93 protein-coding genes and 2 tRNA genes (2 of these 95 cut by a window edge) are annotated in these 115,343 nt (G+C 36.9%); 36 read left to right on the top strand and 59 right to left on the bottom strand.

The window, feature by feature from the left end; translation table 11 throughout:
• Positions 1-379, bottom strand: partial view of an acyltransferase gene (locus tag AC3RVF_RS09170; RefSeq protein ID WP_489693240.1) — the 5' portion only. It extends 230 nt beyond the left edge of the window; the window shows 379 of its 609 coding nt (coding positions 1-379); its start codon is at positions 377-379; its stop codon lies off the left edge, out of view.
• A 90-nt stretch (positions 380-469) separates the two neighbouring features.
• Positions 470-1,222: an enoyl-CoA hydratase/isomerase family protein gene (locus tag AC3RVF_RS09165; protein WP_489693239.1), complete on the bottom strand. Its 753-nt coding sequence runs from the start codon at positions 1,220-1,222 to the stop codon at positions 470-472.
• Positions 1,223-1,544: 322 nt separating this feature from the next.
• Between AC3RVF_RS09165 and AC3RVF_RS09160 the strand changes: the two genes are divergently transcribed.
• Complete coding sequence (locus AC3RVF_RS09160; protein ID WP_489693238.1) at positions 1,545-2,516, top strand: bile acid:sodium symporter family protein; 972 nt, start codon at positions 1,545-1,547, stop codon at positions 2,514-2,516.
• A gap of 101 nt (positions 2,517-2,617) precedes the next feature.
• Here the strand turns inward: AC3RVF_RS09160 and paaZ are convergent, their stop codons facing one another.
• The 12 genes from paaZ to AC3RVF_RS09100 all read right to left on the bottom strand — a co-directional run bounded on the left by paaZ (position 2,618) and on the right by AC3RVF_RS09100 (position 14,458).
• Entirely contained in the window at positions 2,618-5,116 is a 2,499-nt protein-coding gene (paaZ, locus tag AC3RVF_RS09155) for a phenylacetic acid degradation bifunctional protein PaaZ (RefSeq protein ID WP_489691342.1), read from the bottom strand.
• Positions 5,117-5,160: 44 nt separating this feature from the next.
• Positions 5,161-6,369 (bottom strand): 3-oxoadipyl-CoA thiolase, encoded by a 1,209-nt coding sequence (gene pcaF / locus AC3RVF_RS09150; protein ID WP_489691599.1) that lies wholly within the window; start codon positions 6,367-6,369, stop codon positions 5,161-5,163.
• A 4-nt stretch (positions 6,370-6,373) separates the two neighbouring features.
• Positions 6,374-7,231: a KPN_02809 family neutral zinc metallopeptidase gene (gene ypfJ, locus AC3RVF_RS09145; RefSeq protein ID WP_489693237.1), complete on the bottom strand. Its 858-nt coding sequence runs from the start codon at positions 7,229-7,231 to the stop codon at positions 6,374-6,376.
• A gap of 34 nt (positions 7,232-7,265) precedes the next feature.
• Positions 7,266-7,673 (bottom strand): PaaI family thioesterase, encoded by a 408-nt coding sequence (locus AC3RVF_RS09140; protein WP_489691340.1) that lies wholly within the window; start codon positions 7,671-7,673, stop codon positions 7,266-7,268.
• Positions 7,674-8,834 (bottom strand): 3-hydroxyacyl-CoA dehydrogenase NAD-binding domain-containing protein, encoded by a 1,161-nt coding sequence (locus AC3RVF_RS09135; RefSeq protein ID WP_489691339.1) that lies wholly within the window; start codon positions 8,832-8,834, stop codon positions 7,674-7,676.
• A 95-nt stretch (positions 8,835-8,929) separates the two neighbouring features.
• Entirely contained in the window at positions 8,930-9,712 is a 783-nt protein-coding gene (locus tag AC3RVF_RS09130; protein ID WP_489691338.1) for an enoyl-CoA hydratase-related protein, read from the bottom strand.
• 87 nt (positions 9,713-9,799) lie between these two features.
• A complete protein-coding gene (gene paaD, locus AC3RVF_RS09125; protein ID WP_489691337.1) occupies positions 9,800-10,300 on the bottom strand; it encodes a 1,2-phenylacetyl-CoA epoxidase subunit PaaD in 501 nt (166 codons plus the stop codon).
• Between the two features lie 54 nt (positions 10,301-10,354).
• Positions 10,355-11,125: a 1,2-phenylacetyl-CoA epoxidase subunit PaaC gene (paaC, locus tag AC3RVF_RS09120; RefSeq protein ID WP_489691336.1), complete on the bottom strand. Its 771-nt coding sequence runs from the start codon at positions 11,123-11,125 to the stop codon at positions 10,355-10,357.
• Positions 11,126-11,240: 115 nt separating this feature from the next.
• Positions 11,241-11,534, bottom strand: a complete 294-nt coding sequence (paaB, locus tag AC3RVF_RS09115; protein ID WP_489691335.1) for a 1,2-phenylacetyl-CoA epoxidase subunit PaaB — start codon at positions 11,532-11,534, stop codon at positions 11,241-11,243.
• 114 nt (positions 11,535-11,648) lie between these two features.
• Positions 11,649-12,605: a 1,2-phenylacetyl-CoA epoxidase subunit PaaA gene (paaA, locus tag AC3RVF_RS09110; protein ID WP_489691334.1), complete on the bottom strand. Its 957-nt coding sequence runs from the start codon at positions 12,603-12,605 to the stop codon at positions 11,649-11,651.
• Between the two features lie 57 nt (positions 12,606-12,662).
• On the bottom strand, positions 12,663-13,736 hold the full coding sequence (locus AC3RVF_RS09105) for a 2Fe-2S iron-sulfur cluster-binding protein (protein ID WP_489691333.1): 1,074 nt from the start codon (positions 13,734-13,736) through the stop codon (positions 12,663-12,665).
• Between the two features lie 152 nt (positions 13,737-13,888).
• Positions 13,889-14,458: a TetR/AcrR family transcriptional regulator gene (locus tag AC3RVF_RS09100; RefSeq protein WP_489693236.1), complete on the bottom strand. Its 570-nt coding sequence runs from the start codon at positions 14,456-14,458 to the stop codon at positions 13,889-13,891.
• 133 nt (positions 14,459-14,591) lie between these two features.
• Here AC3RVF_RS09100 and AC3RVF_RS09095 point away from each other — a divergent pair, with 133 nt between their 5' ends.
• The 3 genes from AC3RVF_RS09095 to AC3RVF_RS09085 all read left to right on the top strand — a co-directional run bounded on the left by AC3RVF_RS09095 (position 14,592) and on the right by AC3RVF_RS09085 (position 17,189).
• Entirely contained in the window at positions 14,592-16,415 is a 1,824-nt protein-coding gene (locus AC3RVF_RS09095) for an aromatic amino acid hydroxylase (RefSeq protein ID WP_489691331.1), read from the top strand.
• Positions 16,416-16,455: 40 nt separating this feature from the next.
• Positions 16,456-16,761 carry a rhodanese-like domain-containing protein gene (locus AC3RVF_RS09090; protein WP_489691330.1) on the top strand — a complete coding sequence of 102 codons (306 nt, stop codon included), beginning with the start codon at positions 16,456-16,458 and terminating at the stop codon, positions 16,759-16,761.
• 101 nt (positions 16,762-16,862) lie between these two features.
• Positions 16,863-17,189 carry a thermonuclease family protein gene (locus AC3RVF_RS09085; RefSeq protein ID WP_489691329.1) on the top strand — a complete coding sequence of 109 codons (327 nt, stop codon included), beginning with the start codon at positions 16,863-16,865 and terminating at the stop codon, positions 17,187-17,189.
• Here AC3RVF_RS09085 and AC3RVF_RS09080 read toward each other — a convergent pair.
• The 3 genes from AC3RVF_RS09080 to AC3RVF_RS09070 form a co-directional block, all read right to left on the bottom strand.
• The gene (locus AC3RVF_RS09080) at positions 17,184-17,798 is read right to left on the bottom strand and encodes a DUF4230 domain-containing protein (protein WP_489691328.1); all 615 of its coding nucleotides are present in this window, start codon (positions 17,796-17,798) and stop codon (positions 17,184-17,186) included. The genes AC3RVF_RS09085 and AC3RVF_RS09080 overlap by 6 nt on opposite strands.
• A 163-nt stretch (positions 17,799-17,961) precedes the next feature.
• Positions 17,962-20,721, bottom strand: coding sequence for a carboxypeptidase-like regulatory domain-containing protein (locus AC3RVF_RS09075; protein WP_489691327.1), 2,760 nt, complete (start codon positions 20,719-20,721; stop codon positions 17,962-17,964).
• A gap of 87 nt (positions 20,722-20,808) precedes the next feature.
• The gene (locus AC3RVF_RS09070) at positions 20,809-21,732 is read right to left on the bottom strand and encodes a GLPGLI family protein (RefSeq protein WP_489693235.1); all 924 of its coding nucleotides are present in this window, start codon (positions 21,730-21,732) and stop codon (positions 20,809-20,811) included.
• Positions 21,733-21,905: 173 nt separating this feature from the next.
• Here AC3RVF_RS09070 and AC3RVF_RS09065 point away from each other — a divergent pair, with 173 nt between their 5' ends.
• From AC3RVF_RS09065 to ppk1, 5 genes are all read left to right on the top strand, one after another.
• Complete coding sequence (locus tag AC3RVF_RS09065) at positions 21,906-22,703, top strand: hypothetical protein (protein ID WP_489693234.1); 798 nt, start codon at positions 21,906-21,908, stop codon at positions 22,701-22,703.
• Positions 22,704-22,708: 5 nt separating this feature from the next.
• Complete coding sequence (locus tag AC3RVF_RS09060) at positions 22,709-23,323, top strand: deoxynucleoside kinase (protein WP_489691324.1); 615 nt, start codon at positions 22,709-22,711, stop codon at positions 23,321-23,323.
• Positions 23,324-23,487: 164 nt separating this feature from the next.
• Positions 23,488-23,613, top strand: a complete 126-nt coding sequence (locus AC3RVF_RS09055; protein WP_489691323.1) for a type II toxin-antitoxin system HigB family toxin — start codon at positions 23,488-23,490, stop codon at positions 23,611-23,613.
• Between the two features lie 48 nt (positions 23,614-23,661).
• Positions 23,662-23,979, top strand: coding sequence for a helix-turn-helix domain-containing protein (locus tag AC3RVF_RS09050; protein ID WP_489691322.1), 318 nt, complete (start codon positions 23,662-23,664; stop codon positions 23,977-23,979).
• Between the two features lie 70 nt (positions 23,980-24,049).
• Entirely contained in the window at positions 24,050-26,086 is a 2,037-nt protein-coding gene (gene ppk1, locus AC3RVF_RS09045; RefSeq protein WP_489693233.1) for a polyphosphate kinase 1, read from the top strand.
• Here ppk1 and AC3RVF_RS09040 read toward each other — a convergent pair.
• The 3 genes from AC3RVF_RS09040 to AC3RVF_RS09030 all read right to left on the bottom strand — a co-directional run bounded on the left by AC3RVF_RS09040 (position 26,083) and on the right by AC3RVF_RS09030 (position 30,580).
• A complete protein-coding gene (locus AC3RVF_RS09040; RefSeq protein ID WP_489691320.1) occupies positions 26,083-27,099 on the bottom strand; it encodes an App1 family protein phosphatidate phosphatase in 1,017 nt (338 codons plus the stop codon). The two genes, ppk1 and AC3RVF_RS09040, sit on opposite strands and share 4 nt — an antisense overlap.
• A 279-nt stretch (positions 27,100-27,378) precedes the next feature.
• Complete coding sequence (locus tag AC3RVF_RS09035) at positions 27,379-29,883, bottom strand: sodium-translocating pyrophosphatase (protein ID WP_489691319.1); 2,505 nt, start codon at positions 29,881-29,883, stop codon at positions 27,379-27,381.
• Positions 29,884-30,067: 184 nt separating this feature from the next.
• Entirely contained in the window at positions 30,068-30,580 is a 513-nt protein-coding gene (locus AC3RVF_RS09030; RefSeq protein ID WP_489691318.1) for an inorganic diphosphatase, read from the bottom strand.
• Between the two features lie 165 nt (positions 30,581-30,745).
• Between AC3RVF_RS09030 and AC3RVF_RS09025 the strand changes: the two genes are divergently transcribed.
• The 3 genes from AC3RVF_RS09025 (at position 30,746) to AC3RVF_RS09015 (ending at position 32,859) form a co-directional block, all read left to right on the top strand.
• Complete coding sequence (locus tag AC3RVF_RS09025; protein WP_489693232.1) at positions 30,746-31,216, top strand: SRPBCC family protein; 471 nt, start codon at positions 30,746-30,748, stop codon at positions 31,214-31,216.
• 315 nt (positions 31,217-31,531) lie between these two features.
• Complete coding sequence (locus tag AC3RVF_RS09020) at positions 31,532-32,479, top strand: DUF4382 domain-containing protein (RefSeq protein ID WP_489693231.1); 948 nt, start codon at positions 31,532-31,534, stop codon at positions 32,477-32,479.
• A gap of 146 nt (positions 32,480-32,625) precedes the next feature.
• The gene (locus tag AC3RVF_RS09015; protein WP_489693230.1) at positions 32,626-32,859 is read left to right on the top strand and encodes a Kazal-type serine protease inhibitor domain-containing protein; all 234 of its coding nucleotides are present in this window, start codon (positions 32,626-32,628) and stop codon (positions 32,857-32,859) included.
• A 237-nt stretch (positions 32,860-33,096) separates the two neighbouring features.
• Here the strand turns inward: AC3RVF_RS09015 and AC3RVF_RS09010 are convergent, their stop codons facing one another.
• A complete protein-coding gene (locus tag AC3RVF_RS09010) occupies positions 33,097-34,485 on the bottom strand; it encodes a T9SS type A sorting domain-containing protein (RefSeq protein ID WP_489693229.1) in 1,389 nt (462 codons plus the stop codon).
• A 143-nt stretch (positions 34,486-34,628) separates the two neighbouring features.
• On the bottom strand, positions 34,629-36,194 hold the full coding sequence (locus AC3RVF_RS09005; protein WP_489693228.1) for a helix-turn-helix domain-containing protein: 1,566 nt from the start codon (positions 36,192-36,194) through the stop codon (positions 34,629-34,631).
• A 290-nt stretch (positions 36,195-36,484) separates the two neighbouring features.
• Here AC3RVF_RS09005 and AC3RVF_RS09000 point away from each other — a divergent pair, with 290 nt between their 5' ends.
• Genes AC3RVF_RS09000 through AC3RVF_RS08985 form a run of 4 tightly spaced genes read left to right on the top strand, consistent with a single transcriptional unit; the run spans position 36,485 to position 41,481 of the window.
• Positions 36,485-37,750, top strand: coding sequence for a DNA cytosine methyltransferase (locus AC3RVF_RS09000; RefSeq protein WP_489693227.1), 1,266 nt, complete (start codon positions 36,485-36,487; stop codon positions 37,748-37,750).
• A complete protein-coding gene (locus tag AC3RVF_RS08995) occupies positions 37,747-38,826 on the top strand; it encodes an HpaII family restriction endonuclease (RefSeq protein WP_489693226.1) in 1,080 nt (359 codons plus the stop codon). The genes AC3RVF_RS09000 and AC3RVF_RS08995 overlap by 4 nt, the downstream gene beginning before the upstream one ends.
• Before the next feature lies 1 nt (position 38,827).
• Positions 38,828-41,071, top strand: a complete 2,244-nt coding sequence (locus AC3RVF_RS08990; protein ID WP_489693225.1) for a sensor histidine kinase — start codon at positions 38,828-38,830, stop codon at positions 41,069-41,071.
• 14 nt (positions 41,072-41,085) lie between these two features.
• Positions 41,086-41,481 carry a hypothetical protein gene (locus tag AC3RVF_RS08985; protein WP_489693224.1) on the top strand — a complete coding sequence of 132 codons (396 nt, stop codon included), beginning with the start codon at positions 41,086-41,088 and terminating at the stop codon, positions 41,479-41,481.
• Between the two features lie 634 nt (positions 41,482-42,115).
• Here the strand turns inward: AC3RVF_RS08985 and AC3RVF_RS08980 are convergent.
• From AC3RVF_RS08980 to AC3RVF_RS08910, 15 genes are all read right to left on the bottom strand, one after another.
• The gene (locus tag AC3RVF_RS08980) at positions 42,116-42,976 is read right to left on the bottom strand and encodes an OmpA/MotB family protein (protein WP_489691312.1); all 861 of its coding nucleotides are present in this window, start codon (positions 42,974-42,976) and stop codon (positions 42,116-42,118) included.
• A 715-nt stretch (positions 42,977-43,691) separates the two neighbouring features.
• Positions 43,692-45,668: a heavy metal translocating P-type ATPase gene (locus tag AC3RVF_RS08975; protein ID WP_489693223.1), complete on the bottom strand. Its 1,977-nt coding sequence runs from the start codon at positions 45,666-45,668 to the stop codon at positions 43,692-43,694.
• Between the two features lie 155 nt (positions 45,669-45,823).
• The gene (locus AC3RVF_RS08970) at positions 45,824-46,600 is read right to left on the bottom strand and encodes a DUF1206 domain-containing protein (RefSeq protein ID WP_489691310.1); all 777 of its coding nucleotides are present in this window, start codon (positions 46,598-46,600) and stop codon (positions 45,824-45,826) included.
• Between the two features lie 238 nt (positions 46,601-46,838).
• Complete coding sequence (locus AC3RVF_RS08965; protein WP_489691309.1) at positions 46,839-48,326, bottom strand: T9SS type A sorting domain-containing protein; 1,488 nt, start codon at positions 48,324-48,326, stop codon at positions 46,839-46,841.
• Positions 48,327-48,350: 24 nt separating this feature from the next.
• Positions 48,351-50,663 (bottom strand): T9SS type A sorting domain-containing protein, encoded by a 2,313-nt coding sequence (locus AC3RVF_RS08960; protein WP_489693222.1) that lies wholly within the window; start codon positions 50,661-50,663, stop codon positions 48,351-48,353.
• A 108-nt stretch (positions 50,664-50,771) separates the two neighbouring features.
• Positions 50,772-52,403, bottom strand: a complete 1,632-nt coding sequence (locus AC3RVF_RS08955; protein ID WP_489693221.1) for a tetratricopeptide repeat protein — start codon at positions 52,401-52,403, stop codon at positions 50,772-50,774.
• A gap of 147 nt (positions 52,404-52,550) precedes the next feature.
• Positions 52,551-54,032 (bottom strand): NAD(P)/FAD-dependent oxidoreductase, encoded by a 1,482-nt coding sequence (locus AC3RVF_RS08950; protein WP_489693220.1) that lies wholly within the window; start codon positions 54,030-54,032, stop codon positions 52,551-52,553.
• 4 nt (positions 54,033-54,036) lie between these two features.
• Positions 54,037-55,065, bottom strand: a complete 1,029-nt coding sequence (locus tag AC3RVF_RS08945; protein WP_489693219.1) for a polyprenyl synthetase family protein — start codon at positions 55,063-55,065, stop codon at positions 54,037-54,039.
• A 4-nt stretch (positions 55,066-55,069) separates the two neighbouring features.
• Positions 55,070-55,771 (bottom strand): COG1470 family protein, encoded by a 702-nt coding sequence (locus tag AC3RVF_RS08940; RefSeq protein WP_489691304.1) that lies wholly within the window; start codon positions 55,769-55,771, stop codon positions 55,070-55,072.
• Positions 55,734-56,441: a COG1470 family protein gene (locus tag AC3RVF_RS08935; RefSeq protein WP_489693218.1), complete on the bottom strand. Its 708-nt coding sequence runs from the start codon at positions 56,439-56,441 to the stop codon at positions 55,734-55,736. Before AC3RVF_RS08935 ends, AC3RVF_RS08940 begins: the two co-directional genes overlap by 38 nt.
• The gene (locus tag AC3RVF_RS08930) at positions 56,422-57,129 is read right to left on the bottom strand and encodes a hypothetical protein (protein ID WP_489693217.1); all 708 of its coding nucleotides are present in this window, start codon (positions 57,127-57,129) and stop codon (positions 56,422-56,424) included. Before AC3RVF_RS08930 ends, AC3RVF_RS08935 begins: the two co-directional genes overlap by 20 nt.
• Entirely contained in the window at positions 57,110-57,916 is an 807-nt protein-coding gene (locus AC3RVF_RS08925; protein ID WP_489693216.1) for a COG1470 family protein, read from the bottom strand. Before AC3RVF_RS08925 ends, AC3RVF_RS08930 begins: the two co-directional genes overlap by 20 nt.
• Entirely contained in the window at positions 57,913-58,437 is a 525-nt protein-coding gene (locus tag AC3RVF_RS08920) for a hypothetical protein (protein ID WP_489691300.1), read from the bottom strand. The genes AC3RVF_RS08925 and AC3RVF_RS08920 overlap by 4 nt, the downstream gene beginning before the upstream one ends.
• A 243-nt stretch (positions 58,438-58,680) precedes the next feature.
• Positions 58,681-60,531, bottom strand: coding sequence for a tetratricopeptide repeat protein (locus AC3RVF_RS08915; protein ID WP_489693215.1), 1,851 nt, complete (start codon positions 60,529-60,531; stop codon positions 58,681-58,683).
• A gap of 383 nt (positions 60,532-60,914) precedes the next feature.
• A complete protein-coding gene (locus tag AC3RVF_RS08910) occupies positions 60,915-64,892 on the bottom strand; it encodes a BspA family leucine-rich repeat surface protein (RefSeq protein WP_489693214.1) in 3,978 nt (1,325 codons plus the stop codon).
• Positions 64,893-65,463: 571 nt separating this feature from the next.
• On the opposite strand from AC3RVF_RS08910, the gene AC3RVF_RS08905 reads away from it, so the two are divergent.
• Complete coding sequence (locus tag AC3RVF_RS08905; protein WP_489691297.1) at positions 65,464-66,942, top strand: exonuclease domain-containing protein; 1,479 nt, start codon at positions 65,464-65,466, stop codon at positions 66,940-66,942.
• Positions 66,943-66,953: 11 nt separating this feature from the next.
• Here the strand turns inward: AC3RVF_RS08905 and AC3RVF_RS08900 are convergent, their stop codons facing one another.
• The 5 genes from AC3RVF_RS08900 to acnA all read right to left on the bottom strand — a co-directional run bounded on the left by AC3RVF_RS08900 (position 66,954) and on the right by acnA (position 73,064).
• A complete protein-coding gene (locus tag AC3RVF_RS08900; RefSeq protein WP_489691296.1) occupies positions 66,954-67,601 on the bottom strand; it encodes an HAD family hydrolase in 648 nt (215 codons plus the stop codon).
• 75 nt (positions 67,602-67,676) lie between these two features.
• On the bottom strand, positions 67,677-68,696 hold the full coding sequence (locus tag AC3RVF_RS08895; protein WP_489691295.1) for an LLM class flavin-dependent oxidoreductase: 1,020 nt from the start codon (positions 68,694-68,696) through the stop codon (positions 67,677-67,679).
• 59 nt (positions 68,697-68,755) lie between these two features.
• Positions 68,756-69,823 carry an NADH:flavin oxidoreductase/NADH oxidase gene (locus tag AC3RVF_RS08890; RefSeq protein ID WP_489693213.1) on the bottom strand — a complete coding sequence of 356 codons (1,068 nt, stop codon included), beginning with the start codon at positions 69,821-69,823 and terminating at the stop codon, positions 68,756-68,758.
• A 126-nt stretch (positions 69,824-69,949) separates the two neighbouring features.
• Entirely contained in the window at positions 69,950-70,279 is a 330-nt protein-coding gene (locus AC3RVF_RS08885; protein WP_489693212.1) for a hypothetical protein, read from the bottom strand.
• A gap of 4 nt (positions 70,280-70,283) precedes the next feature.
• On the bottom strand, positions 70,284-73,064 hold the full coding sequence (gene acnA, locus AC3RVF_RS08880) for an aconitate hydratase AcnA (protein WP_489693211.1): 2,781 nt from the start codon (positions 73,062-73,064) through the stop codon (positions 70,284-70,286).
• Positions 73,065-73,347: 283 nt separating this feature from the next.
• On the opposite strand from acnA, the gene AC3RVF_RS08875 reads away from it, so the two are divergent.
• Genes AC3RVF_RS08875 through AC3RVF_RS08855 form a run of 5 tightly spaced genes read left to right on the top strand, consistent with a single transcriptional unit; the run spans position 73,348 to position 77,069 of the window.
• Positions 73,348-73,566, top strand: a complete 219-nt coding sequence (locus tag AC3RVF_RS08875; RefSeq protein ID WP_489691292.1) for a hypothetical protein — start codon at positions 73,348-73,350, stop codon at positions 73,564-73,566.
• Between the two features lie 46 nt (positions 73,567-73,612).
• Positions 73,613-74,056, top strand: coding sequence for an energy transducer TonB (locus tag AC3RVF_RS08870; RefSeq protein ID WP_489691291.1), 444 nt, complete (start codon positions 73,613-73,615; stop codon positions 74,054-74,056).
• 24 nt (positions 74,057-74,080) lie between these two features.
• A complete protein-coding gene (locus AC3RVF_RS08865) occupies positions 74,081-74,626 on the top strand; it encodes a hypothetical protein (protein ID WP_489693210.1) in 546 nt (181 codons plus the stop codon).
• A gap of 55 nt (positions 74,627-74,681) precedes the next feature.
• A complete protein-coding gene (locus AC3RVF_RS08860) occupies positions 74,682-76,148 on the top strand; it encodes an alpha/beta hydrolase-fold protein (protein ID WP_489693209.1) in 1,467 nt (488 codons plus the stop codon).
• 45 nt (positions 76,149-76,193) lie between these two features.
• Entirely contained in the window at positions 76,194-77,069 is an 876-nt protein-coding gene (locus AC3RVF_RS08855) for a hypothetical protein (RefSeq protein ID WP_489693208.1), read from the top strand.
• A gap of 9 nt (positions 77,070-77,078) precedes the next feature.
• Here the strand turns inward: AC3RVF_RS08855 and AC3RVF_RS08850 are convergent, their stop codons facing one another.
• The 5 genes from AC3RVF_RS08850 to AC3RVF_RS08830 all read right to left on the bottom strand — a co-directional run bounded on the left by AC3RVF_RS08850 (position 77,079) and on the right by AC3RVF_RS08830 (position 82,551).
• On the bottom strand, positions 77,079-77,603 hold the full coding sequence (locus AC3RVF_RS08850) for a DUF1697 domain-containing protein (protein WP_489691287.1): 525 nt from the start codon (positions 77,601-77,603) through the stop codon (positions 77,079-77,081).
• A 260-nt stretch (positions 77,604-77,863) separates the two neighbouring features.
• Positions 77,864-78,109, bottom strand: coding sequence for a hypothetical protein (locus tag AC3RVF_RS08845; protein ID WP_489691286.1), 246 nt, complete (start codon positions 78,107-78,109; stop codon positions 77,864-77,866).
• A gap of 58 nt (positions 78,110-78,167) precedes the next feature.
• Complete coding sequence (locus tag AC3RVF_RS08840; RefSeq protein WP_489693207.1) at positions 78,168-79,385, bottom strand: BaiN/RdsA family NAD(P)/FAD-dependent oxidoreductase; 1,218 nt, start codon at positions 79,383-79,385, stop codon at positions 78,168-78,170.
• Complete coding sequence (locus AC3RVF_RS08835; protein WP_489693338.1) at positions 79,382-80,776, bottom strand: pyridoxal phosphate-dependent decarboxylase family protein; 1,395 nt, start codon at positions 80,774-80,776, stop codon at positions 79,382-79,384. Before AC3RVF_RS08835 ends, AC3RVF_RS08840 begins: the two co-directional genes overlap by 4 nt.
• Positions 80,777-81,078: 302 nt before the next feature.
• Positions 81,079-82,551 (bottom strand): T9SS type A sorting domain-containing protein, encoded by a 1,473-nt coding sequence (locus tag AC3RVF_RS08830; RefSeq protein WP_489693206.1) that lies wholly within the window; start codon positions 82,549-82,551, stop codon positions 81,079-81,081.
• Between the two features lie 99 nt (positions 82,552-82,650).
• Here AC3RVF_RS08830 and AC3RVF_RS08825 point away from each other — a divergent pair, with 99 nt between their 5' ends.
• Positions 82,651-83,688, top strand: coding sequence for an endonuclease/exonuclease/phosphatase family protein (locus AC3RVF_RS08825; RefSeq protein WP_489691283.1), 1,038 nt, complete (start codon positions 82,651-82,653; stop codon positions 83,686-83,688).
• A gap of 88 nt (positions 83,689-83,776) precedes the next feature.
• On the opposite strand, the gene AC3RVF_RS08820 is transcribed toward AC3RVF_RS08825, so the two are convergent.
• Both AC3RVF_RS08820 and AC3RVF_RS08815 read right to left on the bottom strand, forming a co-directional pair.
• Positions 83,777-83,858 (bottom strand) — tRNA-Leu (locus AC3RVF_RS08820).
• Between the two features lie 170 nt (positions 83,859-84,028).
• A complete protein-coding gene (locus AC3RVF_RS08815) occupies positions 84,029-84,721 on the bottom strand; it encodes an aspartyl/asparaginyl beta-hydroxylase domain-containing protein (protein ID WP_489691282.1) in 693 nt (230 codons plus the stop codon).
• Between the two features lie 72 nt (positions 84,722-84,793).
• Between AC3RVF_RS08815 and AC3RVF_RS08810 the strand changes: the two genes are divergently transcribed.
• Positions 84,794-86,182, top strand: coding sequence for a dipeptidase (locus AC3RVF_RS08810; protein ID WP_489691281.1), 1,389 nt, complete (start codon positions 84,794-84,796; stop codon positions 86,180-86,182).
• A 58-nt stretch (positions 86,183-86,240) separates the two neighbouring features.
• Here the strand turns inward: AC3RVF_RS08810 and AC3RVF_RS08805 are convergent, their stop codons facing one another.
• Complete coding sequence (locus AC3RVF_RS08805; RefSeq protein WP_489691280.1) at positions 86,241-86,816, bottom strand: PhnA domain-containing protein; 576 nt, start codon at positions 86,814-86,816, stop codon at positions 86,241-86,243.
• A gap of 198 nt (positions 86,817-87,014) precedes the next feature.
• Here AC3RVF_RS08805 and AC3RVF_RS08800 point away from each other — a divergent pair, with 198 nt between their 5' ends.
• The 3 genes from AC3RVF_RS08800 to AC3RVF_RS08790 all read left to right on the top strand — a co-directional run bounded on the left by AC3RVF_RS08800 (position 87,015) and on the right by AC3RVF_RS08790 (position 91,802).
• Positions 87,015-89,474, top strand: a complete 2,460-nt coding sequence (locus tag AC3RVF_RS08800; RefSeq protein ID WP_489693205.1) for a hypothetical protein — start codon at positions 87,015-87,017, stop codon at positions 89,472-89,474.
• Positions 89,475-89,595: 121 nt separating this feature from the next.
• On the top strand, positions 89,596-89,961 hold the full coding sequence (locus AC3RVF_RS08795; protein ID WP_489693204.1) for a BlaI/MecI/CopY family transcriptional regulator: 366 nt from the start codon (positions 89,596-89,598) through the stop codon (positions 89,959-89,961).
• A gap of 2 nt (positions 89,962-89,963) precedes the next feature.
• Entirely contained in the window at positions 89,964-91,802 is a 1,839-nt protein-coding gene (locus tag AC3RVF_RS08790; protein ID WP_489693203.1) for a M56 family metallopeptidase, read from the top strand.
• Between the two features lie 162 nt (positions 91,803-91,964).
• On the opposite strand, the gene AC3RVF_RS08785 is transcribed toward AC3RVF_RS08790, so the two are convergent.
• The gene (locus tag AC3RVF_RS08785) at positions 91,965-93,899 is read right to left on the bottom strand and encodes a M1 family metallopeptidase (RefSeq protein WP_489693202.1); all 1,935 of its coding nucleotides are present in this window, start codon (positions 93,897-93,899) and stop codon (positions 91,965-91,967) included.
• A gap of 478 nt (positions 93,900-94,377) precedes the next feature.
• On the opposite strand from AC3RVF_RS08785, the gene AC3RVF_RS08780 reads away from it, so the two are divergent.
• On the top strand, positions 94,378-95,835 hold the full coding sequence (locus AC3RVF_RS08780) for an FAD-dependent oxidoreductase (protein ID WP_489693201.1): 1,458 nt from the start codon (positions 94,378-94,380) through the stop codon (positions 95,833-95,835).
• Positions 95,836-95,998: 163 nt separating this feature from the next.
• Here AC3RVF_RS08780 and AC3RVF_RS08775 read toward each other — a convergent pair whose 3' ends face one another.
• On the bottom strand, positions 95,999-96,817 hold the full coding sequence (locus tag AC3RVF_RS08775) for an ice-binding protein (RefSeq protein WP_489693200.1): 819 nt from the start codon (positions 96,815-96,817) through the stop codon (positions 95,999-96,001).
• Between the two features lie 505 nt (positions 96,818-97,322).
• Here AC3RVF_RS08775 and AC3RVF_RS08770 point away from each other — a divergent pair.
• Positions 97,323-99,182 (top strand): cystathionine beta-synthase, encoded by a 1,860-nt coding sequence (locus AC3RVF_RS08770; protein WP_489693199.1) that lies wholly within the window; start codon positions 97,323-97,325, stop codon positions 99,180-99,182.
• Between the two features lie 10 nt (positions 99,183-99,192).
• Positions 99,193-99,861, top strand: coding sequence for an RluA family pseudouridine synthase (locus AC3RVF_RS08765; RefSeq protein WP_489693198.1), 669 nt, complete (start codon positions 99,193-99,195; stop codon positions 99,859-99,861).
• Positions 99,862-99,999: 138 nt separating this feature from the next.
• On the opposite strand, the gene AC3RVF_RS08760 is transcribed toward AC3RVF_RS08765, so the two are convergent.
• Positions 100,000-102,423: a beta strand repeat-containing protein gene (locus tag AC3RVF_RS08760; RefSeq protein WP_489693197.1), complete on the bottom strand. Its 2,424-nt coding sequence runs from the start codon at positions 102,421-102,423 to the stop codon at positions 100,000-100,002.
• A gap of 193 nt (positions 102,424-102,616) precedes the next feature.
• On the opposite strand from AC3RVF_RS08760, the gene AC3RVF_RS08755 reads away from it, so the two are divergent.
• From AC3RVF_RS08755 to AC3RVF_RS08740, 4 genes are all read left to right on the top strand, one after another.
• Positions 102,617-105,745 carry a CRTAC1 family protein gene (locus tag AC3RVF_RS08755; RefSeq protein WP_489691270.1) on the top strand — a complete coding sequence of 1,043 codons (3,129 nt, stop codon included), beginning with the start codon at positions 102,617-102,619 and terminating at the stop codon, positions 105,743-105,745.
• A gap of 50 nt (positions 105,746-105,795) precedes the next feature.
• Positions 105,796-106,383, top strand: a complete 588-nt coding sequence (locus AC3RVF_RS08750; RefSeq protein WP_489691269.1) for an alpha-ketoglutarate-dependent dioxygenase AlkB — start codon at positions 105,796-105,798, stop codon at positions 106,381-106,383.
• A 161-nt stretch (positions 106,384-106,544) separates the two neighbouring features.
• Positions 106,545-106,949, top strand: coding sequence for an OsmC family protein (locus tag AC3RVF_RS08745; protein ID WP_489691268.1), 405 nt, complete (start codon positions 106,545-106,547; stop codon positions 106,947-106,949).
• 96 nt (positions 106,950-107,045) lie between these two features.
• Entirely contained in the window at positions 107,046-107,978 is a 933-nt protein-coding gene (locus tag AC3RVF_RS08740) for a phytanoyl-CoA dioxygenase family protein (RefSeq protein WP_489693196.1), read from the top strand.
• Between the two features lie 268 nt (positions 107,979-108,246).
• On the opposite strand, the gene AC3RVF_RS08735 is transcribed toward AC3RVF_RS08740, so the two are convergent.
• Positions 108,247-108,319: transfer RNA gene (locus tag AC3RVF_RS08735), tRNA-Met, on the bottom strand.
• A gap of 108 nt (positions 108,320-108,427) precedes the next feature.
• On the opposite strand from AC3RVF_RS08735, the gene AC3RVF_RS08730 reads away from it, so the two are divergent.
• The gene (locus AC3RVF_RS08730) at positions 108,428-109,978 is read left to right on the top strand and encodes an AsmA family protein (protein ID WP_489693195.1); all 1,551 of its coding nucleotides are present in this window, start codon (positions 108,428-108,430) and stop codon (positions 109,976-109,978) included.
• A gap of 96 nt (positions 109,979-110,074) precedes the next feature.
• On the opposite strand, the gene AC3RVF_RS08725 is transcribed toward AC3RVF_RS08730, so the two are convergent.
• Together AC3RVF_RS08725 and AC3RVF_RS08720 are read right to left on the bottom strand one after the other, a co-directional pair.
• Positions 110,075-110,257, bottom strand: a complete 183-nt coding sequence (locus AC3RVF_RS08725; RefSeq protein WP_489693194.1) for a CPXCG motif-containing cysteine-rich protein — start codon at positions 110,255-110,257, stop codon at positions 110,075-110,077.
• A 37-nt stretch (positions 110,258-110,294) separates the two neighbouring features.
• On the bottom strand, positions 110,295-112,205 hold the full coding sequence (locus AC3RVF_RS08720) for an ABC-F family ATP-binding cassette domain-containing protein (RefSeq protein WP_489693193.1): 1,911 nt from the start codon (positions 112,203-112,205) through the stop codon (positions 110,295-110,297).
• Positions 112,206-112,304: 99 nt separating this feature from the next.
• Between AC3RVF_RS08720 and AC3RVF_RS08715 the strand changes: the two genes are divergently transcribed.
• A complete protein-coding gene (locus AC3RVF_RS08715) occupies positions 112,305-112,685 on the top strand; it encodes a DUF983 domain-containing protein (protein WP_489693192.1) in 381 nt (126 codons plus the stop codon).
• Between the two features lie 16 nt (positions 112,686-112,701).
• Here AC3RVF_RS08715 and AC3RVF_RS08710 read toward each other — a convergent pair whose 3' ends face one another.
• The 3 genes from AC3RVF_RS08710 to porM all read right to left on the bottom strand — a co-directional run.
• Positions 112,702-113,745, bottom strand: a complete 1,044-nt coding sequence (locus AC3RVF_RS08710; protein ID WP_489693191.1) for an NAD(P)/FAD-dependent oxidoreductase — start codon at positions 113,743-113,745, stop codon at positions 112,702-112,704.
• A gap of 135 nt (positions 113,746-113,880) precedes the next feature.
• The gene (porN, locus tag AC3RVF_RS08705; RefSeq protein ID WP_489691261.1) at positions 113,881-114,780 is read right to left on the bottom strand and encodes a type IX secretion system ring subunit PorN/GldN; all 900 of its coding nucleotides are present in this window, start codon (positions 114,778-114,780) and stop codon (positions 113,881-113,883) included.
• Between the two features lie 24 nt (positions 114,781-114,804).
• A protein-coding gene (porM, locus tag AC3RVF_RS08700; RefSeq protein WP_489691260.1) for a type IX secretion system motor protein PorM/GldM crosses the window boundary here: on the bottom strand, positions 114,805-115,343 show its 3' end. The gene runs 1,039 nt beyond the window's last position; 539 of the gene's 1,578 nt are visible here — the last part of the coding sequence; its start codon lies off the right edge, out of view; it ends in the stop codon at positions 114,805-114,807.

Below are 115,343 nucleotides of genomic sequence, written 5' to 3'. Positions count from 1 at the left end.
GAAATTTCTCTGCAGCTTTTACAAAACTCATTGCGCCAACTATGCATTCGTCACCAATTTCGGCATCGTCCATAATTACGCTGTTCATTCCAATTAGGCAATTTCTACCCAAATTAGCACCGTGAATTATTGCGCCGTGACCCACGTGCGCACTTTCTTTCAACACAATACTTTTACCCGGAAACATATGTACCGTACAGTTTTCCTGCACATTTACGCCATCTTCTAAAATTATCTCACCCCAGTCGCCACGAATTGCTGCACCAGGACCGATATAGCAATTTTTCCCAATAATAACATTCCCAGTTACGGCCGCCAAAGGGTGAACGAAACTAGATTCGTGAATAACTGGAATATGACCTTTAAAACTGTAAATCAAAATATTTAAGATTGTTGATTGTCGATTAACGATTTTTGATTTCAGAATCTTTAAATCAAAAGTCGTTAATCTGCAATCGTTAATTATTTTTTATTCGAATCGTTTTAATGTTTCCTTCGTAAATTCTGAAAGCACCAATCTACCCGAAATTACAGCTCTTTTAGCAAGCAAGTCGTCCCAATCTTCGGTGCCACTCCAAAAGACTTTTTTCATTTCTTTCATTGCTTCGGGATTGTAATTGCAAAGATTCTCTGCAAAAGAATTTATAGCAGCATCCATTGTTTCAACACTATCAAAAAGTTGATTGTATAATCCTTTATTTAGCGCCCACTCTGCAGTGTAAAAAGCACTGGCATCAATTGCTATTTGGCTCATTGCACTAAGACCTAATTTGCGCTCTACAGCGGGACCAACTACAAACGGACCGATGCCCACATTTAGTTCGCTCAATTTAATTGCTGAAAATTTTGTTGCAAAACAATAATCTGTCGCCGAAGCAACACCAACGCCGCCGCCAACAGTTTTCCCTTGAATTCTGCCGATGATAAATTTGGGACATTTTCGCATTGCATTAATGACATTGGCGAAACCGCTGAAAAATATTTTTCCAGTTTCGGCATCGTTTATATTTATCAATTCGTTAAAACTTGCGCCTGCGCAGAATGTTCTATCGCCGCCACTTTTTAAAATTATGACTTTTATGTCGTCATTATTTCCTGCTTCAGTTATTGTATCTGCGAGTTTAGCCAGCAAATCTCCTGGCAAACTATTGTGCGCTGGGTGGAAGAATTCGATGGTTGAAATGCCGTTTTGTGTGTTTTGATTTACGTATGCTTCGTTCATATTTATTCGCGCTTTACGCTCGTTTTCATTTGGTTACAATTTATTCATTTTTAAAGACTTTTCCCTTTGATTTGGCTACTTTAACCAAACAATTTTTCAGGTATTGCCGCTTTGGGCATTACTAAGTATCATTTTACAAAATAAACCAACTTTTTGTAATTACAGTAGTCAATTGCAGCTTTTATAAACTTGATTATTTTCATAATATTTCGATGAAAACGGTTGGATGAATTCTCGAGAAGTTTTATTGTTTGAATCACTTTATTTCCATTCTACCTCTCAAAATGTTTCAGCACGCATATCTTTGCCAAAAAAAACTTCCATGCTGAAGAAACTCAAGGTAGATTCATTTGTTATTGCCATTGTAATAAGTATTGGTATTGCTTACGTTTTTCCGCAGTTAGGAGCGTCAGATAGTCCAGTGCCGATGAATTTAATCAGCAGTATTGGAATTTCTCTTATCTTCTTCATTTATGGTTTGAGTCTAAATTCCGAAGCCATAAAAAACGGTCTCAAAAACTGGAAGCTTCATCTTACAGTACAAAGTTCTACGTTTGTATTATTTCCACTTCTTATTCTGCCATTTTTTCCGCTGTTTAAAGACACGCAGTATGAGCTTCTATGGCTGGCTTTTTTATTTATGGCCGCCTTGCCATCAACCGTATCTTCTTCTGTGGTGATGGTTTCTATGGCCAAAGGAAACTTACCCGCAGCTATTTTTAATGCGAGTATCTCTGGGATAATAGGAATTATTTTAACCCCGTTGTGGATGATGCCGTTTATAAAACAGACTGATGTGGCTTTCGATTTTTCTACAATCTATTTACAACTAATCACAGAAATTGTAATTCCTTTAATACTCGGACTTTTACTGCGAAAATATCTTGGAACTTGGGCACAAAAACATAAACGCCAATTAAACTTATTTGATAGATTTATCATCCTGTTAATTATCTACAAAAGCTTTGTACATTCTTTTGAAGACAAAATTTTTAGTAGTATAAGTCTATTGGAAATGGGTGTTATGATAGCGTTAATTCTTCTACTATTTTATATTGTTTACTCACTTACTGGGTGGTTGGGGAAGGTTTTTAAATTTAATCACGCCGATAGAATTACCAATCAATTTTGCGGAACTAAAAAATCCTTGGTTCACGGAACGGTTTTTTCCGAAGCATTATTTGGCCACACTAACATCATTGGTATTATGCTTTTACCCTTGATGATTTATCACGCGTTTCAGATTTTAGTTATTAGTGTAATTGCTACTAAAAAAGGCAAAGAACAGTTATAAATGCAGCACTTTCGGTTCTAAGCCTATATTTAAGCTTAGTACGAAAAACAAAAACAGCCCGACTTTCGTGGGCTGTTTTTGTTTATTTAAAAAGTTCAACTTTATATAAGACCGAATTGTTCAAAATGATGATTAAGATGTTTTCTTTCCATCAAATACCATTCGTATTTATTCAACTCTCCGAAGACCATATTGTTTAATTTGGTTTCTGGATTTTCCTTGAAATAGGTTTTATAGGCTTCTCTTTCTTCAAGAAATTTAATTTTCGCAGTATCCAAATCTGGATGATTTAATGTTCCTAATTTACCTTTTTCCAACTGTGGAAAATTTGAATTATGGGGAAATTTTTCATAGTTGTAAAGACTTGCGTGAACTTTCTCCAATATCTTTTCAGGCGTTGCAACTTCAAAATCTTGAATTTTTCCTGAAGCAATTTTATAAGTGTATTCCATATGTTCCAACATATGCTGAGGTGTCATAATGCCCCATTTTGGCTTGGTTTCTTCGGATAGCTTGTTCAAAGATTCCTGAATATTTTCATCGGTCATTTCAACAAAAGTCTCCTGTTTCTTTTGAACCATTGTCAAAATTGTTGCAACCGCCACCAACTCATCTTCAGCATCAAAAACCTCCACAAACCATTTTACAATTCCGCTTGGATGTTCTGCGGAAGCAACATCGCGATCTACTTTTTGCTTACACGTTAAACGTACATAAATAGTATCGTTGTGATACAGCGGACGTAAAAAACGACAATCTTCCAAACCGTAATTTGCAGCAACTGGGCCTTTATTTGGATAAACAAATAATCCCGCTGCGGCTGCAATAATGAAATAACCGTGGGCAGTTCGCTTTTCGAAAATACTTCCGTCTAAAGAAGTAATATCGGTATGTGCATAAAAATGATCCCAAGTTAGATTGGCGAAATTTATAATATCGGTATCTGTTAGGGTGCGATTGTGCGTTTTTAGCGACATTCCGGGCTCGATGTCTTCCCAGTGATATTTAAAAGGATGTTGATCGGCTTCTTTATATTTTGCGTTTGCCTGATAAATACCTGTAATTTCGGTTAAAGTAGTTGGTGAACCTTGAATGGCTGTACGTTGCATATAATGTTTTATACCTCGCACTCCGCCCATTTCTTCACCGCCACCTGCACGTCCAGGACCACCGTGAACTAAATACGGAAGTGGCGAACCATGACCTGTGCTTTCTTTGGCACTTTCGCGGTTTAATACTAAAATCCGTCCGTGGTGGGAAGCAGCATTAATTACATACTCCTTCGCAATTTTATCATCATTTGTGGCAATAGAAGAAACTAACGAGCCTTTCCCCATTTGGGCTAAAGTGATTGCTTCGTCTAAATTTTTATATGGCATAATGGTACTCACTGGGCCAAAAGCTTCAGTTTCATGAACCGCTAGATTTTTAAACGGATTATCTTCTCTGAGTAAAATTGGAGCCAAAAAAGCTCCTTTTTTGGCATCGGCACCTATGACGTCAATTTTATCTAAATCGCCATAAACAATAGTTGCAGTTTTGGACAATTCTTGCACGCGTTCTCTAACTTCTTGCACTTGATCTAAACTCACCAATGAACCCATTCGCACTTCTTTTAATCGCGGGTCGCCAATTGTTACTTTTGAAAGCGCATTACCAAGGGCAATTTGCACATCTTCAACTAAGTTTTGCGGAACAATTATACGGCGGATAGCAGTACATTTTTGCCCACATTTTACCGTCATTTCATTTCTTACTTCTTTAATAAAGAGATCAAATTCCAGAGTTCCCGGAACGGCATCCTCACCTAAAATTGAAGCATTAAGTGAATCGGCTTCCATCGTAAATGGAACAGATTCTTCGATAATTTTTTTATGTGCCTTCAGCATTTTACCTGTAGTGGCAGAACCTGTGAACGTAACCACATCCTGCGATTCTACTCCGTCTAGGATTGTTCTTGCAGAACCAGTAATTAGCTGCAATGCACCTTCTGGTAAAATTCCGGAAGCAATAATTTCACGCACTACGGCTTCAGTTAAAAATGACGTATTTGTTGCAGGTTTTACAACGGCAGGGACACCCGCCATCCAATTTACTGCACACTTTTCCAACATTCCCCAAACAGGGAAATTAAATGCGTTTATATGAATTGCAACCCCACGTTTTGGAACCATAATATGATGCGCCATAAAACGGCCACCGCGTGAAAGATCTATTGGATCGCCTTCAACGTGGTAGGACTGATTTGGAAATAATTTCCGAAGGGAAGCATTGGCAAATAAATTCCCGAAACCACCTTCAATATCTATCCAGCTATCAACTTTTGTTGCGCCGGTTCGGTAGCTAATTTCATAAAAATCGGCCTTCTTTTTAACTAGATAAAGTGCTAAGGATTTCAGCATATTTCCGCGTTCCTGAAAGGTCATTTTCCGAAGAACTTCGCCACCTTTTGTTCTTCCGTATTGAAGGATTTCAGCAAAATCTAATCCTTCTGTATCTGAAAGCGCAACGATTTCTCCAGTAATTGCATCGTGCATTGGCACGCCTTCACCTTTACCAGTAATCCATTGTCCTGTAACGTAATTATGTAGTTTTTTCATTTTGTATTTTTAATTAATCCACGTTTAAGTGGCAAAACAACCTTTTAAACTCGCTCGATTATAGCCGCATACCCTTGCCCAACGCCAATACACATTGTTACCAAAGCATAACGCTTATTTTGTTCTTTTAACTCTAAGGCCGCTGAATATGTGGTTCTAGTTCCTGTAACTCCAAGTGGATGCCCAATAGCAATAGCGCCTCCATTCGGGTTTAATCTTGGATCATCGTCCTTTAATCCCCAGGCACGAGTGCAAGCTAATGCCTGTGCTGCGAACGCTTCGTTAAGCTCGATTACGTCCATATCGTCCATGGTTAGGCCTGCTTTTTTCAAGGCTTTATTTGCAGCTTCCACTGGGCCAATCCCCATAATTCTTGGTTCTACTCCAACCACAGCCGAACTTACGATTCTTGCTAATGGCTTGAGATTGTATTTTTTCACTGCCGCTTCCGAAGCAATTATTGTTGCCGCAGCTCCGTCATTCAACCCTGAAGAATTCCCTGCGGTAACGCTTCCACCTTCCTTTTTAAAAGCTGGGCGTAATTTTGCTAAAATCTCTAAGGATGTTGTTGGCTTTACAAATTCATCTTTCGAGAAATTTATAGGATCTTTTTTGCGTTGCGGAATTTCAACAATAAGAATTTCTTTTGCCAATCTCCCGTTTTCTTGGGCTTTGGTAGCTTTTTGCTGACTCCAAAGCGCAAACTTATCTTGGTCTTCTCTTGAAATATTATATTTCTCTACTAGATTTTCAGCGGTATTTCCCATGCCATCGGTTCCATACATTTCCTGCATTTTTGGGTTTACGAATCGCCACCCAAAACTTGAATCGTACATTTTAGCATCGGTTCCAAAGGCTGAAGATGGTTTGGCAACCACGTATGGTCCGCGCGTCATGTGTTCAACCCCACCGGAAATAAATAAATCTCCATCGCCTGCTTTTATAGCTCGGTTAGCCTGGATAATAGCTGAAAGTCCGCTGCTGCAAAGTCTGTTTACTGTTTCACCAGGAACTGTTACTGGCAAACCTGCTAAAAGGGAAGCCATTCGCGCAATATTTCTATTGTCTTCACCAGCCTGGTTTGCACAGCCAAGAATTACATCATCATATGCTTCTTTGGGGATATTCGGATTTCGTTTTACTATTTCAGCAATTACCAAAGCCGCTAAATCATCTGTTCTTATTGTGCTTAATGCTCCTTGGTAACTCCCGATTGGAGTTCTAATTCCGTCAATTATATATGCGTTTTTCATCATTTTAATTTAATATTTCTGAAAAGGTATCACCCTGTTTTATATCGCCAGTTTTATAACCTTTCATAAACCATTTCATTCGTTGTTCGGAGCTACCGTGGGTAAAACTATCTGGCACCACATCGCCTCGTGTTCTTTTTTGAATAGCGTCGTCGCCAACAGCATTTGCGGCACTTAAAGCTTCCTCAATATCACCTTCTTCCAAGTATTTTTTGTTGTAATAGGCCCAAACACCCGCATAAAAATCAGCTTGAAGTTCAAGCGCTACTGATAATCTGTTGGCTTCACTCCTATTTTGGCGTTGCAGTTGTGTTACTTTTTGGGAAGTACCCAGTAATGTTTGTACGTGGTGGCCTATTTCGTGAGCAGTTACATAAGCTATGGCAAAATCGCCCCCTTTTGCGCCGAAGCGAGATTTCAATTCGTCAAAAAAGGCTAAGTCCATATATACTTTTTGGTCTGCAGGGCAGTAAAATGGTCCCGAAGATGAACTCGCATTTCCGCACCCAGTGCTAACCGCGTCGGTAAATAGAACCATTGTTGGCTCTTGATATTCACCTATATTATTCTGTTGAAAAATATTACTCCAAACATCTTCGGTATCAGCCAAAACAGTGGCCATAAAATTACCCATTTCCTTTTCTTGGGCAGTAAGCTCTCTTTGTTCGGTTTGCTGAATAGACTGGGAATTCCCTATTTGTTCAACGAGAGGCGCAAGTTGTTGTCCTGTTTCACCACCAAAAAAGTTTAACGCTAGTACTATTAGAGTAACGACAATTCCGCCACCAGCGGCCATTTTGCCTTTGCTCATTCCACGACGATCGTCTAAGTTACCGCTTTGTCTTCTACCCTGCCATTTCATAATTTTTAAATGTATTAGTTAGGTTTAATTTGAATTACTCCCAATCCTTACTGGTTCTATAAACAACGCCTTTAAAAAGTGCAACTAACTCGTCGCCACGCTTTACTTCAACAATATTGAAACCCAATTTATTGCCTACTTTTTCAATTACAGATTCTGCGGTTAAATAATCGCCTTCGTTCAATGCTTCAATATGATTTATTGAAGTTTCAATGGAAACGGCAAACTTTCCGTGAGTGTTTGCTGCAAAACCAAAAGCCGTATCCGCTAAACTGTAACTAATGCCTCCGTGGGCTTTGTTCATGCTATTGAGCATTTCTTTGCGAACAGTCATCGCAACCTTACATCTTCCTTTTTTAACTTCCAAAATCTCAATTCCGAGCCAAGAACTGAAGGCATCTTGACTTAACATTTTTACAGGTATTTTTTCAGCATCAAGCATTTAAAAAAAGGTTTTATTTTCACGACTCATCTTTCGTAATAAAGGCGAACATCTGTAGCGGTCTTCGCGATATTCATCGTAAAGTTCGTCCATCTTCTTTATGCACCAATCAATGCCCTTTTCGTCTGCCCAAGCCAATAATCCTTTTGGGTAATTAACGCCTTTGGTCATTGCGTTGTCTATATCTTCTGCGGAAGCGATATTCCAAAAAAGCGCGTCGGCGGCTTCGTTGATAAGCATTACGAGGATTCGATTGAAAATTTGTTCAGCTTTTTCAGAAGCCAAAGACCCCTCGACTGCGCTCGGGGTGACATTAATTGAATAATCGTAATAACCTTTTCCACTTTTACGCCCCAAATAACCTGCTTCAGCGAAACGTTTTTGTGTGAACGATGGTTTGTAGCGTGGATCGAAATAAAAGGCTGTAAAAACGGTTTCAGTAACCGTATAATTCACATCATTTCCTATAAAATCCATCAGTTCGAAAGGGCCCATTCTGAAACCACCAAGCTCTTTCATCGCTGAATCTATTTCAGAAAAAGAAGCAATTCCTTCTTCGTAAATTCGAAGGGCTTCTCCGTAAAATGGACGAGCAACTCGGTTTACTATAAATCCCGGGGTATCTTTTGCAACGGCAACCATTTTTCCCCAATCTTTAATTGTTTTAATTGAAATATTTAATGTCTCTTCCGAAGTCTGAATTGCTGGTATAACCTCAACCAATTTCATCAAAGGCGCAGGATTGAAAAAATGAATTCCAATGCATCTTTCAGGTTTTTGCAATGAGGAAGCAATGGAAGCAATGGATAAAGAAGAAGTATTTGAAGCAATTATGCAGTCATCACTCACAAACTTTTCAAGTGTAGAAAACACGTTCTTTTTAATGTCTAAATTTTCAACAATCGCTTCAATAGTCATATTAGAATCTTTCAATTCCTTTAGCGTGTTGACGTATTGGATATTGTTCTGAATGCGCTGTTTTTCTTCGGAATCGATTTTGCCTTTTTCAATCAAGCGATCCATTATTTTGTTTAAATCTGCTTCAGCTTTTTCCAAAGCATCTGTTTTGGTGTCGTATAATTTTACGAAACATCCGGCCGTGGCAGCTACTTGTGCTATGCCCGCGCCCATTGTTCCTGCTCCTATTATTCCTATCTTCATATTTGTATTTTATCCTGCAAAGTTTTAAAAGCCTTGCAGGAATTTTTAAATATTATTTTTCTTTAACCTCTCGACTGCGCTCGAGGTGACATTAATTAGTTCCCCTTAAAATTCGGTTTTCTTTTATTTACAAACGCATCAACGCCTTCTGCGTAATCTTCACTTTGGGCTGCTTCAATTTGAAGTTTGCTTTCCATATTCAACTGTTCTTCCAAAGAATTCTGAAGCGATTGATTAAGCAATCGCTTTGTTAATCCTAACGCTTTCGTAGGCATATTAGCCATTGTGCTTGCAATATTATTTACTTCTTCCGAAAAATTTTCTGAAGAAACTACTTTGTAAACCATACCTAGTTTTTCAGCTTCTACGGCAGAAACTTTATCACCCAACATCATTAAAGCCGAAGCTTTTTGAAAACCGATTAATCGTGGCAAAAAGAAAGTCCCAGCACTATCGGGAACCAAACCAATTTTACTAAAAGCCTGAATAAAACTAGCATTTTCTGAAGCAATTACAACGTCACAAGCTAAAGCAATATTTGCTCCTGCTCCGGCGGCAACGCCATTGATAGCGCCAATTATCGGTTTTTCGATACTTCGAATTCTCGATATAATTGGATTGTAATGTTCTTCAAGAATTTTCTTAAAACCTGGGTTCAATTCTGGGGAAGTAACTTCCTTTAAATCCTGTCCGGCACAAAACGCTTTACCGTTTCCAGTGATTACAATTGCTCGCACTTCTGGATTTTTTTCACAAGCGTCCAATTCACTTTGCAGCAATAACGCCATTTCACGGTTGAAGCTATTGAAAACCTCAAGGCGATTAAGCGTTAGTGTTGCTACTTTGTTTTCTATTTGAGTTGTTATGCTTTTATTCATATTTAGGTCTGCGAAACTGCTATTTTTTATAATAACTTCAATTTATAAATCTTTTTATAACAATGAGATTCCCGCCTTCGCGGGAATTTATTTTAGGCATTTAAAATAATCAAACGGTTCTAGGCAATCATCGCATTTAAAAAGTGCCTTGCAAGCCGTGGAACCAAATTGGCTCACCAAATGTGTATTTGTACTTTGGCATTGCGGACATTTAACCAGCCTTTTTTCACCCAACAAAACATCTATATTGTGCGATTCAGATAACGGACGCGCAATACCATATTCTTCCATCATTTGGAGTCCTTCTTCCGTGATCCAATCTGTGGACCACGCGGGAGAAAGCACCAATTCAACTTCGGCGGTTTTTCCTATTTCTAAAAAAGCAGCTTTTAAATCGTCCGCAATTACGTCCATTGCTGGGCAACCAGAATATGTTGGAGTTAATTTTATATGAATTACGCCCTCTTTTTCAATTGCTTCCCGAATAACACCAAGAGCCAAAACAGAAAGCACAGGAATCTCCGGATCTGAAACGGTTTTCAGAACTGGGATTAAGTGGGATTCGATATGTGCTTTTTTGGTTAACAAAATTCTTCTTATAAATTAAAAACCCTTCGACTGCGCTCAGGGTGACATTAAATTTTACCAAGTCATATTTGGATATGTACGTTGCATATATTGCAATTCTGACAAAATATAGCCCATATGTTCTGTATGTATACCTTCTTTTCCGCCTTTGGTGAAATATTTATTTTCAGGAACAGTTAGCGTTGCTTCTTTTAAAACTTCGGAAACTTCTTCGTAATATTTTTCTTTGAAGGTGGAAACATCAATTCCAACCCCTTCTTTTGCCATTGCTTTTTCAGCCTCGGTTGTATGGAAAAGTTCGTCAGTAAATCGCCAAAGATCGTTGATTGCTTCTTGCATTTTTTGGTTGCTTTCTTCGGTTCCATCACCCAAACGTTTTACCCAATCTGAAGAAAATCTCTTGTGGTAACTCACTTCTTTAATTCCCTTCTTTGCAATTGCAGCTAAAGTTTCATCTAGACTATTTTGAAGTTTTTCCATTAACATAAAATGGAAAACATCAAACAAAAACTGACGCCCGATTACAAAACCAAAATGTGTATTCGGCTGTTCAACTAACAGACAGTTTTTGTATTCTCTTTCAATTCTTAAAAAAGCGATATCATCCTCGGTTTTACCTTCGCCTGAAACTTTCGCTGCATATTGATAATAGCTTCGCGTTTGCCCAAGCAAATCCAAGGAAATATTTGTTAATGCAATATCGGTTTCCAAATTTGGGCCGTGACCGCAAAGTTCGCCCAATCGCTGCGCGAGGATTAGGGAGTTGTCTGCGATTGTTAGGATATAATTCCCGTGAAGGCGGGAATTTTTTTCTTGAGATTCCATTATTTTCTTAGTATTTCATTAATAAAAATTAGCAGAAATCATTGTTGCACTATTTTAACCCAATGAGGAAAAATTGAACAATATATACTGAGATTCCTGCCTGCGCAGGAATTTGTTACATATGCTTCACCTCATCCGGCAAATCGTAAAATGTTGGATGACGATATACTTTATCTTGTGCTGGTTCGAACATTTCGCCATTTTGCTCTGGGTTTGAAGCTGTAATATTTGTGCTTTCCACAACCCATATGCTTACGCCTTCGTTTCTACGTGTATAAACATCGCGTGCATTTTCCATTGCCATTTCAGCATCGGCAGCGTGAAGACTTCCAAAGTGTCGGTGCTCAAGTCCGTTTTTACTGCGGACAAATATTTCCCAAAGGGGCCAATTTTTTTTGTTATTAGACATAAGGTATTAGTTTTTAATATTAAGACTTAAGACCGCGCTTCGCTCTAGGACATAGGACGTAAGACCATAATTTATTTGTCTTACGTCTTAAGTCCTATTGTCTTTTGTCTTTTTTCAACTTGCTTTCGCTACTTTTTTATTTGCATTTTTTTCTGCGTGCGCCATTGCCGCATCGCGTACCCATTCACCATTATTCCAGGCGTTAACACGGGCACTCATTCTTTCTTTGTTACAAGGTCCGTGGCCTTTTACTACCTGCCAGAATTCGTCCCAATTAATTTCGCCAAAATCATAACTACTAGTTTCTTCATTGAATTTCATATCTGGATCTGGAATTGTAAGTCCCAATAAGTCTGCTTGCGGCACAGTTTGATCTATAAATTGTTGACGTAATTCATCGTTACTTTTTCGTTTTAGTTTCCACTTCATCGATTGCTCTGTGTGGATTGATTCAGCATCTGTTGGTCCCAACATCATCAAACTTGGCCACCACCAACGATTTAACGCATCTTGCGCCATTGCCTTTTGCTCTTCAGAACCACGGCAAAGCGTTAACATAATTTCAAAACCTTGGCGTTGGTGAAAACTTTCCTCCTTACAAACGCGCACCATAGCACGAGCATACGGTCCGAAAGATGTATTGCAAAGCGGCACTTGATTTATAATCGCTGCTCCGTCAACTAACCAGCCTACTGCGCCCATATCGGCCCAAGTAACTGTGGGGTAGTTAAAAATTGAGGAGTACTTCGCTTTTCCGCTGTGAAGTTGTTCATATAATTCATCACGCGAAATACCTAAAGTTTCGCAGGCCGAATAAAGGTATAATCCGTGACCAGCTTCATCTTGAACTTTAGCAAGTAATGCGGCTTTTCTGCGTAAGGACGGAGCTCGAGTAATCCAGTTTCCTTCTGGTAGCATTCCAACAATTTCAGAATGTGCGTGCTGGCTCATTTGCCGAATGTGTGTTTGACGGTATTTCTCCGGCATCCAATCTTTCGGTTCAATTTTTTCATCGCGCGCAATGCGAGCTTCAAAAATTTCTTCTAGGTTTTTAACTTCTTTTTCGCTCATAATTCTATCTTTTTCAGACCTGACAGGTTTTAAAAACCTGTCAGGTCTAGCAATGCTTTATACATCAAAATCTACTTTCACTTTTTCTGAAGTTGGAACGGCTTGGCAACTTAACACTAAGTTTTGCCCAACTTCTTTATCGCTCAAGGCATAATTTATTTTCATTTCAACGCTGCCTTCTAAAATTTGGCATTTACAAGTACTGCAAACCCCACCTTTACAGGCGAAGGGTAAATCGGCACCCGCAGCCAAAGCGGCATCGAGAATATTATCAAAATCTTTGGTCATTCTAAATTGGAATTCTTTTCCTGCATCTACAATGGTTACCTCCACACCTTCCACATTTTGCTGCGCCAAACGCTCGGCACGTTGCTTATCTTCTTCGGTTAGACCAGTAACGAACAATTCAAAATGAATTAATTCCTTCGGCAAGCCAGCATCTATTAAATAGTTGCTTAAGTAATTTACCATTTCTTCGGGGCCGCATAAAAACACTTCACTCGTATCAGGAATGTCGATAAAAGTTTTGGTTAGCACCTTCATTTTTTCATCATCAAAACGACCGTTAAAAAGATCGATATCCCGACGCTCTTTCGTAAGAAAATAATAAATTTCTAGCCTTCCGAAATATTTGTTCCGCAATTGTTCCAAAGCCTCTTTAAAGATAATGGATTTCGCGGTTTTATTCACATAAAACAATTTGCAAGTTGCGTTTGGCTCAAGTGCTAAATGGGTTTTAATCATTGAAAGCACTGGTGTAATTCCGCTTCCTGCAGCAAAAAACAGATAGTTTTTGGCTTTTTCTGGATCAGCTTTAACACCGAACATTCCGCTGGGCTCCATAATTTCTAGCATATCGCCAGACTTTAAAGTGGAATTTACAAAAGTTGAAAAAGCACCTCCAGGAATTGTCTTAACCGCTACTTGCCATTGCTTATCAATGGGACTGGAACACAAACTGTAGGAACGGCGGGTGTCCTCGCCATTTATGTCTGCCTTTAAAGTTAAGTGTTGACCTTGGCGAAAGTGAAATTCTTCAGCCAGATTATCGGGGACATCAAAAGTTATTACCGAACAATCGTCGGTCTCTTTGTAAACGTCCTTTATTTTTATTTTATGAAATTTCGCCACTTGTTTTTTATCGAATTAAGTTAACAAAACTAACGCTTGTTAGTTAGAATTGCAAATTATTATTTTGTCTCGTCGAGCGCAGTCGGGACGTCCTAAAATAGTACTCGACTTCAGTTTAGGCTAAGTGAAGTCGAATGACTCGAACAGACATTTTATATTATCCCTTTAATGAGAACAGAAACCATATCCTTTTTTAGAATATTCACATCTACTTTACCTCTTTTTTGATTCCACAAATACAACGTACGCAATGTGGAAAGTATTGAAAATAGAATAACTTCGGGATGATGCGGTTTCATTTCACCAGCCTGAATGCCTTGTTTAATTATACTTCGGAAATTCTGTTCGTAATCTTCACGCATTTTTACAAAAGCGCTAAGGTCTGCCTCTTCAAGGTGCATCCAGTCGTTGTTTAAAGCGGCTAATGCTTCGGAATAGTTAACCGTAATATCTATATGAAGTTCGATTACTTTTTCAATCATTTTGATTGCCGAACTATTTTCAGCGACCACACTTTCCATTCCAACGGTAAATTCTTCGGCAACTTTCAGTATGATTTCTGAAAGTATTTCCTGCTTGCTTTTTATGTGGTTGTAGAGACTCGCAGCCTTTATATTTAGGGCCGTAGCGATGTCGCGCATAGAAACTGCAGTGTAGCCTTTTTCATAAAAAAGTCGGGATGCAGTTGCTATTATTTCTTCTTTTCGGGAGATTGTTTTCATTGACGATGCAATATAGGAATTTTAGGGCTGAGCACCCGATCCGATTTTATTTGCCAAAATGTAAATACCCAATTTACCTAAAAATTGGGAAGGAGCGAGATGTTTTCAAAACAAAACCAATTACTTTTGAATTATGGAAATTAAGATTGAAACCAACGAACTGTTGGACCGGTTACCGCCGCATTTAAAACAGTATATAAAACCACAGAATTATGAGCAATACACGCCCATAAACCAAGCTGTTTGGCGCTATGTAATGCGAAAAAATGTAAATTATCTCGCCAAAGTTGCCCACGAAAGTTATTTGGTAGGCTTGAAAAAAACTGGTATTTCCATAGATGAAATTCCATCGATGTACGGAATGAACCGTATTTTGAAAGAAATTGGTTGGGCGGCAGTTGCCGTTGATGGATTTATTCCACCGAATGCTTTTATGGAATTTCAGGCCTATAAAGTGCTTGTAATTGCTAGCGATATTCGTCAACTTGAAAACATTGAATACACGCCAGCGCCCGATATTATTCACGAAGGTGCGGGTCATGCGCCTATTATTGCGAGTCCAGATTATGCGGAATATTTACGCCGTTTTGGAGAAATTGGCGCCAAAGCAATTTCCAGCGCTCACGATATTGATATGTACGAAGCAGTACGTGAACTCTCTATTTTAAAGGAAGCAGAGGGTATTTCGAAAGAATTGATTAACGCTGCCGAAACACGAGTTGAAGAACTTCAAAACAAAAAAGTGAAAGCTTCCGAGATTTCTTTAATTCGAAACTTGCATTGGTGGACTGTTGAATACGGCATGGTTGGTACAGTTAAAAATCCTAAAATTTATGGCGCAGGTCTGCTTTCTTCCATTGGCGAAAGCGTTTGGTGTATGAAGGACGAGGTGAAGAAAATACCTTATTCCATAGATGCTGCTTACCAAGATTTCGACATTACAAAACCGCAACCACAGCTTTACGTTACGCCAGATTTTGCTTATTTGCAGGAAGTTTTAGAAGAATTTGCAAATACAATGGCTGTGAGAAAAGGTGGATGGCGAGGTTTGAAAAAACTGATAAAATCCAAACAACTTGGAACGATAGAAATTAGTACCGGTTTACAGATAAGCGGTCATTTTAATAGAATGATTAAAAACGAAGACAACCAAGTAGTTTATTTTGAAACCAAAGGCGAAACTGCACTTAGTTACCGCGAAAAAGAAGTTATTGGTCAAGGAATTAGTAGACATAAAAACCGTTTCGGATCGCCGCTTGGGAAATTAAAAGGAATAAATCTTGCGATAGAAAATATGGGACCTCGCGATTTGCAGGCTTATAGTTTTTATGATGGAAAGCCCATTGAATTTGAATTTGAAAGCGGCATAACCGTAAAGGGTTTGAACGTTACAGGAATTCGAAATTTGAGAGGCGAATTAATGTTAATTCAATTTACAGATTGTACGGTAAAATATAAAGACGAGGTATTGTTTTCACCAGAAATGGGTGATTTTGACATGGCGGTTGGTAAAGAAATTGTTTCGGCATTTGCTGGCGCGGCAGATTATAATTCGTTTAATCTGGCGACACATATTGCTTCAAGTGAAACAATTCGCGTTGAGCAAACCGAGAAAGAAAAAGAGCTCAATGAACTCTATAAAGAAGTTCGTGAGATTCGTAATGAACATCCACCCCTAACCCCTCCTTCGAAGGAGGGGAACAAATTAGAAAAAATATTTGAAGCTTTAAAAGAAAACCACGCTACCGATTGGTTGCTTCCCTTGGAAATTTATGAGCTGGTTTCTAAAGAAGACTCAGATTTTTCAGAAGAAATATTGCAACATCTTTTAAATTTGAAGGAACAAAGACCAAAAGCGGCACATTTAATTGAGGGAGGATTGGAGCTAATTGATGCCTCGACTTCTTTCAATAAAAGCACTTCGGCTCCGCTCAGTGCTCAACAAAATAATTATTAATTAAAAAACCTCTCGACTACGTTCGAGGAGAAACTATACTATGGGATTATTAGATTTTTTATTCGGAAACAAATCAAAGAAAATTGAAGATTTTAAAAGCCGTGGTGCAATCATCATTGATGTACGCACCAAAGGTGAATATGACGGTGGAGCCATTCCGGGTTCCAAAAATATTCCGCTGCAGACTATTACTTCAAAAATGGGGGAAATAAAAAAATGGAACAAACCTGTAATTTGCTGCTGCGCCAGTGGTATGCGTAGTGCAAGTGCAGCTGGAATTCTAAAAAGTGGTGGCGTTGAAGCTATGAACGGCGGTGGCTGGCACAGTCTGAGTCAGAAATTATAATTCTCAGCCAAAAGGAAGTGCCAAAATAAACCTTTGTTTTTAAGTGGTTGATTGTCAGTTTTTTGTAGCTTTATAAATGCTAATCACAAAAAATTGAAATTATGTATCAGTACAAAGCAAAAATAATCTCTGTTTATGACGGTGACACAGTAACTGCTATGGTGGATTTAGGATTTTTTCACTTTCAGCAAATGAAATTTCGGCTCTATGGAATAGACACCCCCGAATTGCGCGGAGAAGAAAGAGAGAAAGGTTTGGTGGTGCGCGACATTGTACGTGCGATGATTCTTAACAAAGAAGTTACAATCAATTCTTACAAGGACAAGCAGGAAAAATACGGTCGTTATCTGGCAAATATCATCATTGGCGATATAGACTTAAATCTGTGGCTAGTTCAAAACGGGCACGCTAAAGAGTATATGCTATAATTTTAGTTTTTGTAGCTCGGCTTCATTTTCAACCACGGTTGTGTTATATTTCAAGGTCCAACCCATGGAATTCGTCAAAATAAAAATTTTCTGAAGTTCAGAAATTAGTCGGTTATCTGCATTTGTCCGCAATTCTGAAGCTTCTATTTTTTTCCGAAGCGATTTTTCAACACGTTGTTTTATTTTGTTGTAATCTGCGGCGGTAAACTGATTTAAGTAATCTTGCGTTACATCGTAATATTGAATATTTGGGTTGATGGAAAGCTCCGGTTCAGGAATGTTTGTAATCGTTACTGTTTTCGTCGCTTCGTCCACTTGAGTGTTTACTTGGCTTAAATCGTACGCGATTGTAGCTTTTGCATTTACTACAATCAACGCTTTTTTTCGGGCATCAAAAAGGCCATACATTAAATCTTTGCTATCGTTATAACTGAAAACTTGGGCGTAACTCCCTTCGGTTACGATCAGTTTACCTACGTTTTTCAATTCTTTTTGAATTAGCGCTGTATTGGCTTCGAGAATTTCACGGTTATCTTTTTTGTTTTCGCAATAGCGAAGGCCGAAGACGATGACGAATGCAATTACAATTCCGAGTAAGATATTTCGCATAAAAAAGACTTAAGACCGCTTCGCTATATGATGTAAGACATAAGACTCTTAAGATTGCGAAGATGGTGTTCAAAAATAATCATATTTCAATTGAAATGAATATACCATTAATTATACTTTAAGAAAATTTATAGGGATTGCTTCGCTTCGTTCGCAATGGCAGTTACAAATCATATTTTACCACAAGCATCGCAATGCGCGGCATTACAAAATATTGCGAAGTAGTGTTATATTGATCATTAAAGCTATCGTTGTTAATAGATTTGGTATCCAGAAGATTTGTAGCGCGAATTGAAAACTCCCACGGACTTTCGCCTTTTTGGTAATACAAATTCGCGTTTATAAACGAATAGTTATTCTCTACCGTTTTTGCATCGTTGGTGTAATTATAATAGTCCCACTCCGCAAAAAAGTTGAAGTTTTTCAAAAAGCGAAGATTCACATTTGCGTAAGGACGGTTTGTGAAAAAAGTCTGTTCAATTCCGCCATTGTCGTATTCATTTTTGGTGAAACGATAACCCACTTCAAAATTCGGGAAGGTTTTAAAGTTGCTTAAAATACTGGCGTTGTAATTCTGAGTTAAACTTTGGCTCTCGCGAATTTCGTTATTAATAGTATTGTTTGTTTTACTTAAAACCATTGCCGCATCTAGCTTAAACTGAACTTTTTTAATCGTTTTACTAAATCTTCCAACCGCCGAAAATGTTTCATCGGGAAAGTTACTATCAAAATTCACGGGGCTGCTCACTTGGTTTATTCCCTCCAATTGGGTGTTTGTTTTAATAGCGTCAATACGTCGGGTGTAACTTAAATTTCCGCCGATGTTTGTATAGTTGAAAAGATTAAAACTGAAATACGTTAAATTATAACTGTGCGAAAGCGAATTTTCCAGTTCTCTATTTCCGCGATAAAGACGGTTATAATTATTGAAAACATAAGCTTGTGCGTAATTATTTACATCGCTGTATTCTGAAGTAATTGCATAGTTGAAACGCAAGTTTTCACTTTTCTTCAATTCTAAAATCACATTTACATCTGGTAAAACCATCCAATCGTTTTGAGTGGCAGTTGTGCCTAATTGTTCGTTTTTCAAACTATAATTGTGAAGTGTAGCTCCTGGAGTAAAAATGAATTTCCCCGATTTCAATTTATAATGAAGTCCGAAAAAGGCATCCGTAAAAGTGTAGGTTACATCGTTGTTGAAATCGTCGTCAGTAAAAGTATTTTCATCGCCATTATCCAAAATCTGAAAAATCGCAGAGTTAAAATTTTGATTGCTATAGGTAGTTCCGACGGTTAAATTAATATTGCTTAAATTATTTAGAACGTAATAATAATCGACCTTCGCGTCCAGCTTATTGCTTTTTACAGTTTTATTTTGATTGATGTTGTAACGGTCTGATTCTACTAAAGGATCAAAAGTATCGGCATCACTATTAAAAGGATCCTCTTGATCTATAACCGTGAAAACACCCCGAAACGGAATGGAATCCTGTTCTGCTTGATAAAAAGGATCTTCATTTTGATATAAATGTTGCACTTCCGCAGCGAAGATATTCTTGTCGTTTAAAGTGAAATAGGCATTCGCCGTCTGATTTATAGAGAAAGGTTTGTTTTCCTTCACTTCTGAAATATCGTTTTGATTTCCGCCAACTATTGAAATAGTGGCATCATCTTCGGTTTGTTTAGATGTTTTCACCAAAGCATCATAATCCACTTGAAAACTTGTGCTGGGTTTATAACTGCTGCTCAGTTTAAACATTGCCAACTGGTTACGCTGGTCGTTGCTTGCATTAGTATTTTCAGTAATTCCGGTTAAAATATATTGGCGGATACTGTTGTTTACGATATTTGTTTTGTTGTCGCTTAAAATTCCAAAACCGCTAATATCTAGTTTGTCATTTACTGCATAACTGAAGTTTCCCGCAACAAATTTTGCGTCAATACTTTTTGCACGATTGTTTTGTGCAACTGCAAAACCGAGGTCGCTATCGCTGATTCTAAAACTTGTTCCGCCGCCTCTATTGAAATTTTTAAACCCGCCCGTAAAGTTGAAATAATCGCGAAACGTAAAAGGAACTTCGCCAATATTATTAAAATCTGTGATTAGGTTTATGCTGTATTTTGGGCTGTAATAAAACAGTTTTGGATGCACTAAATAACGGCCACTATCTTCGCCGTATTCATCTGCAATTCCAGCGCCAGCAGTAACTTCTCCAAACCAGAAATCCTTTTTTCCTTCCTTTAATCTAATGTTTATTGCTACATTGTCTTGATCATTTCCTAAACCGCGCATTTGGCCTACTTCGTTGTAATTACGTAGCACTTCCACTTTAGCAACAGCATCTGCGGGAATGTTTTTTGTTGCGAGTTTGCTATCGCCATCAAAAAAATCTTTCCCTTCAACCATTACTTTGGTAACGGTTTTACCTTCTACTTGTATTTCGCCGTCTTCATTTACTTCAACGCCGGGGAGTTTTTTCATCACATCGCCCAGTTTGCGCTCGTCGCCATTTGTAAAACTATCTGCGTTGTAGACTATTGTGTCTCCTCTTACCGTAACGGGCATTTCGTAAACAATTTCTACATCGTCCAGCTGGTTTTCCTGCGGATTTAAAATGAAATCTAGATCTATATTTTCTGAATCTGAAGAAACATTTACCGTCTGCTCCTTGCTTTCATAACCCAGAAAACTTGCTCTTAAAACGTAATTATTTCCTTTTGGAAGATCTAGTTGGTAGCGGCCTTGGTAATTGGTAATTCCGTAAGATTCGGTTTCACCCGAAGACTTAATACTTGCAATAACATTGGCAAATTCCAACGGATTGCCGATGCTATCTTTGATGGTTCCTTTCACTTTAATACTTTGGGCAGAAAGGGAAAAGCCTATAAAAATAACAGATAAACAAAGGATTTTTTTCATAGTGTGTATTGTAGTAATGAGGTCTCGACTGCGCTCGACCAGACAAATAATTTGCCTGTTATATTGAGAATTAATTAAAAACTGTTATTAAAATCCACCACCTCCACGACCGCCGCCTCCATTGCCACCTCGACCTCTAAAGTTTTCGCGAAGTTCTTCGGTTTTATCCTTAACAATTTTAATGTATTCTTCACGGGTAACTTTTTTGCCTTTTGTGGGCGCTTCAATTTTATCAGCTTCTTTTGGGTTCATCACTATTTTAGAACACAAAAGCGTGGTTCTATAAAAGTTCAATTCTAAAATAAGTCCGGGTAGACCTCCATATTCCCCTGGCCCATTACTAACTGGAATTTGTGGTGTAAACCAAGCCGTAACCTCAATTTCCTTTGGAATTTCAATCATATCCATTGGGTCTTCCGACTGTGTAGTATCTTTTTTTATTGCAGTATTTTCTTTTATTTCGTCTCCCTTCGCTCTATCTCCTGAACCGTTTCTTCCTCCTCTATTACCTCTTGGGCGTGCCATGCTTAAATCGTTTGGATCAATTTTTTTCAGTGCAGTGGCTTTAAAAGCTATGTATTGTCCAATTTGTTTTGATTCCTTTGTTATTTGCCAATCCAAAGTTTGTACGGAGTCTGTTACCAAAAATTGTTTTCCAAAAAATTCGTTCTCCTCAACAAGCTGTGATGTTTTTATGTTTTTGTACTGAACGCCCGGAGTAAAGCTGCTCATCATCATTTTAAAGCCTGGGTTTATAGGCGTGGCATCAAGTTTTTCCTGTTCTTTATAAAGTGACTCGTCTTTGTTGAAAGTGAGTATATATGTTTTTTCGAGCATACCTTTCATTCGCTCCGCAATAGACTTTTTCATTTCATCGGTCATTTCGCGGTTACCGCCAAAAGCGTCGAGATCTACAGTGGTTTTAGATTCGTAATAGGCTTGACCGCTAATATTTTGGGCATTTATGGTGAAAGAAAATAATAGCAGAAAAATTGAGATATATTTTATCATATATTGTAAATTGAAGTTAGGCGTCAAAGCTCATAATCTTTGACTAAATCGTTTAAAGTTAGTTTAATCTGTCTATAAAAAAACTGCAGACTACCATTTAGACGGCACAGCGTATAATCTGTTACAGTATTTTTCGTTCAAATAAAACCTTCATTTCGTAACTTGCAAGCCTTATGAAACAGCTTTTCCTTCTTTTTCTTCTTATCTCTCAAGTTGGCCTTGCCCAAAGTCTCGTTCCCGTTAGTAAGGTTCCGCTTGTTGCTGATAGATTTCTAGGTATGGACAATTACAAAAACGCCTACTTTATAAAAGATAGAGTAATTAACAAGCAAGGACCCGACGGCAATTTTCTATTTAACGATTTGCAATTGGGGCGAATTACTTCGGTAGATATTATAAATCCGTTGAAAGTGGTAGTGTTTTTTCAGGACACAAATACAGTTTTAATGCTAGACAATAAGTTCAACGAAATTGAACGCATAAACTTCAACAATCTACCGCAATTTTTGAATGTTAGCACTGCTACCAACGCAGGCAATAACAGTCTCTGGCTTTTTAATGTAGATACCCAGCAGCTGGAACTTTATAACTACGGCGCTAAATTGCAGACAGTGGTTTCGCAACCTTTTCCGGGGAAATTACTATCACAGGCAAGCAATTTTAATTATTGTTTCACTTTAACCGAAAAGAAACTTCGCGCCTATAATAGCTACGGAAGTATACTTAATGAAGCAGCTTCAGAAGGTTACGAAAAGATAATTCAGCAGAATGAAAATCTAATAGCATTGAAGGAAAATGCATTATACTACATCCCCGATTTCGTAAGGCGCAACAACGAAATTGAGCACGAAACGGTAAAGTTGAAATTGTCTGAAATAACAATTAAAGACTTGCAGCTTAGCAATGATTTCCTGTATATTTATGACGGCGAAAATTTGCACACTTTTAAACTAACCATTCCAAAGAAATAACAATTATGCATGTTGCGATTGCAGGAAATATAGGTTCCGGAAAAACCACCCTTACCCGTTTATTGGCAAAACATTACAAATGGCAAGCCCATTATGAAGATGTGGAAGACAATCCTTATTTAGACGATTTTTACAATCAGATGGAGCGTTGGTCTTTTAACCTGCAAATTTACTTTTTGAACAGTCGTTTTCGTCAAATTCTCGATATTCGTGAAAAAGGTAAGTCGGTAATTCAAGATAGAACTATCTATGAAGATGCCTACATTTTTGCGCCCAACTTGCACGCTATGGGTTTAATGACCAATCGCGATTTTGAAAACTATCGTTCGCTTTTTGAACTTATGGAAAGCGTTACCGAAGGTCCAGATTTGCTTATCTACTTGCGGAGCAGTATACCAAATTTGGTAGACCAAATTCACAAACGCGGTCGTGATTACGAAAATTCTATCAGCATAGAGTACCTAAGTCGTTTGAACGAGCGTTACGAAGCGTGGATTCATAATTACGACAAAGGCAACCTAATTATTTTTGATGTGGATAACATAAACTTTGTGGACGATCCCGAACATTTGGGTGAGGTTATCAATAAAATTGATGCAGAATTGCACGGTTTATTTTAGATTCTAAAATAATACTGAAAACTCTTCGACCGTACCTTTTATAAAAACCCCGTCAATATTTTTGACGGGGTTTTTTATACATTCTAAATACCTTAAAATCAATTTTAGGGAATATAATTCTATTTAATGGAATTTATTTCTAATTTTGTAAATTACCTCGCTATGTGTTCAATATTAAAGATAACAATTTTCGTTTAATCTGTATTGTAATATTTGTTTCGAAGAAAATATACATTCGCTTTTTAGGCACTCACGCCGAATATGATAAAATAGATGCAAAGAATATTTAATTCTGAATTATGTTGACTCAAAAAGAATACAAAACAAAAAATGTAGAAATGGAAGTTCTACTTAAAAAATTGACCGAAATAGGCCAATTATCTGAGCAAGAGGGAAAAATTCTTGATACAATTTCAGATGAAATTGCCACTTACGAAGAAACTAATTTTCCTTTTGAACCCGAATCTTTAAAGGAAATGATTGAATTAAGAATGTACCAAAGAAAGCTAAAGCAAAAAGATTTAGCCGAAATTTTAGGAACAACACCATCTCGCATAAGTGAAATATTGAGCGGTAAACGCAGCCTCACGATCGAATTGGCTAAAAATCTTCACAATAAACTAAACATTGATGCTGGCTTAATTCTCAACGGATAATTGTCATTAAAAACTTAACGTTTCCCTTAGAGAATCTTAGCTTTAAAACAATTAATTTGCCGTATCTACTATGGCTTCACTCTACAACAATAAATTTTATCACCGCGACCTTTCTTGGCTACGCTTTAACCATCGTGTGCTTCAAGAAGCAGGAGATAAACGCAATCAACTTTATGAGCGCATAAAATTTTTAGCAATCTTTTCATCCAATCTCGATGAGTTTTTTCGGGTTCGCGTTTCGGATATACGGCAGATAAAAAACCTTGAAAAACCTCTTCGGAAAAAGCTAATTACCAAACCTAATAAGGTTTTAAAAGAAATTAAAGCACAAGTTGATGTGCAACAAAATGAGTTCGGTAGAATTTTTAAGGAAGAAATAATTCCGCAGTTAGCTTCGGAAGGAATTCATCTAATTCGTCACGAAGATTTTTCAGAAGAACAGAAAGAAATTGCAGCCAACTATTATAAAGAAAGCTTGAGGCAAATTACTGAAGTTAGTTGCAAACCGTGTACGGAGGCAGATACTGTTTTTGTAAAAAACGAAAGGCTTTATTTGGCGGCGCAAACTACCAAAGATGAAATTTTAATAGTTGAAATACCAGACACAGAACCCAGATTCTTTGTATTTCCATCTGTAAATAACAAGGATTTTCACATCACTTTTATAGACGATATTCTGAAATACAATCTGCAAAAGGAGTATTCTGAAAAAGGAATTAGTGAATTTCATTCACTTAAAATTTCTCGCGATGCAGAATTGTATATCGAAGATGAATTTTCTGGCAATTTGATGGAAAAAATTAAAGCTGCTCTTCCAGATCGCGATACTGGCCAAGCAACAAGAGCTTTAATAGACCCGGAAATGCCGCAGGCTTTCCGCGAAATATTAAAGAAGGCGTTAGACGTAAATCATACCGATGTAGTTTTGGGCGGACGTTACCATAATTTCAAAGATTTTATGCAGTTCCCGAATCCAACGACAAAGCAATTAAATTATAAAAAACTGCCTCCGCTTCCCCACCCTATTTTGGCAGACTGCGATTCAATTTTTGAAGTAATTGACAAAAAAGATCAACTACTGCATTATCCATATCAAAGTTTTAGACCTGTAATTAAATTGATGCAAGAGGCGGCAACTGATCCGCTGGTTACAACGATAAAGATGACTATTTACCGTGCCGCAGACGATTCAGATTTAAACGATGCCATCGCCTTAGCTGCAAAAAACGGAAAAGATGTAACTATTTTTATTGAAGTAAAAGCACGTTTTGACGAGCATAATAATTTAAAATGGGGTGCTATTTTCAGAAAGAATGGGGCGCGCGTTATTTACAGTTATCCGGATATTAAAGTACACTCCAAAATTCTATATATTGAAAGAGAAGATGAAGACAAAATAAAACGTTACGCATACATTGCTACAGGTAACTTCAACGAGAACACGGCGAAACTATACACAGATTTTGGGTTAATGACCGCTAATAAAAAAATAACCAAAGATTTAAGGAAAGTTTTTATGGTTTTGGAGCGCGATATGATTATTCCAAAAGCAAAACATCTTTTAGTTTCACCCTTTACCACACGCGAACGATTTACGGCTTTGGTAGAACAAGAAATAGCACTCGCAATTGCTGGTAAAAAGGGCTTGATTATTTTAAAAATGAACAGCCTGCAGGATGAAGGAATGATAAAAGAACTCTACAAAGCAAGCAATGCTGGGGTTGAGGTTCGTTTATTAATTAGAGGTATGTGTTCTTTGGTGCCAGGAATAAAAGGCCAAAGTGAAAATATTTACATTACAAGTATTGTAGATAGGTTTTTGGAACACGGCCGCGTTTATATTTTTGGAAATGATGGTGACGAACAGGTTTACATTGGTTCCGCAGATTGGATGACGCGCAATTTAACGCACCGTATAGAAGTGGTTACGCCTATAATGGACCAAGACCACAAAAGAACCATTCGAGAGCTATTAAACATTGAATTAGAAGATAATGTAAAAGCGCGTATTATCGACGCCGAACAGAAGAATGAATATGTGAAAAACTCAGAAAAAGAAGTGCAGTCGCAGCTGGCTACTTATGAGTATTTTAAAAATCCACATTAAATAAAGCCCTTATCTTGGGCGTGAGCGATTGCAGCTTTGCTATCTTCCACTAATAATACAGGCACGGTTTCGTAATCTTTAAAGAGACCTTTTACGCGTAGCATTTTTCGTTTGTGATTTACATTTCGCAGGTAGATTGTGAGTATGCGTTCGGGATGTGCTTCAGCAATTTCGGTATAAATATCTGGGTCGTGCTCGCCGCTATCGCCAATTAAAATGAATGGCAGTTGTGGGTATGTTTTCAGAATATTGATAATTTCTTTCTGCTTCTGTGGCTTTTCAGACCCGATTGCTATTGGGATGTACTTTCTCGCAAACGGATTTACAAAATCACGAAGCAGAATAGGGCCTTTCGGAAAATTATTCTTTTGAAGAAATACTTCCAAATAGCTATAAAGATTCCACGGACTATGGCTCACGTAAAATACAGGATTACTTTCGTAGCCAGATTTCCCGAGGTGCAGTGCTTTATAAAAATGTGCAGCGCCTTCTAGCGGAATACGTTTTTCAGCTCTTTTGAAAAAAGTGTTTTTCACCACTCGCCATTTAAACCAAGAGGTAAGCCCAGTGTGCATAATTGTGTCGTCAATATCACTGATAATTCCAAATGTGGCTTCTTCGGAAGGAATTAATATTTCGCCTTTAAAAATATTATCCTGTTGAATTTTTCGCCCTGAAATCTCTTCAGTAAAAGAAATAGTATAATGAAGCCAACCTTCGGCATCCGTAAGCGAAAGCAGATTTTCAATCATTAAATCAATCAAAAAGTAGCCTTGTTCACTTGTAATGGTTTCAACAGTTCTGCCGTCGGGAAGAGTTAAAACAAGCGCAGTATTTTTTACCAAATCGGTTTTGAAGCGTTTGTACGTAATCCAAAGAAGATTGAAAAATCCTTTTTTTGATAGATCTATATTTTCATCTTCCAGTGCTCGACCTTTTACATACAAATGGTTTGAGGTGCCATAACTGCAAAATGTAATAATCTGGATGGGATCTTTTTTGAAAAAATTCATAGCAAGCTAAGATAGTGAAAATTGAAATCGAAAAAAGAAGAAAGACTTATGACGTAAGGCACGACCATTGGATGTTTGCAAGTTTGAATCCACCTTCATTCCCAGTAAAAGTACACCGCAAAGGCGCAAAGGACGCGGAGTTCCGAATAAAGAAAATAGTTTTTAATAAGCCGATTAAAGACAAGACCCCAAAGGTTTTCCACTTACGCTGAAAAAGCTTCAGCGGACAAGTTTCAACCTTTGGGGTCTGAGTAAATCAATGAATTTAGGGTTTCCCCTTTATTCCTTATCTTTTATTTTAATTTTCATTCCGTCCACATCTTTTAATTGCGCACGAACTTCTTCTTCAGTACCAGTAAAAGTTCTGTTTTCTTTGGTTTCAACACCGTTTACCGTTTTTGTGATAGTCACATTTGCAGTAACCTGGTCGTTGTTATCGTTTTTCAACATTTCAACTACAGTTTCGGTTTTGTCTTTTAGGTTTTCACCTTCAACTATCGTACTTCCAGTTTCAATATATTGAATTTGCTTTTCGGTTAAAATCGTTTTGTTTCCTTCGGCATCAATAAAGTAAACTTCTTCAGAAGAAGTTTCTGCAGCCATAACAGCGCCATCGTGATTTCCAAGAATTGGAGCGATTACTAAACCAATTAAACAAGTAAGTTTAATTAAAATGTTCATAGAAGGACCTGAAGTATCTTTAAAAGGATCACCAACAGTATCGCCAGTTACAGCAGCTTTGTGAGCTTCGCTTCCTTTATAGGTCATTTCGCCATCGATCATTACACCAGCTTCAAAAGATTTTTTAGCGTTATCCCAAGCACCACCAGCGTTGTTTTGGAAAATAGCCCAAAGCACACCACTTACGGTAACACCAGCCATATAACCACCCAACATTTCAGCAATTGCCATATTGTTCATTCCAAAAATCATAGGAACGAAAGCAATAACTAATGGAAACCCAATAGTTAAAATACCTGGCAACATCATTTCTCTTAAAGAAGCCTTCGTTGAAATAGCTACACATTTATCGTATTCTGGTTTGCCCGTACCTTCCATAATTCCTGGAATCTCGCGGAACTGTCTTCTTACTTCATTCACCATTTGCATTGCAGCTTTACCAACGGCATTCATCGCTAATGCAGAGAATACAACCGGAATCATACCACCTACAAAAAGCATTGCTAAAACAGGCGCTTTAAAGATGTTTATACCATCAATTCCTGTAAAGGTTACATAAGCAGCAAAAAGTGCCAATGAAGTTAATGCAGCTGAAGCGATAGCAAAACCTTTACCAGTAGCAGCAGTTGTATTACCAACAGAGTCTAAAATATCAGTACGTTCACGAACGATTGGTTCTTGCTCGCTCATTTCGGCAATACCACCAGCGTTATCGCTAATAGGTCCGAAAGCGTCAATTGCAAGTTGCATAGCAGTTGTTGCCATCATTGCAGAAGCTGCAAGCGCAACACCATAAAAGCCTGCGAATGCATACGATGCCCATATAGCACCTGCGAAAAGCAATACTGAAGGGAATGTAGAAATCATCCCTGTTGCTAAACCTGCAATAATATTAGTTCCAGCACCTGTTGATGATTGTTGTACTATTTTAAGAATTGGTTTTTTACCCAAACCAGTGTAGTATTCGGTTACCGATGAAATTCCGGCACCCACAACCAAACCAACTAAAGTGGCATAAAATACTCTCATTGAAGAAATTTCTTGAAGACCTTCGCCGAAGAAACTCATATTCATTGTTTCTGGAAGCATCCATTTTACAAGAGCAAAACAAGAAACTGCCACAAGAACTATAGAAACCCAGTTTCCAATATTTAAGGCGCCCATTACCTGAGCTTCCTTTGCGTCGTTGCTTTTAATTTTCACCAACATGGTACCAATAATAGATATAACGATACCTACACCAGCTATTGCCATTGGCAATAAAATTGGGCCTATTCCGCCAAAACCATCGGCAATTGCGCCGCCCATATCTTTTATAACGTAGTTACCTAAAACCATTGCTGCTAATACTGTTGCTACATAACTACCAAATAAATCGGCACCCATACCAGCAACATCACCTACGTTATCACCTACGTTATCTGCAATAGTTGCAGGGTTACGAGGATCATCTTCTGGAATTCCAGCTTCAACTTTACCTACTAAATCTGCACCAACATCGGCAGCTTTTGTGTAAATACCACCACCTACTCTTGCGAACAATGCAATAGACTCTGCTCCAAGAGAGAATCCTGCTAATGTTTCAAGAACAATGGTCATATCTGTCGTATTTGTCCAAACACCACCCATAAAGAAGTGAAAGAAAAAGATAAAGAATGCTGTTAACCCTAATACTGCAAGACCTGCAACACCAAGACCCATTACTGTACCACCACCAAAAGATACTTTTAAAGCATCTGGCAGACTTGTTTTTGCAGCTTGTGTAGTACGAACGTTTGTTTTGGTTGCTATTTTCATACCCATATTACCTGCAAGCGCAGAAAATATAGCACCGAATATAAATGCAACTACTATTAGTATATGTGTGGTATCTACAACGTATGATACAATTGCCAAAGCAACACTCACGATTACAACAAAAACAGCAAGTAACCTGTATTCAGCATTTAAAAAAGCTAAAGCGCCTTCATAAATGTGGTCGCTTATTTCTTTCATTTTACCATCGCCTGGGTTTTGTTTTAATACCCACGAGCGTTTAAAAGCCATAAAGATTAGGCCTAATATCGCCATCACAATTGGCGCATAAATCATCATTGATTCCATAAAATTTATTAATTAAGGTTGGTTGTCAAATTTTCGATTGCTAAAATAGGGAAATGGTTTGGGATACGAAACAGTAAAATGACTATTGAAAATGACGTAGGACGGTAAGACTTAAGACATAGGACTAATACAGGAATTCCACATTAGTCTTACGTCCTATGTCCTATAGTCTTACGCCTTTTAATTAAATACTAAAATGTCCCTGAACTTCAGGTGTTTCTTTGTAGCGTTTTACACATTGGTTGTAGATTTCCACCGCTTCATTTGCGTCTCCCCATCCACCAACGTCAACTTTTTTCTTTTCCAAATCTTTGTAAACTTGGAAGAAATGCTCAATTTCTCTAACTAAGTGCGGGTTCATATCGCTTAAATCGTTTAGGCTACTCCAGATAGGATCTGAAATTGGTACACAGATTACTTTTTCATCTGGTCCTTTTTCATCTGCCATGTGGAATACGCCAATTGGCTTCACTTCCATTACACACATTGGGAAAGTAGGTTCGCCACCTAGAACCAATACGTCTAACGGATCGCCATCTAATGCTAATGTTTCTGGTATAAACCCGTAATCTGCTGGATACATCATACTGCTGAAAAGCATACGGTCAAAGCGGATTTTCTTTAATTTAAAATCGTATTCGTATTTATTACGGCTCCCTTTTGGGATTTCGATTAGTACGTCGAATGTCTTGTTCATGATCTTTTCTGTAAACTATTATTTTGAGGGTGCAAAAGTACTGCTTTCTTTGTAAATAGAAAGCACCACTTTGGTTTTTCAACTGTTAAGATTGGCGTGCTTTAAAATTTAAAAGATGAAAAGAATAATAGCCAAACCCATAATATTATCATCAAAAACAGCAGATTGATACTAGAATTAAATATTTTTATAGGAAATAAAAAAACCATCATGGAGCCAAAGCCAATAAGTGTAGAGCAAATTTATGATGCCAGTATTTCTGAAGTTTGGAATGCAATAACCAACGCCGACGAAATGACACAATGGTATTTTGAGCTAGCAGAATTTAAGCCTGAGCTTGGTTTTAAATTTCAATTTATGGGCGGCACAGAAGATAAACAATATCTGCATAAATGCGAAGTAACCCAAGTAATCCCATTGCAGAAACTCTCCCATTCTTGGCAATACGATGGGTATTCAGGTAATAGTTTTGTGACTTTTGAACTGTACCCTGAAGGTTCCAAAACACGTTTAAAACTCACACACAGCGGTATAGAATCTTTCCCAAAAGAAGAAAAAGACTTCGTTAAAAGCAATTTTCAGGAGGGTTGGGAGCATATTCTTAGCATCTCATTATTCGATTATCTCAACAAATAACAGCCTATATTTGTTAAAAAGCCAGCTGCTACTTCTGTTAATGTTTCGTTATTTTTTGAAGGATTTAGACTACAAATTTCGCTTCAAGATTAATTTTTCGCTTTAAGGCAACTCCTTGTACATCAACAAATTTACAGAAGTCGTTCTTCAAATAAATTTAAAAAAAATCCACTCGTTTTAGATTTCCCAAAAAAAGTTAAGAAGCGTTAACAGCTGCAATAAAAACAACAATCGTGCGCTAATATTGCAGTGTGGTAACGGCCTTGCCACGTGCTTACAAACCTAAATTAATAGCAACAAAATTTAAAACAAACTATGAAAACAAACGTAATTTTAAAATCGATGCTCGCTCTATTAGTAATAGTAGGATTCGCATCTTGTAGTGAAGACGATGGAGACACCAACCAAGAAACCTATAATACCAAGGTATATATTACCGATGGCCCTATAGATAACGCAGAGGTTCAAGGTGTTTTTGTAACCATTGCAGACGTAAAGCTTAACGGCGTTAGCGTTAATGGTTTCACTAAAACTACAGTTGACTTAAAAGCACTTCAAAACGGTGAAACTCAATTATTGGGTGATATCGATTTGGCTGCCAACACTTACAATCAGGTAACTTTAGTATTAGACGATGAAAGTGATGCATCTGGTAATTCCCCAGCTAATTACGTGCTAACTGCAAGCAACGAGAAAGTTGAATTAACTGCTGAAAACAACACTATTAAAGTGAACAGTAGTTTCGACATTACTGCTAGCACTTCTAACCAAGTTGTAATAGATTTCGATTTGCGTAAATCTATTGTTGCAGCTTCAGGAAGTACAGGTTACAAATTTGCTGCACAAACCCAACTTGAAAGCAGCATTCGTGTTGTAAACAAGCTAGACGTTGGTACAATTACCGGAACAGCTGCAAATAACACTGGTAACAGCGAAATTAAAACCGTTGCTTACGCATATACGCAAGGTAGCTTTAGCGCTAGTGAGCAAGATGAAAACGCTGCCGGGGTTCGTTTTTCTAATGCAGTAACAAGTAGTGTTGCTAGTGGCGGAAACAATCAATTTGGTCTTTACTTTCTAAATGAAGGCGCATACGAAGTTCACTTTGCATCTTATGAAGACACTAACAACGACGGTGTATTTGAGTTTACTGGTATGATTGAAGCAGAAGGCAACTTAGGTTTAGACCTAATGAATGTGATAGTTTCAGCTAATACTGAAGTATCTCTTCAAGTATTGTTGCTTGCCATAATTGAATTATAGTAAGCGTTAACTAACTAACATAAAAACCTCCCTTTTGGGGAGGTTTTTTTATTTTATAAAGTTCTGAATTAACTTGACTTTTTTTACACTGTTCACTAAAGTGAATACATATTTGAAGTATTTTAGCTTACATATAACTTCAAATTATGAAAACAAGATTTTCTTTTATCGCATCCCTCCTATTTATCGCTACGCTATCATTATCGTCTTGCGGCGCAGGAAAAACTTTGGCCTGCATAGATAAAACCAAAATTAGCGATGGCCCCTGCACCATGGAATACAACCCTGTTTGCGGTTGCGATGGCAAAACTTACTCCAACCCTTGCGCTGCAGATCGCGCTGGACTTACTTCTTGGGCTGAGGGAGAATGTGCTGATTAAAGGGACATAAGACGGTAGGACTTAAGACGTAGGACTATTCTGAATGGATTCTTTACTCATACGTCCTATGTATTACCGTCCTACGTCCTAGTTGTAACCTTTATTCCTTAATTTGGGGTCGTTTATTTTTCAGCAATTTGTTATGCTTTAAAAAGAGATTATTCTTCATTGGGTTTTGACAAAAAAAGGCCTGCAGAAAAAACTACAGGCCTTATTAAATTCAATATGAAACAATGCTTACTGTTTTATAATCTTTGAAGTTTCGACTTGTCCATTTTCAAATTCTGCCTTTAATATGTAAATTCCGGCAGTTAAGGACTCCATATTAATGGTGCGTGAAGCAGCGTTAAAATCTGCTACTTTCTGTCCAACTAAATTATAAAGGGCTATTTGTTTGAAATTTGTTTTTGAGGAAATATTCAAAACATCGGTAACGGGGTTTGGATAATAATTAAAATTAGCCACTATTTGTGAATCGTTAACACCAAGGCGTTCAGCGCAAAAACCGTTCACCGTAAATACTTGGTTATAACCATTATTTATGGTCCAAGAATTACCACCATCTGCCGAACTGTAGGAAAAACTTCCAATTCCTGGTTGTGAAGTTGCTTCCCAGATTATTAACTCAGAAGCGTTTGGGGTAGGGATTACTTCTATAAAATAAGTACCCGCTTCCAATTCAATTGGGTCATCAAAAGTAAATCCCGTTTTTACCGCTACTACGTCAAAAGGAGAGCCAGCCATAGGCCAATATCCTCCAAATTCCTCGAATTCGGGGCCTTTATTTAAGAATGAGTAAAGTATTTCTCCAGGCATATTATTAACAGTGCTACATATGTTGATAGTCGCATTGTGCATTCCACCTCCCAATAGAAGGGCATCGAAGTTAAACTGTGCTAGATAAAACACGGTATTTTCTGGAACAATAAAATCGTCTGCTACCGACTGCGTTAGACCATTACCAATAAAAGGCACTCCTGTTTCATGGTTGTTAGCTAGATTTTCTTGCCCACAGGCATCTCCTAAAGTTGGTAGCACCTCGCCAGAATCTTCACAAGTACCTATAACTTGAAATACTTTGTTATAATAACCCGTGCCTCCCCAATCTTCATTTTCGAATTTGATGTAGTCAAAAACGCCATAAGTTTGAGTTTCGCTGGTTATTTCCCACCAAGCTCCATTCGCATCGCCCGGAGCTGCAGCCATTCTTAGAAAATACTTTCCTTTTTCAAATGTAAGAGCCAAGGGTAGGTCTATTGTAATTTGATATACATCTAAGTCTTGAATACCTGTAATATACACTAGTTCTTGTGAAGAGGGAATGAAGTTATTATATGACTCAATTACATCTCCCGGAAGACCTTCAACTTCGGTTAAAAAGGCGGCGTTCACATATAACAAATCTGCTGGGCCTTTTAATAAATTAACTGTTACTTGATTGGTGGTAAAATCAATTCCAAAGGGAACATCAAAATCAACTGCTCCGGCATATTCAAAAGCACCACCTGTGCTTATGTTTTCTCCATTCGCTGTTGCCTCAGAAAGTGTTCCGTAGGAACAGGATTGCCCATAGGAAGAACCTAGTATGACAAATAATAATAAGGTAGTAATTAATAGTTTTTGCATTTATTGAAGTTTTAAAATTAAAAAAGTGAAAGTAGCCAAAATATAAAAGCAAAATGTTCCCTTCTCTTTCGAAATACCGTATTTTAAAAGCCTAAAACACTCTTCAAAATACTTGCAGTCAATAAGTTATGTTTCTTTATCTTTTATTTATGGGAATGGTTTTTTTCCTCTTCTCTTAAGAAAACAGAAGGCGAAATTCCTGTTACACTTTTAAATATAGTAGAGAATGTGCTATGGGAAGCGAAACCACAATCTGCAGCTAGATAGCTTATTTTGTAGTTTAAATATTCGGGATGAAGGTGAATCTTTTCGCAGATATATCCTATTCTAAGTTCGTTGATATAGGTGTTGAAGTTTTTATCGAAATGCGTTTTTATGATGGTAGAAAGATAGGTTGGATTTGTTTTCAATTGAACAGCCAAAGTTGAAATAGTAAGCTTGGGGTTTCTAAATTTCTCCGATTTTTCAAATTTTATTAGCTTATCCAAGATGTCTCTTTCTACTGAAGAGGGAATAGTATGAGCAGATTCCGTTTCTTTATCATTGAAAACAACTGTTTCTGGTAAGGAACCCACTTCACTTTCTAATCTATCAATAATGGATTTATAGATTGTCCGTTCTTTTTTCTTCTTTCTATTAAGGTAAACAATACTGCCCACACTTAAAATAACAATAATTATAATGGATATTACAAGCCATTTATTGCGTTGTCTTGATTGCGATATCGATGACATAAAACCTTTCTGTTCTACATCAAAGGCAGTGCTAATGGCTTTCATATCCTCGCCTCTTTGTTCTTTCAGCAAGGCCAAATGTTTTTCGTTGTAAAGCGCATAATTGGAATCATCTCCTATGGCTCTGTAATTTTTGGAAAGATTGAGGTAAAGCTCTGATTTCAGGCTGGGAATATCGAAATTGGAGTCGTTTATTATAGCTTGCAGCGTATCAATGGCGCGCATATTGTTTCCTCTAAAAGTATAAACTTCAGAGAGCGTGGAATATATGTAATACTTTAAATTTGGGCTCTGGGGGTCTTTTACTTCCAAGGCGCGCATTAAATAAATTTCCGCAGAATCAGATTCTTTTAAATAGTAATATGAATTTCCAATATTATAAAGTGACCGCCTATAATGATAGATACTGCTTTCATCCAAATTTTTTATTTGGTTGAATTCTTCCAAGGATTTCCTATAATTTTTATTTGCCTCTCCAAAATCAGCATCGTTGAAATCCAGATTTCCCAATTCAATAAAGCTGAGTGCCTTTAGCCTATGTTTGTTAACGCCCTCGGGCATTTTATCAATCTGTGTGATGGCTTGATTTAAATAGAGATGTGCTTTTTCGTTTAAATTTAAATAGGAATATTGATTTGCGATAGAACCGTAAGCTTGGGCTAGCAGCACAGGATCACCCACTTTTTCTGCTACTTCCTTTGCCTTAAATAAATAGGCTATAGATTTATCTATATTGTTTGTGCGGAAATAGGATTCTGATAGCTTTTGGAATATTTTATATCGCTGTTGGTTTGAAGAAGTTTTGTCTAAGATATAATTTCCCAACTCCACAATGCGGGTGGTATCTTTCCTATCTAATGAATTAAGCACCACTTCCAAACTGTCTAATTTTTCTTGCGGCACCACTTGAGAAACAGCAAGTTCAATAGACAATAACGCTGTTGCTAGAAGAATATATTTTTTATAACAGGACATCGATGAGATTTAGGCCGAAAGCGTTTTTTTGCAAAGGTAATAATACTCGGGCTAGCTTAGATTAAAACCTTTAGCAATAGCTGTGCTGGGGGTTGGGATTACTTTTTAGGGTGTTTGGAATTGTCGGGAGAACTAAATTTCCTTTAAAACACGAGTAATATTGAGTTCACTGAAAAGTATTTTTTGAGAATCCTCGGCACTATAGATTATTAAAGATGTGAACAAAAAATTGAAGGAGTTAAGGATTACAATGATATCTTTTATAACTTGTGCGGTCGAACTAAGGGTATATGTTAAAAGAAACAATAAATATAGAAAACATTGGCGGTCAACTATTTAAAATAAAATTAGTTGAACAAGATGATTATAAAAAAGCCTCTTTTACCCACTACCTTCACAACCATAAAAATGGTATTTCGAAATTCTATAAAGAGGATGCTCTAACATATGTTAAAGAAATTTTAGAAAAAGAATATCCTTTTAAAACGGTAACTAATAAAGTAGCCGAAGAAGCACTTCAATATCTAATTTTTGATTATAAAAGTTTAGTTCCCTTTCCAGCACCCGAAAATCCAACTTTTAAATTTATAGACCTCTTCGCAGGAATTGGTGGTTTTCGTTTAGCACTACAAAATCTTGGAGGCAAATGTGTTTTTACCAGTGAATGGGATAAATATTCCAAACAAACATATAAAGCTAACTTTGGAGAAATCCCTTTTGGAGATATTACAAATGCCAAAACCAAGAGTTTTGTTCCCGATAATTTTGATGTGCTTTGCGCAGGATTCCCATGTCAGGCTTTTTCAATTGCTGGGAGGCGTGGTGGATTTGAAGATACTAGAGGAACCTTATTTTTTGATGTCGCTGAAATAATAAAGAAAAAGCAACCGAAAGCAATCTTTTTAGAAAATGTAAAAGGTTTGCGCAATCACGATAAAGGAAAAACTCTTGCCACAATTTTAAACGTTTTAAGAGAAGATTTAAATTATTTTGTTCCTGAGCCTCAAGTTTTGAATGCCAAAGAGTTCGGTGTGCCTCAAAATCGAGAAAGGATTTTTATTGTAGGATTTAGAAAAGATTTAGGAATCGAAGAATTTCAATATCCTGAACCAACTGATAAGACTGCTATTTTGGAGGATATATTAGAAGAACAAGAGGTTTCGGTTAAATATTATCTTTCCACAACTTATTTACAAACTTTAAAAAACCATCGAGCACGCCACGAAAGCAAAGGAAATGGATTTGGTTATGAAATAATTCCGAATGATGGGACTGCCAATGCAGTAGTTTGCGGCGGAATGGGTAGAGAGCGAAATCTATTACTTGATGACAGATTGACTAATTTTAAACCCATTACAAAAATTTCTGGAAAAGTAAACCGAGAAGGGGTCCGAAAGATGACACCTCGCGAATGGGCACGATTACAAGGGTTTCCAGACGAATTTAATATCGTAGTTTCAGATGCACAGGCTTATAAGCAGTTTGGTAATTCTGTGGCGGTTCCGGCAATTCAAGCCACAGCCGAAAAAATTGTTGAAAAAATTCTTCAGAAATGATTACAGGAAACAAAGGAGAATGGAGTGAAATATACACACTCCTTAAGGTTTTGTCCGACAAACAACTATTTGCTGGTGATAGTAATTTGAATAAAATTGAAGGACTCATCTTTCCCATTATTAAGATACTTCGAGATGAATCCAATGGAACTTACGAATATGGCTACGAAGACAATTTAATAGTGATAAAAGGAGGCACAGAAGAATTTAAAATACCTATCCAACAATTTCAAGAACAATCTGTCTTATTGCTTTCAAAACTAAAGAAATCTAGCTCAGCTACTTTTTCTATTCCAGAAGTTGAAGCGTTTATTACTTCTTTTAAGTGTATTTCATTAAAAGCAAAGTCTTCTGTTAAAAGTGACATTAGAATTGTGATTCATGACCAAAGGACTGGCACAAACCCAGAATTAGGATTCAGTATTAAATCACAACTTGGTGGTGCTTCAACACTTTTAAATGCAGGTAAAACAACAAACTTTATTTATGCCATTGAGAACCTAGATATTACTGACAATCAATTATTAGAAGTAAATTCGATCGATAGTAGAAGCAAAATAAAGGATAGAATTCAACAGATTCAGCAATTAGGTGGAGTTTTAAAATTTACTAAAACAGAAAGTTCGGTTTTCGGCAATAATTTAACGCTAATAGACTCCTCGCTATCAAAAATATTAGCTGAAATTATTTATCTCTTCTTTACTTCTGATAACTCTAAAATGAGAGATTTGGTAAATGAAATTTCACAAAACAATCCCATAGCTTATAATTTGGACACAAACCATCCATTTTATTTTTATAAGATTAAACGATTTCTCACAGACGTTGCCTTAGGTATGATGCCTTCAAAAGTTTGGACAGGGCAACTTGACGCCACTGGTGGCTATTTAATAGTTAAAGAAGATGGCGAAGTATTGTGCTATCATATTTATAATCGTAATGAATTTGAGGATTATTTGTTAAATAATACTAAACTTGAAACCGCAAGCAGTACAAGACACGATTTTGGAACAGTTTATAAAGAAGATAATCAGCAATTTTTTAAGCTGAATTTGCAAATCAGATTTTTGAAGTAATATGGAGAAACAATTACAGTTTAGAATAAGTTCGGGATTAAAAAACATAATTGGGAGAGACTTAATTACTGATGATTTCATTGCAATTTTTGAGCTTGTTAAAAACTCCTATGATGCTCATGCATCAAAAGTATTAATTGAGTTTGAAAACCTAAATACTACAAATGCCATTATTAGAATAACAGATAATGGTAAGGGAATGAATTATGATGATTTAATTAATAAGTGGTTGTTTGTAGCTTATTCAGCAAAAAAAGATGGCACTGAAGATATTGATTACAGGAATAAAATTCAAAACAAAACTTTTTATGCTGGAGCTAAAGGTATTGGACGTTTTTCTTGTGACAAATTAGGTTCAAGACTTCTTTTAATAACTACGAGAGATGAGGAAAATTCAAAAACCGAACAAATTCGAGTTGATTGGGAAAACTTTGAACTAGATACAAAAGATCAGTTTATTGACATAGGCGTTTCTCATTCTACCTTATCCAATAATCCGTCAATTTATAATTCAGGAACATTATTAGAAATATCGGGTATCCGAAATGATTCCGAATGGAATTATGAAAAATTAATTCGGCTAAAGAATTCATTATCTAAATTGATAAACCCTTTTGAACGTAATGAAGAAAGAGTATTTGAAATAGAGATAAAAGCAGATGATTTTCATAATTCTGATGAAAAGCACGAATCTTTAATTAGAAAAGTGAATGGGCTAGTCACAAATAATCTTTTAAATATCCTTAATGAAAAAACAATAAAGATACGTTCAGAAATTTCAGGAAATGGCAAGAAAATCAAAACTGAGATAACAGATAATGGAGTGTGGTTATTTAGTGTAATTTCAAATAATATGAAATTCCCACTTTTAAGTAACGTATTTGTAGAACTGTTTTATTTAAATAGAAGTGCTAAAATCAAATTTACTCGAACAATGGGGATAAGAAACATAGATTATGGTTCTGTATTCTTGTATAAAAATGGAATAAGAGTTTATCCTTATGGGGAACCTGGATCTGATCCTTTTGAGCTTGATAAAAGACAACAAAGTCGTATAGGTGATAGAGTTGGAACACAACAATTAATTGGTAGAATAGAAATTAGCGGCAATAATGAAGACTTCAAAGAAACTACGAGCCGTGATGGAGGTTTAATAAAAAATCAAGCATATAATGAGTTAATGGAGTATTTCATAGATGTAATTGAAAGACTTGAGTCTTTTTGGCTCAGTATTTACAAATATGGAATCGATACTAAGGGATATATTGAAAATGATGATTTAGAATTGAAAATAATAAAATCAATTCTAAAAATTAAGAGTAATGAAAATGATTTAAAAATTGAATACAATCAAAACTTAATAAATTTAATTACAGATACACAAAATGAAAATGAGAATACACTAACCTTAATTAAATCAATACAAAAAATTGCAGAACAGTCTCAAAACCCAGCTTTATTTACAAAAATATCCAAAATAAAGAAAGCTTTAGAGGACGCTTTAACAATAGCAGATATTGCCGAGGAAGAAATTAAAGAAAAAGATAAAGAACTTCAGGAACAAGAAAAACAAAATTTATTTCTAAAATCCCTTAAGAGTCAGGATTTTACAGAGTTGGTTAGTTTGATGCATCACATAGGAATTTCGTCAGGAATAATTAGTAATCATCTCCAAATATTAACTTACAAAATTGAAAATAACTTGCCAATGAATAATGAATATTTGAAAAGAAGTATTTCAATTTTAAATCTAGAGAACCAGAAAATTCTTTCTATCTCAAGATTTGCAACTAAAGCTAATTTTAAACTTAACGCAGAAAATCAAAGGCTTGATTTAATTGAATTTATTGTTCAATATATTAACAATGTAGCCCTTGCATATCTTACTGGCATTTCAATTGATTTTATTGTTCAAAAAGATGCTGCTTTTCCGACCACTTTTAAACCATTGGAGCTAACTATGATTCTTGATAATTTAATTAACAATTCAAAAAAAGCTAGAGCAACAAAAATTAAAATTGAGATAGAGAAACAAAATCAGAAACTTTTTGTCTATTTCAAAGATAATGGAGTAGGGATACCCAAGTCTAATAAAAATAAAATTTTCAATTTTGGGTTTACGACCACAGGAGGTTCAGGATTAGGTTTAACTCACATAAAAGAAACTTTAGAAAGAATTGGAGCAAAAATTGACTTATTGGACAGTGAAGATGATTTCACTGTATTTTTACTAACGTTCAAATAAAAAACATAAACATTATGAAAATATTAGTTTTCGAAGATTCACCTGCAAAAATGCAATCTCTTGAAGAATTGCTAAACGTTAAATTAAATCACGAATTTGGCAAATCAATTACTTTCACAATTCGTAAGGATGATGCAATGGTGGAAAGCGATTTAGTAACTAATGAATACTCAATGGTGTGGATTGATGACGATTTAGGAGACGATTTATCAGGTAGCTATGTCATCGAACAGATCCTAGCGATTTTGGACTCTACGCCAGAATGTAAAAATATTCCACTTGTATATTATTCGGCAGGTACTTCAGTAAGAGATTTAAAAGAAAAATCTTCAAGTTTTGGAAACATACCCTGTGTGAGTTTTGAAAATTTAGCAGATTATATATACAATTTCATCAAGGCAAAACGCTAGAGACAATAACCTTCGAGGGAAGCAATAAGAACTAATATGTTTATAATTACGAAGAAACCCACTATCGTTTATTTACTGACCTCTTGGAGTTAATTGCATTCTTTGAATCGGGAACAGAGCCTAAATACGATTTTACAGACGAACGGGATTTGGATTTGTTTGTAGGGGAATATTTGAAAGGCATTAATTCCTTTTAAGCCATATAAAAAAGTGTGCTGTACAAAACCCTCACCCACTTTATCTCCATAATCCAAATACTAAGAGGTTCTTTGTAAATACTCGCTCCCCCTCAAACCTCCAAAACCAAGTAAGCAACACATAAAATGCCCAAAAAGTATATATTTTTTACACGGTGACATTGAGCAGTTTTAATCGATAACAGTTTAACTCAGCAAAAATAACATTCATTGTTGGAATGTTGGATTGCTGCATTGTTGGAATTCTACCCCTTCCATCTCTCAACTGAATACCAGGAGCCCTCTTTCCCAACTATTGTATTCGAAATAATAAAGTGACTGAATGAATTTTAGCAAACCAAGCTAAGCTAAAATTTGTTAGGACCTTAGAGAGTGCCTAATAAAAAACCCAGCCTTTAGCGCTGGGTCTTACATTTTAAACTTTAAACTAGGGCAACTTAGTTACCTCCAGCTTCAAGGTTTTTCATTTCTTTTTCAATCATATCATAAAATTGATCGATTTTAGGAAGTATTAAAATACGCGTACGTCTATTGGTTGCTCTATTTTCTGCAGTATCATTTGGCACTAATGACACGTAATCTGCACGACCAGCAGCAACTAATCTAGAAGGCTCCACACCCAAGTTTTGAAGTTCCCTCACAATGGCGGTGGCTCTTTTTACACTCAAATCCCAATTGTCTATTAACAAGCCATTGCTATAAGGCACATTATCTGTATGCCCTTCTACCATTGCCTCAAAATTAGGTTTACCGTTAATTACTTTAGCAACTTTGCCTAAGATTTCAGTTGCTCTGTTTGAAATTTGATAGCTTCCACTTTTAAACAGTACTTTGTCGGAAAGTGATATATATACTACTCCTTTTTCAACATTTATTTCAATATCGGGATCGTTCATACCCACTTCACGCTTAAGGCTCATAACAAGGGCAAGGGTAACACTGTCCTTTTTGCTCACGGCATCTTGCAAACGAGTGATTTTGAGATCTTTTTCTTTTAAGCTTTCCAATGATTTTTCTAAATTCGTAGCTCCTTTTGAAGTTAACATGGTTAGATCTTTGGAGCTTTGAATGAGGTCGGAATTTGTTTTTTTCATATCGGCTAAACGTCCTTCAAGTTCCTGGGCGCGAGCCATAGCTACAGCCCTATCTGCAAGACAGTCATTAAGCTTAACCGTAGCTGTGTTCAATAAATCTTGAGTGTTTTTTTGTTTAGTTTCAAGTTCTAAATACTGCTTTTTTGTTACACAGGAAGTAAAAACAAAACTTGTACAAAGTACTAGAATGAGGAGTTTTTTCATGATTTTTAGGTGTTACTTTTGGTTGTTTAATAATATTCATTTACAATATAATTAAACTAAGGTTCATAGCTCTTACACTTAACAGGAGTTTATCTTTAAGAAGTGAAAAAACTCCCCCACTGGAACGCTTTTACCCGCTCTGAGCAGAGCCGAGGATAAAGTTTCTATTTTGCTGCATTTTGCAAAGCTATTCCGTAGCTATTAAGCTTTACTCTACCTTCGTATTTCATCGCTCGCATCTCCCACTTCAATTTACATTCACCATCATCCACTACACCGATACAGTCGTTTCCTTGTCTTATGTTAGTGTGTTACTGATACTTTGCTTTTTAAATCCGCGACACTTTCCATTTCCGCCTATTTATTTATCTTTACTTTTTTAAATCTTTAAAAACGTTTTGTTATGGGTGTAGGAAATATATTTGTTGCCACAGTTATCTTGTTTTTGGTTTTATTTATAATCAGCTATTTCCAGGATCGGTTGTCGTAGTGCCTTTTTCACCCCCTTTTCCGCCCCCCAAAGGGAAATATAAGCAGTTGCTAAAGCGATGGTGCTTTTGTATACGATAACATGAAAACTTGTACGTTAAAGGTGGAGAAACAACGCCTCGATTTACACCCACCACAACAAAAAGGATTGAAAGCGTGGTTAGAACGACTTTTGAGCGACGAGGGACGAACGAATGAACGAGGTTTGAATTATGAGTTTTGAGGGTTAATTCCAGGTCATTTTTTGTAGGCGGACTGCGTTTAAGATGGCTAGTAGGGCTACACCTACGTCAGCAAATACGGCTTCCCACATTGTGGCTAGTCCTACGGCGCCTAAAATTAGCACTACAGCTTTTACGCCAAAAGCAAGGGCGATATTCTGCCAAACGATGTGGCGTGTAGAGCGACCTATTTTTATTGCTTTTGCAATCTTGCTTGGTTGATCGGTTTGGATGATAACGTCTGCCGTTTCAATGGCAACATCGCTACCTAAACCGCCCATGGCAATACCTACATCGCTGGCAGCTAAAACTGGCGCATCATTAATGCCATCGCCAATAAAAGCAACTTTATTTTTATTTTCAGACATCAGTTTTTCAACCTCATCTAATTTATCTTCGGGGAGCATTCCTCCTTTAGCCCAATCCACTCCCAATTCTGCTGCAACTTGCTGTGTTATGGAATCTTTATCGCCAGAGAGCATTATTATTTTTGAAATGCCTGCATCACGGATTTGCTTGATAGCTTGGTGTGCATCATCTTTTAATTCATCTGCAATAATTACATAACCAGCGAATTTATCTTCAATGGCAATCATAACGATGGATTCCACAATAGTATTTGTTTCTGTCGGAACTTCGATGTTGTTTGAAGTCAGCAATGCTTTGTTTCCAACCAAAACGGTTTTCCCATTTACCGTTCCTTTCAATCCTTTACCAGCAATTTCAGATACGTTTGAAGCTTTATAAGTATTGCCATCGATTTTGTATTCCATAATGGCTTTGGCGATGGGATGAGTGGATTGCTCTTCCATTGCCATGAGGTATTTCATTATCTCGACTTCGCTCGATACAGGCATCTCGGCTTCGCTTGTGCCTACAGATTTTATCTCCTTTATTTTGAAAACACCCTTAGTCACCGTGCCGGTTTTATCCATTACTACGGTAGTTACTTTGGTCATTTCATCTAAAAAGGAAGCACCTTTAAATAGAATTCCATTTTTTGAAGCTGCGCCCAAGCCTCCGAAATAGCCTAAGGGAATTGAAATTACTAAAGCACAGGGACAGGAAATAACCAAGAAAATAAGGGCTCTGTACAACCAATCCTGAAACACATAATCTGCTACAAAAAAGTAAGGCAACAAGGTGAGGCCAATGGCGAGAAAAACAACAATGGGGGTGTAAACCCTAGCAAATTTTCGAATAAACAATTCGGTTTTGGATTTGCGCGCCGTAGCATTTTGCACCATATTTAAAATTCGAGCGATGGAACTATCTTTGAATTCTTTGGTGGTTTCAATTTCAATTACTCCATCTAGATTGATGCTTCCGGCAAAGACTTTTCCGCCTTTTGCAATGGTATCTGGTTTGCTTTCGCCCGTTAATGCCGCTGTGTTGAAGGATCCTTTTTCAGAAATTAAAACACCGTCCAAAGGTATTTTCTCGCCCACACGCACTTGCACTTTTTCGCCAATGGCAACCGATTCTGGGTTTACTGAAATAAAATTGTTATTTCGAAATACCAAGGCTTCATTCGGCCTTACATCTAGCAAAGCTTTTATATTTCCTTTTGCCTTTTTTACCGCGGCACTTTGAAAAAGTTCACCCACGGCATAAAACAACATTACTGCCACACCTTCTGGATATTGCCCAATGGCAAACGCACCCACTGTAGCGATGGACATTAATAGAAATTCTGTGAAGAAATCGCCTTTATTAATGCTTTTCCAACCTTCTTGAATCACAGGAAAACCTACGGGAAGATATGCCACTGAATACCAAACAATACGTATCCAATCTTTAAAAAATATCACTTCGAAGTAATCCATCGCAATTCCAACAATCAACAGTATAAAACTGAAGATAGCAGGAAGATATAATTTGAAATTCGCAGCCTTAGCGTGCGAATGGCCGTCATTGTGAGTGTGCTGTCCCGAATGCTTTTTGATATCGATATCGCGAAGGTTTGTCTTTTTCTTACTCATCTATTTTAGTTAGATAATATTTCAGCTTTTATTTTTTTTAGGGATAATTCTGTCAATTCTAAACTTACAAAAAATTCGACTACCGCTACCGCTTCATTTATATCATTATGATTGGTTTAACAGAAGTTATTGGGCTTTCAGATTTCAAAAAAAAATCACTCCCCCTTAAAACTCCGAAACCGTGTAAGAAAAACAAAAAAGGCTCCATAGGATATAAAGCCTATTGCTGTAACCGCCATTAAAATCCTTCCAAATGTAGATCGATCTAAAAAGGCAAAAGCGTCTTGTATGCCTTTTATATCATTATTACCGGTATAGATACCAGCATGAAGAAAGAAATAGGCAATTATGGCTACCACAAAAGCACGGGCATAAAAACCAAACTGCCCAACTACCCTAATAAATGCGGAACCTTTTCGACCTTCTAAATTAAATTGATCTAAGAGACCACCTCTTATAACCCCTAAAATTAGCACCACAGCTTGTAAAGCGAGGATAATGCCAATGGCTATAAAAAGATAGGACAATGTAATAGGGCCCACAAAATCTAAATATCTAGAATTCGAACCATTATCAACGGGATAGGTAAATAAATGGTAAAAGCACAGAAAAGCTATTACCACATAAACCAAACCAGTTGTAAAAAGTCCGAAACGACGCAATTTTGCTTTTCGGCCGGAGCCAATATTCTCCGGATCTTTAATACTTTGTACAAACATCCAAAAAGAGTAACACAACAAACCGCTGCCTAACAGCAATAATAACACTCGCCCAAAGGGTTGTTTTTTTAAAAATCGGAGCGCTTGGTTTGTACCTGAGCTTTCACCGCCCATATTTAAAGCTGCTAAAAGGGAGAGCGTGCCAATTACCAAGTAGATTAATCCCTTGGAAACGAAACCAACAATAGCGGCAACTTTAAAAGATTTATTCACGGAGACGTTTTTGGTTTTTTAAAATCTGTGGGCAAAGATAGTATTAGTGGGAAGATATTTTTGAAAATTTTAGTGCGGCGAGGGATGAATTATGAGTGGTGAAGTAATGATAAACTAAAATTCATTCCTTGGCATTTTGGAGATTAAATTGATTGCTGAAGAATAAAAAAAAGGCCAAAGCATAGTGTTGCTTCGACCTTTTTTTAAAAGAATTGTAGCGTTTTTATTATAAGCTAACCTATTGTTTAACTAGTTTCTGCACAGTTTTAGAACCATCTTCAAAAACTACATTCACGAAATATATTCCGTTTGAAAGGTTGGAAATATTTAATTCGGAAGTGTTTGTATTTACAGAAAGCACTTCTTTTAGTAACGAGCCGCTAATGCCGTAAACTTGAATGCTACTCATAGCTTTATTACTTTGTACCGTAAAGTTATTTTGAACTGGATTTGGGTATAAACTAATGTTGTTTGCAACATTATAATCTGTAACTCCTAATATATTTGGGTCTTTAAAAATATATGCTGAGCCAGCATCACCCATTTCATTAGTACCACTAGCATCGTGGTCTTCTCTAGGTGCTCCTACAATCATTTCGGGACCGTTCATTGCAATACTCCAACCATAAAAATCTTCAGCTGCAGTATCATCACCTTGTATTATTTGATCTTCTACCCACATTCCTGAGGCATCTTTTTTATAAAAGTATACTTCGCCTACTTCACTGCCGTAAATATGAGGAGCTGTTATAGCAATATAATCTTGATTTATAGCTGTGGCCCATCCAAATTGCACTCTGTCTGTTGATGGATTAGCATTTAAAATTTGAACTTCTTCAAAAATGCCTTGAGTATTTTTTTCAAAGATATAAGCTGTCCCAATTTCCAAGTTGGCGCCGTAAGATCCAACTACTATTTTATCATCTTCGATAGTTGCTGAATTCCCAAAGTAATCATCAACTTCTCCATTTGAAGCAATAATTGTTTGGTTGTATTCCCAAACACCGCCAGCGTTTTTAGTATATAAATATGCTGCTCCCCTTCTTTCGTTAACGCCTTGTGCCCCTATTAACAATTGATCTCCTGAAATCGAAACTCCTATTCCAAAAATATCATTTGCTAGAGGGTCTGGACTCATAATTTTTTGAGTTTCTTCCCATACTCCATTTACTTTGGTGAATACATATACAGAGCCAGTCCAAGAGTCTTCTCCTGGAGCTCCTGCTATAATGGTATTACCTTGTACATCTAAGGATGTTGGATTCATTCCTAATTTTGCATCACCACTTAGATCTGAGGCTACTATTTTCGTATCGAATTCCCAAGTATTATTTTGATAATCATAAACATATAGGGCTCCAGCTCTTATTACACCTCCTACATCTGCTCTTCCGGCTGCTACCACAGCATAATCGTCACCAAATTTTGCACCACCACCATATTCGGCGCCGGGATTGGGATCATCTGCCACCAATCTCTGGGAGAAGTCCCAAGTTCCTTGACTGTTTTTGGCGTAAATATAGGCAGCACCAGATGCTGAGGTTTCGCGTGATGTGCCTACTATGGCAAAATTGTCTGAGAGCGCCACAGCTGTTCCAAATTCTGCTCTACCTTCTCTATTTTCACTTACAATTTTTGATGTTTGTGAGAATTGTGCCGTCGCCACTGCTCCGAATAATAAGCAGCTTAAAAGGGTTAATTGTTTGATTCTATTAATTGATTTCATATTAATTACTTTAAAACTGTTAGATTATAATTTTAGTAGACGTTTGAAATAGGTTCTCTTATCAGTATTAATTTTCACCAAGTGCATTCCGCTAGATAGTTGAGAAATATCGATATTTTCAAGCTGAGAAGTAGTAGCCATTACTAATTGACCTGTAACATTATAAATCGTTACACTTTCAATATTTTTATTTGAAGCAATTACGCTAAAGCTATCATTAGCCGGATTTGGGAAAACTGCTATTTCTGAAGTCGCTACATTGTTTGATGTTCCAAGTACAAAAAGGTCTATGGAATATTTTACCAATCCGAGGTCGAAGGTTCCAAAATACACATCTGCGCTATCATCTACAAATTGAATGGTAGAACTAGCTGTGTTTAAGTAACCAAGTGCTTCGGCAGAAATTTCTTCCCAGTTTGCACCATTATCGAAAGAGTAAACAATTCGCGCATCTGCTTTAGGGTATAACCATCCGTCTGAATAATGTGTAATTGCCACAATTTGATCTTCGTTTTCGCTAGAATAGTAAGCTCTATCTACTTGCTCATCATAAATTTGAGTCCAAGTTGCACCTTTATCTTCCGAAGCAAAGATTCCTTGCGTAGTTGAAATCAAGTATTCATCTGCATTTAAAGGATTAACGGAAGCACTAAAGATCATATCGTCTCTATCTACTAAAACTTCTAAGCCAGTAGAAGGATCTTCCCAAGTTGTACCGCCATCGTTAGTAATATATACATTTATACCCTGTGTAATTGTAATACGGTCTGGATCTGCTGGGTCTATAATTATTCCGTAGAGTAAATCTGAGGTAGGCAATGCAACCTCTTCAAAAACAGGAGCCGTAGGGTCAGTAACATCAAATTTAAACAAAGCTTCCCCAAAAGAAAACCAAACAATGTTAGTATTTACTGGGTCTGTTGCCATAGCGTAGATGTTTATAAACATCATAGTAGTGTAAATAGGAGTGTATGATGCACCGTGGTCTAAACTCATTTCTAAAACTGAATCCATTCCAAACCTTCCGCTGTTAAAAATTCTACCTGCCACTACTTTATCGGCGTGTGGAAAAGTAGTTGATCCAAACGAATTGTTTAAATCGCGCATGCGGTGACCTGTTTCGGTATTAGTCGCTAAATCTCTGTGAATAAAACCATTTCTAAGACCGTAGTAAAGATGACTTTCTGAATCGCCAGCATAAGAATCTATACGCCCTGTACCATTAACCATTGGGCTATTTAACTTTTGTAGTGTTACACCCCCATCTGCAGAGCGGAACGGGTAAAAATCTGCAGCAATAATAAGATCGTCTGCTTGAAAAGGATTAAATGAAACTGAAAGTCCGTAGTAATATTCGGCTGGATCAACATCAGTATACACTTGATTACTCCAAGTTAGTCCATTATCGTTGGTTGTAATTATTTCGTTTTCTTCAAGAACAACAATGTTATCGGTATTCTGTGGGTTGAATTGTATTGTATTAATATGGTCGTTAGACATGCTAGTATAGCTAATTACCACTTCGTTCCAAGTATCGCCACCATCTAGTGAGCGGTATAAACCTTCTCTATGGCTACCGTATCCGTAGAATGTTCCTAAGAAAATATCGTTACTATCGGTAGGGTTAAATGCTATAGCGCTGTATGTATTTCCTGGAAGTTTTTCGTCCCAAGTAGATCCGCCATCAAGGCTTACAAAAAGGCCACCCATATCTCTACCTGGGCCTCCACCTCGCATTAAGAAAAAGTTCTCTGGATTAATAGGAGAAATAGCCACGTTATTTATTGCAACATCGCCGTGAACAGGGCTAAAATAGATGCTAAACCAGGTAACACCGCCATCTGTAGTTTTAAAAACTTCATTAGTAAAACCATTACCCAAAGTGTAAGTAGTGTGTAAAAGTGCTATGTTATTGTCTGCTTCGTAGATATCATAACTTTGAATAAGTATATCAGATTCAAAACCATTTGGCACATTATATTCTTTTATAACCGAACCATCGTTAAGGTCTATAATTACAACCTTATTATATTCTGTTCCTTCGGCTTTTACAATAAAACTTAGGTTTTCGTTATTATTAATAAGACGCATATTTCTTAATACTGCATATACTTCCATTGAATCGCTGTAAAGCACTGTCCAATTATCGCCATCGTCTTCAGATTTAATAATATGGTTTCCTACTGTTCGGGCGTAAAGTGTACCTTCTATAGTAGCATCAAAAAGCACATCATAGATTTGCCCATATTCTTCATTTGATTCATAACTTAATTGCGCATACGTATTGTGAAAAAATGTTACTAAAAGAAATGTAATAAAAATAAAAGTCCTTTTCATACTTGAGTGTTTTTAGTTATGCCGTAAAAATAGAATGTAAGTGCGGTGAAGCCTTATAAACAGGCGTGACATTTTGTGACAATACGGGTAAGAAAATGTGACACCAACCTATATATCTGCTATATAAGCGGCTAAGGAAACGTCGTTTGAAAGATTTAATTTTTTACGAATACGTTCTTTGCGTTTTCTACAAGACTGAGGAGTGATATTAAGAAGGGAAGCAATTTCACTATTACTTAAATTCATATGAAGATATATTATAAAACGAACATCCTGTTGCGTTAAACCTGGATTGTGTTTTAGAAGTCGACTGGAGAAACCAGGATTAACCTCTTCAAAATGGCTGAAAAAACTATCGAGCTGCGGATTTTTCTTTAAATGTTTACTGAGTTCTTTTATTTGAATAAGCAAATCTGGCTGGGCTTTTACCTGCGGATTTGCCGTAAAGGTATCAACGATTTCCTCTATCAATTCATTTCTGCTAGAAAGATAAAGTGCTTTTGAGGTTAGTTTTCTATTTTTAATATCCAACTCATTTTTAAAGCGCTCCTGTTCTAAGTTAACCAGAGCTTCCTGTTCACGCATCTGTTTTTCGGCCAGTAGCCTTTTGCTTTTTTCCTGTTCAAGTTCCAACTCGGCAATTTTTTTACGTTGCCGGTGTCTAATTGCATAGTTTCGAAATATCCAAATAATAGAGATAAGTAGTAAAACGATACAAGTAGTGATGATATAGAAAAAACGTCGTTCTTTTTTTAGGAGTATTTGACTTTCGCTTAATTGGTGCGCGTAGTTTTGTAGTTCAAATTTAATTTTATTGTTTTCATAACGCACGTTATTTCTAATTTGCTGAAGGGTATCGCGAGCTACTAAAACACTATCCTTATAAATTAGTGCCTTATCATAATCATTTAATGACACATATGCTTTAGAAAGCGCATCATACACATCTTCCCTATTTTCCATTGCGATGGAACCTTGTCTTGCCATTTGTGCATATTCAAGGCTCTGATTATACTTTTTTTGCTTTTGGGATATTTGGGAAAGTAAAATTAGAATAAATACTTTGTTGTCTGCATTTGCCTCCCCCTGCAATTGTGGCAATAGTTCAAGCGATAAATCTTTCGCCTGTTCCAACAGTTGCCGTATTACAAGGTTTTCTGCTTGGGCCATTTTAGCCATTACGGCTACTTTGGGTTGATCTTTTACAAGCGGTAATGCTTCCTCTATATATTTACTGGCCTCCTCCTGGGCATTCATTTTGTTGGCAACCAACGCCAGGTTGATAGCATAATACCCGTGTTTACTTCGGTTGTCGAGGTTGAAACTTAGATTATACGCCTTCAGAAAATATTCTTTGGCTTTGTCTAATTTTTCATCTTGAAAATAGAGAATACCAATATTGTTCAGTACTGTAAGTTCATCTTTGGTTTCAAGATCTGTTATTGCTATTTCGTAGGCTAACAGATAATAATCTAACGCCTCACCAAAGGCTGACATAAGATAATAATTGGAACCTGTATTAAGCAAGGCACGAAATTCCTGTTTAGGCCAATTATTTTCTTCAGCTACAGCGCTCGCCTCAACAAGTAATTCTAATGATTGAACATGCTTTTTTTGAAACATCAATTCAATGCCTCGCTCAATTAATTTTTCGCACTCTAATTGATTTATAGTTTGACCGAATATAATCGAACTGAAAAGGAAGAGGGATAGAATTATTATTTTTTCAACAAACTTCATTTGGGGACTTTGGAAACGAAAATAAAACTATTTGAATTTTCTGAGGGTATGATTTTGCAGATATATTGTAAAAAAAATGTGAGATTAAAAAATTAAGATGTATCAATACTCAATTTTGAGTTATATTAAGTTCAGGTTCACAATAGTTTAAAATTCTTTCCGAAGCTTTTTAAAATCTACCGTGCGTGCTACATGTCCTGCTACAGCCGCGGTTTTGGATAGTGTGCTTCCCGCCCATTTTAATTGCTCTACAGGGTTTGCCTTTATTTCTTCAATTATATTGAAAAGAAATTGCACAGCATCTGCACTAGTATCCAGCAAACTGTTGGGATTTTTTATTTGGTGACTTAGTGCTTTTGATATTTCCACTCCTCCTTGTTTTAACGATTTTAAAATGAAAGGAAAATTTAGCGCTTTATATGATGGATATGTTCCTTCAAAAATACCGGCTATAATATCTGCATATCCTTTGTCTTCCTTAGCGCGGGCTATAACGACTGTAAGAATTTGCATCCAAACTTTGGTGAGGGTTTTGTTTCGGGGAAATTGCACTAACAAATTAGAAAGCGCAAAGTCGAAACCTACTTCTTTATGCACTTTTTGCGAATAGGAGTTCAAAGCTGTTTCAGAAAAATCATCTTCGGCAACACAATTTTCAATAGTTTCTGCCGCCCAGCGCGAACTTAAAAGCGCATATTGAATACCATCGCCGCTCAAAGGATTTATAAGCCCTGCCGCCTCGCCTACTAATAGTATTCTGTCGGCAATCAACTTTTTTGAAGCGTTGAAAAAAGTAATAGGCCAACCTTCCATTTTAGCTTCCAAAGTACCGTTCCCGATGCGTTCTGCAATTTCGGGATGTGTGGCAATGTGATCTGTAAGTAGTTTTTTGATATGATCTGGCTTATGCGGAAAAGTCTGCGAAATCATAGCCATGCCCACATTCGCATCATTTTTTCCTTTCGGAAACATCCAAAAAATCCCTGGAAATCCTTCTTCACTAAAATAAATATCCACCCTGTCTGTAGGGCCGTTTACATTATTGTAATAAGCACGAAGCCCCAAAAGTTGGTAATCGTCTTGGGGTTTGCTGCCGTGCATTTGCCGCGCAATGGTCGATCTACTGCCATCGGCACCCACTACTAGTTTCGCTTTAATATGCTGTTCTTCCCGCCCGTTTTTTACCGTTACTATTGCTGCATTGGGAGTAACTTTATAATTAACCACACGACAATTTTCCAAATAGGAAGCACCCGCTTTTTTTGCAGCTTCGTAAATCATTGCGTCCAATTCTATCCGCGGTATAATTCGCGCGTGGAATTGCAAGTGTTCGGGTTTTGAAAGATTTATAAATACTTGGTCTGTTTTTAAAAACAATCCTACCTTTTTTATTTCGTTGGCTTTTGCAAATTTCTGGGTTTGGGTAATGCCCATTTTATTCAATTCGGCTAAAGCGATAGGGCTTACACCATCGCCACAAACCTTATCGCGCGGAAATTTTCCGGCTTCTACAACAATAACCTTAATGCCTTTTTTCGCCAAATGAAACGCTAAAGCACTGCCGGAGGGACCGCCACCAGAGATGAGCACATCGCAATCATAATTAATTTTAGGTTTTACGGTTAGCATAGTTTTAGTATTCGCGGTCTATCATATAAATGATAATATTTTCAATCAAACTTTTGTCTTCGGAATCGGGCAATCTGGAAAAAATGGTATAGAATTCTTTTAATGCAGCACCCGCCAAATATTGGGCGGTGTGTCTGGCGTGTGTAATCGCGCCGTAGCTGTGCATTAATTCTAAAATTTCCTTTGCATCCACATTTGTTCTTTGCCTGATGGGAACAGATAAAAATTCTGAAATTCTCACAAGTTCTTCAGGTTTGCAATTTTCCATTAAATGAATTAGCATTAAGGTGCGTTTGCCTTCTAAAATGTCGCCACCTATTTCTTTGCCATATTTTTCTTCGTCGGCAATAAGATTTAAAACATCATCTTGAATCTGAAAAGAAGTGCCCATAAAATAACCAAGTCGGTCGAATTTTTCAGGATTCACCCTCCCCTTTGTGCCTATAATGGCACCAATCCGCAGCGGATGAATGCAAGTGTACCAACAGGTTTTTTTGAGAATCATTCGCAGATAGTCCGTTTCTTGCAGATTTGCGGTGTTGTCTTTTCGCCAGCCTAGTTCCATGGCTTGTCCTTCTACAGATTCGGAAACCATATGCTGCACTTCTAAAAAAATTTGCATTGACACTTTATCCCCCAGCAATTCGCGATTTTTGAATAATGGATACAGGCCCAGTACTTGCATAGCATCGCCTACATTTATGGCAATGGCCGTATTGGTACTTTCGTGTAGCGTAGGTTTATTTCTTCTGAAAAAACTTTCGTCCTCCACATCATCGTGGATAAGAAATGCATTATGAAGTAACTCCAAACAAACAGCAGAATTAGAAGCTTCTTCTTGTTTGCCGCCGAAAGCTTTACAAGCGGCTATGCAAAGCCCAGGCCTAAAGCCTTTACCGCCGCGGTTGGGATATTCAGAAATTAAATTGTAGAGATATGTGCGAGGTTCTTTATCTGGTATGAAGTCGTGGATCCCTTTTAATGTTTCGGCACCATAATTTGCAAGCATCGCTTTCATTAAAAGGGTGTCCATAATTTTAAGAGATTACTACTACATTGAGAACTACTTTTACGAGGGCATTATCCGAATCTGTGATTAAGGAATTGTAGGCGCCGGGTTGTGCGTCATTTGGTACGGAAAGCTGAACTTTCACTGTTCTTTCTTCTTTTGGTTTTAATGATAGCCGAAGCGGGGTGATTTTTAAAGCTGAAGCATTTATAGACTGCCCATTTGGACCAAAAAGTGATGTTTTTTGAAAACTAATTTTTGTCACTTTATCAGAATCCTCAAAAAGGGTGAAACTGAAAGTTTCCGATTGTCCGGGTTTTAAGGGCTGTTCTGTTTCAAGCAGTGTTAATGTTGGAGTTTTTTTCACAGCATCTGCCTCCGACTTTTCATCCTTTTCATTTTCTGTTTTGGTAAGCTTATTAACCTGATGTGTAAGGGCTGTTATTGCATCGAGAAAGAGATCGACCGCTTCGTGTGTATCCCTTCGGATACGATTCATAAGATCGTCTGGGTTGCTTCGGATGTTGTCTACATCCAATACTTTTTTCTCAATTTTTTTGGCGGCCAGTATGCCCGCAGCTATTTCTTCTTCAAGAACATTAACTGCAGAATTGATAACTTTTTGAGCGCTGGAAAGTATTTCATCTTTTTTTATTCCCTTAAGAATATCGTCTGCCAATTTCCTGCTTCCACTACTCTTTTTTTGCTCCTCTTTTTGTTTGGCGGCCATTTCCAGTAGTTTTTATGGTTTTTGAAATTGGTTTTTCAACGGGCTTTTCAGCAATCGTTAATCTAATTAGAAAATAGGCGGGTTCAAAATCGAGTACTTGTACTTTACTTTGGTAAGTTCCAAGGCTTAAATCATCATTAACCGAAATTTGTATTTCCACAGTTTCTGAAACGCCAGGAGCCAATTGAAACGATTGAGGCTTAAAATTGGTTGAAAGATTTAACGAGTTGAAAGGTTCGACTTCATTTATATATTCAGAATTTACAAACTGGCAGGTAGCTTCTTTATTTTTAATATTATCTAAAAGAAATTGCAGATTTACTCTTTGACCAGCATAAGTGGTTGCCAATAAAACAAAAGAGGGCTCTTCTGCATTTTCTCGGTCTTCACTTGTTGTGTCACCAGTTGCTGGATCAAACGCTTTTTTAGTTAAAGCGAATCCGAGGTCCATCATATTTTTATAATGATCGAGATTCATTTTGGTAAATGAAGTGAATGCTCCCAGCATTACCTCTGGCTGAAATAGTTTAAAATTTTTAAGTTCTTTCCCCGAACTACCAAACTCCTTAAACATATCTGTGCTCTGCTTTAGATAGTGCTTGTTGATTTCAATAGTTTTTTTAAAAATCCCTTCAATATCTTTTGAAAAATCATCCTTTGGTGTGCTCATCTTTTTGGTTATAAGAAGTTTCCATTGTTCTAACATTTGCATTCAATCTATTTGGTCGCGGTTCGCAGTAAAAGTGCGATTGCCAACTTTGCCATTTTAGTTTGAATTTTTTCTCGTCAAGGGGGCTTACTTCTGTACCGTTATTATCATTCACATTTAAAGTGAAACATACATTTTGATTTATCTCTCTTTCCCGAATTACCACTTCGGCTTTATAACTACTTCCATTATTATAGTTGGCTAAGTCTAAAGTCATTAATACGCGTTCACTTCGACCTGGCTCTATAGTAAGGCTAGTTTTGTTTAAAACAGGTTGCGATGGAGCGAGATTGCCGTCTACATCCGTCAATTCGCGCACGCCCACACGATAGGTTTTTTGTGTATTGCATTTGTTCGAAACAATTATAGGAACGATAATACGCTCTCCAGCCATAGCTTGCCTATTAATAGTTGCAATGCAATGTGGCGGACAAGTTTCCTCGGGCGGGCAGCATTTACTTTTCTTACTACTGCCGAATATATTGAGCGTTGGAAGCCCGCTATCAGAAATAGTTCTATTGAAGTTAGACATATTTTCAACCATATTTTCCACCAAGGGTTGCATAGCTTCCATGGAAACAGTTGTCATTTTTTGAAAATTATCTGTTAGCATTTGTGGGAGTGAATTATCACTTTGATTGTTTGTCATAACTGGTGTTTTTGTTGTTTTCCCTATGCGACTTTATAACCACTGAAATTTCCTTATCCCAAAATCTGAAATTACCATCGTAGTCGCGTCTTGACTCGGCATTTTTTGGTAGGGTGAAGTTAACGTGAAGCAGAAGCGACTCGCCCGGCTGGACAATTTGACTGTGTTCATCTACAGAAATTGAGGCCCAATCCGTAAGATTAGCCTTTAGATTTCTAGTAACCTCATCTAATGTGGACATTAAATCGTCCTTTCCTTTCTCTCTAAATCCCTGCCCAAAAGCACGACAAAGGAGGTCCATATCTAAAGCTGCAGCATGTTTTAATTCGGGCACCTCAAAAGGCATATTACCTTTGTTGGTAAGCGTAATTACAGCAACGTGGGTGGTTCCAGGGGAAGTATCCTGAAAAGTAAATTGATTTGGATACACCTCAATATCAATGGAAGGCTGAACTATCATTTTCACCTTGTGAATTTCTTCGCCTACCATTATATTACTTTCATAGGTGCCAGGCGGTGTGGTGGAAGGAAGCTGATGATAAACCGTTTCTAATTTTTGTTCGCCGGGCCGTAGTCTAAAAGAGAATTGTAAAAAGTCTCTCCCGCCATCTTGAATTCGTTTTTTGTTTTTATCTACAAGGGCAAGAGTCTTTACCCGTAGCGGATCGTTTTGGCGATTCTCAAACTGAATATTTCCTTGCAAGCTAGAAGGAGGGCCATTTAGAACGATCTCCTTCGCTATTATATTAATTTTTTCCTGATGGGCATCTGCTGTAACGACTTTCATGGCTTTTGCTTTTTGTAAGATGCTATAGTATCTTTTGTTTCTTCGGGATTTGACTGCCCTGTTCGACCTGGAAACGGTCGTGTATCTGGCTCACAACAATCATCTTCGCAAAGTTCTGCTGAGGTGGGAATGTAGGGTTCCGTTATAATTTGGCTTTCACCCCCCATACAAACATTCAATACCTCTACCCCTAGCATTTTCACACATATATTAGAATAGTTTGGTATACGAACACGCACTTTCATCATGTCCTTAATATCGTCCAAAGTGAATCGCGGGAGATTTAAAATCTCAATTTTGCTGTCTGTACTTACCGGTTCGTTTGGATCGCCTGTAAGTTTCAGTACACTGTCTGTCTCTAATTTACCACTTACAATGGTTTCGATACTGCCACCATGGGTAGCATCAAATCCACCCGATAATCGGGTATCAAGACCTCCATCTATAGTTGAATCTACATCAAAAATACCGGTAGGTTTTAGCTCGTTCTTGAAGGGCTGTGGAATACTTGGCATGCTCATAATGAAAAGTTTTAATTAACTCAAAGTTAGGGAATTAAGTGAATTAATTTTAAATAATGAGCATATTTTTTTAGCTCACATTCTGAAATTTAACATACAGCGTGCGAAAAATATATTATAAAAAGGTGAATTAATAGCGCATTATTAGACGATCCTAATGTGCTAATAAGAAGAAGTATTCTCTCTAAATTGGAAAAAAGTTAGGATTGAAGCTCAGTAAAAATTAGTTTTAAATGAAGATGTTTATTCTAGATGGTCAATAAACTTTTCAAAACCTAGCAGGTCATCTCCCATCCCTATTTTTCTTCGAAGATTTGCCTTTTTTGATTCAACTTGTTCCCTACTAATTCCCATTAACGAAGCTATTTCATCTATAGAAAGTTGAAGCTTTAGCATACAGCAAAAGGCTACTTCGTTTTCTGATAAATTAGGGAACATTTCAGTAAGTTGTACCGCGAAAGCTGGGTGAACCTCAACAAATTTGCCTTTAAAGTATTTCCAATAGTTATTCTGGCTCAGCAGACCGTTTAGTTTAGCGGCCAATTCCATCGAGTTTTCTGGGTTTTCTCGGTTATCTACCAATTCCTTTATTCTTTTTTGAATGTCTGAAATCTCTAAAGTTACTTCTATCAATTCTTGCTCTTTATTAGCAATCGTTTTTTCGCGTTCTACACGTAATTCGCTTGCCAATTTATTCTTCTCCTCTAGTACATCTTTACTATTTTCTAAGCTTGTTACTAATTCTTCTTGCAGTTTTAGTTTGTGCCTATTAGACCAAAATAGCACAATCCCAAATGCAAGTATCAAAACAAAACTTAAAATACTCAACATTAATATTTTATCCTTTTTGCTATTGTTTTCAACCAAAAGCTCGTTGTTTTTCGTTAAAACAAAATTTTTCTCGAGTTGGAGGTCATTCTGATAAGATTCTTGAAGTTCAAATGCCTTCGCCTTGTTAAGAACATCGTTAACTGAATCCTTTAAAAAATCTAAACGTTCAAAAGTTGCCAATGAATTTTGCACCATTCCTTTTTGACTGTATGTAGAAACAGCTTGCTTTAAAAAAGATATCTCATTGTCGGCATTCATTTTTAGTCTGTGGGTTTTTACGGTGGCTTTTACCTTTGCGACTAAGTTTAGAGCGGTTGTATACTGTTTTTGATCATTTAAAAAGGTAAGATAGCCAACACTGGTCTCCAAAAATCGAGGAGAATTTAACTGATACAAACCGTCGTAGGCCTCTTTAAAGGCAACTTGAGCTTCTTCTGTTCTGCCTGTAGCAACATAAAGTTTAGCAAGATTAGTAACAGCCAGCCATTTATACTCCAACTGGTTCATCTCCAGAAAGGCATTTTTTGCTTCATTTAAGGATTTTTCAGCTTTCTTATAATCTAGTTTCAATTGAATCAAACAATCGGAATAAGTCAACAGAGTTACGTAATAATTACTACCTTTTAATTTTGCGAATGATGGCAAAACCTCTTCAAATAAATCTAGTGCAAACGCATAATCACCATTGTTATAATATAGGTTTGCTAATTTTTGCTTCACTACATATAGTTCTCTTTCATCTTTTACATCGTTTAAAATAGCAATAGCTTTCTTTAGGTATTCCAGCGCTTTTTCGCTGTTTTTCATGTAATTGTAGTTAGATGCCATTTCGCCATAAGTCCTACCTATACCTTGCTGGCTATTAACTTGTTTATACATTTCAATAGCTTTTTCACAAGCCTCTAAAGATTCATCATAACGCGCCCCAATTCGGTAATTAATAGCGAGATTTAGATACATGTCTCCGTGTAGCCTAGGATATTCTTCTGTATACCCCAATGCCTTTTTCATATAAAACTCGGCAGAATCAGTAACCGCAAGTTTGTTGTATTGTATTCCAATATGGCTGTACGTTCTGCCAATAACCGTATCGTGAAGTTTTGCAGAATGCTCCAGAAGACGGAACATATAATATTTGGTAGAATCAGGGTTTGAATAGACCGTTTTCTCTATCTGCTCTTTTAGTTTATTGATTTCAGGAGTTTGTGCGTGTAAGTTTAATAAATGACAAAAAAATATGGGGAGAAAAATTAATAATTTCATAGTGAGGTTTGGAGTGCTAAATATATAATAATTCCTAATAATACGGTGAAAATTTCTCGTTAGTACTGTATTAGTAAGCTAATTGGCAAATATTTTTAAATTTTGAAGACGATAGCTAAACGATTAATTTCCACAGAAAATTATAATAGCTATAAATATTGAAGAGAACGACATTGTTAGGCTTGTGATAATTTTTCTATTGCGACTTCCATATCAATGATTTTTTCGTTTAAAAATAAAATTCAAGAATGAAAAGCGAACTTCATTTCACGATACTTTAACAATATTCTTGGTTTGAATACTCTTCAGAAAAAATAGAACGTTTAAAAACAAAACCCCTTGCGCCATTAGCACTAGGGGTTCTTGAAATTAAAAATTAAACACTATTCCTTTAATAAACGTTTTGTTATTTGTCCTGTTTTACCTTTGATGATTACTACATAAGTGGCAGCAGCAAGGTTATCAATATTTAGCGTTTTGGCAGTAATCATTCCTTCTAAGTTGAAGGATTGTACTAGTCTTCCAGTTAAATCATAAATATTGGCGCTCTCAAGTTCTAAGCTTTGTGGATTGCTAATTGTTACATTCCCTTTTGCTGGGTTTGGATACATTGAAATGCTGCCAAGGTTCTGACTGTTTTCGCCTAAACCAAGTACACTTTCTACAACAAGCTCAAACTCGCAGCTGCTACTATTGCCATATTGATCTGTTGCGGTTAGTGAAATAGTATAAGTGCCGTCAGATAGCGGAGTGCCAACTGCTGGATTCTGTGTGATTTCTGAAATAGGATTGGAACAATTATCTACAGCAGTAGCCTCGTCTGTTGCAATATAATCTGGAAGTATATAATACAGATTATTCGTTCCTGGATCTACAGTTTGATTTGCAGGACAGCTAATTACTGGCGCAAGATTATCTACTACAGTTACAACCGCTGTACAAGTTGCAAGATTGCCATTGTTATCTTGGCTGAAAACTTGTACAGTAACTGGATTACCAATATCTGCGCAACTAAATTCAGTTATATCTACAGCTACTGTATAGATTCCACAAATATCGTCGTTAGAAGCAATAACATTGCTTGGATTTAGAATTGCCGTGCCGTTAGCACCAAGTTCTAATGTGTAATCTTGACAAACAAGTACAGGACTTGTGTTATCCTCTACATTTACCGTAGCGGTGCAAGTGGCAACATTACCATTTACATCGGTTACGGATAGAGTTACGAGATTAGCCCCGGTGTGGGAACAGTCGAAGGTATAAACATCAAGTTCATAGCTTGCGATGCCACATGAATCTGTGCTACTATTTAGAATATCTGTTTCAGTAATAGTGACCGTGCCAGTTACAGGATCGAGTTCCACAGTTATATTTTGGCAAGTTACTTCGGGAGCAGTTACATCTTGTACAGTAACGATTGCGGTACAACTACTGCTGTTTCCGTTTAAGTCGGTTACTGTTAAGATTACATTGTTTACACCAACATTGCTACAGTCAAAAGTGTTTAAATCTATGCTTATTGAAGCTACGCCACATGCATCATTACTACCACCATCAACGTCTGCAGCGGTAATGCCAGCATTGCCATTTGCATCCAGCTGGACAGTAATATTTTGACAAACCGCTACTGGTGCTTCATTATCGGTTACTGTAATAATAGTTGTACAACTCGTGTTTTGGCCATTTCCGTCATTTATTGTCCAAATAACGGTGGTTATTCCTGTAGGTAAGATTTCTCCCGAAAGAGTTGCTGTACCATTTAGATTATTACTGATGTTACCATCTGCGCAGTTATCTGTGAATGTGGCATCAAATTCATTTCCTAGAACTGTGTACTCACAAACGCCCGGATTTGTATCGCGGCTGGCATTTGTCACACAACTAATAACTGGAGCTTCGTTGTCTTCAACTGTAATTACTGTTGTACAAGTAGTTGTTTGACCGTTGCCATCATCAACCGTCCACACAACTGTTGTAACTCCTTTTGGAAGGATTTCCCCTGCAATAGTCGCAAGTCCGTTGTAATTGTTGGTGAGAGTTCCTGAGGAACAATTTTCTGTAAATGTGGCGTCAAACTCGTTTCCTATTACCGTGTATTGACAAACACCCGCATCAGTATCTCGCGTTGCGTTTGGAACACAAGTAATAATTGGATCTTCATTGTCTTCAATCGTAATTATTGTAGAACAAGTAGCAGATTGACCATTGCCATCGTTTACTGTCCAAACTACTGCATAAATTCCTTTGGGAAGAACTTCTCCCGCAAGTGTAGCCGTTCCATTATAATTATTGGTGATGCTACCATCAGGACAATTGTCTGTGAATGAAGCATCAAACTCAGTGCCTATTACTGTGTATTGACAAACGCCCGGATCAGTATCGCGAGTTGCGTTTGGCGCACAAGTAATAACTGGATCTTCGTTGTCTTCAATTGTAACTATTGTGTTACAAATGGCAATTTGTCCATTACCATCGTTAGCCGTCCATACAATGGTTGTTATTCCTTTTGGAAATATTTCACCAGCAAGCGTTGCGGTGCCATTGAAATTGTTGGTAATGCTGCCATCTGGGCAATTATCTGTGAATGTAGCATCAAACTCGTTACCTATTACTGTGTATTGGCAAACGCCAGAATCAGTATCGCGAGTTGCGTTTGGCACACAAGTAATAATTGGGTCTTCATTGTCTTCAATTGTAATTACTGTTGTGCAAGTGGCTGTTTGGCCATTGCCATCGTCAACCGTCCAAACAATTGTATAAATTCCTTTTGGAAGAATTTCACCCGCAAGGGTAGCTGTTGCATTATAATCATTTGTGATTATTCCATCGGAACAATTATCTGTAAACGTTGCATCAAACTCAGTGCCTACGATAGTGTATTCGCATAAGCCTATTTCCGTATCGCGCGTTGCGTTTGGTATGCAAGCAATAATTGGATCTTCATTGTCTTCAATTGTAATTATTGTGGTACAAGTAGCGGTTTGGCCATTACCATCGTCTGCTATCCAAACTACAGTAGTTATTCCTTTTGGAAGGATTTCCCCAGAAAGAGTGGCAGTTCCGTTAATATCGTTACTGATGCTACCATTAGCACAGTTATCTGTGAAGGTTGCATCAAACTCAGTGCCTACTATAGTGTATTGACAAACGCCAAAATCAGTATTGCGAATATCGTCTGGCAAACAACTAATTACTGGAGCTATATTGTCTTCAATAGTTACAGTCGAAGTACAACTGCTAGTGTTTCCAACTGAATCGGTAACTGTTAAAGTAACCGTGTTTGGACCAATGTTGCTACAATCGAAAGAGTCTGGAGATATAGACAAGGTTGCCGATCCCGTACAGCCAAAAGTAGAGCCATCGTCTACATCATCTGCTGTTATGCTGGCATTGCCACTGGCATCAAGCTCTACTACTATATTTTTACAAATGGCAACGGGTGGATTACTTAGTCCTCCATCAATTATAATCCACCCGAAAGAGCTTATCATTCTCTCTCTTGCCATTGTACCATTACAATATTTACTATTGCCCGCGTCAAAGGTCACCCCGTCTTGTAAAATCTGGGCACCCCAACCTATTAACAAGGCATCGTAATGGATGGTAGTTAATGCTATTCCATTAAACATAAAATACATATCTGTTACGTTTGTAACATTCCAATTTCCAATATTTTGATTGAATGCGGAGGCATTTGCAAACATCCCTGTCATATCCTCAACGCTACCAACATTCCAATTACCTATATTCTGGTTGAAAGACGTAGCGTTATAAAACATAAAAGACATATCAGTTACGCTACCTACATTCCAAGTACTTATATTCTGATTAAATGCAGTTGCAGAAGCAAATAAACCTCTCATAAGGGTTACGTTGCTAACATTCCAATTGCTTATGTTTTGGTTGAATGCCCCAGTATTACCGAACATATAAGACATATCGCTAACGCTGGAAAGGTCTGGCGCATCTGCTGCAGTTACAACAAGATTTGCACAACCTCTAAAAGCTCTATTCATGGAACTCCAAGCTGTGGAACCCCATTGATTTACAGCTATAATTTTTCGGCGATCGCCGGCATTATTAAAAAAGATACGAGGAAAATCTCCCCTTATGGCAACAGTATATGTACCCTCGATTCCGTAATCGTGGGTAATATTTCCACTAACGCCAAAATCGTCGAAAATACCGTCATTGTTCCAATCAACATCATAATTGTATCCAGCATCCGTGGTTGGTATAGTAATAGAGGTAGAATTTGAAGTTCCTGGATTGTCGGTTTTCCAAGAAGTGATAAATTCAGCTTGAGCATTTGCTTGGTTAACTGCAAAGCACAGCAATAGTAGAAGTAAATATTTACTCATTTTTTTCGATTTGGGGCTAATATTAAAACTGTTTATTCCCGTAGGTAGGAATGTTGATTTCAAATAAAAAAGTTAAGTTGTGAAACTAATAAAGAACCAAATTAGAATAGTATTTTCTTACTAAATTCAATATTAATTAAAGTAGGACCTCTTTACTTTTCGATTTTAAAAACAGCGAAAGTTATAATATTATCGTGTTGTAATCGGTGAATTCCCAATAATTTCGACGAAACGCAAGTTGATTTTTTAAAACACCTCATTTTCAGCTATTTAATTATTGGCGATAATGCCAAAATACAGTTGCTTTTGGAGGATAATTGGCAATTCAGAGTATTGAAGTGTCAAAAATTTATAAGAAATACTTCAGAAAGAACAATTATGTCTTCAAATAAAAACGAATTTGAAATTGTAAAATTGAATTTTTCGAAAAATGAAAACCAATAAACACAAAATTAGAGAATTATTTTTCGACACCATAAATTGAAAGTTTCGGAATATTTCCACTTAGTAGGAATTATTCCAAATATTTCAAATAGTATTTCTTATCTTTGTGATTCTCAGCAAAAAATAAATGCATTCACAACTTTTCGCAGTAATAGACGTAGAAACCACCGGCGGCGGTATTGCAGGTAATCGAATTACCGAAATATGTATCGCTTTATTAAAAAATGGTGGAGTGGTAGATAAGTATTCCACATTAGTAAATCCAGAGCGTAATATTCCACAATACATTACGGCGCTTACGGGGATTGATGATACTATGGTGGCTAATGCACCTCGCTTTTTTGAAGTTGCAGAAAAAATAGAAGAATTTACGAAAGACGCAATTTTTGTAGCGCATAATGTAAGCTTCGATTATAATGTAATCCGTGGAGAATTTCGGCTTTTAGGGCAGCATTACAACCGCAAAAAACTTTGTACCGTCCGGCTTTCACGCAAGTTAATTCCGGAAATGTCGTCCTATAGTTTGGGGCGACTTTGCAACACTATAAATATTCCACACATTAACCGTCACCGAGCGGAAGGCGATGTGGATGCCACGGTAATTCTCTTTCAACGGTTACTTACTTTAGATGCAGATTTTGAAATCTTCAATAACTTTTTAAACCCTCGCTCAAAACAGGCCACTCTCCCACCTCATTTGCCAACCGAACAGATAGATGAATTACCCGAGGAAGCTGGCATTTATCTTTTCAAAGACCAAAAACATAAAGTGATTTATGCGGGAAAAGCGAAAAATATTAAGAAAAGAGTGCTGTCACATTTTTATGATAAAAAGACGAAGGAATACCAACTTGGGCAGGAAACACATTTTATAGATTACGAAAAAACGGGAAATGAATTGCTGGCGCTGCTAGTAGAATCGGAACACATTAGAAAGCATTATCCTAAATATAACCGAGCGCAAAAATGGCCGGCGACTACCTATCAGATTATCAGTTATGAAAATCAACGTGGAATTATCCAATTGGCTTTGGGGAAAACAAAAGCACTGCACGATTCCGTAGGCACTTTTTACAATAAAACAGAAGCTATTGAAAAGCTAGAGGAAATATGTGAAACTTTTAAACTTTGCCCACGTTTTTGCACTTTACAAAGTAATGTTGAAATGTGCTCGCACTACCGAATTAAAAACTGCGAAGGTATTTGTGATGGTACCGAAAGCATAGAAAATTACAACTCGAAAGTAATGGGAGCCATTCGATCTTTAAAAGACAACAACCCTAGTTTCGCCATACAGGGAAAAGGCAGAACAGAAGACGAAATTGCCTTTGCGCTAGTAGTTGAAGGACAATATAAAGGTTTTGGATTTTTTGATCGAAGTGACGCCATTTGTAATGTTGAAGATTACGAACCTTTTTTAAAGCTACAACAAGCCAGTTATCACACTCACGCCATTATTAGAAGTCATCTTAAAAAGAATGGCGAGCGAAATTTAATTCACTTTGAAGAATCGATTCAATTTGCGAATCATAAAATCAAAGCGCTTAAAAAAAGCCCAGTGAAAATGGAAACTGAAAATCTACTTAAAAACCTAACAGGTTTTTAAAACCTGTTAGGTTAGGGTAGTTTAGCGAATAATATCTCCTCAAAACTCGTAATTACTCTATCTGCTTTACTGTAATCCTGATTAACGGAGTGCGGACTTTTGAAGCCTACACAGTAAATACCTGCTGCTTTGGCCGCGACAATGCCGTTGGTGGAATCTTCAATAACCATACAATGATCGCCGTGTTCTTCAGCAAGTGCAGCGGCTTTTATGAAAATTTCTGGGTGCGGTTTTGATGCTTTTAAATCGGCACCACTAATTTTCGCCTTAAAATATTTATTAAGGTCGAACCTATCAAAAATTCTATTGATGTTTGGCATGGATGCAGAAGATGCTAAAACCAAAGTTAATCCGTTGCTGTGATAATCTTTTATAAGGTCGTGAACGCCGTCAAGCAATGTGAGGCTGGAATCGTTTTCAAACAAATATTTAAAATGCTTCCGCTTAATAGCAACCAAATTTTCGGGTTCGTGCTTAAGCTCGAAATGATCACATAAGGTTCTGCATATTGGCAAGGTAGATTTCCCTGTAAAGGAATCGTACAATTCTTCGCCTACATTAATATTCACCTCATCAAACATATTGAAATAGGCTTTACGGTGTAGCGGTTCAGTGTCTACAATAACACCGTCCATATCAAAAAGTACTGCTTTTAGCATTGTTATATTTTGTTTGTGGTGGCAAAGAAAACAAATCTTTTTAAAACCATCCCTTTAAAATAAAATTGACTTTAATTAAACTAAAGTTTCTTTTTTTAGTTGCGCTAATAATTCAAAAGACTTTAATCTAGCCTCTTGATTATAAATGTGTGCAACGGCAATTATTTCGTCTACTCTAGTTTCTGCAACAAAATGAGTTAATTTTTCGCGAACGGTTTCTTTACTTCCTATAAAGGTATATTGCATCATTTGCGAAATATGTGCTTCTTCCATTGGGTTCCAAATATCCTGCATATTTTTTACTGGCGGCTGCAAAGGCTGACGCGTATTGCGGATTATATTCAACATAAAAAGTTTCATACTCGTTGCTAAATATTCGGCTTCTTCGTCTGTATCTGCAACCACAATATTTACGCAGGCCATAGCATACGGCTTCGATAATTGTTTGGAAGCTTCAAAATTACTGTGGTATAAGCCAAGGGCATCGTGCAAATGGGTGGGTGCAAAATGACTGGCAAAGGCATACGGTAAGCCTAGAGATCCTGCCAATTGTGCACTGTAAGTGCTAGAGCCCAAAAGATATAATGGAACTTCCAACCCTTCGCCCGGAATAGCTCTTACAAGCCCGTTTTTATTCGTTTTTGAAAAATATTGTTGCAGTTCCTGCACATCATTCGGAAAATCATTTACAGTTTCCGTCCGTTCCCTTCTAAGAGCTCGAGCCGTAACTTGATCTGTACCTGGCGCACGCCCCAAGCCCAAATCGATTCTATCTGGATAAAGTGTGGCAAGGGTTCCGAATTGTTCGGCTACAATAAGTGGTGCGTGATTAGGCAACATAACGCCGCCCGAACCTACACGAATGGTTTTTGTGTTTTCAGCAATGTAACCAATAAGCAATGGCGTGGCTGAACTTACAAGACTTTCCGCATTGTGGTGTTCTGAAATCCAGAAGCGTTTAAAGCCTAAATTTTCAACCTTTTGCGCTAAAGCCAAACTGTTTTCCATTGCAGCTTTATGAGTGCTTCCCTGAATTACAGGAACCAAATCTAAGACTGAAAAAGGGATGTTATTTAAAATTTCTTCGTTATTCATTATACTATTTTGATAATTGGATTCGACATTGCTCGGACAAGCTCAGCATGATATTATTTTTAAATTTTAGCTCTTTCGTATTGCAAAGGCCAATCTATACTTACGTCTAATTCGTGGGCTGCGTGTAATGAAAAATAAGGCTGCCTTAGGCTTTCGCGTGCATAGAGAACTAAATCTGCTTTTCCTTCTTGTAAGATTGCTTCGGATTGTTCGGCAGTTGTTATTTGCCCTACCGCGCCCGTTAAAATATGCGCCTCTTTTTTAATCTGCGCCGCAAAATCTACTTGATAACCCGGAGAAGTTGGGATAGTTGCATGAGGTACATTTCCGCCAGAAGAAGTATCGATTAAGTCGACACCAAGTTTTTTTAATTCCACAGAAAGTTTTACCGAATCCTCAATTGTCCATCCACCAGCGGTCCAGTCTGTTGCAGAAATACGTACGAAAAGCGGCTTTTCATCGGGCCATTCTTGTCGCACTACTTCAGTTACTTCAAGTAAAAAACGGATTCTATTTTCAAAACTTCCTCCGTATTCATCGGTGCGTTCATTTGCCAAAGGCGAATAAAACTGATGAAATAAATAACCGTGAGCAGCGTGTATTTCAACTACATCGTAGCCTGCTTTTTCTGCTCGGCGCGTCGCGGCAACATAATCGTTTTTTACCTTTTCAATTCCTTTAGCATCCAAAGCAATTGGCGCGGGCTCTCCATCGCGAAAAGGCAATGGGGAAGATGAAACTGTTTGCCAACCGATTTCATCTTTAGGAGCAATCTTTTTGGCACCATCTTTTGGTAATTGGTAGCTCGCTTTTCTACCGGCGTGTGCCAATTGAATTCCTATTAAAGCATCTTGGGAGTGTATAAAATCTGCAATTTGTTTCGACTTCTCAATGTGGTCATCTTTCCAAATGCCCATATCGCCGTGGGTAATTCTACCCTCGGGTGAAACAGCTGTAGCTTCTTGAATAATTAATGCCGAACCTCCTACGGCGCGGCTTCCTAAATGGACTAAGTGAAAATCGTTTGCAAAACCATCAATGCTACTATACATACACATTGGCGAAACGACAGTTCTATTTTTAAATATTGTATTTTTTATTTTTAATGGGGAAAAAAGGGTGCTCATATATATTCTTTATTATTATACTCTATTATTAATTTTATTGAAATTCTTTATTATTTTGAATTACTTCAACTTTGAGGGATTTACAACTTCATCCTTACATTTTAAAACTTAAGATTTCGCTAAAAATCAGTATACAAACTTTAGAAAAGCATAAAATTTTCGTTTTTGTAAATAGCTGAAATTACCTTCATTTCTGTAGGCTTCACGTTCAAAAGAAATATTTCTGTAAGCTTTATATCGATTTCCGAATTGTAACCAGCGAAATATAAATTCTACAACGTACCACAAATAGAAAAACAGCACCAACATTTCCGCTTGTTGGCGAAGGTGAATGCATTCGTGATTTAAAAAAACAGCATCCTTTTTTAATGAATGATGTTTTAAAATTACGAATGGCCAAAGCGTTATTCCGTTGAAATTTTTTCGGAGGAGTTTTGGTCGGACTATTAGAATCACAAGTTTATTTCTTCAAAAATTGTCGCAACACATATTGCAGAATACCTTCGTTTTGATAATATGCAACCTCAATTGGGGAATCTAGTCTTGCGATAGCTTTAAATTCAATTTCCTTGCCATCATCGGTTTTGGCAGTTACGGTTACTTTTTTTGAAGGTGTTAAATCGTTTTCAATCCCCGTAATACTGAAGTACTCTTTTCCTGTTAGGCCGTGCGATTTCGCGCTTTCACCGTTTAAATATTCCAGTGGTAACACGCCCATCATAATTAAATTACTTCGGTGGATGCGTTCATAGCTTTCTGCCAAAACGACCTTTATTCCCAAAAGAATGGTTCCTTTTGCGGCCCAATCGCGCGAAGAGCCGCTACCGTATTCTTTTCCGGTAAGCACAATTAGTGGGGTTTTATCTTTAATATATTTTTCTGAAGCCTCAAAAACCGTCATTTGTTCATCTGAAGGTAAATGCGTAGTAAATCCACCTTCTCGATTAGCCAATTGATTTTTGATGCGCACATTGGCAAAAGTACCGCGCACCATTACTTCATCGTTTCCACGGCGAGAACCGTAACTGTTGAAGTTTTTCTTTTCAACACCTCTCGAAATTAAATATTTTCCAGCTGCGGAATCTTCAGAAAATGCTCCTGCGGGCGAAATATGATCTGTAGTAATGCTATCACCGAGCATTAACAAAGCCCTTGCTCCCTTAATATTTTGAACCGGTTTGGGATTGTCTGGGAGATCACGGAAAAATGGCACTTCTTTTATATATGTTGAATCATCTTGCCATTGGTAGAGCTTATCATTTGGCACTTCCAGATTTCTCCAAATTTCGTTTCCTTCAAATATTTCGTCATAATTCTTTTTGAAATCTTTTGGCGTAAGCACCTCACTCATTACTTCGTGAATTTCATCGTCTGTTGGCCAAATATCTTTTAGAAACACTGGCTTGCCATTGCGATCGCAACTTAAAGGTTCTTTTGTGAGATCCATATCTACCCTTCCAGCAATGGCAAAAGCCACGACTAACATTGGCGACATTAAGAAATTCATTTTTACTTGTGGGTGTATTCGCGCTTCAAAATTTCGGTTTCCGGAGAGTACCGAGGTCACAATTAAATCGTTTTCTTCAACTGCTTTTGAAATCTCTGGCGGCAACGGGCCGGAGTTTCCAATACAAGAAGTACAACCGTAGCCCACCAAATGAAACTGAAGTGCTTCGAGATCTTTAAGCAAATCGGCTTTTTCCAGATAGTCCGTTACTACTTTAGATCCTGGAGCTAAAGATGTTTTTACCCATGGTTTTATATCTATACCGTGTTCTCTTGCTTTTTTGGCTACCAATCCCGCGCCTATCATTACGAATGGATTGGAGGTATTAGTACAAGACGTAATTGCGGCAATAGCCACAGCACCATCGGAAAGCATATATTTTTCATTCCCGTGCGATATCCAAACGGTTTTTAAACCATCTTTCATTTTTGATTCAACTTCAACGTCCGTGGCTGGATTATTAGACTGTTCCACGGGTTGACTTCCACCCTCTTCCTTCCAACGTGTAACTGCTTCTTCACGATCCGAATGCTGAATATATTTTCTACCGAATGAAGCGTGTTCAAGCTCAATAAATTTTTCTTTTAAATCTGTGATAAGAATTTTATCCTGTGGGCGTTTTGGACCGGCCACACTAGGCAATACGGTCGAAATATCCAACTCTAAAACATCGGTATATTCAATTTTATCTTCATCTTGACGCCAAAGCATATTTGCTTTGCAATAATCTTCCACGAGCTGAATTTGCGCTTCACTTCGGTTACTGCTTCGCATATATTCCAACGTTTTGTTATCTATGGGGAAATAGGTAATAGTACATCCAAATTCTGGCGACATATTACCAATAGTTGCTCTATCTGGCACCGAAAGATGGTCTAAGCCAGGGCCAAAAACCTCAACAAATTTACCAACCACGCCGTATTTACGTAGTAAATTGGCGATGGTAAGTACCAAATCGGTCGCAGTGGAGCCAACGGGAAGTTTTCCAGTGAGCTTCAATCCAATTACTTCTGGGCTAATAAAATAAATAGGCTGACCGAGAATTGCGGCTTCCGCTTCAATTCCGCCGACACCCCAAGCCACTACGCCTATTCCGTTTACCATTGGTGTGTGACTGTCGGTTCCCACCAAAGTATCTGGAAATACCATTCCGTCGCGGGCAATTGCGCCTTTAGAAAAATATTCTAAGTTCACTTGGTGGCAAATCCCCATTCCGGGTGGCACCACGCTAAAATTATCAAACGAACGCTGCGCCCATTTTAAAAAAGTATAACGCTCTTTGTTGCGTTTGTATTCCTCCTCCATATTTTGCTGATACGCATATTGAGCGGCAAAATAATCTACCTGCACGCTATGATCTATCACCAAATCCACAGGAATCAACGGATTTATTTTTGAAGCATCACCACCTTTTCGCGCCATTTCGGAACGAAGGGAAGCAATATCAACCACGGCCGGAACACCCGTAAAATCTTGCATAAGCACACGAGCCGGTTTGAAAGCTACATCTTTTTCGCTTTTTGCAGGTTTCCAGTTTAGAATAGATTCTAAGTGGTCTTTAGTTACAGAAAAATCATCGTAATTGCGAAGTGCATTTTCCAGAAGAATTCTAATTGAAAAAGGCATCTTATTAATATTATGCCCTTGTTTTTCGAGTTCGGGAAGACTGTAGTAGGTTAAGTTTTCGTTGGAAGATTCCAGTGTTTTTTTGAGGTTGAAGATATCTTGCTCCATGGTGGTATTATTTTATTGGCTATTAAAATTACGCAATAAATATGGTGTTGAGATGCTACAGTGTTTGTTTAACAGGGCGTTAACACATTCGTTTAATGATATATTTTCTCATAAAAAAAGCCCCCGAAACAAAACATCTCGGAAGCTTTTTTCTCCTCATATTTCTAAACCTAAAAACTATCCTCAGTATTCAGATTACAATCACATCGAAGAGTGTTTCGAAATGTCATCCAAGGTTTGGGAAGAAATTTTGTAGATTTAAACGTTTCCAAAAAACTCCAACATGAACAAAATCTTAAATTTCATCAAAAACAGTGCTACTCTCAAAACAGTATTTTTAATGGCAATTTTTTATATTGCTAGCACTTTTATTTTCGAAGATGGAATGGGAGTAGTTGAAATTATAATTACCTTTTTAACTTTTTTATATATTGTTTGGAGTTTCAATCTTCAGTTTTGGAAAGGCAAAAAAAGAAAAATTGGCAGAGAAGAAAAATATTGATGAAATGTTTTTTCCCCTTTAATTATACAATCACAAAATATCCCAAATGAAAACTAAAATCTCCATACTACTTACAATACTATTAACTACAATTAGTTTTGCACAAAACACCGAAACAGTAAACGAAACCGAACCGATGCCTTTCAATTTAGTGGAAATACCGCCGCTCGCCCCTGACTGTAAAGCAAAGTGGAAAGTAGAAAAACAACAAAAATGTACCCGAAATTTTATTCTGAATCACATAAATCGAAAAATTAACACAAACCTTGTTTCAGAGATAGGTTTGACCGGATTTGTTAGAATAGACGTTACTTTCACAATAGACAGAGAAGGAAATCCCAAAAACATAATCGCTACTGGAGGACCAGAAGTATTGAACCAAGATGCAATAGAAGTGATTCAAAGACTCCCTCAACTAACCCCAGCCATGAATAAAGGGGAAGTAGTTGAGGTTTACTTAAAATTTCCAATTGCATTTGATATTCAATAAACTTATTTCAGAAATTGTTTAAGCATGTTTCAACATATATTTATAATTCTTATTATTGGTTCATTCTTCTCCTGTAAAAATATAAAGAAGAACGAAAAATCACTTTCTCAAAAGAATATTGAAATAACCTGCACAGACGTCAATTGCAATGGCACCTACATCGGCCCTGAATTCATAAATGGTTCAGATGTAGCTCATCAATTCTCAAACAAAATGGCGGCTCAAGTTGGCGACCAATTAAAACAACTTTACAAGCAAGAAAAATACTCAAAAGTAGATTTCCCAAACATTAGAATGACAACAACAGGAATGGGTTCTGGTACGGTAGAATATTCACTTTATATTCCCTTTAAAGCGGTGGATGAACCCTGCCAAGCTTATACCTCTTTTGACCACGTGGGTGGGTGGAACCATACTCCCGCTTTTGAAGCAAGAAAAGATCAACTATCAAATCTATTATTGAAAGGAGGAGAATTAGATATAAGCGAATTAAACACAACCCCAGAAGGGCTTCAGGAATATTGGATACAGTGGAAGAATAAAGAAGTTCAATTGGAATGTATGAAATAGAAACAATAAAGCCTTTTTTTGTAGCTTTAACTTTCAAAAATAAAATCCCACCTACATGAAAAAACAAATCACCCTCCTCCTACTTCTGCTCGCTTGCACCTTTTCCTTCGCGCAACAGTTTAAAGTAAGCTATAACGCTTCAGATTTTAAAGGTCCGTTTACGGGAAAGGTATTTCTGTATATGAGCAAGGAAAATAAAAGTCCGAAAGACGGCTTTGTGGGCATAACTTCTTACCCAGTTTTTTCGATAGACGTTCAAAATGTAAAACCTGCAGAAACTGTAACTTTTGACGATAGTGCCAAAAGTTACCCCGTAAAACTATCAGATATTGAAAGAGGCGAATACTACGTTCAAGCTGTTTGGGACCGGAATCTTGGCGGACGCGCAATTAACGAAAGTGCGGGAAATATCTACAACACAGCCATCCAAGTAAACATCACCCAAAATAGGGAAGCTGATTTCACTTTAAACTGTTCCGAAACTATCCCCAAATCTACTTTCACCGATACCGAATTTGTAAAGGAACTAAAAGTAAGTTCTGCCCTGCTTTCAAAATTTCATAACAAAGAAATGACCGTGAACGCGGCCGTTATCTTGCCCAAAGAATATTACACCCAGCCCGATAGAAAATTCCCGGTTTTGTTTAACGTTTCGGGTTATGGTGGCGATTATCATAACCTCAGCAACAACGAAAACATAAAAAGCCGACCCATAGATTCTATCGCCTGCATAACCGTTTATTTAGATGGTAACTGCTCTTTAGGCCATTCGGTATATACCAATAGCGACAACAACGGACCCTGGGGAGATGCACTTACGCAGGAATTTATTCCCGAACTGGAAAAGAAATACAGAACCAATGGCGCGAGACTTTTAACTGGCCACAGCAGCGGTGGTTGGACCGTACTTTCATTACAAAGCCGTTATCCCGAAGTATTTCACGGTTGCTGGAGTAGTTCCCCAGACGTTGTAGATTTTACAGATTACCAAGGTGTTAATCTTTACGAAGGTGAAAATTTATTTTTCACCGCAGATGGCGACCAGCGAAATGTAGCAACCGTTGCGGGACGTTTTCCGTGGGCGGCGAGCAAACAAATTTATTCTATGGAAAATGTAATTTATCGTGGCGAGCAGATGCATTCGTTCGATGCAGTTTTTGGTCCGAAAGGAGCCGATGGCAACCCAGAACGCATTTGCGATCCTATAACTGGAGTGATGAACGCACAAGTTTTTGATCATTGGAAAAACTACGACATCTCCCGCTACCTTAGCACAAACTGGCCTTCGTTAAAGAAAAATCTAGCTGGTAAAATACGTGTTTCCGTAGGTAAACAAGATAATTTTTTATTGAACGGGGCAGTGCATAAGTTAGATGAAGCTTTAAAACCTCTAAATACAAATTTTCAGTTTGAATATTTTCCCGGAGATCATTTTACTGTTTTCACTCCTGAATATTCTGAAAAAGGAAATGCCTTTTTAGCTGAAAGATATGCTGTTTGGGAGAGGGAGAATGGGAAATAGAAATACGTTAATAATACTACGCTACTTTTACACGTTATTAATTGAATGGAAAAATATATAGTTTTAATCAGCCTTTTATTTTTGAGTTGCACCAATAAAAATGTTTCCGCTGAAACCGATAAAATTAGTACAACAGTCGACACATTAACCTTCTCTTCAAGTGGTTTTAATTCAAGAAATAGTATAAAATTTACAACTAACCAACATTTTGTAGCTGAAGCTTCTTGGGCAAGTTGCTTTGGTGGTGGTGGGACACAAAAAGTTTTTGGCACATATGATACTATAGATGGAAAAACCATTCTAAAGCCTAAAACCGTTGAATATACGGAACACCCAAGGGAGGAAAGTGATTCAATTATTACTAAAAAATTTGATTATAATCCAGCAGCGTTACGAATAGATATACTAACAGAATACTTTTTAATTGAGTGGCAACAAAATAAATATCTACTTTCCGAAGAGGTTTATCCAATAATACCGGAATACGAAAATGACTTTTATCATTTTGCCAGATATTTTAATTCAGAGTCATTGCAGTTTAAGATGTATGGTTTTTTAAGGCTTGAAGATGTAAATATCTGTGACACAATCAAAACTAATTTTGATTATAATCAAATTCCAGAAAAATGGAGGAAATACTTTTTACCCACTCCCGTAACAGCTCAAATAAAAAATATTAAAAAATATAAAGATATAAAGGATGAATATACCAATGGAAGTCTGTGGATTGTTGAATTAGATAAAGGAAGTAACGACAACGTTTATAAAGGTCTATATTTCAGAAACAGCAAAACCTATATTACAATAGAAATAGACTCAACTGCACAAACCAAAAGCTATGGAACTATCTATTTATCAAAAGGTGAAATACCTTCAGACCAAAATCTCCTTAATTGTGAAGTGAGTACACGATGGAATTAAAAAAAACAATTACCCCGCCAACACTACCAATTTAGCAAGCGTACGGTAGTTGCGTGTAGTAGCCGCAACTTGTAATTTTTTCTCGAAGAAATTATTGTTCAGTTTTGCATTTCCCGCTCCATTGCCATAGTATATATAAACACACTCTGGAGTTAGGACAAATTCTTCGTTTGGGTAACTAATTTCCCGGACTGCTGCCATAAATTCCTCTTTAGGTGGAGCGGCAAGCAACATATAATACCCCACAATTTTCTTTGTTTCCTCAAATGGGCAAGCTGATAAAATTTCAGCAATTGCATTGGCTGTTTTTACTAGTACTGGAACTTCCCAACCAAACTTTTTGGTTATTTCATTCGAAATTTTTTCAGAAAGACCCTTTTCTTCCGCAGCAGTAAAAACCACGTTCCCACTTTGTATATAAGTAACTACATCTTCAAAACCCAAACCTTCAAACAGAAGTTTAAGATCGACCATTTTTAGCTTTTTATGTCCGCCAACGTTAATGCCGCGAAGTAGGGCGATGTAGATTTCCATACTAATAATTCTGACGTTGATTTAGAAATCTATAAATTAATACTCCATAGGGCTTTACCACATAATGAATAGAGTAATTAAAGCGTGCTAACGTAATTATTCGAACATTTCTATACCGAACTTGAAATGCTTCTGGCATTAAACGAATTGTATCTATTTGTCGATTGAAGTCTTCCCAAAACTCTTCTTCTTTATTATTAAATTCAAAAAAACATTTCGCTTTGTGTATTTCAATTCTTGCCTCATCCGTAGTCTTTATCTCATCGCCCATATTGCTTCAAAATATCTTTTAAAGAATGGGTAATTAACGTGCCATTTTTATCTCTTTCAATCATATCATCCATCATTGCCTTGTATTCTTCACTTGGTTCAGCCAAACGTAAAGCGGTTTCTTCCAAAGACCATTCAATAAAATTTTTAAGAGAGCGTTTGTTCAGCTTGGCTTGGTCTTCTAAAATAGCAATCGTTTTATTATCCAGCTCGATTAATTTTTTAGTCTTTCCCATAGTATATAGATTGTATATATCAAATATATACAATGAACCATTAATAATCAATTAAAAATTACAAATTTTGTGAAACAATAAACCCACCCGTCCAAGCATTCTGAAAGTTAAAACCTCCTGTGATGGCATCAATATTAAGTACTTCACCTGCAAAGAATAAGTTTTGGCAGACTTTACTTTCAAAGGTTTTGAAGTTTACTTCTTTCAAATCTACACCGCCGGCGGTTACGAATTCTTCTTTAAAAGTGCTTTTCCCCTTAACTTCAAAATTAGCGGCAGCTAATTGATTTGCGATATTCAGGAGATTTTCGCGGGTAGCTTCGGCCCAAGTAAGGCGCTCGTCAATTCCCGAAGATTTAATAATACTTTGCCAAAGTCGTTTTGGCAATTCAAACTGCGCATATTTAAAAATGGTCTGCTTTCCCTGAAATGTTTTTATTTCCTTTAAAGAATCCAAAACATCTTCCTCCGTAAGTGTGTGCAACCAATTTACTTCAATATTAAAATGGTATTGCAAAGTCTCTAAAACGCGAGCGCCCCAAGCTGAAAGTTTTAAAATTGCCGGACCACTCATTCCCCAATGGGTGATCAAAAGCGGACCGCTACTTTCCAAAACCGTTTTCCCTTTTTTATCGAGCACTTTCACCGACGCTTCGGTGCTCAATCCGGGTAAATCTACAATTCGTCCATCCTTAATATTAAAAGTGAAAAGCGATGGAACAGCAGACACAACAGTATGTCCCAAACCTTCTAACAATTGCAACATCTTCGGATTACTGCCTGTGGCAACTACAATTTTTTCAGCCGAAAAAGTCTCGGTAGTTGTGTTTATAGTGAAATGATCCGACTCCTTTTGAATGGTTTTTACAGATTGATTGAGTAAAACTTCAACCCCCAAACGTTTTGCTTCGGAAAGAAAACAATCAATTATAGTTTTCGAAGAATCTGAAACCGGAAACATTCTTCCATCTTCTTCAATTTTAAGTTCCACTCCCCGTTTCTCGAACCATTCAATAGTATCGCCAGTCATAAAAGTGTGGAATGGTCCTAAAAGTTCCTTTTCGCCACGCGGGTAGTTCTGCGTTAAATCCTTCGGAATAAACTCGGCATGGGTTACATTACAGCGGCCGCCGCCAGAAACTTTCACTTTGGTGAGTACTTCTTTTCCGCGTTCTAGGATTACGATTTTAAGTTTAGGATTCTTTTCCGCAGCATTTATTGCTGTAAAAAAACCTGCTGCTCCGCCGCCAATTATTATAACATCGGCCTGCTTCAAGCCAATATTTTTTCTTGTGCAAAAGATTCGCAGAGTGCAATAGTTTCTTTTACATCTTCGAGCGTAGTTCGTGGATTTATCAAACACATCCGCAAAACAACTTGTCCGTTTAACACAGTGGTTACAAGTAACGCCTGTTTAGATTCGACTACATTTTGCGAAATTCGCTGGTTCAACGCATCCAGCTTTTTCTCGGAAAGTTTATTGCCAATTGGGTTATATCTAAAATTAATTACCGCTAGAGTCGCTGGTGAAATTACTTCCCAATTAGAACTTGTACGAAGAAATGCTTCCGTGGCTTCTGCCAGTTTTACGTTATAAGTAATCGCTTTTCGGAATTCACCCAAGCCGAAAGTTTTAACCGACATATAAAATTTCAATGCTCGGAAACGGCGCGTTAATTCAATACCGTGATCGTAAAAATTAATCTCGGAAGTATTGCCTTCAATATCTCGTAAATACTCAGGTTTTTCGGTGAAAGTACCTTTAAGCCATTTGTGATTTTTAATTAAAAGACATCCAATTTCATAAGGCTGAAAAAACCATTTATGAGGATCGATTGTTAGGGAATCTGCCTTTTCAATTCCTTTTAAAAGCTGTTTTCCGTTATCGGCAAGAATTGCAAACCCCCCGTAAGCCCCGTCAATGTGGAACCAAATGTCTTCTTTTTTACAGATTTTAGCAATATCTGAAAGCGGATCGACCGTTCCCGTATTTGTTGTTCCGGCAGTTGCAATTAAGCAAAAAGGTTGCAAACCTTCCAAACGATCTTTTGCAATTGCATTCTTTAATTTATTGAGTGAAAATTTGAATTCACCATCGGTTGGAATTACACGAATCTGTTCTTTACTAAAACCTAAAACGCGAATGGCTTTTATATTTGATGAGTGCGCCTGGTCTGAAAGATAGATAATAGCTTTGCTGAAATCGTCGCCACATTTTACCGAACGTGCGGTTACCAATGCAGTTAAATTGGCCATTGAGCCACCACTTGTGAAAATTCCACCTCCTTTTTTCTGAGGAAAACCGAACATTTTAAGAAGCCAATTCATGGTTACAATTTCCATTTCGGCTGCAGCGGGCGATGCTTGCCAACCTCCAGAAAATATATTAAAACCAGAAGCTAAACCATCTGCCATCGCACTAATGTAATTGCTAGGACCCGGAACAAATGAGTATGATTTTGGGTGAGAAACGATGTTACTTTTGGTCATCACTTCGTCCAAAACAAAATTTAAAACTTTTCGCGGGTCACTCGGTTTTTCGGGAGCGTCTTCAAGAAAAAGTTCCTCCATTTCTTCTCGCGATCCTGAAACCACGGGGAGTTTTTCATTCTGCGTTGCAAAATGTGCTACAATGGCATCAACTACTTCATAGCCATAGGCTTTCATATCTTCATGGCTCAACTCCAAAGTTGCTTTGTTCTGAATATTCACGTGTTTGTTTTTTGAATTTTTTGAAAGTGCAAAATTACGGTTTTAGGAAAGGAAATTGGGAGTTTCAGACAATAAAATACAACTTCGGAAGAAAGCGGTAAAACATATTAAAACTCAGTAATGCAAGTTTTTAAATTTTACTTCACAAAAAAACCTAACAGATCTTGAAGACCTGTTAGGTTTGATTTAGTTTGCTTTAATAGTCTTCGACGGAGTTTATATTGAGCGCAGTCGAAATGCTCAAACTGAGATTGTAATTATTCTACAATCATTTTCTTAGTAACCGTTTGCGCATCATTACTGAAGTTCACAAAATATAAACCTGCAGGAAGGTTTATTGCTAGTGTATTCTGCCCTTCGGAAATAGTTTCAGTAGAAATTAAATTGCCCTGAACTCCGTATATTTGAACCTTTTCAAAAGAAACAATATTGTTGAAATTGATTTCGTTTTTCATCGGATTTGGATAAAAACTGAAGTTTTCGATTGTATTATCTGCTACGCCCAAAACGCCACATAGAAAAGGATCGAATGTTACTTCGCCTAAAGTTGGGTCGTCTACACTGTGAAAAATAACATCTTCCACTTGCGCTTCTGTGCTTTGTTCTCCTTCAATCCAACAGTTATTTTTTGCTGAAACAGTATTAGCCGTATTGTTGTAAAGTGCATAAACCGCTCCGCCGTTACCGTTTTCAGAAAAAACATTGTTACCAGGATTTGCAGCATCATCGCCAAGATTTATAGAAGCCGAATCTTGAAGGGTAATTCCCCAAAGATTTCTTCGTATTTGGTTGCCCGAAACAATTACTTCAGGACCAACTACCGATGTCTGCATATTAATACCGCTTCCTCCAAGAAGAGGATCGTTTTGAATATTGTTATCTTCAATAATATTGTTTGTGATTTCAGCAGTATTCACTGAACCTAGAATCGTAATTCCGTAACGGTTTCCACGAATAGTGTTATTATCGATAAGCACGTTCACATCGCCGCCCACGAAGTTGGCAATTGCAATACCTCCAGCCTGTTCTGATGCAGGATCGCCTATGATTGTATTTTGAATAATTTCCAACGGAATATTTGGCAAAGTAGTACCCAGATTTATCTGCGGACGATTAGAATTGTTTTTGTTATTCCCTTCAATTGTATTATTGAAAATATATGCTGACACTGCTGAATTCGCTGCCGAGCCAATAGCTGGATTACTATTAAAAGTGATAGTATTGTTAGTTATTTGCGGCAATCCGCGAGACAACTGAATTACTGCACTTGTAGTTGTACCTGAAACATTATTAGTAAGTGTGCAATTATCTATTGAAAAAGTTTCGGTTAAAACGCGAAGTCCGCCGCCATATTCAATAGTCGAATTTTTAATATCGATAGTTGAAAGTTCCTCAAAACGAAAACCGTCGTAAGGCGCATTTTCATCAACCGCAGTAATTGTAACTGCATCAGTATCTATTGTAAAATCTCCAAAAACCGTTACTCGTTTACCACCATCAATTAATAGTGTTAAGTCTGTATCAATAATAACCGCATCATTTGCGGCAATGGTTAAATTCCCCAACAATGTGTATTCGCTACCAGAAATGGTAATTGTAGAAGGGCTTGCCGCAGCAATATCGTCAAGGGTCCAGTTTACACCCGTATCTGGAGTTGTATAATCCTGCGCAAGTACTATAGCGCAAGTAAAAAAAGTTAAGAATGTAGTAAGAATAATTTTTTTCATCATTTTTTGTTTTTTTTGAAGTCGCAAAAATAGGGATATGAACTAACGCAAAAAAACAAATTAGTAGGTTTTACATTTTAGTAAAAGAATTAACTTTGAAATATGGTACTATACATTTTAATGATTTTTTTTATCATTAGTCCTTTTTTTCCAGCGACTCAAAATCCACATTGGTTTTTCCGCACCGCAGATTTTGTAAGACTTCAATCCTTGGTTATTCAATTTATCTTGTTGGGCCTCTTTTTATATTTCGAAGAAAATTATACGGTCTTTAGCTGGGTATTACTTTCTGCTATTGTTGCCACAATAATCTATCAGCTTTATAAAGTGTTTCCATATAGTTCTCTTTTCCCAAGAAGAAAATCGGAGGCGGCGAGCGACGGTCAAGTTTCTATTTTAGCGGGAAATGTTTTACAAACAAATTCGTGTTACCCAGATTTTTTAAACGAAATAAAACGTTTTGATCCAGATTTGATTTTAACAATGGAATCTAACAAAGATTGGGAAAACTGTCTTTCAGAGATTGAAAAAGATTATCCATTTACAGTGAAAGTACCTTTAGAAAATTTTTATGGAATGCATCTGTATTCAAAAATAGAATTAGAGAATGTTGAAGTGAAATATCAAATTGAAGATGATAAACCTTCCATATTCTTCGATTTTCCTATAAAAGGAAAACCGCCTATTTATTTTTGCTGTTTGCACCCCGCACCTCCTAGCCCTACAGAGAATGAGACTTCTAAGGAACGCGACGCCGAGTTAATGCTTACAGGAAAGCAGATACGCAAGTTAGATAAGCCAACAGTTGTGTGTGGCGATATGAATGATGTAGTATGGAGCCGAACTACGCGTCTTTTTAAAAAAATGACTGGAATGATCGATCCACGCGTGGGCCGGGGGTTTTTCTCAACTTTTCACGCTGGGTATATATTTCTACGGTTTCCGTTGGATCATTTATTTCACACTCGCGATTTATTTGTAGAGAAAATGGTGCGTTCTAAAAACTTTGGAAGTGATCATTTTGCGATGTATTATGAAATTCATCATAAAAGAAAAGTGCAAACGCCAAAAAATCCAAAACTAAACGGAGACGATAAAGCGGAAATTGAGGAGTTGATTGAAGAGGGGAAAAACAATTAAAAATAAGCCCGCTAATTCTGAAGAGCCTTTAAACGAACCCTTTTAAAACAAAAAAAGCCCCTCATTTCTGAAGAGCTTTCTACTTTTGTACAGGCGGAGAGACTCGAACTCTCACACCTTGCGGCACTAGATCCTAAGTCTAGCGTGTCTACCAATTCCACCACGCCTGCATTAAAATTTTTTACAACACTTAGGATATATTGTAAAAGAAGCCTGCCCGTCTTTTTCAAAACTTGCTTCGGCGGGTGCAAATATAAAAAATACTTCCAAATGATTGTCAACTTATCCTAAATTTTTTATCGAATTATTTCCAAAGCAATAATTTCTTTTTCAAATACCATTAAAGCTCCTTTTGTAAGTCTAAAATCATCGCTCGGGAAGTTTCGGTTTCCATCAATTTTAGCTGTTCGATCATTTGCAATTTCGTTTCGCGGGAGTATTCTGGTTTAGCGCCTTCCAAATCAAAATTGTAGCCACAGTCCAAAAATAATGCATCCGACCAATCATTGCGCAAACAGTCCATAACTAAATGAAAACGGTCGGTTTCCCCATCATTGCGCACACTGTGCGATAAATTATAATTGCCGTACCAACATTCTCCAGGCAACATTTTCACCTGTTCACCATTTATTAAAAAGCGCACCCCATTATTGGTAACTAAGGGAATATGAATTCTGAAATTTCCGTCTTCATAACTCAAATTATCATCGGTATGCTCCTTAATAATACTGCCAGATTTAAGATTTAAGAGTCTAATTGATTCTTTTTCACATTTAAACGAATCGATTATTTCATTAAAATATGCGCATTTTTGAAGCAGTATTGTATTATTAAATTTTTCTCCATCTATGGAGAATGCAAAATTATTGTCCATTTCGCCATCCTGCGAACGTAATGCAATTGAAGTCCACTGACCACTAAAGTCATTTTTGTTATAATGCAAGTTGAAATTATAATCTTTACAGACCTCCAAATCTTTCTGCAGTTTTTCTTCCGAAAAGTGAAAATTTAATTTTAAAAAAGCGTTTTCCATAAAAATGAAATCTTTGGTTCAGCCTACAAATTACTGCATTTTTAGTACTTTTAGAAAAAATTATTATTTATAATGAAAAGTGCAAAACCTTATATTGAAAAAAACAAAGAACGTTTTATAGACGAACTAGTTGAACTGTTGAAAATACCTTCCATCAGCGCAGATTCTGCCTATAAAAAAGATGTTTTAAAAACAGCTGAAGCTGTAAAAACCCAACTTGAAAAAGCTGGCTGCGATAGCGTAGAAATCTGCGAAACGCCAGGTTATCCAATTGTTTACGGCGAAAAGATGATCGATGAAAAGTTACCCACCATTTTGGTTTATGGGCATTACGATGTGCAACCGCCAGATCCGTTAGATTTATGGAATAGCCCACCGTTTGAGCCAGTTATTAAAAAAACAGAACTACATCCCGAAGGCGCCATTTTTGCCCGCGGAAGTTGCGACGATAAAGGCCAAATGTATATGCACGTGAAAGCGTTGGAATATATGACTCAGACCGATCAATTACCCTGCAACGTAAAATTTATGATTGAAGGGGAAGAAGAAGTTGGCAGCAGTAGCTTAGAATGGTTTGTATCCAGAAACCGCGAAAAACTAGCTAACGACGTTATATTAATTAGCGATACAGGAATGATTGCCCCCGATACGCCTTCAATAACAACCGGACTTCGTGGTTTGAGTTATGTGGAAGTTGAAGTAACGGGCCCAAATAGAGATCTGCACAGTGGTCTATACGGCGGCGCAGTTGCAAACCCGATAAATATTTTAACTAAGATGATTGCGTCTCTTCACGATGAAGACAATCATATTACCATTCCAGGATTTTATGACGATGTAGAAAATCTTTCAAAGGAAGAACGTGCGAAAATGGCGGAGGCTCCTTTCAATCTTGAAAATTATGAAAAATCAATAGGTATTAATTCAGTTTATGGAGAAAAAGGCTACTCAACCAACGAACGCAATTCCATTCGCCCTACTTTAGATGTAAACGGTATTTGGGGTGGCTACATTGGCGAAGGCGCTAAAACTGTTATTGCCAGTAGCGCTTTTGCAAAAATAAGTATGCGTTTGGTGCCAGATCAAGATTGGAGAAAAATCACTGAGCTTTTCAAAAATCACTTCGAAAGTATTGCTCCAAAAGGCGTTACTGTAAAAGTGAAGCCGCATCACGGCGGACAAGCTTATGTTACACCAATTGATAGTTTAGGTTACAAAGCAGCTGAAAAGGCATACGAAGAAACCTTCGGAAAGACGCCAATTCCACAACGCAGTGGCGGAAGTATTCCGATTGTAGCTTTGTTTGAAAAAGAACTGAAAAGCAAAACCATTTTAATGGGCTTCGGATTGGATAGCGACGCCATCCACTCCCCCAACGAACATTTCGGGATTTGGAATTATTTAAAAGGAATTGAAACCATCCCGCAGTTTTATCATTTTTTTACGGAAATGAGTAAGTAAATGTAGTATCGAGTGCAGGCGGGAGTTTTAGTTCTCGACTGCGCTCGAACTGACATAATTATAGTTTCTTCACGAAATCTGTAATAATCACTATTTGCTGCCCATCTACTTTGCCTTCAATGTATTTTTCGTTTTCGTGATCTAAGGAAATTCTTCGAACTGCAGTGCCTTGTTTTGCAACCATACTGCTACCTTTCACTTTTAAGTCTTTTATAAGCACCACAGAATCTCCAGTTTCCAAGATAACGCCATTACTATCGCGGTGAATAATCGCATCGGCTTTTGCTTCAGCTACACCAGCTTTTGCCCACTCTTTGGTTTCATCTTCCAGATACATCATATCTAGCAAGTCTTGTGGCCAACCTTCAGCTTTCAAATGGTTTAGCATACGCCAAGCCATAACTTGCACGGCAGGAACTGTGCTCCACATGCTGTCATTTAAGCAACGCCAGTGATTCGGCTCTACTTTTTCTGGGTCTTCAATTTGCTCCTTACACGTGTTGCAAATTAAAATGTTAACCTCAGCTACATCTGTTGGCGAGTCTGACACTTCAAAAACATTAAGATTTTCTTCGTTTCCGCAAAGTTCACATTTATTATCGCTTCGCTTTTGTAGTTCTTTTTCTGAATTCATCTTTCAAATATTTATTCCAGTGCCAAGGCTATGGAGAATTTGGAGGCAAAGATAACCGAAAGGTCGAAATAGACCTCAAAGGTTCTAAAAAGCTTTGAGGTTTCAAGAACAGCTGATTTTTGCACGTTTTGTTGAAATACATTTTGTGACTCATAATTCATACCTTTATAAAGTTTCAGCGCATATAATTTTCTTATTATGAAATCAAAAACCACCTCACTCGCCTTATTTTTAATCAATACTATTTTTATTGCAATCGTCTCTTTTTCAGCTTTCGGTCAGAACAATAAGGAATTGGAAACGCTAATTTCTTCCTATAAAACATACAGCGAATTGCCGCGCGAAATAAGTTACGCCCACCTCAACAAAACCGTTTTTTTAAAAGGAGAGATTATGGGTTTTACAACTTACTTTTTTGATAAAAGCAGTAAGAAACCCTCCACAACTGTTACAAACGTTTACTGTACAATTTCTGATGAAAACAATAAAATTATAAAAAGCGAAATGATTTTGGCTAGCAATGGCGTTGCAAATGGCTCGTTTCAAATAGATAGCCTTTTTACTTCGGGACAATATATTTTTAAGGTTTACACCAATTGGATGCGCAATTTTGACGAGCAGAATTATTACTCTCAAACCATAAAAATTATAGATTCTGAAATAGAAAAGCCCAAAAACGCTCAAGTTATCACCTCCACTTTTGATGCGCAATTTTTACCGGAAGGCGGACATTTTGTAGCAAATACTAAAAATTCAGTTGGCGTAATTGTAAAAGACAGCTTGGGTTTTGGAGTGCCAAATATTTATGGGCAAGTTGTAGACGTTGCAAATAAGCCACTTATCGATTTCAAAACCAATCGCTTCGGAATTGGGAAATTCACCTTTACTCCCAATGAAACCGACACTTATAAAGTAGTTTTAAATTTTAACGGAACCGAACAAACGTTTCCACTAGAAAAAGCTGAAAATAAAGGAATTGCTTTAACAATGAACGATTTGGAAAATAAGGTTGCCCTTTCCTTCAGAACAAATAAAAACACCATTTCTGAAATAAAGAATAAAATATTTACGCTGGCAATCCACAATGGAAGTTTCCTAAAAACAACTGAAGTTTCCTTTGAAAATTCTCCCGAAGTTTTCAAAATGATAAAGTATGAAGATTTAAATCCGGGGATTAATATTTTCACACTTTTTGACGAAAACAACCAGCCAGTGCTGGAACGCTTATTCTTTAAATACGACGGGATTAAATTATTAGCCAGCGGAAACCATCAAATTTCGAACTCAAGAGATTCTATTACGGTAACAATTCCTATAAAAAATAGTGAGGCTTCGAAGGCGAATAACTTCAGTGTTTCGGTGCTTCCGGAAGAAACAAAATCTTACAATCCAAATAATAATATTATTTCGGCTACATATTTACAGCCCTATATAAAAAGTAAGGTTGAAAATGCAAGCTATTATTTTACCGAAATAAATAGAAAGAAAAAATTTGAGTTGGACAATCTGCTTTTAACCCAAGGATGGAGCAGCTATGATTGGAATACCATTTTTAACAATCCGCCAATAACGCTGTACAAATACGAGAACGGCATTGAGTTTAGAGCAAATGTAAACGGCAAAAACGGATCCGAATATATGATGTACGCCACCGAAAATAACGAAATGGAATTGTTTGATTTAGATAAGGATGACAAGGATTTTGGTGCCGTCGGTCTCTACCCAATGGAGTATGAAGAAATTCAATTTAGCGAGGTAAAAAAGAGTAATGGGATTGACAGACCAAATTTATATTTAATGTTTTCGCCATCGCGAATTCCAGATTTAAATAGAGTTGAAAACATTGCGCTGCAAAACGAGAAATCTTCCTATTATTTTCATTCGGGCCAAGAAATTCTCCAAAGCAGTTGGTCCAAAGCCGAAGAATTGGACGAAGTGATTGTAAAAGCCGATAAGGTTATATCGCGGGAAGACAAATTAGCAATAAGTGCCTTTGGAAAAGTGAAAGTAATAGACGATCAAATACGAAAATCGTTTTTCTTCTTTGGTGACTATATCAGAACTCAGGGATTCAAAGTTTATGAAACAATGGGGCAACTTTTAATACTCAATCCACGTCCAGTTACATTTGGTCAGGGAGAGACAATTACCACAAAAGGAACCTTAAACGGCACCACCAACACCAGTATAAAAGTCAAGCCCGTTACGGTTTATTTAGATAACATTCCACTTACTAATACCGATATGTTGTTCAGATATTCCATGGATAACATAGATTATATTACGATTGATAAATCAGGAACAAGTGAAGGAGGATTGGGAGCTCAAGGCGTAATAAAGATTTTTACCGATCCGCTAAAAGCCCAAAGTAAAATGCAAAGAAATGTTTCTCAGAGTATTCCTGTCCCTTTGACTTTCAGCAGTCCTAAAAAATTCTATACCCCAACATACTCTACTTATAATAGTAATTTTTATAAGAATTTTGGTGTCATAGATTGGTTTCCGAACCTTAAATTGGACACCGATGGCAATATTCAGTTTACAATGGCTAAACCAAAAACTGAACATTTTAAATTGTTTTTGGAAGGCACAGCGAATGACGGCAGTTTTATTTCGGAAGAAAAAACCGTTACAATGCTTCCCAATACCTCTGATTAAAGAAAGATTCCAAAAACAAGCAGCGCTTTTCAGTAAACCGAGCCATAAAATTTCTTACTCTACGTTTGTAGAATTGAAATATTTATTCTACGTTTGTAGAGTTAATTCAAATTTTACTTAAATGGCACTATCAAATTCCGAAGAACAATTAATGCAACTCCTCTGGAAAAAGGAACGCGCTATTATGAAAGATTTAGTTGAAGCCTATCCAGAGCCAAAGCCTGCAACCACTACAGTTGCTACGCTTTTAAAACGGATGCAGGACAAAAATTTTGTAGATTACGTTCAAATTGGGCGATCGCGCGAGTACTTTCCGTTGGTGAAAAAGAAGGATTATTTTTCGAAACACGTAAATGGGTTGATTAAAAATTTCTTTAATAACAGCCCGTCGCAATTTGCTTCATTCTTTACTGAAGAAACCAATCTTTCAAAAAAAGAATTGGAAGAATTAAAAACTTTAATCGATTCCGAAATTCAAAAAAAGTAATTATGGAACTCTATTTTTTAAAATCTGCCGCTTGCCTCGCACTGTTCTTCGCTTTTTACAAGCTGTTTTTGGAAAATACTTCCATTCATAATTTTAAGCGTTTTTATTTATCGGGAAGTTTATTGGCTTCTTTTTTAATTCCGCTCATCACTTTTACAAGCTACGTTGAAGCTTCACCGGTTGTTCAAATTTCTTCGGAAGCAGCGCCACAAATTATTTTTACGCAAGCTGAACAAACCATCAATTATTGGCCGTATGTTATTTGGGCGATTTACGGGTTGGGAGTTTTATTTTTTAGTGTGAAATTTTTCAGAAATCTTTTCAGTTTAATTCAAAAAATTCGGAAGAATCCGAAGTACAAAAACACGCGTTTCATCAATATTCTTTTAAATGAAAAAGTAATTCCACATACATTTTTTAGCTATATATTTCTGAACAAAATACAATTTGAAAACCAGGATATTCCTGCAGAAGTAATGCTTCACGAAGAAACTCATGCACGCCAAAAACACAGTTTAGATGTAATTGCGGTTGAACTTTTACAGATAGTATTTTGGTTTAATCCGCTGTTTTATTTCATTAAAAGAAGCATTAAACTAAACCACGAATTTTTAGCAGACCGTGCCGTATTAAAAGCGGGTGCGCAAACTTCAAACTATCAAAAAATATTACTGGCATTCTCATCAAATGCTTATACGCCATCGTTGGCACATTCAATCAATTATTCATCTATCAAAAAACGATTTACAGTTATGAAAACACACACCTCAAAAAGAGCCATTTGGTTTCGCAGTATTTTACTGTTGCCACTGCTAGCTGTATTAATTTACGGGTTTAGCACCAAAGAAGTTTTAATAGAACAAGCTGAAAAAAGCGCCGTTTTTGCAAGCGACACCATTGAAGATATTAAGATTGTAATTGACCACAACACAAAACTAACTTTAAACGGAATTCCTGTTAAACTTGAAGATCTTAAAACCGAAATCAACAAACGAAATACACATTTAACAGCTGAGCAAAAGCAAAGATATCTATCTGCCAATGTAGGACTATATGATGAAAAAGATAATGATTTAGCTGAAAACATCATAGAAATACTCCAAGCTAGCAATTATAGAAACTTAAGTATATATCACTTAAAAAACATGGAAGATGCAAATTTGGATACAAATTTTATAGTGAATTCCCTATCAGGAAAAACCGCTGAGGAAGCAGAAGTATTGTATCAAGAGCGTTCAATAGAGCGTGAAAAATTTAAAACTATTACAAGCGCTAATGTGAAAAATGATAAAAACAATCCTTGGTCAGTTCAAGTTGGTGAACCTGAGGAAAGAAACGAAAACACTGGGGAAATAATTCAACAAAAAGCCACCGAAGCCGAACTCGCCGAATACAACGAACTGGCAATAAAATACAACGCAGTGGATATTGAAAAACGCATTATTAAAAAGAAAGATTTAGAGCGTTTGGAAAATATCTATCGAAAAATGACAGATGCACAAAAAGCAAATGCACAATCTTTTCCAGAGTGTATTCCGCCGCCACCGCCTGCTCCAATAGTTAAGAAAGGAGAGGACAGCAATATTCCGCCTCCCCCACCTCCACCAGCTCCAAAAGTTCCTTCAGTAGAAAATGGAAATTTATATACGGCAGCTCAAGCTCCGCCACCGCCAAATTCAAACCCAGTTGAATACGTAAAGGAACTGGCAAAAAGAGGAGCCACTTTCTACATTGGCCCGCATAAGTACAGTGCCGAAGAAGCAATTATAATGGTTCAAAAAAGCGAGGAAGCGACTATTGATGTAAGCCAATATCCGAAGGTAATTATAGGTGGGTGCTAAATAAATACCTACAAGGTGATTGCTTCGTGCCTCGCAATTACACCTTGCAGGAATTCTAGTCTTTAGTTTATCCTGAGCGAAGCCGAAGGGCTCGAACAGACAAAAAAAAGACGCCTCTAAACTTTAAAGTTTAGAGGCGTCTTTTTTTAAACTTTTAATCTTTTAGATTCTATTCCAAGCATCATTTAAAACATTCACATCGGGCAAGATTTTATTTGGGTCTAAAATCACGCGTTTTACATCTTTTGTAGTTTTTAATAAATGTGACCAGCTATTGCCGCGTTGCCAAATTTCTACCGGAAGTAAAATCTCCTCTTTTGAATTGTCGGCATAAATAACTTGGAGTTGCACTGGCATTGGAACTTGTCCCGTATTTTCCACCGTAATTAAATAGTTTCCTTGAAACTTCTTCACTTCAGAAATACCTAAATCTATATTGCCGTTGCCATAAAACCATCCTTTCCAAAACCACGATAAGTCTTCGCCTACCACATTTTCCATATGGTTAAAAAAGTCGTTTGGTTGTGGATGTTTGTACGCCCACGTTTTAATATAGCTTTTAAAAGCATTGTCAAAACGCTCGTGCCCTATTATATATTCGCGAAGCAAGAAGAGCCCAGCGGCTGGTTTATAATAAGCTGTGTAGGCTAGGTTTCTGGCGTTCGCCACATCAGGATAAGTGTCTATGCCTTCGCGATTTTCGGAAGTTAAATAGCCCACTAAATTTTTTGGACTGTCTGAACGTGTGGGGAATTCGCCATTATTAAAAGCGGCGGTGCTATAATGATTTATAAATATATTAAAACCTTCGTCCATCCAAGGGTAACGGCGTTCGTTACTACCAACAATCATCGGGAACCAGTTGTGTCCAAATTCGTGATCTGTAACGCCCCACAAATCTTCATCGACACTTTTATAGTGGCAAAAACTAACCCCAGGATATTCCATGCCGCCAACGCTTGCCGCAACGTTTATTGCATTTTGGTACGGATACGGAAAATAGTTATTTGAGTAAAATTCTATAGAAGCTTTTGAAAATTCGGTAGATCGCGTCCATGCTTTTTTGCCATCACTTTCATTTGGATATACAGATTGTGCCAACCCTGATTTGCCTTCGCCAAGATTCATTCGGGCAGCATCCCAAATAAAAGCAGTTGAAGCAGCCCAAGCTACATCGCGTGTATTTTCCATTTTAAAATGCCAAGTGAGTGTACCGCTATTTTTGGCGTGTGCAATGGGTTTTCCCACCTCATCTGGTTTTATAATATAAACGGTTTCGTCACTTTTTTCTGCTTTAGACCATCTATCAAGTTGCTCTTTTGTAAGCACCTCTTTTGGGTTTTGCAACACGCCAGAACAAACAACGGTTTGATTAGCTGGCGCAGTAATTTTTACATCATAATTGCCGTACTCGCAATAAAACTCACCTGCCCCTAAATACGGATCAGTATTCCAACCTACAACATCATCAAAAACTGCCACTCGCGGATACCATTGTGCTAAAGCGTAAATAGTGCCGTCCTTAACTTCCAAACGCCCCATTCGGTCCATACCTTCTACAGGAACTTTAAATTTAAAATCCATTTTTATTTCAACCTTCCCTCCTTTTGCGGCCAAAGGCTTATCCAGCCAAAGTTGCATACGGGTATCTGTAATTAAATATTTTGAAGAAGTACCGGTTGTTGTTTTAGCTGAAACATTTTTCAATTCCAAACCGCCTTCCACGTCGCCACTGTATCTACCGCCTTGTACTGCGGTGGTTAGCGTGCCTCGTGAATTTTCGGTAAACCGATTTTGTTCCAAATAAATCCATATAAAATCTAATGTTTCGGGGCTGTTATTTGTGTACTGAATAGTTACGTTACCAGAAACCGTGTGGTTTTTGTCGTCCAGTGTTGCTTCCAAACTATAATCGGCTGAATTCTGCCAGTATTCTGGTCCAGGTTTTCCAGATGCAGAACGATACACATTACCCTGTCTGTAACTGAAATTATCAAATAGTTGCTGATTGCTTTGTTTTACTTCCTGTGCGGTTAGCGTGAAAGAAAATGTGGATAAAAGCAGCGTGATAAAAACTCCGTAAGCGAAATATTTCATTAGAATATAATTTTAAAAATAGTGAGCTAATGTACTAAATGCAATTTGAAATTGGTGTTAAAGAAAGTACTACAGAGTCTAAAATAGATTGAAGCTAAATGAAAAGCTTTTCAGCCAAGACTTAATGAATAAAAATGAAATCGGTTAACTAGAAAAATTTGATAAACGCATACTTTTATGCTCGTGTGTAGACAGCATTACGAATGGGAAAGTCCTAAAATTTAAGAATAATTACAATTTTAATAATCGGTAAAACATCATTGCCTGGAAAAACTTTAGTTTATAAAAAGCTACAAGAAATGTGCAATCTACCCATAAATCGAAGTGCAATTGTATCTTTACGGCGTCGGAAAAATATTATTTTGAGATAGGAAAATTAAGAAAAAACGAAATACAATTGATTTGTAATATATGTGAAATTTATTCTTATTAACGCCTTATCTCTTTATACAATACGTTAAATGAAGAAGAATTAAAAATGAAGAACAACGAAAAGACCAGCTGGAGTACCTGTCCAGAATGTCATGGACGCGGCAAAAAAAGCCAGAGAATTCGCAAGAAAATGCGACTCGCCTACCAAAATGCATTAATTCAATTTGAAAAAACAAATGGCGAAGGAACGCCTCCTGTTCGTCCTAAAGGTCACTTAAATTCATGTTTAAATTGTTCTGGATCTGGGTTGGTGCAATCTGCTAACCATCCCGTAGCAGATAAAGAAAATTACCCGCACGTTGCTATTATTGGTGGCGGTATTGGCGGTGTGGCACTTGCTGTGGCCTGTTTGCACCGAGGCATTCCTTTCACTCTTTATGAACGCGATAGTGGTTTCAATACTCGTTCTCAAGGTTATGGACTTACTTTGCAACAAGCTAGTAAAGCGATTGAAGGATTTGGAATTTTCTCATTAGAAGAAGGGGTTATTTCAACAAGACACGTTGTTCATACTACAGACGGAAAAGTGATTGGTGAATGGGGTATGCGGAAATGGACGCCTGAAGATGAAAAAATGGCTCCGAAACGCACAAATGTACATATTGCACGACAGGCTTTACGCTTAGCACTGCTGAAGCAATTAGGTGGAAATTATGCGGTGCAGTGGGGGCACGAATTAATAGATTTTAAAGAAAGTAAAGACGAAACTGTTAATCTGAATTTTCAAGTGGACGGGCAGATGAAAAGCGTCAAGGCAGATCTTGTAGTTGGTGCAGATGGTATTCGAAGTGTTGTGCGTAACTTGCTAATTGGCGAAGATGTAACGCCATTACGTTACTTAGACTGCATTGTAATATTGGGTATATGTAGTTTAGATGCGCTTGAAGATTTAGATAATTCTTTATTAGACTCGGCCACTGTATTTCAAACCGCCAATGGTAATGAACGGATTTATGTAATGCCATTTTCGTCAGATTCGGTTATGTGGCAACTAAGTTTTCCAATGCCGGAAGAAGAAGCAAAAGCCTTGAGTAATTATGGCACTAAAGCACTCAAAAAAGAAGCGTGTAAAAGAACGAAATGGCACGATCCAATTCCTCAGATTTTAGCGGCGACCCCAGAAGCTCAGATTTCTGGTTATCCCGTATATGATCGAGAATTATTAAATTCAGAAATGTTGGAACAAGTTGGCCCAATAACATTAATTGGAGATGCGGCTCACCCTATGAGTCCGTTTAAAGGTCAAGGTGCGAATCAGGCGTTGTTGGATGCGCTGGCGCTGGCTCGTGGTATTTCACAAGGATGTAGACCCTTATCGCAATGGAGGGAAGTTGGAGTTAGGGAAAGTGTATTAACTGCCTTTGAATCAGAAATGCTAGAACGCAGTGCTTCCAAAGTAAAAGATTCCGCCGCTGCAGCAGCCTTTTTACATTCCGATATTGTGCTTCACGAGGGTGATGAGCCAAGAGGAAGATGTTTAAAAAGAAAGAATACAACAGCATAAAAACTTTAGGCTACGTACTTAGGCGAAAGTTTTGGATGGAACATTTTTATATAAAAAAAGGATCTGGTTTTTGGACCAAATCCTTTTTCTAAATTTAAAAACAGCACTGAAATTAACTGACTTTGCAGTTGTTATTTCAACTTAAATTTCAATACATATTAATTTATTGTGGTTGGGTAACCGTACTCTTTTGAAGCGTTGCCGCAGTTTGAGCCAATAATCTTCCGTTTATTGAAGAACCCGTTCTTAAATGAATTCCTGTCTGTCCTAATACGTTTCCTTCAAAATGGCTAGTTGTTCCAAAAGTAACTTCCCCAGCAACTTGCCAGAAAATATTTTTAGCTTGTGCACCACCTTTCAAGGTAACGTTTACGGCAGAACTCATATCAAGATTTCCAGCAATTTGAAATATCCAAACATCGTTCGGTCCACCTGCAAGTGCAATATCTGTTGGGATAACTACAGAACTTGTAAATTTATAAAGTCCGGCCGTTAGTGTTTCACCACCAATATTTCCGGCGCCTAAGTTTACAAAATCTGGAGTAGTACGTCCGGCAGCGTCAGTATATGCAGTTTGCATATTACTTATTGCCGTTGTTAACATACTTGCGCTTGTAGTTTTACAAGCTGGACCTGCAGCATCTACAGAATATACATTCCCGGTCACTTCGTCGCAGGCTAAAACCATAGCAGCACCAGTAATTGGGCTTGTACCTATATCGCCAGTAATAGCAGATTTATAGACACTCGTTATTCCTGTTTTTGTTAGAATTGCAAAATTACCTGCAACGCCAAGGTTTACTACTTTTAATGTTTTTTTACTGTCCGGTATTTTATCCGAAGAATTATTTGGTAGATCTGCGGTGCTTTCTACAATCGCGTTCAAATCAGCGGCACTGTCACTCATTTCACTCTGTTCGCAGCTGGCCAAAAATCCAACAAATACTAATGCTAAGGCTGGTAATATAATTTTAAGTTTCATAATTAGGTTTTATTTTTCGTGACTTAATTATCACGAGGGAATGGTTAAGGTTTGAATATTGTAATGGATACAATCATTATATCTAAAAGTAATTTTAATGATATAGTTAATTATATGTCACTATGTATTTTATAGGATCAAACCTACGACTATTTAAGTGGTTCAAAGGACAATTGGGATACTCTTGGGAATAAAATATTGTAGTTCGTCGAAATAAACGGTCATTTTAGCGATTATTTTAGAGTATTTTGAAGATATTCTTAAAACGTATTTATACTATTCTGTATTCATAAATATCTGATTTTTGGTTACATAGCTTGATTGAATTAGTTTAATATTATTTTGAACATTTTTGCTTTTCATCTATAATTAGCATTAAAAATACGAATCGTTGAAAATTTCATTGAAGTCATAAAGGTTAGCCAAAATGTAACAAAACATCTTGGACACCGGTTTCAAAAAAATCTAATTAATGTATCTTGCAGACCTATTAAAAGTTGAAATTATGAGAGAGAATAAAATGCTAAATTATATTGAAGAAGTAATAAAAAATATGCCAACAGATTGGTTGAATTTAACAACCCATCGGCTTGATATTTATGATGAAAGCTTAGCTAAAACTCAATTTTTAGATCAATTTGAAGCATTATTTAATGACGATAACGCTACTTCAGCTTCACTATATAAATTACCTACAGCTTACGACTATATTCGTTTAGGACATCCTTTATCTAGCATTTTGGAATGGGGAATTGCTAAATTAAATAAGCTACATTCAGAAAATGTGATTAGTTTTTCGTCCAAGACAATTCCTGTTTTGGCAATTTTAAGAACAAATTTACTCGATAATAAAAACACCCAAATACTGTATAAAGGCGAATTACCTGCATCTTTTGACGCCGATGTACTGAAACGAGTTTATGGATATAATTTTGAGCTGAAGAAAATTGAAGACATAAAAAATGTTTCTCAATTTGACGGCAGTACTATTTTCATTTCACAACAAGATGAAATTGGCACTGTTAATCTCACTCCAAATATTGACTTTTTCATCAGTCTTCATGGGCACCTTGGAAGCATTTTAATAGTGAACGGTGAAGAAAATGAAAGTTATATTTCAGATATTCAACACGTAAGAAGAAGAGAGACAATTGCAATGACGCCAGCCAATAGTCTTGAAGCATTAAAATTATTCGTATCACAGTCTTCATTAGAGAAAGCGACTACAAATGCTGATAGCAATCAGTACGAGGAAAATAAAACAAGTGTTTTAAATTCACTCAAAGAGATTACAGACACGAAGATAAAACCCCTAGTTGCTTCTAGCGGATTATCTATTCAGTATGCTATAATGATGGGGCTCGTTCACGATGCTTTAGAAAACCATAAAGGAAAGGCGATAAAATTTATTGTTCCTCCTAATTGTTACGGCGGTACAAATGACCAAGCACGTCGTGTTGCTGCGTGCCTCGATAATGTAGAGATAGTAGATTTACCTGTAGATGGGGATAACGAAATGGTTAAAAGCATCGATAGCATTTTAGATAAAATTGCCAGCGACGATGCTATTCCTTATATAATCGCAGAAATTCCGACTAACCCTAGAGTTGAAGTTCCAGATCTTTTAGAATTGAAATCGGTTTTAAGTAAAAAACGAAAAACGAGTAAAGGTGAAATTGCTATCGAACCTGTTTTTATTTTAGATCAAACATTTTGTCCAAATTTTCACTTTTTAGGTGAAGGCGAAACACTTTCAACAATTAGAGCTATTTCATACGCTAGCGGATCAAAATTCCCAAGTGGTGGGAAATGTACTGCGGGCTACTGTGTAGCAAATGATAAGGCGGAAGCTTTGATGAATAAAATTGATATGCATTTAGATCTTTGCGATAATGAGGCAACAGCGCTTCAATATGAAATATTAGCAAAGCAATTACCTTCAATGAACCAGAGGATATTTGATGCGTATAAAAATACACGCGAATTTGTAAACTACATCCACGAAGTTTTACCAGCCGCAAAAATCAATTTTGTTTCAGAAGAATTGGCGAATGAAGGATTTACGCCTTCGGTGTTTTCGTTAGATCTTCCCACAAAAGGAAATACGGCTGAAGAAAGAGAGACGTATAAAAGGGCGTTGAATCTTAAATTAATCAATTTAATGATTACAGAAATTCCTAATGAAAGTAAATTCTGCGTGAGTTACGGACAATTAAAAGGATGTTACTGGACGGTACCCGCGACTTCAACGCAAGGGACGACAAAAGAAGGCGATAAAGATTATATTGTGCGTGTATCACTTTCACCTAATTTGGATCTTGAACTTCATAAGAAGGTGTTCCTGAAATTTGTGAATGAAATTTAGCAACAAATAAATGCCGAACCTTGAAATAGTATCTGAAAACATTGATTACATAGTTGTAAACAAAACGGCTGGACTGATAACTGAAAAAAGTCCTTACGAGAAGTGCACGGTTGAAGATCAGGTTTTTAATCATCTTTCCAAAAATAAACAAAAGCCATTTGTTGGAATCATACACAGATTAGATCGCGTAACAAGTGGCGTGTTGATTTTCGCAAAGAAAAAAAGTATTCTTGTTGAATTTAATGAGCTGTTTAGTAGTCGGAAAATTCAAAAAACGTATTTCGCAATTGTTAAAAATAAGCCACTAAAAGAGAAGGAAAACTTACATAATTTTCTAGTAAAAAATAACCTTGAAAAAAGAGCAGATATTGTTCCGTCAAAATCAAAAGACTCTTTGGAATGCAGTCTTTCTTATAAAGTTATAGGTAAAAACGATTTTGGTTATCTATTAGAAGTAAAACCAAAAACTGGTAGATTTCATCAAATAAGAGCACAATTAGCAAATATAGGACTCCCCATTTATGGAGATGAAAAATATGGTTCCGATCAAAAATACTTACCGCTGTCTGTTTGCCTTCACGCCTGGAAATTAAGCTATCAAGACGCTGCTTCTCAAGAAATGAAAACCTTTGAAGCACCAATGCCAAAAAACAAATTTTGGACATATAAAACTGTTTGAAATTAGTAGTAACTACGATTCTACTGCTCAAAAAAGTTTCCGCGCGATTACAAAGCTTATAAGCCAAACTACTAAACGTTATAAATAAAGAAACCTTCCAATTGGAAGGTTTCTTTATAATTTACATTTCCGAAGAACTTATTCAATAATCATTCTTTTGGTGTCTAGTCTTTTTCCATTAATGTATAGCGAATATAAAAATACTCCAGCGCTGAGTCCGGCTCTATTTATGTTGAAAATACCTTCACCTACATTATTGATTGGAATTCTGTTGATGAATTGCCCAAGGGTGTTTGTTACTATAATTTCAGCCTTATCAAACGCAAAAGGAATGTTATAGCCTATCTGTGTTGAATTGCCAAACGGATTTGGCACGTTTTGTAATAAATATGCCTCGCTCCTATTTAAGTTTACATCTTCCACTCCTAAGGTACAAGCACAGCCTTCTAAGAACTCAACTCTAGCGATAAGGTCGTCAATTTGTTGCTGCTGGTTTGCATTTTGTATTTCCAACGGCAATAAAATAGTTGACAAATCTACTTGTACAAAACTTGTATTTTCAATCAACAATTTTAATGTAGTACCCGCTAGTGAAAATTCTGTAACGCTCTGATTATCTGTATTATCTAAGTAGGCAGAAAGATCTACATTGCCACCGTCTTCAAGGTTTAAAGTATTTCCTGCAAGCGAAAGTTGTTGGTCATCTGTACCTACGTCGTTTAAAGTAGAAAGATCCACATTTTGCGAAGTTCCACCTGAAATTCCAATAGTTAAAATGTTTCCTGCCAATCCTGAACCAGCGATGTTTTGGCCATCTGTATTATCTAAATAGCTTGCTAGGCTAACAGTTCCACCGTCTTCTAAGTTTAGGTTGTTTCCTGCGAGAGATATTTGTTGGTCATCTGTTCCAGAATTATCTAAGGCTGAAAGATTCACAGTCTGCGATAATCCGCCTGAAATCCCAACAGTTAGCATATTTGCCGCAAAGCCTGAGCCAGCGATGTTTTGGTTATCTGTATTGTCTAAATAACTTGCTAGGCTAACTGTTCCACCATCTTCCAAGTTTAGATTGTTTCCTGCGAGCGATATTTGCTGATCATCTGTTCCCGAATTATCCAATGATGAAAGATCTACGATTTCTGAAGTCCCACCAGAAATTCCAACGGTTAGCATATTTGCCGCAAAGCCTGAGCCAGTGATGTTTTGGTTATCTGTATTGTCTAAATAGCTTGAAAGATCTACTGTTTGTGTAGCTACCCCATCATCTTCCAAAGAAAGTTCTAAATCGTTCCCATTAAGTTGAAAAACATCGGCTCCTTGATCGTCTGTTCCAGGATTGTCTAAAGTTGAAAGATCTATGGTTTCTGAAGTTCCGCCAGAAATTCCAACGGTTAACATATTTGCCGCAAAACCAGAACCAGCTATGTTTTGGTTGTCTGTATTGTCTAAAAAGCTTGAAAGATCTACTGTTTGTGTAGCTACCCCATCATCTTCCAAAGAAAGTTCTAAATCGTTTCCATTAAGTTGAAAAACATCTGCTCCTTGATCGTCCGTATTGTCTAAAAACACTGAAAGATCTACGGTTTGTGTTGCTACGCCATCATCTTCTAAAGAAAGTTCGAGGTCGTTACCGCTCAATTGAAAAACATCTGCTCCTTGATTGTCCGTTCCGCCTGCACCGCCGGTAGACCAAGCTACGCCATCCCAAGTGTAAACACTTAAAACGTCTGTATCGAAAACAATTACACCAACTTCCGAAGTGCCCAAAGCAGTTCCCAGTGCAGTTCTTTCTACGGTGGTAAGTCTATTTAATTGCAAACCTTTATCTGTTGCATTTAAATCTATAGAGGCATTAACATTTGGAAAAGCAGTTCCACCCATTCCAATACCAACATTGCCATTAGAACCTATAGAAAGCGAACCTGTTGGTGCCGCTGGTTGTATTCTGAAAGGAAGTCTACTTCCATTAGTTACATCTCTAACAAAAAAGTTAGATTCGTTACCTGCAATGTCCCAAGTTTGTGGTGTAAATCCTGAATCTCCATTTTGTTCAAGCCTCATTGTTGGTGTGTCACCATCTGCAATATGAAGTTCAACCACTGGAGTATTAGTACCCAGTCCAACATTTCCACCTGTATCACTTACAAATAGCGCGTTGTTCCCTGCTCCTGCCATTACCCTAAATGGATTAGTACCAGCGGTAGCATCATCAATTCCGAAATAACTAGCGCCACCATTATTAATGTCATTGATTGTAATTCGCCAGTCGTTCAATGGAAAGCTAGCCGAAGTACTAGTATCATTAAAATAGATTCTTAAATTATTTTCAGCCAAGACGAAGGTGTCAAAACCGTAATTATAATTAGCTGGAATATCAACTCCAATCCCCAACGAACCTTGAATTTCAGAATCTGTCGAACTAATTACAACACTCTGAACATCCTGATCATCTATAGAGTAATCGGGTTGATTTTCAAGTAAGGTGGAAAATGGATTTTGTGCAAAAACGGTGACTGGCAACGTCAATAGAAATAGCCAGAAGAATATAAGATAGCGTTTCATAAAAGATAATTTGATTAGTTAGTTACTGTCAAGATAGATAATTCAAATTCCTTTTTATAATTCTATTTTATTTACTCGTTAAAACCCTAGATAAATAGGGCAAAGTGTAATTGATTAATAATCAACTCCTTACTTATAGCTAACAATTCTATTTTACTATATTTAACAATTAAACAATTCTAACCAAGAAAGAATGAAGTACAATTATTATTTGCGTATTGTTTTCATATTACTATTTTTTATAGCATTTACCACTTTAGTTCGTGCCCAAGTAACTTCGAATGTTTCAGATATTATTCACAAAATATATGAATTGGAAAAGGAACGAGATCCAAAATGTTACGCAACAGCAAACCGTTTGGAAGATTTTATGTACGGCACACCTTTAAATGAAGACGCCAGAAATTTTAAGATTGAAATTCAGAAAAGCATCATTTATTATTTAAAACAACAAGGAACGATTTTGGCCCAAGGAAAAGGCTTATCCCAAATTGAACCTTCCGAAATCCACGCAGTAATTAACGATCTCTCAGAGTATACAAAGAATGCTTCGGGAGATTATTTATACAAACTCACCACAGGTACAATTACTATTAAACAAAAAGATTTTAGGCAGTACAGCTCCGTTTCATACGGGTATCGTTCCTTACTTTCTGTTGAACAGGATTTGCTATATTTTTCGGAATCTGAATTATTATCATTCAATCAAGAAGCATTGCAAATTGCCAATGATTATGTAAACCTGCTTACCCTCGTAACGTTGAAAATTGCAGATATAAACGCTCGAAAGCACAACGAATTTACCATAAACAAAACGCGTTTAAAAGATAGCTGGGTATTGATATTGAATGAATCTAAAAACATTCACACTTTACAGGAAATAAATTATCCGAGCGTCGCAAAAGGTGAAACCACCGCAGCTGATGACAACAATGCGATGACAAAGGAAATTATTAAGCAAAAAATTGAATCTTATGAAAAGTACAATCAATTGGCTGAAAATGTTTTTCTCCGAAACATACAAGTGTATTTTGCTAGACAGAAGTGGCCTACGGAACTTACAACTTCGAACGAATTGCGGTCTTATTATTTAGAATCGTTAATAGGTTTTACAGCAGCTTTACTTCAAGAATCTGATAAAAACTCCGAAACAAATAATGAAGCTATTTTGCGAGTTGCAGATGTGCAAAAAGCACTAAATATATTTTTGCCCAGTTATACCAATACGTTTGAAGATGTAGCGTTTTTTCCGAATAACGGAGCGCAAGCTATCACCATAGAATCTTACGATTTGGATGCCTTTCGCGACAGCGGTTTTCATTGGAGAATTTTAGGTTACGCGCTGGACGACATTAAAAAAGGAACTCTAAAAAGTTTAGATCCAAATGCAGCAGAACAGCTTGTAGAAGGCATTGCGCAGTTTGGGGTTTTAGTGCTTCGGTTAGCGGGTGAAACTTCAAAATCTGCGGGAAAAAGTGTGCTTGATATTCAGGATTTACAAAACGCTTTATCTGAAGTTAAAGACCTCATCGCGAATTACGATTATTCGTCTAAAAAAGAAGTTTCTGTTGCACTAAGTTCTTCAAAAAGCACAAATGAAAACACGCAGGGTTTTGAAATAATTAATTCAGCTGCTAAAATAGATTTTGAACACAAATCTTCAGACTGGCTAAATAGATTGATTCGTGGCTACACTACTTCTTCCGAAGAAGGCGTGATTAAATTAGCCATTCCGCCAGCATTTGGAGGCTCTGGCGTTGCGTGCGAAGATATAAACCAAGATGGCGCAATAGATATTTTGCTCTTAGGAGGTTTTGGCAACAAACTATATCTCAATGCGAAAGATGGCACTTTTACAGATGTAACTGATAAAACCAATCTAAACAATTGGAATGAAGATTTAAACTCTTTCGGCGAAGCGCGGCAACCAATTATAGCCGATTTTGACAATGATGGAAAACAGGACATTTTTATAACCTACGTAAACGATGCCAACAGAATCTACAGAAATCTGGGAGATCTTCAGTTTGAAGATATGACAGCCCAAGCGCAATTGGGTGGCGAAAACGCCGTCGCCGGACCAGCAACCGCTTTTGATTACGACAATGATGGATTGCTCGATATTTACATTGGTTATTTCGGTAATTATGTAGCGGGAGTTCTTCCCACAATTCAACGGGACAACCAAAATGGAATGGCCAATAAGCTTTTCAGAAATTTAGGGAATTTTAAGTTTGAAGAAGTAGCCTATGCTGCAGATACACTTTCAGATTCAGGTTGGACGCAAGCCGTGGGTCATTCAGATATTAATCAGGACGGTTTGCAGGATATTATCGTTGGGAATGATTTTGGAGTGAACAAATATTACCTCAACACCCCAGAAGGAAAGTTTGTGGATATGAGTAAAACACTGGGCACCGATAAACCATCGTACACAATGAATATAGGCATTGCCGATCTTAATGGCGACTTCTTTCCAGATTTTTATATTTCGAATATTGTGGTGATGCAAAAAGATGAAAAATATGTAAGTCCAAATGCAGATACCAAAATGAAATTTGACCCAAAAAAGATGGCAACTATTCGAACTATTGAAGCTAACGATCTGTTTGTTTCTTCTAAAGGAGAAGAATCGCTAACGTATAACCTTTCAACTAATATTGGCCGCGGTTATGGTGCCACCGGTTGGTCTTGGGATGCAGACTTTTTCGATTTTGATAATGATGGCGATGAAGACTTGTATTGTCTAAATGGAATGAACGATTTTAGTGTGTATTCTAGTGAAAATCCGTTTTATTTTGAACGCGCTGAAGATTCCAAATCTATTGAATATGCTGAAAGCGATCGGGAACGAAATGTCTTCTTTGTAAACGAAAACGGAATGCTCACCAATAAGGCCGAAGCGTTTTCCTTAGATTTAAACAGCAACGCCCGCAGTGGTGCTTATTTTGATTATGACGATGATGGTGATTTAGATATAATTGTAAACAACTATCACGAGAAAGCGACGATGTTGGAGAACAAAACAGCAAATAGCAATAATTGGATAAAAATTAAACTTATTGGTGACCCAAATGCCAAAATAAATAGGGACGCCATTGGCTCTTCCTTCATTATAAATGGTAGCATTTGGAGAGAAATCCATAGCACTACGGGTTATCTTTCTGTGCATCCTAAAGAACAGCACATAGGTTTGGGGAATTCAGAAAATGTATCAATTGAAATACGCTGGAGCAATGGCGAAAAGGAGGTTTTAAACAATATAGAAGCAAACCATAGTTATTCAATTAACTATCCTAATAGTATAATTGTAAAACAATAAAATTAAAAAGAACAGTTTAAATAGGCCGCTTTAGATACAAGATTGTAAATATGAAAATACCCATAGATAGTGAAGTGTATTATATAAACGATTTTTTAAGTAAAGATGAAGCTAGCGAATTATACACCATATTAATTGAAAAATACAAAATAGACCAATCACGCTTAATAATTCAGGCCGGCGGAAAATTAATTAAAACAGACAGTTTTAAAATTTTATTTGCGACACAGAAACTTATTAACTGCAATAGTCACCCCGAAGAAATTCATGGAAAAAACTTTAGTTGGGAAGGACCATTACTGAAGTTGAAGACTAAAGTTGAAGCATTCTTAAATAAGGAGTTTGACCTTGCAATGTGTCTTTATTATCCCAACGGAAATTATTTCGCTCCTTTTCATAGCGATCAAGAAACATCGGGTTACAACACCGTTTTACCGTCGATTAGCTTGGGCGAAGTACGCGAGTTTAGCTTCTGTAATAAAGCTAGTAATGAAATGTATAATTTAGATTTAGCAAACGGCAGCTTGTTAGTCATGGGAGCCCATTGTCAATCTAGGTATACTCATAGTTTACTTCAAAATACAGCTTATAAAAATGGACGAATAAATATTACTTTTAGGGATGCTAATTTTAAATAATTCTAAACAATATCGATTCAGATTTAGATTTGAAGACGTAGCTAATTATATAATAGGTTTTGAATGAGCCGGTAGAAATATGGTAACTTGTGCAGTAACCGATAATAAGCCTCGATTGACTCAACGTATATCACGATCTGATAATTAAAACAATTTTATTTATGAAGTACTCTATTAAAGCAAAATCAGTTTCCAAAAATGATGCTTCACTAAACATCAAAGACTCCGAAATTAAATTTGGCACTACTCCAGAATCTGCTGAAACGTCACCAAATCCAGCCGAATTATTCTTAGGATCGTTGTCAGCCTGTATTCTTAAAAATGTGGAGCGTTTTTCTATATTAATGAATTTTGAGTATTCGCATGCCGAGATAATAGTAAACGCTGTTCGACTCGAAAAACCGCCAAGGATGGACGAAATAAATTATGAATTGAAAATTTACAGTCAAGACAATTCTTTAAATATTGATTTACTGAAAAAAAATATTGAAAAGTTTGGTACAATATATAATACAGTAAAAATCTGCTGCACCATTGAGGGTGTTATAAATAAAATTTCTGAATAGAGAACCAAGATGAAAAGAAAGGAAATTCATAATTCGAAGTCATTTGAAAACGAAAAAATCGGCATATCATATCTAAAGCAAATTTGGTCAACGACGATGCTTCAAAAGAAAGGAATGGTAGATGACGAACTAAACCTTAAACACAGTTATGTTTCTGCGGTATTTGATGCTTTAGGCATAGGTATAGAGCCCACTTACAAGTATTTATTTAATGCAGACCCTTCGTTTGTTGAATTCGAAGATTGGATACTTAAAAATGGTCACCTATCAGAAGATATGATAGCGTTATTTAACACAGCATATAATTCTCAAAGTAAAAAAGTTGAAAGTTTTGAAAATGAAGAATTAATATTAAACAAAGAATCACTGAAGCAATGGGAAGAAGACGGATATGTTATTATTCCAAATGCTATTTCTCAAGATGATTGTATAGCTAGTGTAGCCGTTATTCAAGATTTCTTAAAAATAGATCCGACAGACAAATCCACTTGGTATAAGCATCATCCCGAAAAACAAGGGATAATGGTACAGTTATTCAATCACGAGCAATTGAATAAAAATAGAACTTCTAAAATAATCAGACAAGTATACCAACAACTTTGGAATAGAAATGATTTAATTTTAAGTATGGACAGAACCAGTTTTAATCCTCCAGAAACTGATAAATTTAAATTTCCTGGACCAGATTTACATTGGGATGTAAGCTTAAAGCAACCAATATATTTTGGTGTTCAGGGATTATTATATTTAACCGATACACCTGCAAATCAGGGAGCATTTACTTTAGTTCCTGGGTTTCATCGAAAAATTGAGAAATGGTTAGAAGATTTGCCAAAAAACGTGAATCCCAGAGAATATGATTTACACCAATTGGGAGCTAAACCTATTTCTGGCAATGCTGGTGATTTTATTATTTGGAATCACAAGCTTCCTCATGGGAGTTCCCCAAACACAGGAATGAGGCCACGTATAGTACAGTATATTAATTACCAGCCATTAGATCGTGAAATACAAACAACTTGGCTCTAAAAAATTATACTCAACATTAAAAAAATGACCGAGAAAAACCAAACAATATTCAATATTCAATCGGAATAAAAGTTATTGCTTGGGGAATGAATAAAAATAAAAAACTCCCGAGTTTTTTCAAACTAAGGAGCTTTTCTTTGTAACGGAAAATGCCCCGAAGCATCGGGGGAACCAGTGTCCGCCGCGGCGGATAAGAGCCCATTCAAATTTAAATTCATTTTAAAATAAAAAACTCCCAAGTTTTTTCAAACTAAGGAGCTTTTCTTTGTAGCGGGAACTGGACTCGAACCAGTGACCTTCGGGTTATGAGCCCGACGAGCTACCTACTGCTCTATCCCGCGATATGGACGGCAAAGATACAAAGCTTTTTAGAGTTTACAAGAAAGAAATACTAATTTTTTCAAAATATATTTTTGTGTATTTTACATACATACTTTTCATATATTTAAATGATGAAAAAAGGTTTCAAAAAATTAATATTTACCGTTCTGTTGCTTGGAGCAATACTTATTATTGCAACAGTTTCGGTAAATATTCTTCTGAAAAATAAGCTTGAAGATTTTATAGCCAATCGGTTACCAGAAAATATGATACGCGCTCACGAAGGTATTACAGTCGAAACTTTTGGCGGTTCGCTAACGATTACAAATGCCTCTCTTATTATTAAAAACAAGCGGGATAGAAAGGAGCACACTTTTGTGAATGTTGAAAAGCTCAAAATTTCAGATATCAGTTATTGGGATTATCTAGTCAATAACGAAATTCACATAGAAACCATTACGCTAGAAAACCCAACAATTGCCTATTATCAAGACCGGATCGAAAAAAAAGAAGACACGCTGCGCAATGACATATTTTCAATCTACAAACCCATTATCATTGACAAATTAAAAATCAATAATACTAAATTCGCGATTTTTGAAAAAGGGAAAGACTCTACTAAACTATACACGAAGGGACTTTCCGTTGAAGTGGAAGGAATAAAGATTGATAACAACACAATTGCGCGTAGAATTCCATTAACTTATAATACTTATAATGCCAAAAGCGATACCGTTTTCGTGAAAGTTGGACCTTATGAAAATCTATCTGTAAAAGATTTTTCCATTGATAACAGAAATGCCGTTTTTAAAAACCTTCACTTGAAAACAAAATATTCAAAAAGGGAGCTTTCAAGATTGATTAGCACAGAACGGGACCATTACGATCTCTCCATGCAATCGCTTTCGGTTGAAGGCATAGATTTTGGCTTTAAAAACAATCGTTTTTTCGCCAAAAGCAAAAAAGTTATCATAGAAACGCCTTCAGTAGAAATTTACCGCGATAAGCTTGTAGCGGACGACTCATCAATAAAACCACTTTACAGTAAAATGCTTCGCGATATGCCTTTTGCATTAACCGTAGATTTACTGAAAATAACCAACGGGAAATTGAAATACGAAGAGCGAGTAAAACCCGAGAACATGGGCGGCTCCATCAATTTCGAAAATTTAGATGCAGCAATTTCTAATGCCAGCAATACCTACAGAAGTCCTAAAAAAACTGAAGTACATATTACCGCAGATTTTATGGGAAATACACCAATCGAGGTTGATTGGAATTTTGATGTAAACGCGAAGTCGGATGCATTTGTTTTTAAAGCAAATATGGGCACTTTAGTAGTAGATAAACTGAATAGTTTTACAGAACCTAATTTAAAAGTTAGGCTAAATGGGCAGACTAACAAAACCTATTTTACTATTGATGGAAATAAAGAAACTTCTACAACAGATATGAAAATGAGCTATTCCAACTTCGATGTTAGCGTGCTTCAAAAAGATGGAAAGAGAAAAAATAAATTTCTGTCGGCTATTACAAATTTATTAATCTCGAAAAATAGTAAAACCGAAAAAGACAATTTTAAAGAAGGCACTGCCGTGGCAAGTAGAGACCAGACCAAATCTATTTTTAATTTTCTGTGGGTTAGTATAAAGGCGGCACTCACTAAAATTATGATATAAATTTTTAATGGCTTATCCACTGGATAGTTTCTAACCTTTACTAGGAGCTAAAAATGGCGTTATCCGGCGGGATTACGAAAATTATTGAAATATACTCTATTGTCCAATTTGCTTCGCTGTAAAGCCTATTAATTCGCTATTCTGAAAATTTACATCCAATTCTATCGGGTTGCAACAAATTTCGCAGTCTTCAATATAAACTTGATGTCTTACGGAAGTATCTAGTAACATTGAGATTTCCTCCCAACAATGCGGACATTGAAAAAAGTGTTCAAGCATATTTTACAAGAAAAAATTTATAAAAACATTCAAAAATTTAAGCTAATGATTCCACCGTTTCTTGAAGAATCTCCCAATCCTCCATCAGCTTTTTAAGCTTCTTTTTCTTTTCTTGATACTTATCAAAAAAGTGAGGTTTGGCAATGGTTTCTTCATAACGAACTAGCAATTCTGTGTCGATTGTTGCAATTTCTTTTTCCAAAGAAGAAATAGAAGATTCCACATTGCTCAATTTATTTTTAGCCGATTTAAGTTTTTTCTGAATCTCGTACTCCTCCCCTGCAGTTCGCTTTTCCTTTACTACTGAAACAACGGTCCGCTTTTCGGCTTCGCGAAGATTTTCAAGATTTCGTTGCTCGAGGAAGTAATTAATATCACCCAAATATTCTTTAATATGGTGATCTTTAAATTCGTAAACTTTATTAGTTAATCCTTGTAAAAAGTCACGATCGTGAGAAACCAAAAGCAATGTCCCCTCGAAGCTTTTTAACGCATCTTTTAAAACGTTTTTAGATTTTATATCCAAGTGATTCGTGGGTTCATCCATCACCAAAACATTTAAAGGTTGCAGCAATAGTTTTGCCAGTGCCAAACGGTTTCGTTCACCACCACTCAATACACGCACATATTTATCTACTTCATCGCCACGAAAAAGAAAAGAACCTAAAATGTCGCGAACGCGGCTTCGGTTTTTTTCATTAGCAGCATCAATCATTGTATCGAGCACGGTTTTAGTACCGTCTAAATGATCTGCTTGATTTTGTGCGAAGTAACCTATTTGTACGTTGTGGCCTAAAACGAGTTTACCGCCGTATTCTATTTCGCCGACAATAATTTTTGCCAAAGTAGATTTCCCTTGTCCGTTTTGACCTACGAAAGCTATTTTGCTATCGCGATCAACCAAAAGATCTACGCCATTCAATACTTTTTTATCACCGTAATTTTTTGAAATGTTTTCAGCCTCAATTACCACTTTTCCCGGCGTGATGGAAATCGGGAAACGTAAGGTCATTACACTATTGTCGTCTTCATCAACTTCAATACGGTCAATTTTATCAAGCTTTTTTATAAGCGACTGCGCCATAGTTGCTTTACTAGCCTTGGCGCGAAATTTATCAATTAGCTTTTCAGTTTGCTCAATCTGCTTTTGCTGATTCTTTTGCGAAGCCAATTGCTGCTCGCGCAATTCATTCCGAAGTACTAAATATTGGGTGTAGGGTTTATTGAAATCGTATATTTTTCCAAGAGAAATTTCTATGGTTCGATTCGTTACGTTGTCCAAAAACATTTTATCGTGAGACACAATTACCACAGCACCTGCGTAACCTTTTAAGAACTCTTCTAACCAAACTATAGATTCAATATCTAAGTGGTTGGTAGGCTCATCCAAAAGCAGAATATCGTTATTTTGAAGCAATAATTTCGCAAGCTCAATACGCATACGCCAACCTCCAGAAAAAGTTTCGGTAAGTTTTGAAAAATCTTCTCTTTGAAAACCTAAACCTTGTAAAATACGCTCCGTTTCACCTTGATAATTATAACCACCGTGAATTTCATACTGGTGCTGAACATCGTTTAAATCTACCATCAAGTCATGGTAGGTATCACTTTCATAATCTGTGCGTTCGGCAAGTTGGGTGTTTATTTCATCAAGCTTTTTCTCTAATTTTTTTATTTCGATAAAAGCTTCATAAGATTCTTCCAACACCGTTCGGCCTATTTCAAATTCTAAATCCTGTTTTAAGAACCCAATAGATATCTCTTTATCGGTCGCTATTTGTCCGCTATCATATTCCTGTTCTCCGGAAATAATTTTAAGTAAGGTAGATTTTCCGGCGCCATTTTTACCAACAAGACCCACGCGATCGCCTGCCTTTAGCTGAAAAGTTATTTTTTCGAATAAATAGTCCCCTTGAAAGGAAACCGAAAGATTGTGGATGTTGATCATTAGTATGTTATGAATGCAGTATTATAAATTAATGAATTGGGAATTACTGCTGAAATTTTTGCAAAGATGCTTATTTTTGTGGTGTTAAAAAAGTCTACAATGCATTTCCTTAAAGGTTCCAAACTCAACAGTATTTTTACAAGCACTTGCCCCGTATGTCAAGAGGGCGATATGTATTTAGAGGATAATCCTTATAAAATCTCTAAACTCATGGAAATGCATGAGCATTGTGAGCATTGTGGGAAAAAATTCAAGATAGAACCGTCATTCTTTTTTGGAGCAATGTATGTAAGTTACGGCGTTGGTGTGGCAATTTCTGTCGCCGCGTTCGTTATTTCATACTTCATTCTTGGGCTTGATAGAAATTATTCATTTTTAGCTATTATTATATCCTTGGCTGTATTATTTCCTCTTATCGTTCGAATATCACGAAATATTTGGATCAATCTTTTTGTGGATTACGACGAAACTAAAGTATAATCCAAGTAAGAGAAAATTATAACATTCTCTGAATATCCATTTCTTTAGGAAGCGCACTTTTATTTTCCAATGCATTTATTAGTATTTCTGCCAGCAAAGGTGCCATTAAAAATCCTCGCGAGCCCAAACCATTGAAAAAAACCAAATTTGGATTTTCAACCAAACTTCCCAATAAAGGCCTGTGGTCTTTAGTTGTAGGTCGAACGCCAGCCGTTTGCCCAACTACTTCAAAAGGACAGTTTATAAATGTTCTTAATTTCGAAAGAATTTCTTCCCTTGCCAGTTCGGTTGGATTAACACTATAATCATCGCGGCTATAAGTTGCGCCAACTTTGTATTGATCTTTGCCCGCCGGAATTACATACATAGGGCCCTTTAATAGCGCGTCCAATTGAAGCTTAGGAGCAGCTATAACTACGTATTCCCCTTTATTGCCAATAATTGTTTGCTTCGGAAAAAATGGGTTGTCTATTGCTTCTGCACCTTCAGCGAAAATGATTTTTTTAGCTGAAATGTTTTTGTAACAGATCTCATTTTCTTTTTGTTGCACCAAGTTATATTCGAAGGTTTCTGTAAGCAATAAATCTGCAGTCTGTAAATAAGCGCGGTAGCCAGAAAGCAATTGTACGGCATCAATTTGAGCGGTGCCTAAAACTTCACCAAAACCGTATGTTGCGTCTATTGCTGGATTCGTATTCTTTAAAAATTCCGAAGAAAGAAAGGGTTGCAAGTCCTTTTTATCGCTTGCCACCGACCAATTGTTTTGTTCCTCAACACTTTTAAAAATCCGTAGAACTGGGGATTCAATAAATATATTCTGATTGAGTTTTTTTAATAGTTCATTATAAAAATCAATCGCTGTGGGATAAAAGGAAGCTGCATTCCAGGCCGCAGTAAAGCGTTTTAGAACCGTTGGATTAAAAACCCCACCAGATTTAGCCGTAGAACCTTCAGCGCCACCGTCAACCACTACAAAGCTCTTATTTTGCTTTTGAAGTTGCTCGCACAAACTAATTCCGGCAATTCCGAGCCCAACTACTATATAATCTACCTTTTTCATTGTCAATTTTAAATTTTTAAAAACCGCCTCTTCATCAATAAATACTATTTCAAATATTGGCGGAATTAAAAAACCCTTCAGTTTCCAAAAATGGAACTTGAAGGGCTTTCTTCAAATTATGAAATTATCAACAAATTAATAATTCCACAAATCTATTTCAATGTTACGTATTTGTTCTTTGATTCGCTCAGATTCCATTAACTGCATAAGTGCATTATCGTTTATGTAATCATTCACACCTCTATCGCCTTGAACATTGTCTTCTCTATAAATAACCGCATTAAAGCGTCTAGAGTTCAACAAGTGATCGTAAGATATTGGTTGCGAAGTATTTTTCCGGTTGAATGCCTTTGCTTCGTGTAAAACCTCACGAGCTCCTGGAAACCATACCCAAAAAAGTTCAACTTTAGACTCAAGCCCATCTCCGGGAAAAGCTTTAGAACGCGCTTCATTTGCAACCGGACAAAGACCAAGTAAACGATATTTCAGTTCACCTTGACGCTTGTCTAGATACCAATAGCCTCTAATATGCCAAGAATCAATATCTCCAGCATCTAATGAAAAACGACGCACATATTGATCATCCACAACACCTTCGGCGTTATACTGCTCAATACCTAAATCTGTAGTATCGCTATAAACCAAAGAGGCGTTTATGTCTTGCAACGTACGCTTTTCGGTAAAATATGAATCTGCATATACGCCATCTATTTTTCCGTTTTTGATGTTTTTCACCAAAACGTCGTAAAGTGAACGTCTATCTGAACCAATATTGTTGGTGTCTATAGGGTAATACAATGGGAAATTTACTCTTTCATCAAGATCAATTATCTCCCAAGTGGTTTTAGACCAAAGCACATCGCGCTCGTCCGTATACCCATAAGGTAACGGTTTATCATTGTCATAAGCAATTTGCGATTCGGTTTTCTTGCCTATATCCTCAGGGGTTTTGGCGTTTAAAATGTTTACTTGTGCGCTAGCACCAGCAGCCATTCCAAGACCAAAAACACATAAAACAACATTTTTCAAATTCATACCTATAGGGTTTTTATTCTAAAATTAGTTTGTCAATTCAATAATTACAGGAGAAATCTTTTTCAACATATAACCTGAATTTCCAGCAAGATTAGCACTTATGTCAAAAATTTGAACTGCATCTCCACGCTGTGCTCTTCTTAACGCTCCTTTAGCAGCAGCATCAAGTCTAGTTCCGTTAACCTTAACTGTAGGTTGTCCAGAAACTTTAAAGCTAAAGCCTGTTACGTTAATGTTTAATTCAAAATCAAAATCTTGCAATACTGCTGAAACTGTAGATATTTCAAGACCGCCACGTTCCATACGTACAATTCCAGTTTCTCCACGAATTGCACCAACTGGTGGTGGAATATCTTTAATACGGAATTCCTGTTTTGAACCTACTGGTTTCCCATCAGGCAATGTTCCATTAGCCGAAATCATAACTGTTCTACCAGCTCCTGGACGCATTACATATTTACTTCCTGAAACTCTTGAAAGTCCAGCTGCCGAAGCGTTCACTTTATTATCAGGAATACCAGGAATAGAAACCGTCATTGGGTTATCTACACCACGATAAACTA

The sequence above is a fragment of the Aequorivita sp. IT1183 genome, from assembly GCF_058068265.1.
Note: the sequence above shows the minus strand (reverse complement) of the source record. Positions and strands in the feature narration are given on the sequence as shown.

Bases quoted from the DNA above. Each gene is read 5' to 3' on its own strand.
- AC3RVF_RS09165 (WP_489693239.1), bottom strand. From the start codon at position 1,222: ATGAACGAAGCATACGTAAATCAAAACACACAAAACGGCATTTCAACC.
- AC3RVF_RS09160 (WP_489693238.1), top strand. From the start codon at position 1,545: ATGCTGAAGAAACTCAAGGTAGATTCATTTGTTATTGCCATTGTAATA.
- paaZ (WP_489691342.1), bottom strand. From the start codon at position 5,116: ATGAAAAAACTACATAATTACGTTACAGGACAATGGATTACTGGTAAA.
- pcaF (WP_489691599.1), bottom strand. From the start codon at position 6,369: ATGAAAAACGCATATATAATTGACGGAATTAGAACTCCAATCGGGAGT.
- ypfJ (WP_489693237.1), bottom strand. From the start codon at position 7,231: ATGAAATGGCAGGGTAGAAGACAAAGCGGTAACTTAGACGATCGTCGT.
- AC3RVF_RS09140 (WP_489691340.1), bottom strand. From the start codon at position 7,673: ATGCTTGATGCTGAAAAAATACCTGTAAAAATGTTAAGTCAAGATGCC.
- AC3RVF_RS09135 (WP_489691339.1), bottom strand. From the start codon at position 8,834: ATGAAGATAGGAATAATAGGAGCAGGAACAATGGGCGCGGGCATAGCA.
- AC3RVF_RS09130 (WP_489691338.1), bottom strand. From the start codon at position 9,712: ATGAATAAAAGCATAACAACTCAAATAGAAAACAAAGTAGCAACACTA.
- paaC (WP_489691336.1), bottom strand. From the start codon at position 11,125: ATGGAATCTCAAGAAAAAAATTCCCGCCTTCACGGGAATTATATCCTA.
- paaB (WP_489691335.1), bottom strand. From the start codon at position 11,534: ATGTCTAATAACAAAAAAAATTGGCCCCTTTGGGAAATATTTGTCCGC.
- paaA (WP_489691334.1), bottom strand. From the start codon at position 12,605: ATGAGCGAAAAAGAAGTTAAAAACCTAGAAGAAATTTTTGAAGCTCGC.
- AC3RVF_RS09100 (WP_489693236.1), bottom strand. From the start codon at position 14,458: ATGAAAACAATCTCCCGAAAAGAAGAAATAATAGCAACTGCATCCCGA.
- AC3RVF_RS09095 (WP_489691331.1), top strand. From the start codon at position 14,592: ATGGAAATTAAGATTGAAACCAACGAACTGTTGGACCGGTTACCGCCG.
- AC3RVF_RS09090 (WP_489691330.1), top strand. From the start codon at position 16,456: ATGGGATTATTAGATTTTTTATTCGGAAACAAATCAAAGAAAATTGAA.
- AC3RVF_RS09085 (WP_489691329.1), top strand. From the start codon at position 16,863: ATGTATCAGTACAAAGCAAAAATAATCTCTGTTTATGACGGTGACACA.
- AC3RVF_RS09080 (WP_489691328.1), bottom strand. From the start codon at position 17,798: ATGCGAAATATCTTACTCGGAATTGTAATTGCATTCGTCATCGTCTTC.
- AC3RVF_RS09075 (WP_489691327.1), bottom strand. From the start codon at position 20,721: ATGAAAAAAATCCTTTGTTTATCTGTTATTTTTATAGGCTTTTCCCTT.
- AC3RVF_RS09070 (WP_489693235.1), bottom strand. From the start codon at position 21,732: ATGATAAAATATATCTCAATTTTTCTGCTATTATTTTCTTTCACCATA.
- AC3RVF_RS09065 (WP_489693234.1), top strand. From the start codon at position 21,906: ATGAAACAGCTTTTCCTTCTTTTTCTTCTTATCTCTCAAGTTGGCCTT.
- AC3RVF_RS09060 (WP_489691324.1), top strand. From the start codon at position 22,709: ATGCATGTTGCGATTGCAGGAAATATAGGTTCCGGAAAAACCACCCTT.
- AC3RVF_RS09050 (WP_489691322.1), top strand. From the start codon at position 23,662: ATGGAAGTTCTACTTAAAAAATTGACCGAAATAGGCCAATTATCTGAG.
- ppk1 (WP_489693233.1), top strand. From the start codon at position 24,050: ATGGCTTCACTCTACAACAATAAATTTTATCACCGCGACCTTTCTTGG.
- AC3RVF_RS09040 (WP_489691320.1), bottom strand. From the start codon at position 27,099: ATGAATTTTTTCAAAAAAGATCCCATCCAGATTATTACATTTTGCAGT.
- AC3RVF_RS09035 (WP_489691319.1), bottom strand. From the start codon at position 29,883: ATGGAATCAATGATGATTTATGCGCCAATTGTGATGGCGATATTAGGC.
- AC3RVF_RS09030 (WP_489691318.1), bottom strand. From the start codon at position 30,580: ATGAACAAGACATTCGACGTACTAATCGAAATCCCAAAAGGGAGCCGT.
- AC3RVF_RS09020 (WP_489693231.1), top strand. From the start codon at position 31,532: ATGAAAACAAACGTAATTTTAAAATCGATGCTCGCTCTATTAGTAATA.
- AC3RVF_RS09015 (WP_489693230.1), top strand. From the start codon at position 32,626: ATGAAAACAAGATTTTCTTTTATCGCATCCCTCCTATTTATCGCTACG.
- AC3RVF_RS09010 (WP_489693229.1), bottom strand. From the start codon at position 34,485: ATGCAAAAACTATTAATTACTACCTTATTATTATTTGTCATACTAGGT.
- AC3RVF_RS09005 (WP_489693228.1), bottom strand. From the start codon at position 36,194: ATGTCCTGTTATAAAAAATATATTCTTCTAGCAACAGCGTTATTGTCT.
- AC3RVF_RS09000 (WP_489693227.1), top strand. From the start codon at position 36,485: ATGTTAAAAGAAACAATAAATATAGAAAACATTGGCGGTCAACTATTT.
- AC3RVF_RS08995 (WP_489693226.1), top strand. From the start codon at position 37,747: ATGATTACAGGAAACAAAGGAGAATGGAGTGAAATATACACACTCCTT.
- AC3RVF_RS08990 (WP_489693225.1), top strand. From the start codon at position 38,828: ATGGAGAAACAATTACAGTTTAGAATAAGTTCGGGATTAAAAAACATA.
- AC3RVF_RS08985 (WP_489693224.1), top strand. From the start codon at position 41,086: ATGAAAATATTAGTTTTCGAAGATTCACCTGCAAAAATGCAATCTCTT.
- AC3RVF_RS08980 (WP_489691312.1), bottom strand. From the start codon at position 42,976: ATGAAAAAACTCCTCATTCTAGTACTTTGTACAAGTTTTGTTTTTACT.
- AC3RVF_RS08975 (WP_489693223.1), bottom strand. From the start codon at position 45,668: ATGAGTAAGAAAAAGACAAACCTTCGCGATATCGATATCAAAAAGCAT.
- AC3RVF_RS08965 (WP_489691309.1), bottom strand. From the start codon at position 48,326: ATGAAATCAATTAATAGAATCAAACAATTAACCCTTTTAAGCTGCTTA.
- AC3RVF_RS08960 (WP_489693222.1), bottom strand. From the start codon at position 50,663: ATGAAAAGGACTTTTATTTTTATTACATTTCTTTTAGTAACATTTTTT.
- AC3RVF_RS08955 (WP_489693221.1), bottom strand. From the start codon at position 52,403: ATGAAGTTTGTTGAAAAAATAATAATTCTATCCCTCTTCCTTTTCAGT.
- AC3RVF_RS08950 (WP_489693220.1), bottom strand. From the start codon at position 54,032: ATGCTAACCGTAAAACCTAAAATTAATTATGATTGCGATGTGCTCATC.
- AC3RVF_RS08945 (WP_489693219.1), bottom strand. From the start codon at position 55,065: ATGGACACCCTTTTAATGAAAGCGATGCTTGCAAATTATGGTGCCGAA.
- AC3RVF_RS08940 (WP_489691304.1), bottom strand. From the start codon at position 55,771: ATGGCCGCCAAACAAAAAGAGGAGCAAAAAAAGAGTAGTGGAAGCAGG.
- AC3RVF_RS08935 (WP_489693218.1), bottom strand. From the start codon at position 56,441: ATGAGCACACCAAAGGATGATTTTTCAAAAGATATTGAAGGGATTTTT.
- AC3RVF_RS08930 (WP_489693217.1), bottom strand. From the start codon at position 57,129: ATGACAAACAATCAAAGTGATAATTCACTCCCACAAATGCTAACAGAT.
- AC3RVF_RS08925 (WP_489693216.1), bottom strand. From the start codon at position 57,916: ATGAAAGTCGTTACAGCAGATGCCCATCAGGAAAAAATTAATATAATA.
- AC3RVF_RS08920 (WP_489691300.1), bottom strand. From the start codon at position 58,437: ATGAGCATGCCAAGTATTCCACAGCCCTTCAAGAACGAGCTAAAACCT.
- AC3RVF_RS08915 (WP_489693215.1), bottom strand. From the start codon at position 60,531: ATGAAATTATTAATTTTTCTCCCCATATTTTTTTGTCATTTATTAAAC.
- AC3RVF_RS08910 (WP_489693214.1), bottom strand. From the start codon at position 64,892: ATGAGTAAATATTTACTTCTACTATTGCTGTGCTTTGCAGTTAACCAA.
- AC3RVF_RS08905 (WP_489691297.1), top strand. From the start codon at position 65,464: ATGCATTCACAACTTTTCGCAGTAATAGACGTAGAAACCACCGGCGGC.
- AC3RVF_RS08900 (WP_489691296.1), bottom strand. From the start codon at position 67,601: ATGCTAAAAGCAGTACTTTTTGATATGGACGGTGTTATTGTAGACACT.
- AC3RVF_RS08895 (WP_489691295.1), bottom strand. From the start codon at position 68,696: ATGAATAACGAAGAAATTTTAAATAACATCCCTTTTTCAGTCTTAGAT.
- AC3RVF_RS08890 (WP_489693213.1), bottom strand. From the start codon at position 69,823: ATGAGCACCCTTTTTTCCCCATTAAAAATAAAAAATACAATATTTAAA.
- acnA (WP_489693211.1), bottom strand. From the start codon at position 73,064: ATGGAGCAAGATATCTTCAACCTCAAAAAAACACTGGAATCTTCCAAC.
- AC3RVF_RS08875 (WP_489691292.1), top strand. From the start codon at position 73,348: ATGAACAAAATCTTAAATTTCATCAAAAACAGTGCTACTCTCAAAACA.
- AC3RVF_RS08870 (WP_489691291.1), top strand. From the start codon at position 73,613: ATGAAAACTAAAATCTCCATACTACTTACAATACTATTAACTACAATT.
- AC3RVF_RS08865 (WP_489693210.1), top strand. From the start codon at position 74,081: ATGTTTCAACATATATTTATAATTCTTATTATTGGTTCATTCTTCTCC.
- AC3RVF_RS08860 (WP_489693209.1), top strand. From the start codon at position 74,682: ATGAAAAAACAAATCACCCTCCTCCTACTTCTGCTCGCTTGCACCTTT.
- AC3RVF_RS08855 (WP_489693208.1), top strand. From the start codon at position 76,194: ATGGAAAAATATATAGTTTTAATCAGCCTTTTATTTTTGAGTTGCACC.
- AC3RVF_RS08850 (WP_489691287.1), bottom strand. From the start codon at position 77,603: ATGGAAATCTACATCGCCCTACTTCGCGGCATTAACGTTGGCGGACAT.
- AC3RVF_RS08845 (WP_489691286.1), bottom strand. From the start codon at position 78,109: ATGGGAAAGACTAAAAAATTAATCGAGCTGGATAATAAAACGATTGCT.
- AC3RVF_RS08835 (WP_489693338.1), bottom strand. From the start codon at position 80,776: ATGAAAGCCTATGGCTATGAAGTAGTTGATGCCATTGTAGCACATTTT.
- AC3RVF_RS08830 (WP_489693206.1), bottom strand. From the start codon at position 82,551: ATGATGAAAAAAATTATTCTTACTACATTCTTAACTTTTTTTACTTGC.
- AC3RVF_RS08825 (WP_489691283.1), top strand. From the start codon at position 82,651: ATGGTACTATACATTTTAATGATTTTTTTTATCATTAGTCCTTTTTTT.
- AC3RVF_RS08815 (WP_489691282.1), bottom strand. From the start codon at position 84,721: ATGGAAAACGCTTTTTTAAAATTAAATTTTCACTTTTCGGAAGAAAAA.
- AC3RVF_RS08810 (WP_489691281.1), top strand. From the start codon at position 84,794: ATGAAAAGTGCAAAACCTTATATTGAAAAAAACAAAGAACGTTTTATA.
- AC3RVF_RS08805 (WP_489691280.1), bottom strand. From the start codon at position 86,816: ATGAATTCAGAAAAAGAACTACAAAAGCGAAGCGATAATAAATGTGAA.
- AC3RVF_RS08800 (WP_489693205.1), top strand. From the start codon at position 87,015: ATGAAATCAAAAACCACCTCACTCGCCTTATTTTTAATCAATACTATT.
- AC3RVF_RS08795 (WP_489693204.1), top strand. From the start codon at position 89,596: ATGGCACTATCAAATTCCGAAGAACAATTAATGCAACTCCTCTGGAAA.
- AC3RVF_RS08790 (WP_489693203.1), top strand. From the start codon at position 89,964: ATGGAACTCTATTTTTTAAAATCTGCCGCTTGCCTCGCACTGTTCTTC.
- AC3RVF_RS08785 (WP_489693202.1), bottom strand. From the start codon at position 93,899: ATGAAATATTTCGCTTACGGAGTTTTTATCACGCTGCTTTTATCCACA.
- AC3RVF_RS08780 (WP_489693201.1), top strand. From the start codon at position 94,378: ATGAAGAACAACGAAAAGACCAGCTGGAGTACCTGTCCAGAATGTCAT.
- AC3RVF_RS08775 (WP_489693200.1), bottom strand. From the start codon at position 96,817: ATGAAACTTAAAATTATATTACCAGCCTTAGCATTAGTATTTGTTGGA.
- AC3RVF_RS08770 (WP_489693199.1), top strand. From the start codon at position 97,323: ATGAGAGAGAATAAAATGCTAAATTATATTGAAGAAGTAATAAAAAAT.
- AC3RVF_RS08765 (WP_489693198.1), top strand. From the start codon at position 99,193: ATGCCGAACCTTGAAATAGTATCTGAAAACATTGATTACATAGTTGTA.
- AC3RVF_RS08760 (WP_489693197.1), bottom strand. From the start codon at position 102,423: ATGAAACGCTATCTTATATTCTTCTGGCTATTTCTATTGACGTTGCCA.
- AC3RVF_RS08755 (WP_489691270.1), top strand. From the start codon at position 102,617: ATGAAGTACAATTATTATTTGCGTATTGTTTTCATATTACTATTTTTT.
- AC3RVF_RS08750 (WP_489691269.1), top strand. From the start codon at position 105,796: ATGAAAATACCCATAGATAGTGAAGTGTATTATATAAACGATTTTTTA.
- AC3RVF_RS08745 (WP_489691268.1), top strand. From the start codon at position 106,545: ATGAAGTACTCTATTAAAGCAAAATCAGTTTCCAAAAATGATGCTTCA.
- AC3RVF_RS08740 (WP_489693196.1), top strand. From the start codon at position 107,046: ATGCTTCAAAAGAAAGGAATGGTAGATGACGAACTAAACCTTAAACAC.
- AC3RVF_RS08730 (WP_489693195.1), top strand. From the start codon at position 108,428: ATGATGAAAAAAGGTTTCAAAAAATTAATATTTACCGTTCTGTTGCTT.
- AC3RVF_RS08725 (WP_489693194.1), bottom strand. From the start codon at position 110,257: ATGCTTGAACACTTTTTTCAATGTCCGCATTGTTGGGAGGAAATCTCA.
- AC3RVF_RS08720 (WP_489693193.1), bottom strand. From the start codon at position 112,205: ATGATCAACATCCACAATCTTTCGGTTTCCTTTCAAGGGGACTATTTA.
- AC3RVF_RS08715 (WP_489693192.1), top strand. From the start codon at position 112,305: ATGCATTTCCTTAAAGGTTCCAAACTCAACAGTATTTTTACAAGCACT.
- AC3RVF_RS08710 (WP_489693191.1), bottom strand. From the start codon at position 113,745: ATGAAAAAGGTAGATTATATAGTAGTTGGGCTCGGAATTGCCGGAATT.
- porN (WP_489691261.1), bottom strand. From the start codon at position 114,780: ATGAATTTGAAAAATGTTGTTTTATGTGTTTTTGGTCTTGGAATGGCT.